Source organism: Kurthia sibirica (assembly GCF_003143975.1).
In the GTDB taxonomy this organism is placed as follows: Bacteria; Bacillota; Bacilli; order Bacillales_A; family Planococcaceae; genus Kurthia; species Kurthia sibirica.
Genome location: NZ_QFVR01000001.1, coordinates 1 through 115,343, shown reverse-complemented (window position 1 = coordinate 115,343; position 115,343 = coordinate 1). Strand labels below are relative to the sequence as shown.

The following is a 115,343-nucleotide window of genomic DNA, read 5'->3' as shown; positions in this document are numbered from 1 at the left end:
ATAGTCCGGATAGATTAATACGCGCTGTCTTTCAGCGTCTGGCATTAATCCCTCTGCTTGCATTTTCACATCGTTATTTTGTCCGATTATTGATTGCATAATCATGACTTGACGCGGATCAAGAAAACCTGTGAGTTTTGCGGTATACATCGCGGTAACATCATCTATCCAATCCGTTACTTGCGTTATAAATTCTTGTTCCTCCGGTCTAAAATGCTGCAATATATTGTCCAATTTTTTCATCATCCTTTTTATAAAAATAACCCCACATAAGTATGTGGGGCCATAATCTTTTCAGTTTAAAATACGAGATATGACAGGATATTCAATGCCCCACGTGCAATAAATTGTAACGCTAAGATTGCTACAATTGGCGAGATATCAATCATGCCAATTGGTGGAATAATTCTTCTGAAAATATTTAAGTATGGTTCAACAATTTTTCCAAGGTAAAATCCAAACTTAGACTGTTGAATCGCTGGTACCCACGACATTAACACATAGACTAAAATTGCATAGGAATAAATTGTAAACGCTTGGCCTAGTATATTTAATAATAAAATCATTTTTTTATCTCCTCAAACTCATTCATCAAAGTAGTTCTCAGATATATTTCCGTCTACTTCAACATTATCTGGTGTACATAAAAAGATATCTTCACCGATTTTTTTGATATCTCCATTTAAAGCAAATATAGCTCCACTTAAAAAATCGATAATTCGCTTTCCTTGCGCTTTATCTATGCGCTGCAAATTAATGACAGCGGCTTTTTTATTTTTCAAACAATCCCCAATATCTTGTGCCTCTGAGTATACACGCGGTTCAAAAAGAATAACCTTTGATGTTTTTTGTGTAAAACTCACAAGATTGGAACCATTAATAAAATCATTATCGATAATCGCTGGCATCTGTTTTTTAGCTTTACGTTGAACACTAGTAGTCGAAGCCAGCGGTGTTGCCATTGGTTGATTTTTTTGTTGTTCACGTTTTTTCATATCACGTTTTTGTTGATTTGCTTGCTGTCTCGCTAGTTGTTGCTGTTGCTGTGCGTTTTGAATCTGCGTTTGTTGTTGCTGACGGGTAATTTGAGCTTGCTCAGCTTGCTGATCACGTGCATGATTATATTCGCGATCATTGTCATCCTCATCTAAGTAGAAAAAGTTTTTCAAGACATTTTTCACATTCATTTCGCAACACTTCCTTCATTCCCAACTAAAGCCGTTCCTATTCGAACAAAAGTTGCACCTTCTTCAACGGCGATTTCATAATCATTTGACATACCCATTGAAACTTCCATACAAGGTGCATGCTTGAAGTTACGTTCGGAGACTTCTTGTTGTAGTTTTTTTAAGCTTTTAAACGTGCTACGAATAATGGCAGCATCCGCAGTATTTGGTGCCATTGTCATTAGACCTACAACTTCTATTTTTTCAAACTGTGCAAGATCCTCGATGAATGCCATCGTAGACGCTACAGTTAAACCATGCTTTGCTTCTTCTTCAGCCACATTTACTTGCACAAAACATTTGACCTTCGCTATAGCCCTTTTTTCAATCTCCTGTGCCAGATTCATGCGGTCTAGGGAGTGTAAATAATCAATGGCATTGATTACTTGTTTTACTTTTCGCGTTTGTAAAGAACCAATATAATGCCAAACTGCGTCATTGCCGATCGCTTCAGCCTTTTCAAGTAAGCCCTCAGGACGATTTTCTCCTAGATTGACTAAATTGGTCGCAATTGCCTCCTGCGCCCTTGTAACGGAAACTTGCTTTGTAACGGCAATAATTTGAACCGCTTCCGATTGACGTCCTACTTTTTGAGCTGCTATATCAATATTTTGTTGTATTTTCTTTAGATTATTTACTATCGCTGTCATATAATCCCCATCTTTTCAAGTTACTTATTGTTTCATTGTATCAAGCAAGCTTGTAATTTTCAACGAATACAAGAGATTCGTTGCATTAACTATTTTTATTACTTCATTTACTAAATTTCTATACCCTTGAATAATACCCTTTTTATGTATTTAGAAAACGATTTTCTGTTCATAATTACTTAATAAAAGGAAACCCCACTTTCAATAATCGTATATAAAATCTTGTATTCTTACAAGACTCATACTAGATCGCATAGGGGGCAATCGATCATTCCGTTCAACCTAAATTATTACCCACTTTATTTGACAAAAATCCATAAAAAAATGGATTTAATTGATGATCTCAATTAAATCCATTTTATATTCTTATAAGAAACCACTTCTAAGCATAAACAAACATTTAGTTTTTAAAGGTTACTGTCCGCTTAGCGACGGTTTTTACGATTGCGTAAAAATGATGGAACATCTAATGAATCATCCGACGTTTGCGTCGTCGTTTGAATTGTTTGTTGCTGTTCAACTGGTGCTTGTTGCGTTTGTTGAGTAGCTTGTTGAGGTGCTTGTTGTTGGCGTGGAACACCAAAACCTGGGCGTGGTTGACGCGAATCATTTGTAATCATTTCTTCATTAAAATCAGTGGCAATAACTGTCACGACGATTTCATCTTTTAATTCATCATTGATTACGGATCCGAAAATAATATTTACATCTTCATCTGATGCTGATGCAACGATTGCTGCTGCTTCTTGCACCTCATAAAGACTTAGGCTTGTTCCGCCAGTTATATTCATCAGAACACCTTTAGCACCTGTAATTGATGTTTCTAATAATGGACTTGAAATTGCTTTTTTAGCGGCTTCCACTGCGCGTGTTTCACCTGAAGCAATACCAATTCCCATCAATGCAGAACCTTTGTTAGACATAATTGTTTTTACATCGGCAAAATCTAAGTTGATTAGACCAGGTACCGCGATTAGATCCGAAATACCTTGCACACCTTGACGTAAGACATTGTCTGCTTCACGGAATGCTTCAAGCATTGGTGTACTCTTATCAACAATTTCCAATAAACGGTCGTTTGGAATGACGATGAGTGTATCAACAGATTCTTTCATTGATTCCGTACCAGCAAGTGCTTGAGATTGGCGCTTACGCCCTTCAAATGTAAATGGACGTGTGACAACACCAACTGTCAAGGCTCCTAAATCACGTGCAATTTGAGCGATTACAGGCGCGGCACCTGTACCCGTACCGCCACCCATACCTGCAGTAACGAATACCATATCCGCCCCGGCCAATGCTTCTTCAATTTGTTCTTTACTTTCTTCAGCAGCTTTTTTACCTACTTCTGGGTTTGCACCTGCGCCAAGACCACGTGTAGATTTACCACCAATTTGTAATTTAATTTCTGCGCTCGATAATTTTAATGCTTGTGCATCTGTGTTTACCGCGATGAATTCTACACCTTGAACACCGTGTTCAATCATTCTATTTACAGCATTGTTACCACCGCCGCCAACGCCGATTACTTTAATTACCGCTAGAACGTCGTCATTTGTTTCAAATTCTAACATGTCATTTCCTCCTCTTTTGTTCTTCTGTGTAGAACACCGCTACTCTATTGTATAAAGCGATTCATGAACCCTTTGAATTTACCAATGACGCTCTCTTTTGGTTCCTCATTCGCCGTAGTTGCTTTTGACTCTTTTTCAGTTCTTTTGCTTTGTTGTGGTTGTGGAGAAGTTAATGTCGGTTCTTCACTAAAGTCATCGAAAAATTCCGATTCTTTATGTGCGTAATGAATTAAACTTACTGCTGTCGTATACTCTGGTTCGCGGACACCAATTTGATTTGGCACATAGATTCTAACGCGTGTTTGAAGCATTTCATGCGCTAATTCTTGTAAGCCATCCAATTTTGCTACGCCACCCGTCAATACGACGCCACCTGGTAAATCTTGTACCCCCATATTATAAAGCTCATCGATTACTAAATCGAAAATTTCCTCTAATCGTGAACCTATAATTTCAGATATATACCTTTGGCTAAACTGCTCTTTTGAATCTGAACCAATGACTGGAACTGTAAACAGCTCATCCTCTGAAGCATGATCATAAAAAGCATGACCATAATCTAATTTTATTTGCTCTGCCTGTTCAAGAGGTGTTTTCAAGACAATGGATAAATCCTTTGTAATATTGTCACCACCAAGTGGAATCATTGCAGTATGTTGGAAATGTTCATTTTTATAAATGGAAATAGTTGTTGATTCGCCACCGATATCAATAAATGCTGTACCTCTTGTTTTTTCATCATCTGTCAAAACAAAATAGCCAGAAGCAAGTGATTGTAAATAAATTTCTTGAATTTCTAATCCTGCTTTTTCTACGCAACGTAGAACATTATGTAAAACTGTCTTAGATGTCGTAATCAATGTCCCATCCATTTCAAGTCGGATACCGATCATACCACGAGGGTCTTTAATCTCAGATAAATTATCAACAAAAAATTGGCGGCGTACGATATTTACTCGCTCTCTATCTGGAGAAATTGACATCACTTCTGCTGATTCAATTACTCTATATAAATCATCATCTGTTATTTCTCTATTCTCAGAATTAATAGCTACAACACCTTTAACATCCTGTAGCATTACTTGGTTTGCCGGAATACCTAAAATAACTTTGTGAACAGACATCCCTACCATAGCTTCTGCCCTGCTCACTGCTTTTTTTATCGAAGCAACGGCTGCATCAATGTCAACGATATTCCCTTTTTTAATACCGGCAGATTTTACTTTACCTGAACCGATGACATTGAATGTATCTGCATCACTTACTTCACCAATAATGCATTTTACCGAATTTGAACCAATATCTAATGACACATATAATTCTGCCTGACTCAATTAATGACACCTCCTTTTATATTCTCTATATCAATTTTTTGAAATGTAACTTTCATCGGATTTTTCATCATATCAATTTTACATAGTGTAATCAATATATCGTATGAGTATATTGTATCACTGTTAAAACATACAGTATATCTAGATTTCAGCCTCATTTCACACAAACAATTGAAATCGATACTTTAATCATCATTCTATACCCGAATTAACAATTTCTTACACTTATTAGCATAATATTTTTTCGGGTAATAGTATTATTTCATAAAAAGGTATAAAAATAAATGAATGACTATGTATCTGTTCTTTTTTATTTGTACTCTAGCTTATACGAATTATAATAACCACCAATTTCTAAATTAATAACGCCTTTTTTTTCTTTGTTTAGTTGGGAAATAATTGAAGGATAGTATTGTAATCGTGATGCTAGATTCGAATAGTTTGCTCTCACTTCAAAACCATCATTCATATACAATCGAATAGATTGATTATTCGCGGCAGATGGCGTCGATTCAATTTGCGAAATTAACTGCACTAGTTCTGGATCCAATTTTTGAAGTTGAAGGATTAACTGTTTACGCACTTTTCCATCTGACATATTCAATAGGATGGGCAAGTTGAATTGTGTTGGTGGTTCATTTAACAATAATGTTTCACCATTTTCCAGTACATAATTATAGCGATTTTCATCTTTTATAAGTGCAACTTGACGATTTTCCACAAGTTTTATATCGACCGAATTTAACCAACTTCTATGAACTGTGGCTTTTTTTACTGTAGCTTCATTTTCCAAACTTGTAATGACTCTTTTGTTATCAAAACTCCATAATGAATCACCTTCTGTGATTCCACTATGTTTTATATAAAATTCCTTCGTTTGAATTTTATCGCCCTCAACGTGAATTGTTTTGATATGGCTGATTGGTAATTGAAAATAAAGAAGGGTTAGTAAGGCAAGTGCTAAAATAAATAGCAGGAAGAAAAAACGTATATTTTTTCTTTTTTTTCTGCGTTGTTTGAGTGCAGGAATACGTTCTTCTATATCAATTATTTTATGCATGACCTTTCACCCCTCATTTTTTATTGTTGTAGTTTTTCTACTGCTGCAATGAATAAATCGCCGCGAATTTCAAAACTCGGATATTGATCCCAACTCGCACATGACGGCGACAATAATATGGTATCACCAGATTTTGAAAGTCTAAATGCTTCTGGTACTGCTTCATTTACTGTATCAACAGTAGCGATAATTGAAACGCCACAATCCTTCGCAAATTCTGCAAAGCGTACTTTTGTCTCACCTGATACGACAACTGCGCGAACATTGGACATATAAGGACGCAATTCTTCAAATGAATGACCGCGATCCAAACCACCAGCGATTAATACAATCGGTGTATTAAACGCTGAAAGTGCACTTTTGGTTGCTAAAGTATTTGTCGCTTTCGAGTCATTATAAAATTTACGCTGTTGGAATTCACCTACATACTGCGTTCTATGCTTTACACCAGTAAATGTTTGTAATGTGTGCGCTAACGCCTGTTGATCACATTGCAATAAAATAGCACTAGCGATGACACATAGAACGTTTTCTAGGTTGTGTTTACCTGGTAATGCAATAATATCACGTGGCATATATGGTTCACCCATCCAATAAATCATGTCGTCATCTGCACTTATACCATCTTTTAAAATAGTTGATGAGGAGAATGGGATAAGTTGCGCTTTAGAACGCGCTGCAAAATTCGAGACAATTTCTTGATCTGCGTTATAAATTAAATAATCATTTGCATCTTGATTGCGCGTTATATTGAATTTCGCTTCTCCGTATTCAGCCATTGTGCCATGATAATCAATATGTGCCTCAAAAAGATTTGTCCAAATAGCAATATGTGGTTTGAACGTCTCTGTGCCCATTAATTGGAATGATGACAATTCCATTACGACTACCTCATCAGCTGTTGCTTTTGCTGTTACTCCACAGGCAACCGTACCAATATTACCAGCAATTAGCGGGTTTTTTTTACTTGCTTGTAGTACATCAAATAACAATGAAGTTGTCGTTGTTTTACCATTTGAACCTGTAATACCCACTAAAGGTGCTTCGCTTATTTGATAAGCTAGCTCCACCTCTGTCCAAATTGGAAGCTTTCTAGCAAGTGCATCTGCAACAATTGGGTTCGTATAGGGTATACCAGGATTTTTCACGACTAACTCAAAGCCGTCATCCAGTAAATCTTCTGGATGATGTCCACAAATAACCGTAATTCCTTGTTGAAGCAATGACTGTGCCTCTTTATTATCCTCAAAAGGTTTTGCATCATTGACCGTCACAAATGCGCCTAACTTGTGAAGTAGCTCAGCAGCTGCAACGCCACTTTTTGCTAATCCAAGTACTAAAACTTTTTTATCCTTCATTGATTCGATTGTTTTCATGCTATAGGACCTCCGGTAATACTGCTGCTAATGCGCAAATTAGACCAACTAACCAAAATGTAATAACAACACGCCACTCTGACCAACCTGATAATTCGAAATGGTGATGGACAGGAGACATTTTAAAGATACGTTTCCCTGTTAATTTGAAGCTCGCAACTTGCAACATAACTGATGCTGTTTCTGCGACAAACACAAAACCGATTAATAGCAATAGTAATTCTTGATGTGTAACGATTGATAACATACCAAGCGCACCACCTAAAGCAAGTGAACCGGTATCGCCCATAAATACTTTTGCTGGGTTTTTATTGAAGATTAAGAACCCTAGTAGTGCACCTGTTACCGCAAAAGCGAAAATAGCTACATCGCCTTGCTCTTGCACATACGCGATGACACCAAATGCGGCAAATGCAATAGCCCCTGTACCAGATACAAGTCCATCTAAACCATCTGTTAAATTGACGGCATTTGAAAATCCTACTAACCAAAAAATCATAAATAATACATAGAATACACCGAATTCTAATGTAATATCTGTAAATGGGATGGCTAAATCGCCTTTAAATCCTGTGCCAATCAATAAGAAATAAGCCATAACAGATATAACAATTTGAGCTAGTAGTTTTTGTATAGAGTTCAACCCGAGATTTCTCTTGAAAATAACTTTTAATCCGTCGTCCAAAAATCCTACAATTCCAAAGCCTAATAATACGATTAATAAGACGACTGAGTATACCTCTAATTGAAAGTTTAAAAAGCTAATTGCACATGTCGTGATGACGATGGCGATTAAAAATATCACGCCGCCCATCGTTGGTGTTCCCTGTTTTTTCAAATGAGATTTTGGCCCTTCCTCACGGATACTTTGCCCAAACTTCATTCTTCTCAATAATGGAATAGCTAGTGGCGCAATAATCGCTGATAATGCAAAAGCAACGACAAGCGTCAGTAGCACTAATTTTGTTGTCATACTGATTCTCCTTTAATTACGTTTAAGTACATGTACTATCATAGTATTTCCACCTCAAAATTTAAAGGTCTAACGACTTAAAAAATCAAAAAAAATAAAGTGATTTTCAAAATGAAAGAAGGTGATGATTTAAAATGCCTCATCACCTTAGTTGTTAAACTTACCATGAAGCTATTTTTTAGATGTATATTGTTCTCTAGGTGTCTTCATTTCTACGTTGATGACGTCCGAGGTAGAAACTGTTGTGCCAGCGGCTATTTTTTGTTTGACGGCGTAACCATTGCCCGTCAATTTAATAGTGAGTCCACTTAATTCGCTATACGCGAGAATATCACGGATCGACCAACCTTTAAAATCTGGTAATGTTATTTTCCCAGACGTTTTAATGAATATTTTCCCCGTTTTCATTAGGCTTTGTCCAGCCGCTGGATACTGCTCGGTCACCTGGCTATTATCACCTATAATAATCGGTTCAAATTTCATTTTTGTTAATTTAGTGGCTGCATCGCTTACCTTGTCATCAGTGAAATCTGGTAATGTTACCGTATCAACATTCGTTTTTGATTCTGGTTTGACATTTAAATATTTTAAACTACTTTGCATCACAGCATTAAAAATTTTAGCTGACGGTTCAGAACCAGATTCTGTTGCTTTTAACTTTGGTTTTTTTATCGCGACATACATCGTAAGTTGCGGGTCTTTTGCTGGTGCCATCCCGAGGAATGAATAAAGGAATTTCCCTTTGCCCCAATAATAACCACCTGCGCTATTAGGTATTTGTGCAGTACCCGTTTTACCGGCAACTTCATATTCCTTGTTAGCAAAATTACGAGCCGTTCCTTTTTCTGATGTGACAGTTGTCGCCAATAAGCGACGTGTCTCTTTTGCTGTCTCAGCAGAGATAGGTGTCCCTTTTACTGTTGGCGTATTATTTAATACAATTTTCCCAGTATTAGGATCGACAATTTTTTTGATAATATATGGCTGCATCATATCTCCGTCATTCGCAACAGCAGACAATGCTTGAATAAGCTGAATAGGCGTTACTGTAGAACCTTGGCCATATGTAGTCGTGACTTTATTAATTTGATATTGATCCAATAATTTACCTGCTGTTTCATTTGGAAGGTCAATACCTGTTTTTTCACCGAAGCCAAATTTATGAAGTGATTTCATAAAATTATCGCCACCGATGCTATTTAACAAGTTGGCCATACCAACATTTGAGGAACGCTGAATACCTTCTAAATAAGAAATACGTCCCCAACCGACTTGGTTGGCATCACGTATCGTTCTACCACCTACTCTATACTGTCCAGACATGAAGGTAGCATTTTCATTCCACACACCTTCTTCAATAGCCGTTGCTACAGTAAAAGTTTTCATCGTAGAACCCGGTTCAATTGTCGTTTCTGTCAACTGATTTAACCAGCTCGTATTAATGCCTTCCCCTGTTTGAGGGTTGTATGTTGGACGTTGCGTTGAAGCAAGTATTTCACCAGTCTTCGGATTGGCAACAACCGCGACAATCGACTCTGGCGTATACTCTTTGTCAACTTTAGTCACTTCGTTCTCAAGGATGTTTTGAATTGTTTTATCAGTCGTCAAATAAATATTGTCACCATTCTTAGGTGCTTTAATCATCTGCTTAGAATTCGGTAAAACATAGCCCCAATTATCCTTGCTAAAATTAACTGAACCATTCGTTCCAGATAATTCTTTATTAAATGTTTTTTCTAATCCAACCTGTCCAATATTTACGAAAGAACCATCATCATTTTTTTGTTTTTGTGCAAAACCAATAATATTTGAAGCAAACATACCATTCGGATAAAAACGCTTCGTTTCTTCTAATAGTTGGACACCTTGTATTTTTGCATCGCGAATTTTGATCATTTTACCATGAGATAAATCACGCCCTGCTTGACCAAACTCCACTTGATATGGCGTGCGTCCATCCTGTAGTTTATGCGTTAATAATTCATAAATTTTCGCTTCAGACAAATCGATATACTTGGCTATTTCCTTCGCCGTTGCTTTTTTATCCTCAACATGTATTTTTTCTTTTGAATTGTTAGAGGCTTCTGGGTTGATAATTGCAATCAGTCGATAACTCAATGTATCCGTTGCAATGACAGCGCCATTACGATCAAGAATATTTCCTCGATCTGCTTTTTCTACTATACTTTTTTGATAAAGTGCAGCTGCTTTTTGTGGGAGATTTTCCCCCTCTGCTACACCTGTAGCTTGAATGTAAAATATCCTAAAAAACATCAACAAAAAGAGGAGCCCAAAAATGCCAAGCATAGAAAAGGCTCCCCATGAATTTCGAACTTTCTTACTAGTCATTATTTCGACACTGCCTTAATGTTATCGGCATTCGGAGTTAGCCCTAGCTCTTTCGCTTTTTTAACAAAGCGCTCATACGTAGACTTTTCAGCCACAACGTTTGACAGTTCTTCATTTTCTTTTTGTACTTTAGACACCTCTAGGTCCAAAGTATGTATTGTTGCATTTGTTGTGTTAATAGTGGATTGAACATTCAAGTTCATGATTGCTACGATCGCAAATATACCTACCATAGCCATTGAAAGTACCTTCTCCCCTTTTGTCCACGAGCGAGAAGACTGCTTACGAGCAGGCGTCTGGGTAGTGCTTGGTTGTTGTGGTTGAATTGGTTGATTATAATTCGTTTCTTGTGGTTTTTGGTTAGGAATTGCCATCATATCACTCCTGTCTAGTCCTTAATTTTTTCAATCACTCTTAGTTTTGCAGAACGAGAACGATTATTCGCTTCCAATTCTTCTTTAGAAGGTAAAATTGGTTTTCTGCTCACTAATTTATATTTTGGTTGTAATTCATCAGGAATAACGGGCAATCCAGGAGGTAAGTCTGGTAAAGATGATACTTCCTTGAAGATTGTTTTCGCTAAACGGTCTTCTAATGAATGGAATGTAATAACGCTCACGCGCCCATGTACTTTAATAATATCTAATGCCTGTTGTAATGACTGTTCTGCAACACCCAATTCGTCATTAACGGCAATTCTGATTGCTTGGAAAATCCGTTTAGCTGGATGACCACCAGTACGTCTAGCAGCTGCTGGGATACCTTCTTTTATTAATTCAACTAATTGACCCGTTGTTTCAATTGGGGCTTTTTCACGCGCCTCTTCAATTTTACGAGCAATTTGTTTTGAGAACTTCTCTTCTCCATAACGATAGAAAATGCGGATTAAATCTGAGTAACCCCAGTCATTAACTACTTCAAATGCAGTTAACGGCGCCGACGTGTCCATGCGCATATCTAATGGTGCATCTTGATGATAACTAAATCCTCGTTCTGCATTATCTAATTGTGGTGAAGACACACCTAAATCATAAAGAACACCATCTACTTCGTGAATCCCCAATGACTTTAATTCACTTTGTAAATTACTAAAGTTCGCGTGTACAAATACTACTCGATCTTCATACGGTGCTAATTTAATCTTTGCATTTTCAATAGCTGTCATATCTTGGTCAAAACAAATTAAGCGTCCCTTTTCAGATAGCTGACTTACGAGATACTCACTATGTCCTGCTCCACCAAGCGTACAATCTACATAAATGCCATCAGGACGTACGTTCAATTCATCGACTGTTTCTTTCAGTAATACTGTTGTGTGATTGAACAAAATAGAGTCCCTCCAAATTTCTTAAAAATCAAAATCCATATTCATCATATTTTCTGCAATATCATTAAAAGATTCTTGCGATTCTCCAAAATATTGCTGCCAATCTGTGTGATTCCAAATCTCAATGCGATTTGAAACGCCTAGAATGACACATTCCTTATCAATCTTCGCGTAAGTTAAAAGGTTGTTTGGGATATTGATACGTCCCTGCTTGTCCACTTCTATTTCGGTAGCACCTGAAAAGAAGAAACGCGTAAACGCCCGATTATCACGCTTAGTAAGTGGTAGTTTCTTCAGCTTTTCTTCCAGCCGCCGCCACTCAGCGATAGGATAGCCAAATAGACAGCCATCCAGACCCCTCGTCACGACAAAGCCTTCTTCGATATGTTCACGAAATTTCGACGGTATGATGAGCCGACCTTTCGTATCAATATTATGTTGATACTCTCCCATGAACATATGAATCACCCCACTATATGAAGTTAATGTACCACATTCCCCCACTTTCCTCCACTATTAGCAGAAAAACTTATCCCTTATTTGTAAAATTGATACATTCGGCACTATTGACTCCCGATTCCATTGTTAATTATATGATATTTTTATATAAAATCTAGTATTTTTTATTGTTTTCCTGTATTTACTACTTATATATCGTTTCTTTCTCAAATAATCTTAATAGGCATTAAGAACTTACGAAAATATTTTTTCTCTATTTTTCCATGCTTTTTTACCTACTAAAAAAGCACGGAGTACAGTCTTATAGACCATATTCCATGCTTTATGTTATAGATAAACGATGCTATGTTTGTCACTTACCTCAAAAGATAATGCCATAATATTTTCAATAAAGTGCTGTCCATACTGATTCAAGTACGGATATGGTGAGTAAACACGTTCTTGGAAACCACCTGCCGGTAATAGTTCACTTTCCACCTGCATAAATTGCTTAAATGCTACATCATGCTTTAATCGAATATCTTTTTCAATTTGCTTCATTAAGAAATCAAATTGCTGTTGATGAAAATCTAAATTTTTATCGACAATGCGTTCTAAATGAATCTCTTTGGCGGCTAGATGCTCTTGAATTTCTTTATATTGAGTTGTAACAAGTTGCTTCGCTCGCTCGATTGCTTGCTTCGCCTCGTCATCGTATATTTTTTTATCATATGCTGCTTTTTTCTTAGCCACTTCACCACTAATTGCTTGTGCTGCCGTTATACCCATGGCTTGAAGATTATGCTCCGTCTCTCGCGTCACATAACTAATATTCATACGTGGTACAAATACAGGTACTTGCATGTCCAATAATTCAAAGCCATCTTTTAACGTCGACCAATAGGCCAATTCGCCGGGGCCTCCGATAAAGGCTAGTACAGGGAATACCATATCTTGCATCATCGGGCGGGTGACAACGTTATTGCTAAAACAGGCCTCTTCATGTGCTAACTTCTTCATCTCTTCTTTCGTGAAATGAAGATTTGCTGCATTATTTACGAAGGAACCATTCACTCGCGACAATAAAAATCGTTCGCCCTCTTTGACATAAAATAAATTCGCTGCATCTTCAGTCGCACCAATCGGCGCACCATAACCCAGTTCATCGAGTTTCGTTTCACGCGCTGTAACCAATGCTGCAATTTCTTCTGAATGCTCAATTAAGCGTTCAAAATAAGGCGCTTCATATTGACGCAATGCAGGGTCTGCTGCATCTATGTACAATAGACCATACTCTTTAAATAAATCATTCATCAATTTCACAAAGAAATCCGTATAACTCACGCTATTATTTGCCACTTCAAGCGTTTCTTCTACTAATTTTTTTGTATATGCTGTCTCACCAAATTGACTGAAAATATGTTCAATCCACTCAGCAAGTTTCTGGTGATTCAATAATGTAGCCGAAGCCATTTTTTTCACTTTGCTAGAATCCGTTAATACATGCTTTACTAGGCGACCATTAATCGTTGAAAATGTATGATTAATTTCGTCGATATCATGATCTTCACCAGCAACCCAAAAGACAGGTACAATTGGAACACCTAGTTTTTCTCTTTGCTGTTGCGCTACTAACAAAACTGAAATCGCCTTATTTACTGAGTATAAGGGGCCTGTTAACAAGCCAGCCTGCTGCCCACCTACTACGACAACAGCATCCTGCTCTAATTCGTTTAAATGTTGTTCAATTTTATTTGAAGAAGCCAAATCACTCATGAAATGACGAATGATTGCTGTTAATTCTTTACGACGAATCGGATGTCCCGCCAAGTCTTTTAGACGTTGTTCAAAAGATGTCTGATCGTTTTTATAATGAAAAAATGAGCTAAGCGTCGCTTGTTGGTCACGATAATCTTGCAAGAGCTTATTCGAATTTTCCACATGTACTTGTTCCAATTTCATTGTATACTTACCCCTCTACAAACATGAATATATGAAGTATAGCATTATCCTTTGATTTGTTAAAAAAAATTGCTCATGATTATTGAAATAGATGAATGATTTTCACAACGCCATAGCTTAAAACAATAACAATATAACTAATCGTTAATACAATAAAAAATATGCGCCATATTTTTTTTATGAATTTTATTACATCGAGTTCAGTATGCGTTCGCCATTCGATTAGCAATAAAATAATCGCTAAGATAATCGCCACGATAATCGGCAACATCATGATATTGATATTAAAAAATAATTCAATAATCACTGTAATGGACCAAAGTAAAATGAATGTTGTGACATCAGAAGCAAACTGAAATGCATTTTGTTGCCCACGTTTCGATTTTTTCAAGCCTATGAAAAGTAGCCCCCACACAATCCAGGGGCAAATGAGGATAGCTTGCACAATCCAGGAAATAACAGCCATCTTTACACATCCGTTTCTACCATACTATTCTTACATTAGTATAATAACACGATTAGTATATTACAAATATTAGGTTATTTTTTATTCTTTGATAAAAATCTTCCTACCGCTTCGGCATGCGCTTCGCTTTCCCATAATTTTGAGCATTGAGCAATTTCCTCCATAACACGTTGCTTAAGATTTTTTTCGGCCCATTTACGAATTTCAATCTCTTTATAAGCCTGATGAACACCAGGATTGATTTGGCGCATAAATTCAATAAACTGCTCCAACGCAATCAATTTATCACCGTCGAACACACTAGATGCCCATCCGACATCTTCCAACTGACCGCTGTCATATGTTTGCGCATCTACTAACATCTTCATAGCATGATCATGGCGCAAACCTCTTTCGAATAAATAGGTTGCGCCGCCCCATCCAGTCGTAATCGCTAAAGTACCTTGGATGAAACCACATCTTGCCTCGCGCGATACAATCCTAAAATCGCAGGCCGTCGCAATTTCACAACCTCCGCCTACTGCCGCTCCATTAATCAAAGCAATTGTCGGTACTGGTAACGTCGCCCAATCATATAAAATCTCCCCCATTTTACTGAGCATACCAAAAGCTTGCTCTTCCGTGACAAGACGGTGAAATTCAGCCAAATCACCACCAGAACAAAACGCTTGATCTCCCTCCCCTGTAATAACCAAAAATCGTACGCTCTTATTTGTATGAACATAATGAATCACTTTCTTGAAAGCTTCCATCAAATCATTATTAATCGCATTGCGTCTCGCAGGTCTGTTTAAAGTGAATAGAAGTACACCATCTTTTTCATCCAATGTATAGGACATGTCATAACCCCTTTATGAATATGTAGTAAATCTTCTTTTACAGTAAACTTTTTCACGCACCGTTGCAATTATTTCCATATTCTTTTATGTATGAACTAGTGAAAATCAACCTATGACGATTGTCTGTATGTACGTGTGACAAAGAACAAGTACAGCAAAAATAAAAAGGTGAGTGAATTTGAAAGAATCAATTCACTCACCTACATCATTTTTTGCTATGGCATAAAACAGACATATAAAAAGACCGCCAAGAGAGCCATGGTCTCTCTAGCGGTCTAGATGTGCAAATACTAGAATTATTTGCTTACTACTTCTTTACCTTTGTATTGTCCACATGCTTTGCATACGTGGTGAGTTAGCTTTAATTCGCCACAGTTAGGGCAAGCTACCATACCTGGTACAGCAAGTTTAATGTGTGTGCGACGTTGACGTTTCGCAGTTTTAGAAGTTCTTCTAAATGGTACAGCCATTGATGGCACCTCCTTACAGATATTTATTAATCTGTTTGATCAAAATACTTAGCTAGATCAGCCAGTCTTGGATCTACTTTTTGTTCGTCTTTTTCAGACTGTTGCTCTAGTTCATCTTCCGTTAAAAATGACCATGAGTCATTTTTCGGTTGAATTACTTTAGCATCTTCCTTATAAACTTGCATTGGAATCTCTAATAAAATTAGCTCTTCCAAAACGGGAGTCACGTCAATAACATCTCCTGAGACAGGGTGAATATTATCGTTTTCGTCTTTTCCGGCCATTTCGCCCCATCTGAAAATTTCATCTGTTTCGAAATCAATCGGGAAAGTTACGTCTTCCCAAGTACGAGCACAAGGAAGTGTTAGTTCACCAGTCACACGAAAATGACAGTTCATTTGCTCCGCACCAAAAGTGCAGAAGCCTTCTACATGAACAGGTGTAATATGACGAATCTCGCTATTACGCGATTTTACGCCATCCAGTTGAGCGTATTGATCAACTGGCATCCCGTTTTGGCGATATTTAGATAATTGTGGGATTGCCCATTTCATACTTTTTATCACCTCAAGACAACAAAATTGATTATATAATGTGAAATAATAGATGTCAAGATATTTTCTTGTCACTACTATTAACTCTGAGTATAATCATAAGTACTAGTATAAATGAGGTGAGGGCATGAATGCAACTGGAGTTATTGTGGAATATAATCCCTTTCACAACGGACACCTATATCATATCAATTTAACAAAGCAAAAAACAGGGGCAGATGTCGTTATTGCTGTCATGAGTGGACATTTTCTTCAACGGGGTGAACCCGCATTGGTCGACAAGTGGCAGCGAGCTACTATGGCCTTACAAGCTGGTGTCGATCTCGTCATCGAACTGCCTTATTGTTTCGCAACTGGTCATGCGAAAGATTTTGCTTTTGGTGGCGTCAGTCTTTTAGAGTCACTCGGTTGTCAGACAATGTCATTCGGCAGTGAGGCAGGATCAATAGAGGGCTTTAAAAGCTCCTATTCACTCCTCAACGCACATAATGATGAAGTTCAGTTAAATATACACGAACAGATAAAAAGCGGTATTAGCTACCCTCAGGCGTTAAATAACAGCTATAAGGTTTTGAGTGCTAAATACAATTTAGACTTAATTGATCTCTCTCAACCAAATAATATCTTAGGCTATCATTATGTTGAACAAATTATGACACATCATTTCGCCATGCAACCGCTAACGATTCAGCGAATTACAGCTGGCTATCATGATGATGTATCAAAAAATGAATCGATTGCTAGTGCTACTGGCATCCGCAAAGAATTGCTACAACAAAAACAGTTATCTGCTATTGAACAATTTATACCGCCGACCAGTCTGGAAAGTTTAATAACAAATGACAGCTATAGTAGTTGGGAAACTTTTTATCCGCAACTGCGCTTTACTATTTTACGCAGTTCACCAGCTGAATTACGCCAATATGTTGATTTGACAGAAGGCATCGAATTTTTGATTTATAAAGCTGCCCAACAATGTAATACCTTCCCATTGTTCATGCAAAAAATAAAATCAAAACGCTATACTTGGACACGTATACAACGTATGTTATGTCATATTTTTGTTGGTTATACAAAAGAACAGCGTGAAAATTTTACATCACCCCGCTATATTCGCATTTTAGGTATGACTTCAATTGGTCAACAATATATATCTATTCATAAAAAGGATTTTAAGCTACCTATCGTCAGTCGTGTTGCTAGCTTCAAGGATTCGATGCTCGAAGTTGACATACGCGCCACAGACCTTTATATGCTTGCTAGCGGGCATCATATAATCGGCAAAGATTATAAAACACCACCTATTCGTCTTCTAAATAAATAAAAAGAGCCTGAGACAAACGTATTTTCAACAGAGAAAATCCCGTATGATTTTTCGAAATCATACGGGATTTTTCGAAATCATACGGGATTTTTCGAAATCATACGGGATTTTTCATTTCAATCAATTTCCGCTTCGAAAAACACTTTCCGCGGATATGGCTTCAAACGCCTCATCACTGTGTTCCTGTGGGGTTTTCTGCGCGTTCAATTAATGTGATTATTCGTATTGGAGACATACTATTTTTGTTCTGTACCTGTCTTCTTTTTATCATAAATTCTTCAAATAATCTAATGCATCTTCTAATGTTTCAACCGGTATAATTTTCATTGTTGTTTTTAATTTTTTTGCTTCCTCAGAAGCTTCTTCATAATTTGTTTTTAGAGAAGGGATTGCTTTTTTCATCTCTGGCGTAATGTCATCCTTCGGTGCGAAAAAGATTTCAATGCCTTCGTCATCTGCAGCAATTACTTTTTTATCGATGCCTCCGATGCGACCAACCTTACCGTCTTCTAACATTTCTCCCGTTCCAGCAATTTTATGCCCCTTCGTTAAATCACCTGAAGTCAATTGATCGATAATTTCTAACGTAAACATGAGGCCAGCAGATGGTCCACCAATATCTTCAGAATCAATCGTCACTTTCGGATCCGTATTGATTGATTTACTGTCAGAAAAAGTAATCCCTAAGCCAATCTTCCCTTTTGCGCCAGGAATTTCACTCAATGTTACTTTTTTAGTGTATTGTTTGCCATCGCGTTTAAATGTCAGCTTTACGACATCGCCTTTTTTCTTAGTAGCTAAGTAATCGACTAAATCTAAGTGTTTTTTAATTTTCTTGTCATCAATCGCGGTTACTTCATCGCCTGCTTTCAGTACTTTAGAAGCTGCAGCTTTATCTACAACATAAATTACGTAAACACCGTTATATTTTACTTTATACGGATGTCCAGTCGCTTTAAATGCCATGTATTTTGCATTAAATTGCGAATCCGTCATCAATTTTAATTGGCGCAGATTGTAATCGGCATCTGATTCTTCTGGAGAACGCACATCCTTCTCTTTCAAAATATCCCGATTATCGGAAAACTTCGCCATTACATAAGTAAATGGTGTTGCCTTAGCCATGCCAACTGTCATCATGCTTAAGCTGCCCTTACTTGGTTTATCAGCACCCTCCACTTTGACATATTCATCAAGGTTATACGCCCCGCCTGGGGACATAATATAATAATTCAACGGGTAAAGAAAACCAACTAATAAAAGCGCCACAACGACTAAGCTTGCTAAAAATTTTTTCATCGACATTCTTCTGCACCTCCATTTATTTAATTAGTAGGAGACGTTGAAGAATCCTAGAAGTTCTATTTGCTAGTTTATAGTATCATTTTATCGTAGAAAATGCGTACTTTAAACAGTACAAAAAGGTTGTCCTATGGTTGTTGAATCCCACTTTTAGAAGTGATTTATTCAACGCGATTAGGACAACCTATATTTTATTCATTTGTCATTTTTTCAAGCGATCTTTGAATTTTTCTTTTAATGCCGCATCTACGACAGGAGGTACTAGCGTTGCAATATCGCCACCATACTGTGATACTTCCTTCACGATACTCGAACTCAAAAATGAATGTTGATTTTTCGTCATAATGAAAAATGTTTCAATATTTTCATCTAAATAACGATTCATCGAAGTAATTTGCATTTCGTATTCAAAATCAGAAACAGCACGAAGTCCACGTACAATAACATTCGCATTTTTTGATTTCGCATAATGAATCAATAAACCAGATGATGAGTCTACTTTAACGTTTGGCATATCTTTTGTCACCGTATCAATCATCGCCATTCGCTCATTGACATCAAATAATGAATTTTTTGAAGAATTATTCATAACTGCTACAAACACTTCATCAAAAACATCTGCAGCTCTTCTAATAATGTCTAAATGTCCGTTTGTAACCGGATCGAAACTCCCCGGTACTACTGCAACCTTATTCATTTAGTTCTCCTTCTTTCTCGTTCAATCGATAGAATGAAATTAATGTATCACCATATTTTTCTTGACGATATTTAGAAAACTGTAAAATATGTTCTGGTAAATCTATCTTACGCTCATGCTCACAAACGATTGTTCCACAACGTCCTATGACTTCATTTTCTATTATTTCCGTCACAAGATCATAGTAACTATGTTTAGCATAAGGGGGATCTAAAAAGATTAAATCCGCTTGGAAATTCTTTTTAATTAGTAATTTCAATGCTCTCGTTGCATCGTTGCGATACACTTCTGTCATGTCATCGAAGCGACATTTCTCAATATTTTCTTTTAAATTTTGAAATGCGCGACTATCTTTTTCAATAAAAACTCCATGTTCCATACCGCGACTTAATGCTTCAATACCAAGACCGCCACTACCAGCAAATAAATCCAATACTGTCCCACCTTCAAAAAATGGACCTAAAATATTGAATAACGATTCCTTTACCTTATCCGTGGTGGGTCTTGTCGTTGCACCTGTTATTGCTTTTAAGGGCATACCCTTACGATCTCCTGCTATTACTCTCATCTTGTCCACCAAGCCTTACATACAAATTATTTCTTCTGCAGCGGATCTTGAATATCAATGCGAACATCTGAACTGTCGTAATTCAATCTAAACAAACGAATCAGCCAAGACTCTTCTACATAATACGTACCGCCTACTTTTTCAAGTGGGTGTGAATACGGCGTATCATACCGATTATTATTGTATACGTAGAATTCATGATTACCACCTGGGAAACGGTAGCTTCGTTTTTTACCCTCAACATAGTAACCATGCTCACCGACACGCGTCGTATAGCCTAGTTCTTTTAATATAGGATTTGCTGCATAAAGAATGTTGCCGTCTTTTAATATAACTTTCAAATCTTTCATATGCAATCCATTTACATAAATTGCTCGTGTCTCTTCAAATAGTAACGGTACGATTGTTTTGCCACTTGTTTCATTCCATTGGAAGTAAGACGTTTTCGCAGCGATTGTATCACTTAAAAGCTCATCAAGAACTTGTGAATTAACCCGTTTTCCTTCAAGATTTTCTAAACCTTCTCGCCATGATGTTTTTTGCTCTGAACTAAAATAACCGTTTAAACTCTCGACCATTTGTTTACTTTTTTCAGAACCAATCAGTGAGTTTGTCGCAAAGGAAGCGAGAATATTCGGCAGTTCACCCGCATTGCGCTGTAAATTATATTTATCGATAATTTGAGATGTAACAACGCGTTGCTGCAATTGTTTTTTACTTAATGTTTTCATAAAAATTATGCGATTGGCATTTTTATTCTTTTTCGCTTCGATAACATCCATATGCCCATTATTCAATACTTGCAATGAGGTAAGACTTTTTTTCAAATCGGTATTTTTTAATTTATTACTATAGATTGTCAGCTCTTTACTATCAAAAGCCTTCGTTTGTTTTTTCTTTTGCCAATACAGCTCATAGGCTGCACCATTGCCTTTAAAATAAGCGTAATCTACAAGTGTAAGCGATTGTTCTCCAATTTTAGGAAGTCCTGTATACCATTGACCACCTATACGTTTCTCATCAACGATTTGGATGGCTGTGTCATCCACAATCCCTTTTTTTAATGAGGCATAAAGATCCGTCAGTAATTGGCCGTCTTTTATACCTTTTTTCGACACTGGAATGCGATAAGAAATCGCTAGTTTAGAATGCTCTCCCTCATCGATTGTAGATAGTGATTTATTTAATCGACTACAATTTTCTTTATCCTCTTCACCTTGACTATTTTTTCCACAAGCTTTTTTCTTACTTTCTTTTGGCCAATCTATTTTCAGCGCTTGTTTTGGCAAGCCAGTAAATACTTGATTCACAACTAAAGAATTACCACGATATACTAGTTCAATATCTTGTGTATAATGAAAAGCTTTTTCCTCTTCCGAAGAATTCGTGGAAAAAACATGGTATTGGAATGTGAGCAATAAACCATTTATAAATAACAGTATCGAAAACAATATCGTTGCAAATTTCATGTGCTAATCCTCCTGCATCATGATACTATGTTTTAGGAAAGGAAGTGTTATCAGAAATGATTCAAAAATTTATCGAGCTAGGACAGGGCTATGGAGATATATTCGAGCTTTGCGAGCTTATGACAACGAACACAAACCGAATCCATCATACATTTGCCTTTGTGTCAGAACATAACGGCGGCAAGGTCGCTTCAATCGCCGTCGCGATGAAACCGGTAGGCGAAAGCAAATTTATGCCGATCTATATATGCCGTGAAGGTATTCCATATAATCCCGAGAATCAATCAAAAAGATTCAAATTATTTGAAGATGCTGTAGCTGAAAATAATCAACTTTTAATCACATTAGATGTGAAAAATTCTTCCATTTATGTAGATACGAGCTTGTATTATCAATACTTAACAGGCGCACTACGTTTGTATCATTATATTCCAGCATTATACTAATTTCTGAATCACACTACTACCTTCTTTTTAAGAAACATAGATAAATATGACTATTTTCTATTGTTATCGTCCATTTTCTAAAAAGTTTTAGAGTCCAGATTTATAATCGTATTCTTTTGCTTTATCGGGCAATGCATTTTCAAATTCAGTTTTTAGAAATCTGCGATATGAAGGCAGTACTTCTCGAACATATGGTAGTCTTGAAACTTTGTTTGTAGTAGCTTCAATATCGTCAACATCACAGTAGATGACAACATATTTCATTTTTCTAGAAATATAATGAACATGCCCATATCTTCTTAAAGATTTTGCTTGTTTTAAATGATGAACATAGACAATCAGTCCTTGGCGATCTTTCATTTAGGTCTCCTCCGTTTCTTATAGTAAAGAATACCATAGTAAAGAAAATACAATCAACCAAGTTTAAATGACAGAAACATACTTTATCCGTTATAATAAGGATAAAGGTCTGCAATTAGAGGAGGACAAATATGGGAAAGAAAACAAAAGTAGCCATCGCAATAGCTGCGGCAAGTGCAGCAGCGTGGGCAGGTTCAAAAGCACTTTCTAATCCACAAAAGCGTGAAAACAAACCCGCACTTACATATGAGCATCCGATTGTACTGGCTCATAGAGGGGGATCATTGCTTGCACCAGAATGTACAATGGAGGCTTTCGAGCTGGCAGCTGGACTAGGTGTTCATGGATTTGAAATCGATATTAGACTTACTAAAGATGAAGAAATTGTAGTCTTCCATGATGAATATATTGACCGTACTAGTAATGGTAGTGGCCGTATTGCAGATATGACGTTATTTGAATTACAGCAATTAAATTTCGGCTATAATTTCGTAAACTTAGACGGTTACTTCTCGTATAGAGATCAGCCGGCTTCCATTATTACGCTAAGAGAATTATTGGATCGCTATCCAAATAAATTAGTAAATATTGATATGAAAGATGAGCCGGATACTTATGAAGGTGGCCTAATGCCTTCTAAATTATGGCGTCTATTGGAAGAACTAGGGGCCGAAGAACAGGTCGTTATTACTAGCTTCCATGACGAACAAATTGACCGCTTCAATTTATATGCTCAAAATCGTGTAGCTCTTGGTGCAGGTGTTGGTGAAGTACGTAAAGCTTACACATCATTCACAAGTCAATTTGGACATCTATACAATCCAAAAGTCGATGTTTTCCAAATTCCAACGAAATACGGTGTACTACCATTAGATACACCTCACTTCATTCATTTCTTGGAAAAACTAAATATCCCTGTTCACTATTGGACAATCAATGATGCAACAGAGATGAAGCAATTGATTCAAAATGGTGCACGCGGTATCGTAACAGATCGTCCAGACATCGCAATGAATGCACTTTTTGATAGCGAAGCGTAACACGAATTATTTGAGCCTTTGATTATACCACTTGGTGTATTCAAGGGCTTTTTTCATTTTATAGCCAAGATATTGCCAGGACGAATTTCAATGTGATTATTTCGTTATATTCATTCGTCGCATTCGTTAATAAAAAATGCATAGCTGTTAGTAGATTATTCTACTAACAGCTATGCATTTAATTATTTTATGCTGAACAAGAACAGCCGCCGCCAGTACCACAGCTACCGCCACAGCCACTATCCGAAGAGAAGAATGGGTTGCTAACAGGTACTTTTACCGAATCTGATACCGTTTTCCCTACTAACACACCAATCTCATCTAATAAATCTTGGAATTCATTTTCAGCTATTTTTAGAGCGGATATATGATTGTTCATATCTAACGCTCGTTTTTGCAATCTGATAGACTTCATAATCTTTGAATAATCTGGATGATACTTCCCGAAACGTTGCACATCTTCATATTGAAGTTTCATATCATTGAATTCATTAATTTGAGCGACTAATTGTTTATCTGAATAAACAAGATGCGCAGCCTCCTGTAATGCTTTATACACTTCAGAGGATTGTAACATATCATTCATCGCATCTACTTCATCAAGAATCATAACCCATTCTGACGTAATTATCATATTAAAGCCCCCGTTCCTCTCCATCATACCAAACGTTATTTCATATTGGGAAGAATAGTCACTCACGAGTGAATTATTTTTCTATAAATATTTGTGCATAATTTTTTTCAAATGCGCTTGTACCTACAATATTGTAGTTTGATTGCAGTAAATCTTTACGATGTTTTTCAGAATTAATGAATCCGCTAACCGCATCCACTGCATCCGAATAATTTTCAGCAATATTTTCAGAAGCTTGCTCAAAATCCACTTCATTTTTTTTCAATACTTGCTCTAGGTCTGTATCAGCTGAATCAATTTTTGCTAAACGATCCATAACAATATTCTTTAATTGTTGATTTGTCACCTTATTCAACTCTTCACTATAGGTAAACTGATCCAAGTTATTATAGGCTCTAAAAATATTTGTTAGCTCAAATAATTGTTTGGCATTTTCAGCGTTTATTTTTTCCTGTGTAAAAGAAGAAAGTTTTTCAGGTTCAATTATCGTTCCAACATAAGTCATATCATACGGTTTTTGTTTCACGAGCGTTTCACCATCTATAAAACGAATACCTTGTAGTTGCTTTGTCGTATGGTCAAAATACAATTGTGCTAGTACGCCATCATACATGACAAGTAATCTTGATTGTAAATCTACTTCACTCAACATAAGTGTGAAAATACTATCCGCTATTTTAATATTGATTTCTGTATCTGTAATCGTATTACGATAGAGTTCATCGATGGATTGTCCAATTTTGAATGGTTGTGCATCAACATGCTCGCCTGTTAAAAATACTTGTTTCACTTTGTTTTTTTCAACCCCGACAAGTATATACTGTTGGTCAGCGTGATACACCCACCACTCAAAACCATATGCAGAAGGACCTTTACGTATGGGTTCACCTAATTTATCTGTAATCGTTTTAGCTGATTCACCAATATACGTTGACCAACCTTCTTGAGGTCTTGGCATAACATCTGTATTCATAGTAGGCGCTTCTGTTTTTGGTAGTGTTTTATCCGGACCTTTAATAGAGTCTGGTGCATCATCCGTATGATTTATATAGAAAAAGCCGACTAAAAGCAAAGCTAATAATACGAGAATTCTTAATAACGACTTCAATTTAGTTTCTCCTCTTTATTTAATAATCTTATTATAACAACTGTACGATGACATTCACAACGTTGTCATTGCAACAAAATGATATTTGATTTATTATAAAAATGGAAAGTATTTGGATAATAAACAAAAGGAGGAAAAAAAGATGTATTTTGAGAATACTGGCATTGAAGATAAATTGGCTGATATTGTTGTGTTGGACGACTTAATGCGTAAACAAGGGCTTATTCGTTCGACTGGTTGGGATTATGAACGCGTAACTTGGGATCGTAAATTCATTGTTCCTGAAGGTACTTATTATTTACGTATTTTTGGTATAGCAGAAGATGGTGGTGACATCGGTAGCAATGATGCGGTGATTCGACTATTAAAACCAGTACTTGGCAAACATTATTTCCCTCATGGTGTCGAGTATGGTGATGACGAGGTTTGGGCAGTATCTGTCGTTGATCATGCTAAAAAATTACTAGAAGCACTCAATGAAGAACTTCAAACCTTTGCTATCATAACTGAATAATAAAAATAGTATTTATAGAGCCTGAGACAACAGTATTTTCAACAGAGAAAATCCCGTATGATTTTTCGAAATCATATGGGATTATTCATTTGAAAACCACAATACACAGGATAGAACCTAAAAAAAGGTGAATGAAATGGCACAACCAATTTCATTCACCTCACTATTTGACACAGAGCCCTATTTTCAAAAAGGTCATTCTGCAGTCATACACCAGTAATCAAATCGCACTATTTAGCTATTTAAAATAGCCTTGAATACTGAAGTTGTGTCTCCACCTTTATAAAATACATATAAAAGTAAATATACTGCTAAACCAGTAATCGCAACAAAGAACCAAATAACTGATGTGATGGGTGCAATTTTACGATGACGTACAAGATTATTTGTGAAACCTGCAATCAATGTGACAATCCCAAATACCGCCCCCGTAGTTGCTAAACAAATATGGAATACTAAGAAAATTGTATAATATATTTTCAAGTCGTCTGGTCCACCAAATGCTGTGTTACCTATAAATACTGTGCGTGATACGTAGATAATGAAGAATGTAAGAGCAGAAATCGCTGCTGCAATCATCACTTTTTTATGTGCTTCAATTTTTCTTTTCTTAACAAGTGCCCAACCAATTGCTATAAGCACTGCACTTAATACGATAAAGAATGTACTGATTGTTGGTAAAATAGGTACCATATTATTTTTCTCCTAACAAATTAAATGCTAGTTAGCGATATTCATTTTCGCGTAACTGCTGCCTTTCTAAAAGTGCATCCTGCGTGATTTGTTCTGCGTTATCACGATCATTTTGATACCATTCATAAAAGACTCTTGCAAGTATTATACCAAAGATAATTTCTTGGAGAATCTTCATAAGCACACCACCGAGCTGTTGATCATTCAACGGTGTCATATTTGTGAACAACTCTGGTCCAGATAAGTTCGTCAAACCAGATAAAGTGTCGGCTGGCACGCATAATGCCATCGCTTTCATCCAGACAGTTCCATCTGTATATGTTGCGTAGAATGGTGAACCTGCGAATATAATCATCGCACATGCTGGTGTGATCAAAACAGCATTAGCAATTATGTAGCCTACTTTATGAAGACCTTTCATTTTTGGTTGGTCTTCTAGCGTATTCAATAATGGCCAATATAAAAATAAACCGGATAAAAACAGTACAAATGTAAAGAGTCCATGCAATGACTCCTCCAATTTCACATAATCAAAAACTAATGGAATATGGTAGAAGGAAAACAATGCTGCAAAAACAACTAATGCAATAATTGGTTTTGTTACCATTTTAAAAGCAGGCTTGATATACGGTATATTAATTAAAAACTGCCAAAGATAATTTGGTATTCCTTTAATTAAGAGCGCCGGCACTACTAATAATAGTAACGCCATTTGCACCATATGCATAGTGAACATTATGTGAGAAAGTAAATTTACCGGTGATCCTTTAATAATATAGAGCAAAATCATCGCTGCAATAAAGTTCGCAGCTTCCGAACGCGTTAGTGGTGTACTATTCTTAAAATCATGTCGCCATTTAATCGTAATCAAAAAATAAATCACTATGATAAAGACCAGTACTCCAATAAAATTAGGGCTCCACATTGCGCGAAAGCCAAAAATATCTAGCGGCATTTAGACCTCTCCTTTTTACTATCAATACCATTATTATAAATCGTTGGTAAAAAAACCACAATGGATGACTTATGACATTTTTTTCTATCTGATATTTTACTATAACAAAAAAAGACTTCTAGGCTCGCTAGAAGTCTTTTATATTTTATTCCCACCAAATGATTGTTACGAAGGCTAAAACCATCGTAAAGGCCACCAGTGCACCTGAATACATAAAGAACTGCGGAATGCCGTGTCCTTTTTCACTCCAGTGCATGAAGAAATATAATTGAAGAATTACCTGCACGACTGCAAGCAATAAAATAACGGGCACTACTAATGTTGGCGAGAAACCCGCCATCACCAATGCAAATGCGATAAATGTAAAAAAGATCATAATCGCAAATGCCGTTACTTGATTGCGCATGGCTTCTGCAGATTTTTTCTTCGCATAGGCAAACTCTTTTGGTGATTTCGAAACGATTTCGATTTCATGTGACATTTACATCACTCCCATCAAGTAAACTACTGTGAAGATAAATACCCAAACTACATCGATAAAATGCCAATACAATGACGCCAAATAGTATTTAGGGGCATTATACAAATCCAAACCACGTTTTGAATTGCGTAGCATTAGTAATGTAATCCATACGAGCCCAATCACAACGTGAACACCATGTGTTCCTACAAGCGTAAAGAACGATGTACTAAAAGCACTTTGTGAAAAACCGAAGCCTTCATGTACATATTCTGTAAACTCATAAATTTCCAGTCCCAAGAAACCTAAACCTAATAAGACAGTAATCGATAACCAAGCTTGCATCGCCTTAAAATTATAGCTCTTCATATGATACATAGCATAAACAGATGTTAATGAAGATGTTAGTAATAACATCGTCATGACAAACGCAAGTGGCAGCTCAAACAGTTCTTGAGAAGTAAATTTCATGCCGCTAGGTCCCTTATCTTTTAGTGCTAAGTAAGTAGCAAATAATGTGGCGAATAAAACGGTTTCACCGCCAAGGAAAAGCCAAAAGCCCGTTACCTTATTTTTCCCTTCAGCCGTTGCTTTTTCCGGATGGTCCGGCCAAGAATGTGGGGTGAATTTTTGATTCGAGCTCATTAGTGTTTACCCCCTTTATCATCCAATAAATCTTCCTTCTTAATATAATAGCCATGATCATCCTTCACAGAACGATAAATCATTCCTAAAGCAGTAATCGCTAGACCACCTATCAAGACGTATAGACCCCAGGATGTTTCTTGGTGGAACATAGCCCCAAATGCTGCAACAAAGAAACCGAATGACATAACAACTGGTATAAAAGAGTTATTTGGCATATGAATATCCGATAATGGTTCTGCGTAGAGCATGCCTTCTTTATTGCCATCCATTTTTTCGATCCAATAGGGATCTAAACCACGAATAAGTGGAGTCTGTTTAAAGTTATAGAATGGAATGGGTTGTGGAATTGCCCACTCCAATGTTCGACCATCCTCCCATGGATCGCGGCCAGCTGGCACACCTTTAATTGCTGTAATAATCACGTTGATCACAAGGATAATAACACCAATGGCCATGAGAAATGCTCCGATTGTCGATATGAAGTTAAAAAGATCCAATCCTTGCCCTGCCTTGAAAACGGCTACTCGACGTGGCATACCCATCAGCCCTAAGAAATGCTGTAAGAAAAATGTTAGATGGAAACCAACAAAGAAGAAAACAAATGTAATTTTCCCAAGTGTTTCATTTAACATTTGATTGAACATGATTGGCCAATAATAATGCGCTCCAGCAAATAATGCTAGGACCACACCACCAACAATTACATAGTGGAAATGGGCAACGATAAAGTACGAGTCATGCAACTGATAATCCAATGGTGCAGAAGCTTGCATAATCCCAGTAACGCCACCTGCAACGAATGAAGGAATAAATCCTAAAGCGTATAACATCGGCGTTGTAATTTTAATCGAGCCACCCCACATCGTCATGAGCCAGTTAAAAATTTTCATACCTGTAGGTACGGCGATTGCCATTGTAGCTACAGAGAAAATAGCATTCGCTGTTGGCCCAAGACCTACTGTAAACATATGGTGAGCCCATACCATGAATCCTAAGAAACCAATTAATATCGTAGCAAACACCATGGACGGATAACCAAATAGTCGCTTACGGCTAAATGTCGCAAATATTTCAGAGAATATCCCAAAGGCGGGTAGTATAAGAATATACACTTCTGGATGACCAAATATCCAAAATAAATGTTCCCAAATAATGGTGTTACCACCCATCGTATGAACGAAGAAGTTACCGCTAAACATTCGGTCAAAAATCATAAAGAATAGACCAATTGTTAATGGTGGGAATGCGAATAGAATAAGTGCACTCGCTACAAATGCTGTCCATGTAAATAATGGCATACGCATATACGTCATCCCTGGTGCACGCATATTAATAATCGTCACGAGGAAATTTATGCCAGAAATCAACGTACCAGCACCGGATATTTGTAAACCTAACGCATAAAAGTCAATACCATGTCCCGGTGACATTAAAGATAAGGAGGCGTAAGATGTCCATCCTGCATCAGGTGCTCCAGTAAAGAACCATGATAGATTTAAGAACACACCACCAAATAAGAATAACCAAAAACCTAATGAGTTTAAAAATGGAAATGCTACGTCACGTGCCCCTATTTGTAGCGGCACAATGGCGTTCATAAAAGCGAACACGAGCGGCATTGCGGCCAAGAATATCATCGTCGTGCCATGCATTGTCATAACTTCATTAAATAAGCCTGCGCTCAAGAAGTCATTATCTGGTTTTGCGAGCTGAATACGAATCAACATCGCTTCAATACCACCGATTACAAAGAATAATGTACCGGCAACGAGATAGAGATGAGCAATCTTTTTATGGTCTACAGTCGTTATGTAGTCCCATATATGTGCTCCTAGGCCCTTTTTCTTTGTTGCTACTGAGCTCACAACCTTAACCCCCTTCAAATATGCAATTAATGAGTTTTAGTTTTCAACTGTCAGACTCATTAAATATGCAGATAATGCGGTAAGCTCCTCATCAGTGAAGGCTTTACCATTGTTAATTTTCTCTGGTTTTGGCATCATATTCCCTTCCTTGTAGGCCTGGGGATCTTTTATCCAATTTTTTAAATTTTTATCATTATGTTCTAATATTCCTGCAATACGTGTGCGATCGCCAAAAGTAGCTAGGTTAGGTGCAATACCTGTACCAGCACCGGCACCCGAAGTGGCATGACATGAAATACAACTTTGCTTGAAGATTGCCTCTCCTTGCTGTTCGACTGAACCAAGCGTTTTACGGTCCTTCGTTGCTTTCATTTTCGTAACCCAAGAATCAAAATCATCTTTCGCAACTGTCTTGACTTTAAAATCCATTAAAGCATGTGAAGGTCCGCATAATTCAGCACATTTGCCATAAAACACGCCTTCTTTTAAATCCTTTGATTCTTCGTCAAAAGTTAGATAGAATTTATTGACATTTTCCACGTTCGTATCCATTTTGCCGCCAATTGATGGAATCCAAAACGAGTGTTTAACATCTCCAGCTTTTAACTTAAAATATACTTTTTGTCCCGTTGGCACGATTAGTTCCTGCGATGTTACAATCCCTTGGTTCGGATATTCAAACTCCCACCAATAGAGCTTCGCAGTGACATTAACAGTAACTACTTCGGCTTGCTTTTCTTTGTTTGACCCTTCCATCGCTTTCGTATCAGCTAACTTATACGTGTAGTATACAGTTGGCACTGCTAAGACTAACAATAGGATAATCGGAATGACCGTCCAAATGATCTCCAGTTTCATACTGCCTTCTACTTGCTTTGGTATAACATTTTCTCCGATTTTTTTACGTCGGAATTTCATGATTACTAATACATAAATAATGACAACAACAACAATTACTAATGTCATAATCGCAAGTGATAACAAGAGTAAATTATGTTGGTCTTTACCTACTTGCCCAGCAGGTGATAGCGTTGTTAAATCCTTTTCACCGCACGCAGAAAGGAAGACTGTAAGTGCAGATAGTAAAGCTAGGAAACGCCACTTTTTAAGCCCTTTCATCATAGCTCAATTAAACCCCTCTTTCTTTGTTGTATTTACAAGCGTACCAAGACCATGGATTGTCTATATGAATTCTATAGTTAGAAAGAATTCCTCATCGAACATCCAACTCAAGAGTATTACTTATCCATCTCCTCCAAAATAAGCCATTACAAAAATAGTTTCTTCCCAATATGGGAACTGGATTTTTGCAACACTGTCAGTATAAAATTTCGGACAACGTATGATGGACAACTGACACACAACAAAAGATGCATACATAAACAAACGACATAGCTTACAATTTCATCCTATTGAATAGTTCAAATAAAGGACTAGCAGCTGGTTTGACAAGATTTGAATAGGAAAATCAATGGAAATAAGTGCGTTTCTATCTTGTTTCAAAACAGCTTTCACTATATTATACTATTTTCTACTAATTTCCCTCATTTGACAAATCATATTCACATTCTCAAAATTTGTAAACATATTCCGTTATCCATACTATAACCAAAATCTTCAATTTATTCTAGGATAAAAGTAAAAAATTCACTTATTGGTCAATAAAATGGAAATAATGTATAAAGAGATTGTTATATTGGCCCTTTTAGTCTTCCATACCGCTACCTTACAGACAGAAAATATGAACAAACTGTGAAATTACTTAGTATTTAGAAACCATTTCATGCAACAAGTTGTTTTTTTACCATATTTTCGCTATTATCAAAAATAAAGGGAATTATTTAATATTTGGAAATAAACTTCTTATAAGTAGGTGGCAAAGATGCAACAAAGTAAATACATGAAGTGGTTTGCTGTCGCTGCAACGTTTGGAATGCTACTCATCTTAATCGGTGGCGCTCTCGTTACGAAGACAGATAGTGGTATGGGATGCGGTCGTCATTGGCCAGGTTGTAATGGTTCTTTAATCCCAACAGAAATTACGCGTGAAGTGCTGATTGAATTTTCCCATCGCGCCATTACAGGATCTGTATCGTTTCTCATCCTCATCTTATCTGTATGGTCTTGGCGAAAACTCGGTCATGTCCGCGAGGTGAAGTTACTCGCCTTTCTTGCGATGTTCTTCTTAGTTGCACAGGCTTTTATCGGGGCTGCTCAAGTTATGTGGGGACAAGGTGACTTTATATTAGCATTACATTTTGGTATCTCATTACTGTCGTTTGCTGCAGTATTACTGTTGACTTTAATCGTTTTTGAAGTAGATAAAAAATTTGATGCTGATCAAGTACATATTTTACCAAAACTAAAATGGCATACGATTGGGGTGACATTGTATTCCTATATTGTTGTATACACTGGTGCACTCGTCCGACATACTAATTCCAGCTTAATTTGTCCAGATTGGCCCCTGTGTAACAATAAAACAATCGCTCTGCCAAGTAATTTTTATGAATGGGTTCAAATGGGGCATCGTGCAGCTGCTGGCCTCATATTTATTTGGATTTTATATATTGCTATTCACACAATAAAGTATTACAAAAATCAACGCGTACTGTATTGGGGTTGGATTATTGCATTATTAATCGTATCGTTACAAGTGATTGCAGGGATGTCGGTCGTACTAAGCCGATTAAATATTTATTTAGCACTGAGTCACTCTTTGCTGATTGCCTTACTGTTTGGCTTGCTTTGTTATATGATTTTACTCGTATCACGTAGCAATCAAAATTATCCAAATGCATAAAAATAATCATACAAATCCCATCTTGAAAATCCCTTAATTTATTATTTCCATATATTTTACTACTGCATATGCTCGACCAATAAAAAATAATACTATTTATTTTAATGACTACAAAAAGCCCTATTTAAAAATCATTTATGATTTTTAAATAGGGCTTTTTTGAATGGTTATATGCTCAAAAATAGCATATAAAAACTGCCTCTCATTCAAATACGCCCAATTATAGTATGGACATTTAAATGGTGGAGGCAGCATTATTTATATTATCCTTCTAACTCAATTAGTAAATCTCCAGTAGAAATAGCTTCGCCTTCTTTAACGAAAATTGTTTTCACAATACCGTCACGTGGCGCTTGTACTGTTGTTTCCATCTTCATTGCTTCCGTAATCAATAAATGTTCACCGCGACGAACTTGACTACCTTGTGATATAGCTACTTTTAAAACGGTCCCTGGCATTGTCGCACCAATTTGGTTTGAGTTTGTCGGATCTGCTTTTGGTTTTTTCTCACCTGTCACTTCTACTGTTAAATCTTGAATGATCACTTCACGTGGTTGCCCATTTAATTCAAAATAGATGACGCGTGTACCATCATGCTGTGGTTCACCAATTGATACCAATTTGACGATTAATGTTTTACCTTTTTCAATCGTTACTTCAACTTCTTCACCAAGTTTCATGCCGTGTAAGAATGTTGGTGTATCTAAAACGGACACATTACCAAATTGATCATTCGTTGTCATATACTGTTCAAAGACTTTCGGATACAATACATAAGCCAGTACATCCTGGTTTGTCATTTCTCGATTGTATTTCGCATCTAACTCAGTCTTAACTGCAGCGAAATCTACATCCTCTAATAATTCACCTGGTCGTACTGTAATAGCTTCTCGTGCTTTTAAAACAACCGCTTGTAGCTCTTTTGGGAAACCGCCATAAGGTTGACCTAAATAACCTTGGAAAAACTCAATTACTGAATCTGGGAAATCAATTGACTGCCCCTTTTCAACAACATTATCTTCTGTCAAATCATTTTGTACCATGAATAATGCCATATCACCAACTACTTTTGACGATGGTGTTACTTTTACGACATCACCAAATAACATATTGACATTCGAATACATTTTCTTCACTTCTTCCCAACGATCGCCAAGTGCTACGCCTTTAGCTTGTTGCTGAAGATTTGAATATTGTCCGCCCGGCATCTCGTGAACATAAATTTCTGAATGTGGACTATTCATACCACTTTCAAAATCTTTATAATATTTACGGATATCTTCCCAATAATAGTTGAGTTTTTCAATACCTTCGATATCCGCACGAACTTGACGCTCATTGCCCTTCATCGCATAATACAATGAATTGGCACTTGGTTGAGAAGTTAAGCCTGCCATTGAACCAACAGCGGTATCAATAATATCAACACCCGCTTCAATTGCTTTCGCATATAAATAAATACCATTGCCACTTGTATCATGCGTGTGTAGATGAATTGGTAAATCAGTCGCTTCTTTTAGCTCAGAAATTAAACGGTATGCCGCTTCTGGTTTAAGTAAGCCAGCCATATCTTTAATCGCTAAAATATGTGCACCTGCCGCCTCTAATTCTTTCGCCATTTGTTTGTAATAGTTTACAGTATATTTTGAACGTGTATCATCTAAAATATCACCTGTGTAACAAACAGCCGCCTCAGCAATTTTACCTGTATCGCGAACAGCGTCAATTGCTGTTTGCATTCCTGGTAACCAGTTGAGGCTGTCGAAAATACGGAAGACATCGATGCCCTGTTCTGCAGATTCTTTAATAAATGCACGAATCACGTTATCAGGATAATTTTTATACCCTACTGCATTTGCCCCTCGCAATAACATTTGGAATAAAACATTCGGCATTTTTTTGCGTAGTACACGCAATCTCTCCCATGGATCTTCTTTTAAGAAACGATAAGCGACATCAAAGGTTGCTCCACCCCACATTTCAAATGAGAAGAAATTATGCATAATTTTTGCTGTGTCGTCCGCAATATCATACATATCTCGCGAACGCACACGGGTAGCAAGTAAGGATTGATGTGCATCGCGCATCGTTGTATCCGTTAAGAGAACATCGTTTTGTTCACGAATCCACTGTACTAAACCATCTGGGCCCCTATCATCTAAAATTTGTTTTGTTCCTGCTGGTATTTCACTAAAGATATCGATATTTGGTTTGTGTGGTTGTGTAAAAATTGGTTTTTGATGTGCCGTAATTCCTGGGAAACCATTAACCGTTACATTACCAATATAATTTAATAATTTTGTTCCACGATCTCTTGTTAATTTATAATCAATTAATTCAGGTGTTGTATCAATAAAACTTGTATTGAAATCCCCGCTTAAAAAATCGGCATGACGTACCACATTTTCTAAAAATGGAATATTCGTTTTAACACCACGAATACGAAATTCTTGTAAGTTGCGATCCATTTTCTCTGCCGCTTCTTTAAATGAGTTACCCCATGTTGATAACTTTACTAACAATGAATCATAGTGAGGTGAAATAACGGCACCTTGAAAGCCATTACCCGCATCCAAACGTACGCCAAAACCACCGCTTGAACGATATACCATTAACTTACCAGTATCAGGCATAAAGTTATTTTGCGGATCTTCCGTCGTAATACGCGATTGAATTGCATAGCCAAAAAGAGGGATATCTTTCTGTTGTGGGATATTAATATCCTCACCATGTAGATTATGTCCCGCAGCAATTAATATTTGTGCGTGAACAATATCGATTCCTGTAACCATTTCAGTAATTGTATGTTCTACTTGAACACGTGGATTTACCTCAATAAAGTAAAATTTATCATTTGCCACTAAAAATTCTACCGTACCCGCATTAATATATTGAACATTTTTCATGAGTTTTACTGCAGCATCACAAATTTCTTGGCGTAATTCATCTGATAATGAATTAGATGGTGCTATTTCTACTACTTTTTGATGACGACGTTGAATTGAACAATCACGCTCATAGAGATGAACAATATTCCCATGCTGATCACCTAATATTTGTACTTCAATATGTTTTGGTTTGTCCACATATTTTTCAACATACACTTCGTCAGAACCAAATGCTGCCTTCGCTTCTGATTTTGCACGATCATAGGCTTCTTGTGCTTCATCTTTAGAATAGACAACGCGCATACCACGTCCACCGCCACCTAGAGATGCTTTAATCATTACCGGATAATCATGTGAAGCACCGAAGGCATAGACATCATCAATCGAGCTTACTGGACCACCAGAACCAGGAATGACTGGAATATTAGCTAATACAGCTTGGTCACGTGCTTTTACCTTGTCGCCAAACATGTCAAGATGCGTAGAAGTTGGTCCGATGAATAGAATTCCTTCTTCTTCACAACGTTTCGCAAATTCTAAGTTTTCTGACAAAAAACCATAACCAGGGTGAATAGCATCCACGCCTGATTCTTTAGCAATATCTAAAATTCCTTCAATATCTAAATAAGCATCTATTGGTTTCTTGCCATCCCCGACAAGATAAGCTTCATCTGCTTTATAGCGATGATATGAACCGCTGTCCTCACGAGAATAAATTGCGACTGTGCGAATTTTCATCTCTGTACATGCACGGAATACTCGAATTGCGATTTCCCCGCGATTCGCTACTAGAACTTTTTCAATTGCCATAACTATAAAACCCCCTATTTCAATTTGTTTCTGTCTTTTTTAACAAACATGGAGACATTCACTAAAATACCCATTGCTAAAGATAATAACATAAGAGATGATCCACCATAACTAATAAATGGTAGAGGAACACCTGTCAATGGAATAAGTCCACTCAAACCGCCGATATTTACGAAGGTTTGGAAGCCAATCCACGATGCAATACCAACAGCGAGCATACGTGCCATCGGGTCCTTTGCTCGAATCCCTACAATTATGCCACGCAATACGATAAACCCTAATCCACCAATTACAAATAATACGCCTAATGTACCGAGTTCTTCTGAAATAATAGCAAGAATAAAATCGGTATGTGGTTCAGGTAAATAACCAAGTTTTTGTATGGATTGACCTAAGCCTAAACCAGGTATGCCACCTGCACCAATTGCATAATAGCCATTGACTACTTGCCAGCCATAATTTGTAATATCTTTGAACGGATCCCAAAAGGCTTCAATACGCCCCATTCTTTTTTCAGTTAGTAATGTATCTTTAAAGAATAGAAGTGCCGTACCGATTACACCTACACCAATCAAGAATACAGTCGTCATACTAATAATGAATTTTTTAATCGACAACCCACTAACCGCAATCACTGAGAAAGCAATTAATGTTAATAAAATGATGGACCCTATATCCGGCTCCATCGCAATTGATGCCACAGCAAGGCCATAAATAAACATCGGTGGTAACAAGGAGTTCATTATCGAATCTATTGTACCACTAGAATTCTTATTGGCAAATACTACTGAAAAATAAATAATAATGGAAATTTTAGCTAATTCTGATGGTTGAAAACTGGCAAAACTAAATTTCAGCCATGATTTTGCACCGGAACCGTCTGGGCTATATCCTATTAAGTGCACAAGGATCAATAGCACAAAAGTGCTCACCAGCATAATCAATATAAATTTATTGTTTCGGTATCTTTTATACGGTATAAAACAACCAATAAAAAATGCAATAAAAGCAATAATTATATTGAATATCTGTTTTTTATAAAAATAATCCGGTTCAAGATTTAATTTATTAACTGCAACCATCATACTTGAACTATAAACCATAATAAGTCCAAATAAACAAAGAGCTACATATGTAATGAAGAGAGGGTAATCAAATTCTTTGAAATATTTTTTCATTTGAAGCTCCTTTTCTAGCAAAAAAACTCAAACAGTTGTTATTGTTTGAGTTTTTTTCTTATTTCTTTGTGAATGCATCATGCAATGCAGACAATTCTTTCTCTAACGAAGCGAGAATCTCTTTCCCTTTTTCTCGCTCTAAAAGATTCAGTTTAACAGCGAAATCAATCTCGCGTGATAAACCAAACATTTGTGTATCTAAAACTTCTTCATACAATGGACATTGTGGCATTGTTAAGTTCTCCATTTGTACTCTAATTAATTTAGCAATTTTGTCAGCATCCGCAAATAGCAGTTCCAAAGCTTTTTGCTCATACATGCTCTGTGATTTTGTATCCATGAGGACGCCCCCATTACCTGATATTTCTTGAGTTCTATCATTCTAAATTTTAGCTTTTCACATAGAAAAATGCAAGCATCTAGTTAGTTTTATCGATATTAAGTCGAAATCTTTTCTCAAATTCATGTAAAAACGGTATACTAGTCAATGAAATGTATATATTAGGAGGAATTTTAATGGAATCTATAATTCAAATTAAAGGGAATGTTCATTATAATATTACTTTGGATCCATCCATTTGGATTTTCGATGATCGTAAAGTAGATTTAACAAGCTATTTTTCAGAAAATCGCGTAGAAGTGAATGCTGATGAAGCATATGTCGAAGGAGCGAGTAAGTTCTGGTCACGCGAAATTATGGAAGGCGCTGCTTTCCCTCCAACTTTAAAATCAGAGAAAAAATTTGACCGCCAAGAAATGAAAACAGGTACTTTTGGTATTGTTTTCCAACCTTTCTTAGCGAATGCAGAACCAAAAAAAGATGCTAAAACAGTTATTTTCACTGATTTTGTAGGTAATGAATACTCGTATGCTCTTGCCGATGCCGCTAAACTCGTATTCCAATTTAGCATCGATGGTAAAAGCTTATCAGAAGATGGCCCCATTTATTTATTAAATCCAGACGGTTCTAATTTAGCAACACCTATTAAAAACATCGTCGGCATCCAAGTAGACTAGGAGGATCCATTATGAAAGTAAAATGTGTCATCTGTGATGGTATTAACGATATCGCTGACTTCTCTGCTCTAGCAAAAAAATTAAGAAATCGCCCCATTCATACCTATATGTGTGAAGAATGTTCCGATCGCATTTTAATTAAAACAGAAGCTCGCCTTTCTACCGGACAGTTCCATTTTATTAAAGGTCCTATTAACGAAGAAAAAGAGTTTTAAAAATTGAACAACTTTATTTGAACTATTACAAAACCCGTATGATTTTAAAAATCACACGGGTTTTTCATTTTATTCAAAGTTTAGATACTAAATAATGAATCAATCTAATAAGATAAATGACAAAAATATACACGATAATCATCTAAATAGCTTTCTAGCCATTAGAGAGCTTTCTAATGGTCGATTAATATTATTAAAGATACCAATAAAGAAAGTTAATTAAAATGCGTTGAGGCATCTTTAAAAGACGATTAATGACAAGATAAATTCACTTGGTCAATCGCAGAACAAATTGATTAATTTATCGCCTAATTCTTTTGTCATATGCTTTATTATAATAAAAAATCGTCCACTTGATTGACATGCAATCAAATGGACGATTTTTTTATGCTTTATTTTCAGCTTGTTGTTTATCACGCTTGAGACGTAATTTATACACAAGTAAAAATAAGACGGTGATCACGAGAACTTCAACCATTGGTAGGAAGAAAGATAAAAAGGTAAGAATGATACAACCTAAGAACAAGAAAATATAAATGATAATATTCTGCCATAACTTGAGATTACTTCTTGCAAACCCTAAATGATAGACGATTGCTGACAAGACAAAAATGATACCTAGCAATATGTAACCAGCAGAGTCATAACTCGGCGCAGCATCGTATAAATAACGAACTATGCCGGAAAGACTCTCCTTGGCTTTTTCATCTGACATCACATACGTACTATCAGAGGGGGCTGCAGCAACTTGCATAAAATTCAGTTCAAATAAACCGGATTTAAACAATGCCAACCTTCCTCTCGTCAAACGCTAATTAATGATTATTCAGCGCTCTTAGATTTTTTTTGAGATTTTTCACGTTCGTTTTTGTTAAGGATTTGTTTACGTAAACGAATTGACTCTGGCGTAATTTCTAAATACTCATCATCAGCCAAGAATTCTAAAGCTTCTTCAAGCGTTAAAATACGTGGTGTTTTGATTACGTTAGTTTGGTCTTTATTTGCAGAACGAACGTTTGTTTTTTGTTTCATTTTAGTAATGTTTACAGTGATATCAGCATCACGTGTATTTTGACCAACAATCATACCTTCGTAAATTTCAGTACCTGGCTCTAAGAATAGAGTACCACGGTCTTCAATTTGCATCATACCGTAAGTTGAAGCTTTACCAGTTTCCATAGAAACTAGCGCACCGTTACGACGTCCGCCAACTTTACCAGTAACTGCTGGTTTGTAGCAATCGAATGTATGGTTGATAATACCAAAACCTTTTGTAAGAGACATGAATTCAGTTGTGTAACCGATTAATCCACGAGCTGGTACTAGGAATACAAGGCGAACTTGTCCATTACCATCGTTGATCATATCAAGCATTTCACCTTTACGATCTCCTAATGATTCGATGATTGAACCGACACAATCTTCTGGTACATCAATTTGTACGCGTTCGATTGGTTCAGATTTAACACCATCGATATCACGGATGATAACTTTTGGTTTAGATACTTGTAATTCATATCCTTCACGACGCATGTTTTCAACAAGGATCGATAGGTGAAGTTCACCACGACCTGAAACAGTCCATGCATCTGGAGAATCAGTGTTTTCTACACGTAGTGATACGTCAGTTTGTAATTGTGAGCGTAAACGTTCATCAATTTTTCTTGAAGTAATCCATTTACCTTCGCGACCTGCGAATGGTGAGTTATTTACTAAGAAAGTCATTTGTAAAGTTGGTTCATCAATACGCATTGGAGGTAATGGATCTAAGTGGTCTGATGGACAAACTGTTTCACCCACGTTGATTTCTTCCATACCTGAAACTGCGATTAAATCACCTGAGTAAGCTTCTTCAATTTCTTGGCGTTTAAGACCAAAGAAACCAAAGATTTTAGTTACACGGAAGTTTTTAACAGTTCCATCTAATTTAGCTAATGATACTTGTTGTCCTACAGCGATTGTACCACGGAATACGCGGCCAATACCGATACGACCAACGAAATCATTGTAGTCTAAAAGAGCTACTTGGAATTGTAATGGTTCATCGCGAGTATCTTTTGGTGCTGGGATATGAGAGATGATTTCTTTGAATAAGCAAGTCATATCTGGTTCTTGTTTAGCAGGGTCAGCATCTAATGAAGCAGTACCATTAACACCAGAAGCAAATACTACTGGGAATTCAAGTTGATCTTCGTCAGCACCTAATTCGATAAGTAAATCAACAACTTCGTCAACAACTTCTGTTGGACGAGCTGAATCTTTATCGACTTTGTTTACTACTACGATTGGTGTTAAACCTTGTTCCAATGCTTTTTTAAGCACGAAACGTGTTTGAGGCATACAACCTTCATACGCATCAACTACAAGTAAAACGCCATCTACCATTTTAAGGATACGTTCTACTTCACCACCGAAATCGGCATGTCCAGGCGTATCTAAAATGTTAATTCTTGTATCTTCGTATTGTACCGCTGTATTTTTAGCAAGAATTGTAATACCGCGTTCGCGTTCGATGTCATTTGAATCCATTGCACGTTCTTCAACGTGTTCATTCGAACGGAAAGTACCTGATTGTTTTAATAATTGGTCAACCAAAGTAGTTTTACCATGATCGACGTGGGCAATAATTGCAATATTTCTAAGATCTTCACGTAATTTAGTCATTGTTCCACTCCACATTCTTTATTTCGAGTCCATAACTGTGTTATTATAGCACAGAAAGCAGAAAAATGTAATATTTTCTAACTCGTTTATAGCTTTTTTATTATTTTGCAAGCAAAACCCTTGCGAAAAAATGAAATTCGCATAACATATAGAGAGTGATATCACCACTAATGGAGGTTTTATTTTTATGAATCAAGCAAAGCTAGTTATGGCGATTTTAGCATTAGCAGGAATTCTTGCCATGTTTTCAATCGGTATCGCTATTGCAGCAGGTAGTGTTTTAGGGATTTTAGGTGGAATTGTATTAGTAATAGCCATCTTCGGTACTGGATTTACACTTAAACGCAAATTCAGAGATCGAGGGCTTCTATAAACTCTCGATAAAAAGATTGCTCATTCATTTGAATGAAGCAATTTTTTTATCGCAAAATCCATAAATTACACTGTTCAACTACACGACCAATTACTAAAATACTACTTTTTTCATTTCTTGCACAAAATTTATAGTATCATTGATTACGTTTTCAACACAATAACTAACGCTTATTTTTATTTTTGCTCTATTTGAAAATTCAGTGATAGCAAGTGTTTCGAGTGAAAAAAACTTATTATTTTTTTTTGTGTTTAAATAGAAAATAGCATTTCTCAAAGCGTAAAACACGAAAAAAATTACTATTTCACTTTTTCTATTACGGAATATCCCATTATACATGAACACAAAAACCGACTATATAGTCTCTCTTAACAAATCACATCGTACTATGTATAGTCTACCCTCTATTTTTATATTTAAAAATAGCCAAGATCAATACTGAAGTGCATCCGATTGGATCTTCAAATTCAATACTAGATAATATATAGTACAGCTCACCTCTTTTTGTACCTATTCCTCCTCATTTGATGACGACGAGTAAATTTGGTGAAGCTGTGTTTTTTTAATGGTTCTACGTCAACTATTGAGGTGGGGTGAGTTGGATTTTTCACATCACCTCACTTTTTCTATTTGTTCGTTTCGGACGAATGCTTTCCGGTAAGCGTCTACATCCAAATGCATTACGTTTTAAAACCTTTGTTTTATGATGAATACCTTCTAAAAAGCTATTTAAAATCTCTACTTGCCCCTTTTTAAGCGTATGAATCGATGACGTTGTACTTTTTTGCATTACATACCACAAGCTCGCGTCTCTTGTGGAATCAGTTGAAACGAGGCCCACGGAAAACGTTGAACAGAGGTTATATTGTTTGAAAATCTCAACAAATAGTGTAGAAGCTTTTTAATTCGACCTGTCTACAATGAAAAATGACCTCGATTGTTAATCGAGGTCAACTATTTTTAGTCATATAATTCAATATAATCATCGAGGATTTCCTGTTGAATACTTTTATTCGCAATGATAAATGTATCTTGTGTTAGCAAATTAATCGGCTGCCCTTTTAATGTGGTAAAACATGCGCCCACTTCTTTAGCAATAATTGCACTTGCTGCAATATCCCATGGCGACAAACGCATGGACATATAAGCATCTAAACGCCCCGTAGCAACAAGCATCGCTTCAATTGTTGCTGAACCATATGAGCGTGTACCTCTTACTTTACGTACTAATTGCCCGGTTTTTTTATAATTAATGCGTTTATTTTCGACAACCCATGAAGCGTTGATTCCAATGATTGCTTCATCTAATGGTAGATTTTCTAGAGGAGAAAGTCGCTCGTCATTGACGTATGCTCCTTGTCCCTCAATCGCATAGTAAAGTTCATCACGAACAACATCATATATGTAGCCTAGCTTGCCAATACCATTTTCATAAATACCAATTGAAATAGTAAAATTTCGTTGTTGACGAATAAAGTTCATCGTACCATCAATCGGATCGACAATCCATACAATGCCGTCTAAATTTTCAAAGGTTTCAGCACTCATACCCTCCTCACCGAAAATGCGATGACTCGAATCAAATTGACGGATTTTTTCGATGATAAATTGCTCAGTTTCCTTATCAATATTCGTCACAAGGTCATTGACATCGGCTTTTGTTTCGATTTGCATTGTCTGCTGAAATGACGCACGAATCTTGCTTGCCGCTTGCTGAATAATATCTCGGGTATAATTGTGAAGCGATATGATATCCAAATGGTTCTCCTCCTATCCATACATCCTGTCTATATTATAACAAAAAAACACTCGCCTCTCGTAAGATTAGCAAGTGTTAAGGTGATTTTTTTTTCTGATAATTAAGAAAATACATGAAATGCCTCCAATTCCACATGAATTTCCTCTAGTCTTTTTTTACTCGAATCTATTTGTCGTTGATCGTTGCTAGTTAATGCATCAAACAATGTTGATAACTCATAATCCAGTTCAAATTGTAGCCCCTTAATATACTGTTTCTCAAATTCAACTTTACGAATAATATGAACAACTTGTTTCATCACGATCATCTCCTCTACTAGAGTGCAAAAAAGGGATTTTGCTCCATCCTCATATCATTTAAATGAAATAAGTCGCTCAATCCTTCATACAAGATTTTTTCCCATTTTTCGTCTATGATAAACATATAAATATTTATTGGAGGATTTAATAAATGACTGAATTAGTATGGACAAATAATGATTTCGATGTTTTCACTATTGATGGACTTGAGCCAAGAATGAGCGCCTTAATTACACAAGTACGACCAAAATTTGAGGAACTAGGCGGTATCTTTGCTGCTTACTTCTCTGCTCAATTAGGTGAAGAATTTTTCCCACATGTTGCTAAACATGCACGAAGAAAAACAAACCCACCAAATGATAGTTGGGTTGCCTTCGCTCCTTATAAACGTGGTTATAAAGCGATGCCGCATTTTCAAATTGGTCTCTTTGAATCTCATTTATTTATTAATCTTGCCGTTATTTACGAAGCACCCAATAAAGTAAATATCGCCAAGACTCTACTAAATAATAGAGATAGTTTCGAAAAATTACCTGATTCATTTTATATTTCAGGTGATCATATGTCTCCAAAATCACAATCAATTACAACTTCATTAGAAGATGGCACTGCAGAAAAATTGCTTGCACGTTTCAGAGATGTAAAAAAAGGTGAGATTATTGTCGGTCTCGAAATCCCGCGTGATGAAGCAATTACATTAAAAAGTAAAGAGCTTCTACAAACAATTGAAACGACCTTTGATCAGCTATTGCCTATTTACAAATTAATGGTGGGCGCACCAAAAGAAGCACCTACCTATGCATAATAAAATGAGTATAAAACAAAAGCACAACTAAAATCCTGCGTTTCTGCATATAAAGAAAGTCAGATCACCACTCGAGTTGGACATCAAACTGTCCTTCATAGCAACACATAAGAAAAAATCATACAAAAAGGAGATTGCCTACGCAATCTCCTTTTTGTATGACCGAGACATTCTTTTGTGCCGCTCTTATTTTTATTATTTTTTATTTTTACGTTTTGGTATTTCAGCCTTTATAATACAACCCGCTTTGCCATTTTTAGCATCGCGAATTACCGGAAAGCTTACATAACCACTCGCTTCTTCAAATTCGTTGAAATAAGTTTTTTCTTCTGATTTCGCAGGTACAATTTGGTTGAAACGTCTATACTTTTCTAGCACATCTTCACGTTTTACTCCGCTCTCATATGCTTTTTCAATCATTTGAAAAAATGCTATTACATCTACTATTTCATCAGTTGACCACTCAACTGAAAATGGGTATGAATATTCCATCAAATTACCGCCTTTTCTTTTGCTGTTATCATTTTAAGCAATGCGGCTCTTTAATGCAAATTTCCCAGGAAATAATTAAAATAAAAGCAGTAGTACAAGTGGACATAAAAAGGACCCTAAAATAGCACTTAACGTCATCGCTACCGAACCAATAGATAAAGTGAGCTCTCCGTATTCAATTAACTTGCTAACACCTATACCATGGGCTGTTGCCCCCATAGATAACCCACGACTAATCGGTGAGTCAATTTTTAGTATATTGAACAGGACAGGTCCTCCAATTGCACCCGCAATCCCCGCAATAATGACAAAAAGAACCGTCATTTGTGGTAAACCACCAATCGATTCACTAATTTGGAGAGCAACTGGTGACGTAATTGATTTTGGTAAAAAAGACTTTATAATACCATCATCTAATTGGAAAATCAGGGCTAACGTGATAATACTGATCATGCCAGCAACCATCGCAATGCAAATACTCGCTAAAATTGTTTTTTTATATTTCATTATGACATCCCATTGTGTATAAAGTGGGTAAGCCATTGCTACTATAGCAGGGCTTAAAAAAAAGTTTATAATTCTTCCTCCCTGCATATAATTATCATAAGAAATATCAAATAGGCTTAACAAGACAAGTAAAACGATGGTAGCCGTTAATATAGGGAATAAAAAAGAGATACCTGAACGCTTATATAACCAAGTCATGATATAAAAAATAATAATGGTTAACAATGTATAACTAATGGTGGCTAACATCGTGATCAACTCCTCTATCCGCTGCTTCTTTACGTTCTATTTTCTGAGCAAGCTTTGCTGTCAACCCAAGCGTAAACAATGTACTAATTATTGTAATGCATAACAAGATTACACCATAGGGAGATAGGAGTTCAGGATAGTCAATGACACCCACCGTTGCAGGTATTAATAATAATGTTAAGAGCGGCAATAAAAAACCCGCACCTTTAGCAACCAACTGCAATGGGATCAATTTAAAGTGTAACATCGCTAACAAGAGTAACAGACCAATAATACTCCCAGGAAGTGGAATATGTAGTTGCTTTACTATGAAGTTACCCACTAATGAAATACAATAGAGTAATAAAATTTGCACACTGATGACGATTATTTTCAGCAAATAGTTCAGCATAATTATCTCTCCTATAAAGTTTTTCATATTGTACACTTTTTGGATAAATATGTCTATTTCGGTATAATAAAAGAAGTGATACTCTGGAAAAATAATAATTGGATCTGTAGAGGTTGTAGCATTCAACCCAGTATTTTTTACGTAAATAAAGGTTTACTAGCCGCTTCTAACTTCAACGTTTCTAACAATCCAGACAGTCAAATAATTCATATTTAGGACTCCACTTATTTAATAAAAGGCATAAAAAAATGAGAAATCGCTTTTTATGCGATTTCTCATTTTAGTGTGACTCGTTAAAAAGACAATAAATTGAATGTTGCCTTCATTTCTAATTCTCTTTGTCTTCGTGAGCACGATCTTTTTTCAATAGTTTTGAAAGGAATTCATAAACAAGAGGTACGATGATTAACGTTAAAGCAGTTGAACTGATTAAACCACCGATTACTGTTATACCAAGACCTTTCGAAATTAAGCCACTACCTTCAGCACCAATTGCTAATGGGATCAATGCGCCAATTGTTGCAATGGCCGTCATTAAAATTGGACGTAAACGTGTTGCACCTGCATCTAAAATGGCTTCACGCATCGATAGCCCATCATGTTCGCGATGGATAATACGATCGACAAGAACAATGGCGTTTGTTACGACAATCCCTATGAGCATGAGAAGTCCTATCATGGACGATACGGAAATCGTTTCTCCTGCAATCCACAGACCCACAAGTGCACCGATTACTGTGAATGGTAATGAGAATAAGATAGAGAATGGTGCTAATCCTTCACCAAATGTTACAACTAGTGTGAAGTATACGATAGCGATTGCCGCTAACATAGCTAACCCTAGTTTTGTGAATGAATCTTTGATGTCATCTGTAACGCCACCTGAATTCACATCAACATTATTCGGTAATTTGATTTTATCAATTTTATTTTGCACTGCTGATGATGCTTCTGTTACATCTTTTGTTGTAATTGTTGCAGAAACAGTTGCGTAATACTTACTAGCACTACGACTAACGGTAGCCAATGTTTTACCTTCTTTAACCGTAACTACTTCTTGTAATTTGATTTCTTTACCAACCGGCGTTTTAATTTTTTGTTCAAGCACTTTATCAAATGTATCTGGTGATTTAACATCTGAATGTACTTCAACATTAATTTCTTTGCCATCATTCATAACGGTTGTTAAGACAGTCGCAGGAACATTCGGGTTGATCATCATCGCAATTTGCGCTGTTGATAAGCCGTATTGTTGCGCTTTTTCACGATTTACTTCTAATGTTTTTTGGTCATATTCTTCTGAGAGAGAAGATTTAACATCTTTTAACTCTTTGCTATCATTTAAGACAGTCTCAATTTTAGCAACAACTGGACGAATATCATCAATGCTATTCCCATAAACTGAATAGGTTAATTCATTGCTTGACATACCGCCTGAGAAATCTTGCTGTTTCCATTCCCCACGTTGATCTACTGCCATAATTTTTTGTACTAATTTTTCATTTTTCTTCGCAAAATCCTTCGTATCTGGATCATAGATTAAATACATTAATGCGCCGTTTGAAGCACCAGGATTCATCGGGTTATTACCACCTATTGATACTTGAACCGTATCAACATCCTTCACTTCGCTGACCATATTTTCTACTTTTTCAACATCTTTAATCACTTGATCACGTGTTTGACCAGGTTCTGGTGTATACGTTAAGTACGCCATTTTTTGCTCATCGTCCGGTAAGAAGCTAAAACCAACTAGTGGTGCAAGGAATAAACTTGCTACTAAAACGATAATCGACCCTGAGAACGTAATAATTTTATGGTCAAGTACCCAAGTTAATATTTTTTTATAACTATGAGCCATTTTACCATGTTCTTCTTTTTTAACTGTTTTAGCACCATAAATTTGTTTTTTGAACAGCGTATGTGCCAAAGCTGGAACGATTGTAATCGCAATAACTAATGAAGCGATTAAGGCAAATGCCATCGTTAATCCGAACGGTAGGAATAATTCACCGACCATGCCACCAACTAAGCCAATTGGTAAGAATACCGCGACTGTAACAATCGTCGATGATAGAATCGGACGGAACATTTCTAATGTTGCTTCACGTATTAATTCACGACCACGAAGTTTTTCATCCTCCAAATGTATCCGCCTAAAAATATTTTCTACGACGACAATCGAGTCATCAATTACGCGACCTATCGCAACAGTCATAGCGCCCAGTGTCATCATATTCAAAGAAATATCCATATATTTCAAGCCAATTACAGCAATCAATAATGACATTGGAATAGAAATAATCGCAATGATTGTGGATTTGAAGTTACGTAAGAACAGCATAATGATAATGACGGCAAAAATCGCACCGAATAATGCTTTATCAATCATCGTACTCACCGAATCTTTAATCGGTTGACCTTGATCTAATGTTACGTCAATAGCGAGGCCTTTATTATCCTTTTTGAATGTTTCAGACATTTCTTTCACATCATCAACAACATCTACTGTATTGGCATCTTGTGCTTTTATTACTTGTACAGCAATGGCATCTTGACCATTTGTACGCGATACAGATTCAACTTCACCCTTTAATTTTAATGTAGCAATATCACCTAATTTAACAAAGGGTTCTTTCGCAGTAGCAGTAGCAGCAGCAGGATCTGTTGCACTTGGTGTTGCACTTGGTGTTGCACTTTGAATTGGAATTTTTAAATCTTCTAACTTGTTCATCGTTGTCATCTTACCGTTGACTACGACAGCTTGTTCTGATTCAGCAAATTGGAACATACCAAGAGGGATGCGCGTATCCATCGCTTGAATATATTGTTTGACTGTATCTTCTGTTAAACCATTTTCAGCTAATTTCTTTTGATCATATTGTAATTGCACTTTATTAACTTGTTGTCCACTAACAGACACAGATGATACACCGTCTACACCTTCAAGTTTTGGTACAAAATAATCTTCTACTGTTTTCGTTAATTCAGCAATCGATTGTTCCTTATCGGCTACGCTCATGGCAACGATTGGGAAAGCATTAATATTAACGCGATCGATAACAGGTTTTTGTGCAGTTTCTGGTAAAGTGATTTTTTCAATCGCTTCCTTCACATCTTCCTGTGCTGATTTCATATCTGTACCATAATCAAATTCTATTTGTAGGCTAGAAGCATTTTGATAAGAATTTGAATAGACTGATTTAACACCTTTTAAATTTTGAACCGCTTTTTCAAACGGACTCGATACTTTTTCTTCTACTTGCTCTGGACTTGCTCCTACATATGTAGTGCTTAATGTAACGATTGGAACGGAGATATCCGGAATCGTTTCCATTTTCATTTTCAAGCCAGAATAAATACCAGCTGCTGCTAAAATAATTGTTAATAACCATACAGCGAGCTTATTTTTTAAAACAAACTTTATAAAACCTTTCAATACGGCACCACCTTTTGACTTCAAAGTCAGATTTCATTTATAATACAGTTATTAGCATCACCATGAGATGGAATGACCACTAATTCACTATTACCTATCTTAATGACTAGTCGGTCATGTGTCAATTAATAAAGGAGGGGTTTCATTGTCAAAACAACGATTGATCATACAAAAAGCAATTGAATTATTCTCTCAAAAAACAATTGCTAAAACCTCCATACAAGATATTACAGAAGCATGTGGTATTTCGAAGGGCGCATTTTACTTATCTTTTCGTTCTAAAGAAGAATTACTCATCGCTATCGTAGATCAGTTAATACAAGATCAAACCATCGCTTTCCAAAAATTAGCGGATGAAGATAGTTCTCCACGCGATAAACTCAGTAAATTCTGTTCATCTAGCATGCATTTATTCAATGAACAATTTCCATTATTTGAAATGTTGCTTACTGAAAATTTAAAAGATGCGAAGGCAGAGCTACTTCAAAAAGTGGAAATTTTTAATCGTGCAATGAATGATATTATTATCACTTTATTGCAAGACACATACGGTGAAAAACTGCAGCACAACAAATATGATATTCATCTTTGTTTAAAGGGCCTAATTCACAGTTATACAGATTTCACGATTCATCATCGTAAACACTATGATTTTAAAAAAATCGCTGAACTTATTTTACACTATATCGATGTATTAGTTGAGCATCAATTCGAACCCTTTGTGGAAGAAGAGCAATTTTTAGAAAATTCCTCCATGTGCAATAAACAATTATCAATTCGCCAATTAATTATGGAGGAATTGACACGAGTGAAAACACTATATGATAAAAACTCATTTTTTGGCCAATCTATTCATCTATTGGAAAATGAGTTTTCACAACCAATACCTAGCGCAGTACTACTAAATGGTATGGCAGCCAACATTCAACATGACAAAGAATTACAATGGCTTTCAACACTTGTGAAACAATTTTCGCCACTTCCCCATTTGTAACCTTAAAATAAGGGCATATTCACATGAAATCGATTGCTGATTTCAAAGAGTATGCCTTTTGTCGTTATTATACGACTGGTGATGTACCGCCATCAATATTTAATGCTGTACCACTAATATATGACGCTGCTTCAGATGCTAAAAATACGATAGCATTTGCTGCTTCACTTGCTTCACCAATTCGCCCAAGTGGTATTGGAATTTGCTCTGCTGCTAGTAGACTATAATCTTCCCATTCCATCAATGCCTGCTCTTTTTTCCACTTACGTTCAATTTGTGTACTACGAATCAAACCTATGCATACTGCATTGACACGAATAGATAATGGACCTAAATCTTTTGACATTGTGTTCGTTAATGCAATGCCTGCTGCGCGACTAACCGAAGTTGGCATTGTTCCTGCAGTGGAAGATTTACCAGAAATAGCTGTCACATTAACAATAGAACCTCCTCCAGTAGCCTCCATATGTGGTACTGCCGCTTCCGAACAATTGATCGCACCAAATAATTTTAAATCTAAATCTTCTGTCCACTGTCTCGTAGATATATCCATGAAGGAGTTCGTTGAAGACATCCCTGCATTGTTGATTAGTATGTCAATACGATTATGTTTTGCGACAGTACTTTTAATCAGCTTTTCACAATCTGCTTTTGATGATACATCAGCAACAATCGCTAGTACCCTTTGTTGTGTTTCTTTTTCAATTTTATTTGCAGCATCTTTTAAGGCATCTTCATGTCTACCACAAATAACAACATTCGCTCCTTCAATAACCAGTTGTAAAGCGACAGCAAAACCGATTCCACGTGACCCTCCTGTGACAATAGCCGTTTTACCTAGCAATCCTAAATTCATTAATATAATCCTCCTTATCATCGCCCAAATTTAAATGATGCACGATGAAATATTTGATGCAGTTAGTGAATAAACAGATCATTCCTACAAAACTTATTATACCCATAATAGGTATAATTAGGGTAGTTTGTTGAATTCGCTTCTTCATAACACCTTTTCGCAAAAAGAACCCCCTGCCTATTTTAAATGCGATAAAGTTACCTAGCATGCCATTACATGATTAAACAATAGATGTATGATGTAAATACTCATCTCGTTAAAAAAGCGTATATTCATAGTGCATAGCCCTTTTAAGGGTATTAGAAACTATGGTTCCTCACTTAGTTAGTGTATCTATTTCCTGTAATATCATTCTTATTTCCTTTTTTAGACAATAAAAAACCCTCGAGCTACAATTTAGCTCAAGGGTTTTTGTCTGTAACTTATTTTTTTGTAACCATATGAATCGGATGGCCAAGAGCAACTTCTGCTGCTTCCATAACAATCTCGCCTAAAGTTGGATGCGCATGGATCGTCATAGCAACATCTTCTAAAGTCATACCTGTTTCAACAGCTAATGCGATTTCAGCGATCATATCTGATGCGCCAACACCTACGATTTGTCCACCAAGAACTAAACCATCTTCTTTACGGCCTACAAGTTTAACAAAACCTTCTGTTTCATTAAGAGCTAATGCACGACCGTTTGCACCAAATGCAAATTTACCAACGATTACATCGTAGCCATTTTCTTTAGCTTCCGCTTCAGAATAACCAACAGATGCCATTTCAGGATCTGTGAAGCATACTGCAGGAATTGCAAGATAATCAACGATTGATTTTTCTCCTGCGATTGCTTCAGCTGCTACTTTACCTTCGTATGAAGCTTTGTGTGCTAATTGTAATCCAGCAACTACATCACCAATTGCATAGATATTTGATACATTTGTACGGCACTGTTTGTCCACTTTAATTAAACCGCGTTCTGCAAATTCAATTCCAGCTTCTTCAAGTCCCATATCATCTGTATTAGGACGACGACCAACTGTTACTAAAACGTAATCCGCTTCAACAGTTTTTGTTTCGCCTTTTACAGAGTAAGAAACAGTTACGCCCGTTTCAGTTTCTTCAACACCTTGTGCTAAAGCTTCCACTTCAATCGTAACGCCTTTTTTCTTCAGACCTTTTTTAACAATAGCAGTCATTTGTTTTTCGAAACCAGCAAGAATATCCTTACCACCTTCAAGAATTGTAACTTCAGCACCTAAGTTAGCATAAGCAGAACCTAGCTCAGTACCGATGTAACCACCACCGATAACAACTAGTTTATTAGGGACTTCTTGTAAGTTAAGAGCGCCAGTAGAATTGATTACACGTTTCGTGAATTTGAAAGTTGGAATCTCAACTGGACGAGAACCTGTAGCAATAATTAAGTTTTTGAAAGAATATTTTTGAGATCCAGATTCTGTAGCAACTGTAAGTGTATTTGCATCATTTAAATATGCATCACCCATTACAACTTCAACATTATTGCCTTTTAATAAACCAGCAACGCCGCCTGTAAGTTTTTTTACTACACTATCTTTGAATGCTTGTGCTTTAGCAAAATCAAGTGTTACTTCTTTTGCTACAATACCCATATCATCAGAATGTTTAGCGTTTTCAAAACGGTGACCAACTGAGATCAACGCTTTTGAAGGAATACAACCCACGTTTAAACAAACGCCGCCTACATATTCTTTTTCAATTACAGTTACTTTTTGTCCTAGTTGTGCAGCGCGAATTGCAGCCACATATCCTCCGGGACCTGATCCAATTACAATTGTTTCTGTTTCGATTGGGAAATCTCCTACTACCATAGTATTACGCCTCCATTAATAATAATTCCGGCTCACTTAACAAACGTTTTAAATGATTCATCGCGTTTTGTGCAGTGGCTCCATCGATCATTCTATGATCAAAGCTCAATGATAATGCTAACACAGGTGCGCCTACAATTTCACCATTTTTTATTACAGGTTTCTCTGCAATACGTCCGATTCCAAGGATTGCGACCTCAGGATGGTTGATTACAGGTGTAAACCATTGCCCACCAGCTGAGCCAATATTCGAAATTGAGCATGATGCACCTTGCATTTCACTTGGTGCAAGTTTACCATCTCTCGCTTTTTCTGCAAGTGAATTGATTTCATCAGATACTGCAAAAACTGATTTACGATCGGCATGTTTGATAACAGGAACTAGTAATCCACGTTCTGTATCAGCTGCAATCCCGATATTATAATAGTGTTTTTGAATAATTTCTTGTGTCGCATCGTCCAATGAGCGATTGAATTCTGGGAATTTACGTAATGTACTCACTAGCGCTTTCACAACATACGGAAGATATGTTAATTTAATACCATCTGCTGCTGCAATATCTTTGAATTTTTTACGGTGAGCGACAAGGTTCGTAACGTCCACTTCATCCATCAACGTAACATGAGGAGCTGTCTGTTTAGAATGAACCATCGCTTTAGCAATCATGCGACGCATTGCTGACATTTTCTCACGTGTTTCTGGAAATTCACCTTCAAGATTAACAGATGGTGTAGGTGCTGATGATGCAGTGGATACTTCCACTGTTTCTTCAACTGTGCTTTCAGAAGATACAGATGAAGACTGATTACCATTTTTGAAGTTTTCAATATCAACTTTTAATATGCGACCATTTTTACCCGTACCCGCTACCGCTGAAATATCAACATCTTGTTCACGTGCGAACTTACGAACTGATGGCATTGCAATAATACGCTTCGATTTATCTGAAAGTTCAACAACATCAGTATTATTAGACGATTTCGATTCTTCTTTTACCGATGAATCTTCTTTTACTTCTTCTTTTACTTCTTCTTTTACTTCTTCTTTTACTTCTTCTTTTTCCGGTGCATCATCATCATGATTGCCTCCGTGTAATTGAAGATCTTCGTAACCTGGTGCATCAATTTTTAGTAAAATCGTACCAACTGTCGTTAATGTACCTTCCTCTACTAAAACTTCAAGCACTTTACCTTCCACTGGTGATGGAATTTCAACAACTGCCTTATCATTTTGTACTTCTGCTAATAAGTCATCTTCTTTAATCTCGTCGCCTGCTTTAACGAACCATTTGACGATTTCACCCTCATGGATCCCCTCGCCGATATCTGGTAAACGGAATTCAAATGCCATAAACTTTTCACCCTTCCTTTGTGTTACTATCCCTTAGAATGTTAAAACTTTTTTCGCTGTTGCATAAATATCTTTATGATTAGGAAGCCAAACTGCTTCTGCTTGTGGGTATGGGTAGATTGTATCTGGTGCCGTTACGCGTAAGACTGGCGCTTCCAAACTTAAAATTGCACGTTCTGTAATTTCAGAAACAACATTTGCAGCAATACCTGCTTGTTTTTGTGCTTCTTGTACGACAATAGCACGATTTGTTTTTTCTACCGAAGCAATAATTGTTTCGATATCAAGTGGTTGAACGGTTCTTAAATCGATTACTTCTACTGAGAAATCTTCTTTTTCTAATGTTTCTGCTGCTTTTAATGCCTCATGGACCATTGCGCCATATGCGAAGATTGAAAGATCTTTCCCTTCACGTCTAACTGCCGCCTTACCAAGAGGAATCGTGTATGATTCTTCAGGAACTTCTTCACGGAATGAACGATATAATTTTAAATGCTCTAAGAAAATGACAGGATCATTGTCGCGAATCGATGAGATTAATAATCCTTTAGCATCGTATGGTGTTGAAGGGATGACCACTTTAAGACCTGGTTGTGCAGCCATTAAGCCCTCTAAGCTATCCGAGTGCATTTCAGGTGTATGAACGCCACCACCAAATGGTGAACGGATTGTTACAGGCGCATTCAATGAACCACCTGAACGATATTTCATACGAGCCAGTTGACCAGAAATTGAATCCATTACTTCATAGACAAAACCGAAGAATTGAATTTCAGGTACTGGACGATAACCTTGTAGTGCAAGCCCGATAGCTAAACCACCTATACCTGATTCTGCAAGTGGCGTATCAAATACGCGATCTACACCAAATTCTTTTTGAAGACCTTCAGTAGCACGGAAAACGCCGCCGTTTGCACCGATATCTTCACCGAATAATAGCACGTTCTCGTCATCTTTTAGTTCACATTTTAAAGCATCTGTAATTGCTTGAATCATCGTTAATTGTGCCATTGGTTATTTCGACTCCTTCTCAGTGTAAATTTCTAGCTGTTCTTGTAAGTTATATGGTAATGCATCCGTATGCATTAAGTTAATTAGGTCTGTTACTTTTTGTTTTGCAACGCCATCAGCTTGTTTGATAGCTGCTTTAATTTCTTCTTTGGCGTTTTCGATTACTTCTGCTTCTTTTTCTTCTGTCCATAAACCTTTTGCTTCAAGGTATTTACGGAAACGTACTACAGGATCTTTTTTCTCCCATAAATTATCTGTTTCAGAAGTACGGTAACGTGTCGGATCATCGCCAGCCATTGTATGCGGGCCATAGCGATAACAAACTGTTTCAATTAGTGATGGGCCATCGCCAGCAACAGCACGATCACGCGCATCGCGTGTAGCGACATAAACAGCCAACGGATCCATACCATCTACTTGAATACTTGGAATACCAGCTGCTACACCTTTTTGAGCGATTGTTGTCGCTGAAGTTTGAACTTCGCGTGGTGTAGAAATAGCGAATTGATTGTTTTGCACGATGAAGATTGCTGGTGATTTGAAAGCACCTGCAAAGTTAATTCCTTCATAGAAATCACCTTGTGAAGAACCGCCATCACCTGTATAGGTTACAGCAACCGATTTTTTACCACGTTTTTGCATACCAAGTGCAACACCCGCAGCTTGTACATACTGTGCACCGATAATAATTTGTGGTGGGATAACGTTAACATCCTCTGGAATTTGACCGCCAACAAAATGTCCGCGTGACCATAAGAAGGCTTTGTATAGTGGAAGACCATGCCAAACGATTTGTGGTACATCGCGATAGCCTGGTAAAATAAAATCTTCTTTTTCTAATGCGTATTGAGAAGCGATTTGTGATGCTTCCTGTCCAGCTGTAGGTGCGTAGAAACCAAGTCTACCTTGTCTATTTAAAGAAATTGAGCGTTGATCTAAAATACGAGTAAATACCATACGTGACATTAACTCTACTAATTTTTCATCAGATAATTTAGGATCTAACCCCTCATTCACGATTTCGCCGTTCTCATTCAGAATTTGAACCATTTCAAACTTTGCTTCGATGTCTTTTAAGTTTTGAACTGGATCAAAGATATTGTTTTTAGAAGTCATCCTCTTACATCTCCTTTGTAGCTGTATTATTAAAATTGTTTTTTTTAGTGGTACAACTAATCTCTGTTCTCAGAATACTGAATTCGGTTTCATACGTCAATTACTTAATTCACGGATTTGACATATATTTTTTCTAGCATGCTGTATTATTATTTTTTATTTCTGTGTACTATAATACAGGTTGTAAAATTCTTCTTAATGTAGGACAGATTGCACCCTCCAAATAATATTCCCGTCCAAAGACCCGCTAAAACAATGGTAAATACTGACTTTCAGATTTTTTTATTGAAGCTCTCTGTCTATGTTGTATAATATACGGAAGAATAGATTTGTTGTTGAAAGGGAAGATATACATGATTTTAATGAAAGATGTCATTCGCGAAGGTCACGAAACCTTACGCAAAAAAGCAGCGGAAGTAACATTTCCTTTAAGTGCAGAAAATCGTCAACTTGGGGAAGACCTTCTGGAATTCTTAATTAATAGCCAGGATCCAGAAATTGCAGAAAAATATGATTTACGTTCGGGCATTGGTATTGCTGCTCCACAAGTAAATCGTTCTGTACGAATTTTCGCGTTATATGTTCCGAATGATCATGGTGATATGGTGGAAGAAATTGTCGTAAATCCTAAAATTGTCAGCCATTCAGTGGAACTTGCTTACTTACCAGGCGGCGAAGGTTGTTTATCCGTTGATCGAGATGTTACAGGTTATGTACCACGTCCACAACGTATTACAGTGAAGTTTTTCAACTTGGACGGTGAAGAAAAAAAAATGCGCCTGAAAAATCTACCAGCGATTGCGTTCCAGCATGAGCTAGATCATTTGAACGGTGTCATGTTCTACGATCATATTAATAAGGACAACCCTTATTTTGAAGTACCCAATTCACATCCTTTAGAAGACGAATAATTATTCGTTACGATTCAAAAAACACCTATCGTTGATTATTGGGTAGTTATTACCCGCCAACGATAGGTGTTTTATATTGCCAGTATCCATTGATTGCATAGGTTATTTATTATACGTTTCAAACAGCCCTATTGCCTCAAAAATACATCGATTTTTATTTTGTTAGTAAACCGAGCTTAACCATCGCATTCGCAAGTCCATCTTCATCCACATGATCGGTTACGATGCTCGCCACTTCTTTCGCTTGTGGTACAGCATTTCCCATTGCAACACTTGTCCCTTCTTGTGCTACCAGTTCCAACATTTCAACATCATTTAAACCATCTCCAAATACAATAACATCCGCCATTGTAAAATCAGTATGTTTGATAAACTGTTCAATGCCATACGCTTTTGAGACGTCATGATTAATCACATCATCTGAAAACTCATGCCAGCGTATAAAAGCCAACTCAGGAAAAGCTTCAATAAATGCCGGTTTCTGTTCTTCACTTATATATAGAAGACTTTGATAAATAGCGGTCGTCTTATAATGCTCTGCATCATGCTCTGGCATCGGATAAAATAACGAATCCATACTTGCTCGAACCTCGTCATGTTCCTTTGTCGCAGAGGTCATTTGATGTTCATCCAAATACACGATGGGGATATTATTTTCTTCTGCTTTTTTCGTTAAACGTTGTAACACATCGAGTGGAATTGGACGACTCGAAATAACCTGTCCTTTATAGACGACAAACTGCCCGTTAAAACTAATGAAACTGTCGACCTCTAGCTCATCGCTCACTTCTTTCAAAAAAAATGGCGAACGCCCTGTTGCAATTGCAACTTCATGCCCCTGCTCCCTAGCAGCTTTAATTGCATCTTTTGCCGATTGCGGTATTATTTTTTTCGTATTATAAAGCGTGCCGTCTATATCAAAAAACAATAATTTTTTGTTCATTTCCATTCAGCTCCTTTATTTATCCGTCAAGTAAAATAACTTTACTAAACATTCAAAAATTAGTATACTTTATATAAGGAGTGATTGCCATGTTCAAACGTTTGAGAAAACAATTATTGAAGAGGCTCCGTGGCTTGCTCGAAAAAAAATCAATAGCATAAATGAAGCGGTTGTTCAGTCATTTGAACGTTTTTACCTTCCCTTCTTCCATATGAAAAGATTTAGTCCTCATATTTTTGGGGGCTTTTCTTTATTTTATACAAGCATCATGATAATATATAGGAAATGCAATATATTTTGAACGTACTAAAGGAGAGCAAAAATGATGATCTACAAAGTTTATTACCAAGAAAGTATGCTTGATGTGCCAGTTCGCGAAAACACTAAGAGCCTCTATTTAGAAGCAGCAGACCCACGTGAAGTGCGTGAATTACTAGCACCTCGCAAATACAATGTCGAATTGATTCAATTGCTTGAGGGTAATTATTTAGCCTACGAACAAGCGAGCGAACATTATCACTTGGAGCAGTTCTAAGTAGATGAAATTCGTCAAAAATGACCAAACAGCGGTTTTCGCACTCGGCGGACTGGGCGAAATCGGCAAAAATACGTATGCTGTTCAATTCCAAGATGAAATTATCTTGATTGATGCAGGGATTAAATTTCCAGAAGATGACCTTTTAGGCATCGACTATGTAATTCCAGACTATACTTACCTTGTTAGAAACGTTGATAAGATTAAAGGTCTTTTTATTACTCATGGTCATGAAGATCATATCGGTGGTATACCTTACTTATTACGTCAAATTAACATCCCAGTATACGGTGGTAAACTTGCACTTGGACTGCTTAGAAATAAGCTAGACGAGCATGGTTTATTACGAACTACTAAAATGATTGAAATTAAAGAAGAAGATGTTATTAAATTCCGTAAAACATCTGTTAGCTTCTTTAGAACTACGCATAGTATCCCAGATGCTTTGGGTGTTGTTGTAAAGACACCACCAGGTAATATCGTACATACAGGAGATTTCAAATTTGATTTCACTCCTGTTGGCGAACCTGCTAATATTACGAAAATGGCTGAAATCGGTAAAGAAGGCGTGCTTTGTTTGCTATCTGATAGTACAAATGCTGAAGTACCTGATTTCACCATGTCAGAACGTAAAGTTGGCGAAAGCATTGACGATATTTTACGTAAAGTAAATGGTCGTATAATATTTGCAACATTTGCATCAAATATCCACCGTCTACAACAGGTTACGGATGCAGCTGTTAAATTTGGTCGTAAAGTAGCGGTCTTCGGTCGTAGTATGGATAATGCTATTAACATCGGTCGTGAACTTGGCTATATTACTGCTCCAAAAGAAACATTCGTAGATACGCAAACATTAAATCGTCTTCCTGCAAATGAAGTCATGATTTTATGTACGGGTTCTCAAGGTGAACCAATGGCAGCACTTTCTCGTATTGCTAATGGTACACACCGTCAAATCCAAATACAACCAGATGATACTGTTGTATTCTCTTCTTCACCAATACCAGGTAATACTACAAGCGTTAATAAAATTATTAACCTTCTTTACCGTGCTGGTGCTGACGTAATTCACGGTGCATTAAACAATATCCATACTTCTGGTCACGGATCACAACAAGAACAAAAGCTTATGCTTCGCTTAATTAAGCCAAAATTCTTCCTACCAATCCACGGTGAATACCGCATGTTGCGTATGCACGCTGGATTAGCGGTAGACTGTGATGTCCCAGAAGAAAATATTCACATTATGGAAAACGGTGACGTGCTAGCTCTTAGCGCAGACGAAGCACATGTTGCGGGTCGCATTCCTTCAGGTGATGTTTATATTGATGGTAATGGTATTGGTGATGTTGGTAATATCGTACTACGCGATCGTCGCATCCTTTCAGAAGAAGGACTTGTAATCGTTGTCGTAAGCGTAGATATGGACAGTCAACGCATTGTTTCAGGCCCAGATATTATTTCTCGTGGCTTTGTCTATATGCGTGAATCAGGTATGATGATCAACGAAGCACAACAAATGCTAAATCGTCATCTGCAAGATTCATTAAAAGATAAGACGCCTCAATGGTCTGACCTTAAAAATGAGATTACTGATGTACTAACACCTTATTTATTCGAAAAAACAAGAAGACGTCCAATGGTCCTTCCGATCATTATGGAAGTTTGATTATAAAATAATAAAGAGCTTGAAAATCCATTGGATTTTCAAGCTCTTTTTTGAGTTCATTTATACGCCCTACGATAATTGATGATTTTATACTATTACTTAAAGTTGTCAATCACTAATTCCTACTTCACGCTACCCATTCATACGCTGAACAATGAGTAGATTATGCAATTGATCTGCTCTCATTTTGGTTATTCAATGACTTTTAGAAAATATTTATGATATAGGTGAATTTAGATGATTCAACTTGTTTGGGCGAAGATTTTCTTGAATACATTATATGTGCCTATAGGAAAGTATTCGTTCAAAATAACTGAAGTAAAAGCTAGCATGATTTAAAAGAACCAAACCACGTCACCTCAACACGTAACACAGAATCTAAATAAGAGACGTGAAAGACCAGGCACGCAACTACAAGGAAACACAATATGACATGAAATCCATTAATGCATCATTTTTTTCTCAAAGCGACTAATATCAACATCTGCTCCGATGACGATTAAAATATCACCTTCTTCAATTTTCTCATCTGCACTCGGCGAAACATTAATATCATCACCTCGTTTAATCGCAACGATATTAATACCATAGCGTACACGTATATCTAACCCAATAATCGTGTGACCAGCAAGTAAGTGATTGGCTTTAATCTCCATAATGGAATGTTCATCAGACAATTCTAAATAATCGAGAACATTATTGGACATCATATTATTCGCAATACGAATCCCCATATCACGCTCTGGATGAACGACATGATCTGCACCAATTTTCCTTAGCACTTTTTCATGATAGTCATTTTGCGCTTTCACCGTAATCTTTTCCACACCAATTTCTTTTAACATTAACGTCGTTAATATGCTAGATTGAATGTCATCTCCAATCGCAACAATAACATGTTCAAAGTTACGAATACCTAACTGCTTCAAAACCGTTTCATCTGTCGTATCAGCCATTACTGCCTGCGTTGCAATCTGAGAAAATTCATTGACGCGATCCGAAGATTTATCGATTGCCATAACATCTGCACCCTGATGTACAAGTTCATTGACAATACTTCCTCCAAAACGACCAAGTCCTATAACAACAAACTCTTTTTTCATAAGCCTATCCTCCGATTTCTACATCTAACCACTGCTTCCTTCATTCTACCAAAAATAATGACAAGAAGAAAATATAGTACGATAACTAGATCAGTCTACCTCTATGGATTATTATAGATATTGGGGTATTAAAACAATTCATGTTTTAGAAAAATAGAAATAGCGTAAGCTTTCCGCCGACAAGTAACACACTCTTGTTTTTCGGCAGGAGTCCTCACCATTTCTTTTAATCATGATGAATAGTTCAGGATTAAAAAATGTTTTAGTCACAAAAATTGAAAAAATGGCAGGCAAGTATGTTTTTTTTATAGAAATACCAAACAGTATAAAGAAGTTGGTTTACATACTAAATAGCCCTTCCTAACGAGTAACACATAAAAAAGATCTTCAGAAATTTCTGAAGATCTTTTTGTGATTTCACAACGACTTTTTTCGTAGTAAAAATGGCGTTCTTCTTCACATACACTATAGGGTGAGCTATGTTGGTGGACATAGCTCAGAAGAAATTTGATTATAAAATGGATAATTATGCCTCGCAGATGCCCATACAACGTTCACATTCGTACAGAGTTGATTCGACTTGCTCTTTAATTTCGCATCCGCACTCACGACATAATTTTAGGTCAGCTTGATTTTTTATTTGATTTTGGTTTTGCATGTAGATCTCCTCCAATGTGTTTTAGATTATTTTTTTATAACTAGAAGTAGTTAAAAATTCCTCGAAATTCTCTTGAACAATTAGCTTCGTGAAAATTTCTGCTGCTTCTTCTAATTTACTTGTTTTATAAGACTGCTCGCCGAACTGTTCTTCCAACTTATACAACTCTTGACGTAAAATTTCGATGAACAGCTCCACTGTTATATCGCGGCCATCGTCCAGATAGCCATGCTCATGACGAATCCATTGCCAAATTTGCGTGCGTGAAATTTCTGCTGTCGCAGCATCCTCCATTAGATGGTTGATTGGCGCCGCCCCATTTCCCCGCAACCAAGATGCAATATATTGGACACCCACACTACTATTAATACGCAAGCCTTCTTCAGTAATCGTCCCTTTTGGAACTTCTAATAGATCAATCGCTGTTACATGAACGTCTTCACGTTTGCGATGGATTTGATTTGGTGTTGGCATATATTCATTAAATTGCTCCAATGCAACTGCTACTAAATCTGGATGGGCTACCCAAGTACCATCATGTCCATCAGTTGCTTCACGGCGCTTATCGTCTCTCACTTTTGCAAAGGCTGCTTCATTTGCGCTTATATCATTTTTAATCGGAATTTGTGCCGCCATGCCTCCCATTGCTGGAGCATTACGCTTATGGCAAGTTTGGATGCACAACAATGAGTAAGCTTTCATAAATGGTGATGTCATCGTCACCTGACCACGATCTGGTAAAATCACTTCTCCCTTATTGCGCAGACGTTTAATATAGCTGAAAATATAATCCCATCGACCGCAATTTAATCCTGCTGAGTGTTCGCGTAGTTCATATAAAATTTCATCCATTTGAAATGCTGCTGTAATTGTTTCAATGAGTACCGTCGCTTTAATCGTGCCTGTTGGAATATACAATTCTGATTCTGCAAAATTAAAAATATCATTCCATAACCTTGCTTCTAAATAGCTTTCAAGCTTTGGTAAGTAAAAATACGGACCACTATTAGCATCAATAGACGCTTGTGCATTATGGAAAAAATAAAGACCAAAATCGAAAAAGCTTCCTGCTATTTGCTCACCATCAATTTCAATATTTTTTTCATTCATATGAAGACCACGTGGACGAACAAGCAGTGTTGCTATTTCATCATTTAATGTATATTGCTTACCATTCTTCGGATTTTCAAAAGAGATAGTTTTTGCAACAGCATCCTTCATATTTTTTTGCCCTTCTATCATATTTGCCCAAGTTGGTGATGTCGCATCTTCAAAGCAAGCCATAAACATTTTCGCGCCTGAATTTAACGCATTGATGACCATTTTACGATCTACTGGACCTGTAATTTCTACGCGGCGATCTTGTAAATCATCCGGCAATGGAGCGATTGTCCAATCTCCTTTGCGAATCGCTGCTGTTTCCGGTAAAAAATCTAATGTACCGCCATCATCAAGAGCGCGTTGTCGTTCTTGACGTGCTTCCAATAATTGTAGGCGGCGATTATTAAATTGTTTGTGTAAAGAAGCAATAAAATTCAATGCTTCCGGGGTTAGAATTTCCTGAGTCGTTACATTTTGCTGACCAATAATTTTGATTGTCGCTGATGTTTGCTGCATCGTCATCATCCCTCACTTTCCATTTTTCCAAAATGATTATAAAAATGCTGAGGTTGTAAGCGATTTACTGCCTTGTAAATCCCTCAGCACATTATAATTGTGTTGTCATTGAATGTCTTAAATGAATTGTGCTGTTTCAGTTGACCCCTTCATAGCTGTCGTAGATGATGTGCCACCCGAAATAACTTGAGATACTTCATCAAAATAGCCTGTACCTACTTCACGTTGATGCTTAGTAGCTGTGTAACCAGCTGCTTCATCAGCGAATTCAGCTTGTTGAAGTTTAGAGTATGCTGCCATCCCGTTGTCACGGTAGTCATTTGCTAATTGGAACATACTATGATTTAATGCATGGAAACCAGCTAATGTTACGAATTGGAATTTATAGCCCATTTTACCTAATTCAACTTGATATTTTGCAATTGTTTCTTCATCAAGATTCGCTTCCCAATTAAATGATGGTGAGCAATTATATGCGAGCATTTTATCAGGGAATTTTGCATGAATCGCATCTGCAAATTTCTGCGCTTCAGCTAAATCTGGTTTTGATGTTTCACACCACACTAAGTCAGCGTAAGGAGCATATGCTAAACCACGTGAAATCGCTTGATCAATGCCTGGTTTTGTGCGAAAAAAACCTTCTGGTGTACGTTCACCAGTGATGAAATCTGCATCGCGTGGATCAATATCGCTTGTTACCATATCTGCAGCATCTGCATCTGTGCGAGCAATAATAATCGTATTGACACCTGAAACATCTGCCGCTAAGCGAGCTGCTACTAGATTACGAATTGCATTTTGAGTAGGCAGCAATACTTTACCGCCTAAATGGCCACATTTTTTCTCAGAAGCTAACTGATCTTCTAAGTGGATTCCCGCCGCTCCCGCTTCGATCATCCCTTTAATTAATTCGAAAACATTTAATGGACCACCGAAACCTGCTTCTGCATCTGCTACAATTGGAGCAAACCAGTCAAAATCGTCATTACGTCCTTCTGCATGGTCGATTTGATCTGCGCGTTGTAAAGCTTGGTTAATACGTTTAACTACTTGTGGCACCGAGTTTGCCGGGTATAAAGATTGATCGGGATACATTTGACCAGAAATATTAGCATCTGCTGCTACTTGCCAACCGCTTAAATAAATTGCTTTTAACCCCGCTTTTACTTGTTGCATCGCTTGGTTACCTGTAAGGGCACCTAATGCATTTACAAAATCTTCTTCATGGAGTGACTGCCAAAGACGAGCTGCACCTTTTGTCGCTAATGTGTGCTCAATAACAACTGAACCACGTAATTTTAAAACGTCCTCTGCTGTATAAGGTCTTTCAATTCCTAACCAACGTCCGTCCTGTGCCCAATTCTCTTGTAATTCTTTGATTTGTTGTACTGTCATTTTAGCCATCTCCCTTTATTTTATGGTGCTACCTCGATGAGTAGTCAAAACGATAACAAAGCTTTATAGTATAGGTACGACCTATTTTTACCATTTATTGTTGCATAACAGTTATCGTTGTTGTAAACTACTATATAACAAAGATTAAAAGTTGTACTATTTTTATGACGAAACACTATTTTTTTATGATGAACGATACTATAACAGGATGAATGACTATGAAATCTAGGAGGATGAGCGATATATGGAGTCTATTTATAACCATTTAGCGAGTGATGTTATAGTACAGTATGCGTCTTTATTACATGATTGGATGCCCAATGAAGCAACGATAGCCATCTCAATGGAAGATACGTATATTTATTACGCACCAAAACAAATTGATATTCAAATTCAAGCTGGTCAACAAATTGCCGTTGATAGTATCGCTTATCAAGTAAATGATAGCGCTCACAAAATAGAAGCTTTGTTGACTAGTCCTATGAACAATCAACTTTATCTGGGCGTGGGCTACCCCATTACAATTTCGCATAAAAAAGGTGCTTTGATTATCGTTCTTCCTCCAAACTTTCATAAAATAGAGAGCTATAAACCTTTACATTTTATAACAGGACGATCTGATGATGAGTGGTTACCCATTCCAATAGAAGAAGTTTCCTATTTTGAAAGCCTCAACAAAAAGAATTGGTGTTATCAAGCGAATACTGCCTTTCAAGTATCTTTAACGATGAAGGACTTAGCAAATCGACTACCCGATTACTTTATCCGTATTCATCGTAGCTACATCGTAAATATTCGTAATATTTCGAAAATAACACGTGACTTCGCATCAAATCTCCTGATTGTTATGAAGGATGGTCAGCAGTTACCAGTATCTCAATCCTATGTTTCTACAGTGAGAAAAGTGTTGGAATTCTAATTCATTCAAGCGCATTGCCGATTAGCGTCATTGGCATATGCGCTTTTTTTGTTGTTGTTTTTTTACCATTAAAATATTTTTAATTTTTTTAGGCAAAACGGTTGAAAAAAAAACTGTATTTTGTATAATAGATAACGGTTTAAGTAAACTCAAAGTTCGGTTAAAGTAAACTTTGAAATCTATTAGTTTACGTATAGTAAACTTTCGAGGAGCAAGATTCATGCAAATCGGCAAAAAAATTAAGCGTCTCCGACTTCAAAAAGAATTAACACAAGAAGAACTCGGAGAAAGAACGGATTTATCAAAGGGGTATATTTCTCAATTAGAACGAGATTTAAACTCGCCTTCTATCGAAACATTATTTAATTTATTGGAAGTTCTCGGTTCTACACCCAAGGAATTTTTTGATGATGATGCAGATGATCAGAAGGTAGTCTTTACGTCAGAGGATCAAACTGTCTACGCAGACGAAGATAAAAAATATACGATCCAATGGCTCATCCCTACTTCCAATGAAAAAGAAATTGAGCCTGTCATGTTGACCTTTGAGGAGCAAGGTGAATTCAAGCAATTTGATGCTTCCCCTTCTGAAACATTCATCTATGTTCTTGAAGGGCGAATTCGCCTTGTACTCGGAAAAGATGAATTTATTGCAACAGCAGGAAATTCAGTTTATTTTGATGCAACGGATAGTCATCAATTATTCAATGCATTTGCAGGAAAAACTCAAATTATTTTAGTCCCAACCGCATCATATTTGTAACTTAGGAGGCCCAGTACATCATGTCAGAAAACACGATTATTTCCTTCGACAATGTATCCAAGTCATACAGTGACGGTACAGTTGTTTTGAAGAATGTTAGCTTTGAGCTTGAAAGAGGTAAATTTTATACATTACTAGGACCATCTGGTTGTGGCAAAACGACGATTTTACGTCTAATTGCAGGGTTTATAGAGGCTACACAGGGTGATATTTTCTTTAATGGTAAGAAAATCAACCATGTACCTGCTAATGAACGTCAAGTAAATACAGTCTTTCAAGATTATGCTCTATTCCCCCACTTAAATGTTTTTGAAAATGTGGCCTTTGGACTGCGCATTCAAAAAATTTCAGAAACCGATATTAAACGCCGTGTAGAAGAAGCACTGAAGTTCGTTAACCTGATTGGCTACGGCGTACGTGAAATTCAAGAGATGTCCGGTGGTCAAAGACAGCGCGTCGCAATTGCCCGTGCTATCGTCAATGACCCTGAAATCATTCTATTAGACGAGCCTTTATCAGCATTGGATTTAAAGTTACGTACAGAAATGCAATATGAATTGCGTGAACTGCAACAGCGTTTAGGCAAAACATTTATCTTTGTGACACATGATCAAGAAGAAGCGCTTGCAATGAGCGATGAGATTTTTGTGTTGAATGAAGGGAATATTGAACAAAGTGGTACACCTGTTGATATCTATGACGAACCAATTAACCGTTTCGTAGCAGATTTCATTGGGGAATCAAATATTATTTCTGGCATCATGGAACAGGATTTTGTTGTGAGCATCAATGGCAAACCCTTTGAATGTGTCGATCAAGGTTTAAATCCACATGAAAAAATTGATATTGTTATTCGCCCAGAAGATTTAGAAGTGACGACTGTCGACAAAGGGAAATTTGTCGTGACGGTGGATTCACAGCTATTCCGCGGTGTACATTATGAGCTATCTACGTATGACGAAGCTGGAAATGAATGGCTTGTCCATTCATTGAAGCAAGCTGATGTTGGTGCAAAAATCGGTTTGAACTTCGATCCTGAAGCAATTCATATTATGCGTTTAAATGAATCTGAAGAAGACTTTGACGCTAGACTAGAATCATATGGAGAAGACCCCGATGAAAAATAAAGGGAATGTATTTTCACTCATCCCCTATTATGCTTGGATTATTTTGTTCGTTATCGCACCAATCATCTTAGTCGGCTATTATTCATTGCTTGATTTAGATGGTCATTTTACATTAATGAACTACAAGCAATTTTTCACGAGCGTCTATTTACAAATGACATTAAGTTCATTTTGGTATGCATTTTTAATTACATTTTTTACGCTTCTTATCTCGTATCCAACAGCCTATTTAATAACAAAATTAAAACATAAACAATTATGGTTAATCTTAATTATTATTCCTTCATGGATTAATCTATTATTAAAAACATATGCGTTTATTGGTATTTTTGGCAATAAGGGACCAATTAATTCATTCTTTAATTGGATTGGTCTTGGGGATCAACAAATTCTCTTTACGAGCTTTAGTTTCGTATTTGTATCTGTCTATATTTTCATACCATTTATGATTCTTCCTATTTACAATTCTTTAGATAAATTAAATCCAGCACTAATGGATGCTGCAAAAGATTTAGGGGCTTCTCGCCTCACAACATTCCGTCGTGTTATTATTCCATTAACTGCCGATGGTATCAAAGCAGGGATTCAAGCCGTATTTATACCTGCCTTATCATTATTTATGATTACGCGCCTTATCGCTGGTAATAAGGTCATCACATTAGGGACAGCAATTGAACAGCAATTCCTCGTAACACAAAACTGGGGAATGGGTTCGACGATAGCAGTTTTCCTTATTATCGTCATGTTCATCATCATGTTCCTTACGGGTTCAAAAGAGAAGGGAGAGGCTAGAAATGGAAAAACTAAGTAAAACATCCAAGCTTTATTTAACATTTGTTATGGTTGTGCTGTATGCACCGATTTTCTTCCTCATCTTCTATTCTTTTAATAGTGGTGGCTCGATGACAAATTTCAAATCTTTCACATTGACTCATTATAAAGCAATATTTGAAGATGACCGCCTGATGGTTATTTTGATTAATACGATAATCGTCGCTTTATTATCTGCACTATTATCCACAGTTATCGGTACGCTCGGCGCCATTGGCATCAAATCGATTCGCAATCGTAAATTCCGAAATACAATACTGTCGATGAATAATGTTTTAATCGTTAGCCCTGATGTTATTATTGGTGCGTCCTTCTTGATTCTTTTTACGATGGTCGGCATTAAACTAGGATTCTTATCCGTACTGTTAGCACATATTGCGTTCAGTATACCCATCGTTGTAATCATGGTATTACCAAAACTGAATGAGATGAGTAATTCACTGATCGATGCTGCAAAAGATTTAGGTGCTTCGAAGCGCGATATTTTAACGCGCGTCATTTTACCTTATATTAAACCAGGTATTTTTGCTGGTTTCTTCATGGCACTAACCTATTCTTTAGATGACTTTGCTGTGACATTTTTCGTGACAGGTAATGGATTTAGTACATTATCCGTTGAAATATACTCAATGGCTCGTGCTGGTGTATCCTTAACGATCAATGCGCTGTCTGGTCTCGTATTCTTCGTAACCATTATTCTTGTGCTAGGTTATCATTTCCTAACGTTGCGCAAAACGAAGGGAGTACGTAATTAATGAAATCAATGGTGCGTATTACCATCGGTATTTTAGCCGTATGTGGTATTTTATTTTATATTGCACATGCCTTAAATCAGTCATCTGGGGCAAGTGGGAAAAAAATTCTCACTGTCTACAACTGGGGTGAATATATCGATCCTTCACTTCTGAAAAAATTTGAAAAAGAAACAGGTATTCACGTTATTTATGAAACATTTGATTCCAATGAAGCCATGATGACAAAAATTGAGCAAGGTGGCACAAATTATGATATTGCTATTCCTTCAGAGTATACAATTGAACAAATGAAGGAAAAAGATTTATTGCTACCTATCGATCATAATAAAATCATGAACTTACAAAATATTGATGAAGATTTCTTAGATCTTCCTTTTGATAAAAAAAATAAATATTCCATCCCTTATTTCTGGGGAACGGTTGGTATTGTTTACAATCCAAAATTACTCGGTAAAGGCTATGACTTTGATAATTGGAACGACCTTTGGGATCCATCCTTAAAAGGTAAAGTTGTCCTAGTAGACAGTGCACGTGAAGTGATGGGTGTTGGATTAAATAGCATGGGTAAATCACTTAATTCTACCGATTCAAAAGAATTAAGTGCAGCAACAGATAAATTGATTAAAATGGCACCAAATGTCAAAGCGATTATCGGTGATGAAGTGACACAACTAATGATTAACGAAGATGCAGCTGTCGCACTAACTTGGTCAGGGCAAGCAGCAGATATGATGTTTGAGAACGAAGATTTAACATACGCTGTTCCAAGCGCTGGCTCGAATCTCTGGTTTGATAATATGGTTATTCCACGCACTTCAAAAAATTTAGATGGTGCACATAAATTTATTAACTTTATGCTCAACCCCGAAAATGCTGCTCAAAATGCAGATTATGTTGGATACTCAACGCCCAATAAAGCGGCGATGAAGCTCCTTGATCCAGAAGTTATTTCTGATGAACGGTACTACCCTTCAAAAGAAACACGTAAAAATCTTCATGTCTATAAAAATTTAGGTCTCGAAAAAATAGGTGAATACAATGAGTATTTCCTAAAATTTAAAATGGCGATTCGCTAATAATCATGCTTGTGTTCCCTATTTCGAGCCTGAGACAAACGTATTTTCAACAGAGAAAATCCCGTATGATTTTTCGAAATCATACGGGATTTTTCATTCCAATCTATTTCCGCAGGAGTCGTTTTCTGTACGTTCACTTGATTTGATGATTCGTATTGGAAACATACTATTTTTGTTCTGTCCCAGGCGATTTTTACTTTACGAATAAAGACGATACATGACGATTTATTACTTCTTTCCAGAGTCGTTAGTTTAAATTCTACGAAAAGGAAGCGTCATGGCTATATAAAGTCACACTGTTACGCTATATGTTTAGTTGCTTCTCCTATGCCAGTACCTACTCAATACAAATGATATTCATTATTTGATAGAAGAAATCCAATGCTTTTTCGCTACTATTTAATTATAACTGAGCGATTTTCCGTTTTTTCTGAAGGTGATAAAAATTGATTAAACAAATATAGACCGTTATACTCATACATATGCACTTTATTTAGTATATCGAAATACATATTTCAAAGGAGCCTACTATATTTGGAGAAAAAATATAAATTATCTTTAGTATTATTAATGTTTATCATGTTTATTTCAATGAGTGGTATAGGCTTAATCATCCCCATTATGCCTACTTATTTGAAGGGTTTTGGTGGTGAAGGAACAGTACTTGGTTTTTTAATCGCCAGTATCGCACTAGCACAATTTATTTTTTCACCATTAGCAGGGACAATGTCCGATCGTTATGGTCGTAAAAACCTCATTATTATTGGTTTGATTATTAATGGCATTTTTATGACGATGTTTGGTTTAGCCAACCATCTATATGAACTTTATATTTTCAGATTTCTAACAGGTGTTGGATCTGCCTTCATCACACCTCCTGTTATGGCCTATGTAGCTGACATTACGACCGGTAAAGAACGTGGAAAAGCGATGGGTCTGATTGGCGCAGCCATTTCATTTGGCTTTATGATTGGTCCAGGTATAGGTGGTTTATTGTCCAATGTCAATATGCACTTTCCCTTCTTTGCCGCTGGTGGTGCGGCCATTGTCGCGGCCATACTAACCGTATTTTTATTGCCTGCAACTAAACCTGTATTAGTACAAGAAAAAGGCATTGGCAGTGGCAATATTATTCGCGATATGAAAACATCCTTCTCGACATCTTATTTCGTTTTATTAGTCGTCGTTTTTATTTTCACGTTTGGTATCGCCAATTTTCAATCTTCCATGTCGATGTTTTTAACCTATAAGTTTAGTTATAGTCCCAATGAAATAGCACTTATTCTCACAGCTGGTGGTTTCGCAGGTGTTATCGTACAGTCATTATTACTCGCCAAATTATTCAAAAAATTTGGTGAAATGCGCATTATTTTATTCAGTTTAATTATTGCTGCAATTTTCACCGTATTGATGGTCTTTGTCAGCGGATTCTTCTTAATTTTAGTTGTTGCTACGATTTTCCAAACAGCCACTACACTCATTCGACCAGCAGTGAACACATTGATCTCTTATTCAGCGGGTAAAGAGCAAGGATTTGCCTCTGGCATGAATAACTCTTATATGAGCCTTGGTAATATGATTGGTCCTGCTATCGCGGGTACGCTTTTTGATATCGCGATGCCTATTCCATTCCTACTGGGTGGCGTTGTATTAATATTCTGTTTTGTTATCACCTATATATGGAGTAAAAAAAGTCCTATTACAACTGCATCATAACTATCGTTTATTTTTTAAAGCTGTTAGGCTGCAATATGACAAACTCATATTGCAGCCTTTTTGAGTATTTTTTTACATTTTAACCCATAAATTACTATTTTATGTTACCATTATCTTTAGAAAAGGAGTGAGATTATGTCAAAAAAACAGTTCAAGGTAGCAAAACTTATAGTAAGCTTGTCTATTGTACTATCGCCAATCCTCATGTATTCTACAGCTGTTGAAGCAGTGACGCCCTTTAAAACAGTGCAAACTACTGAAAATACCACAAATGAAAACTTTAAAGTAAATACCTTAACCGTAAAATATAAAACAACTTTAACAACTAGTGAACTAACAAAAATGCACGCTAAAGTGATAAAAAATATACCTACGTTACAGTATGCTATTCTCGCATTTCAAAGTAATAAAGCGATGAAAAAAGCTTCGGTTCAACTTGCGAAAAATAAGAAAATCATCTCAATTTCTGCAAGTCCATTATACAAAACAACGGCAACAAACGATCCAAAAGCGAAAAAACAGTATATGCATGATTTATTGCAGACAGACGAAGCGCAAAAATTAGCTGGGAAAAACAAAGTGAAAGTAGCAGTCATTGATGAAGGAATCGATGCAAATCATCCAGACTTATTAGGCATTGTTTCAAAAACAAAAAATAGTAGTAACCCACTTCAACCTGTATCAGTAGGTTCACATGGTACACATGTTGCTGGTATTATTGCTGCGAAAAAAGGCAATGGCATCGGTGGTTACGGCATCAATCCACAGGCTGAAATTTTAGGCTATGATGTCTTTGACGGTTCGGACCTCGCCTTTGAATATATTATTTCTACCGCTATTATAAAAGCCACAGATGATGGCGCTAAAATTATTAATATGAGCCTTGGCTCTTCTCAGCCGTCCGACTTAATGAAGGATGCCGTACAATATGCGTTAGATAAAAATGTCGTAATCGTTGCTGCTGCTGGTAATTCAGGTAGTGATTCAAAAGAGTATCCTGCTGGTTACGAAGGTGTTATTAGTGTTGGTTCTGTAGATGATAAAAAAGTATTGAGTACTTTTTCTTCATACAATGCCTCGATGGATATCGTCGCTCCTGGAGGAGACATCTACTCATCAAGCTACGATGCAAAAAGAGGTTCAACATTTGAAACCATGTCTGGCACTTCAATGGCGAGCCCAGCAGTAGCAGGTGCAATCTCTTTACTAATAGCAAAAAATCCAACACTTACAACGGATGAAATACGTTATATTATGACAAAAACAGCGACTGATTTAGGTGATAAGGGCGTTGATCTAAACTATGCAAATGGCTTAATCAATCCTGTTGCAATGTTGAAGTATGATACGAAGAAAATTCCAAAATTCATAAAAAAATCATGGTCAGATAAAATGGTTAAACAAGAAGCTACTATAGTGAAGGCTAATAAACAATTGACAGGAAAATTAAGTCAGCCATTTGAACAAAAATGGGTGAAAATCCCTGTCACCAAAGGTCAACCCATACAAGTCGAGTTACAAGGTTCTGCCAGGTCCGATTTAAAACTGTCATTAAAATGGTTTTCAACTGATGAAGACACGACGATTTCAACCACTGTAAAACGTCAAAAAGTGGGTCAACTTGAAGCGAAATTTATCCGATCACCAATCAATGGCGAATTAGCCATTGGTATCAACGACATCAATAGTTATTACAGTACAGACCCCTATTCTCTTATTATTAAAAGTGAGGATTTGATGGCGGATGAGTCATCAAGGGATGAGCCCATACCACTCACAAATTTAGATGAAGGAATTGTAAATCAATACTTCCAAGATTTTGATGATCAAAAAGATGAGGATGTTGTCACATTCACAGCACAGAGTGATAAATTCACAGAAGTCACTTTATCCGCTATTCCAAATTCACAGACAACCATTGCTGTTTATGAGGTTCGACCTGACCAAAATCTAGAAGAAGAAGATTTATATAGCAACGAAATTATCCCACAACTAGCCAGCAAGAGGAATGAACCACTTCAAGCATCATTTGAAACCAAAAAAAATCATCACTACTATATTGTAACGAGCAATGAAAATATATTTACTTTCGAATCAATTTTTGAAGAAATGCCAACAACTGAACCATCTGAAGCCTCCCTAACGCCTTATTCATTGGTATTTAAACAAAGAGACCCTATAGCCGATGAAGATCGTTTAATGAAATCTCCTGAGACAGATGAATTACAGCTTCGCAATGATTCGGATGAAGATTCGGATCTTACTGTAGACTCACTGGCATTAGTCGAAACATATGGGCAGCCATTTAGCCTTACAAAACCAACTCATGGCTATTTATCCGATATTCATGATCTCGACGGTTACTACTTTACAACGGATTCAACTTCTGAAATATGGATGTTTGATATTTCTGCTAATAAACATGCGATACCTTCTATTTTATTGTATGAAGTAAATAATCGTCTGAATATCGACGGTAGTGAGCGCGTTGATTATGATCTTGTGACAGATAATTATTCAAATGATCTTGTGATGGATGGAACTATGATACCTATTGCTACAAAACCCAATAAAACCTACCTAATGACCGTTTCCTCAATGGATAGTGCCATTGGCTTTGATGGTTATACAATTTCACCGCGTTCTATTATGAAAAACACGGAAGATTTATATGAAGATAATAACGATTTTGATACAGCGGCTCCCCTGCCTTCTAGCGGTTCACTGATTGCCAACACTGCCAGTTTTAACGACATTGATCATTACTACTACACTGCACCCAAAACCGGTATTGTTAGCATTAACTATGCACTTAAAAAATTATCTAAAACAGCAGACAAAAAAATCCCTACTCTTCTACAAAATCAATATTTATCGATCATGGTACTTATAAAAGATACCAATAAAAATAAAAAAGTCGAGCCATATGAAGAAGATTCGAGCATCTTATTAATGGATGTGAAAAATGACTTATCACTAGCAAGTTCTCTTGAAGTGAAAAAAGGAGAGCGCTACTTTATCTCTGTCATCCCATTATTATTTGAAAACTTTTCATTTTCTGTTATGCCTTACGAATTAAAAATGGTTTCTGCAACGATGAGCGACGAAGATCAAGGGAATAAAGTAACAAAAAACCAGCCTTCCAAACCGATTAAACTACTGAGAAAATCAACACGTATTTATGAAAAAACAGCTTATATGAATACTGGATTGGCGAATGGCGATGTCGATTGGTTTACTTATCAATCACAAAAACCGGGTAAATCAACTGTGACACTTACAATACCTCAAGATTTAGATGGTGTACTTGAAGTATATAAAGATGGTAAACGTCTCGCAAAAAGTGATTATTACGGTAAGGGTGACGCAGAAATCATTATATTAACAATGAGAAAAGGACAATATGATTTCAAAGTGACTGAACGTCAACAACAAGCCTCAACCAATCACTATAAATTAACAATCAAGCGCTAATATAGCTTTTTGTTAAAAAATAATACGCAGCTATCAATTATCTGCTCGTATTTCTCATTATCCAGTGGCTCTACACTTCAAGCATTTTATTCATCTATTTAGTAGCTTACTTCAATACCTAAGCTTTAGTGTCGAACTTTTTTAAAGGTTCGACGTCAACCTAGTGGGGTGGTGTGATTTGGATTTTTCAAATCATGCCACTTTTTCTATTTGTTCATTTCGGACGAATGCTTTCCTCTGCCAAAAGCTCTGAGGTCTCATCACCCGGGCAGGAATCCTCATCCTTTACTGCACAACTCATTCACCCTAAATGCCAAGCCATTTCTTGTGCCTTCCTATTCAATCAAATCTTCTCTCAAAAATGCGCACAGCACTTTAGACACTTTATTTAACCAAGATGGACAAATAGGCATTTGCTTAGGTAGTGCTATATAACATGTAATGGCATCACTTATTTTCTCCATCTTTGTGATGATTACATCTTTCAATCTGATGAATATCCTATTAAAATGCATGACGCACAACTAACATTTCATTCCTTTTTTCTCAGAAATTAAAGTATAAATGAATCAGTGGCGCTGTGCTTGTTTGCGTTACATACCACAAGCTCGCGGAAAGCATCGAGCAGAGGTAGTATTATTTGAAAACCTCAACAAATAGGATAGAACCTTTTAAAATTGCAAAAAAATGAGAAATCGCAAAATTCCTACGATTTCTCATTTTCATGTTCAACTATTTATTCTTATTATACTTCATTTATTTTGTCATTTTCACACGTATTTTTGCTGTTGCAATCGCTAAGCTTACGATGGTTATAATCGTATAAATGATTAAATAACTAGCCCAAGTAGGCCAATTGATATTCGTGACCTCCTTTACGAGATCTGTATTGGAAGGATAGATAATCGTTGCCATTAAAACAATTGGATTCATCGATAACCAAAAATGAACGAATGGCTTATTATTTTCAATAAGGGTACCTGATATTTCAGAGTAACTAAATGCTACAAAAGCAAAAAATGCACTGAATACAGTTAAAAACAACATGACTCCATAAGTTGAAATCATTGAAATAACTGTTTTACGTAACAGTGTCGAAAATAAAATCCCCACTGATGCTAGCGTAACCATTGTAATAATCATAAACGTATAAGATAGTAAATATTCCTTTGGAGAGACACCTCCAAAGATGAAAACAATACTTGTAATTGGCAAACCAGCAAAAAGTAGTAATACAATATAGCTAATCGATGACATGAGCTTACCAAAAATGATTTGCCAATTCGTTTGTGCTGTCGTCAATAGTATATTTAATGTTTGTTTTTCTCTTTCACCACTAATCTCGCCTGCCGTTAAACCCGGTGTGATGAAAAGAATAAGCGCCAGCTGAACAAAGGTTAAAATCGTGAATAATATAACATTAATTTCTGGTTTGATAAATCCAGAACCCTCAAAATTAGTTACAATCAAGAAAAAACCAACGACAAAAATTAGTAATGTCAGTAAGTAAAAGAGCAATGCTGAAAAGCTTTTAAAAGAACGAAATCTGAGCTTTAATTCCTTACCTAATACGGGATTATTCAGTCCTCTCATCAAGCTTCCCTCCCTTTGTAATTGCCATAAAGACATCTTCTAAATTCTTTTTGTCCTCCATAAAGCCAATAATGGGTAGATTTGCTCGTAAAGCCTCTAGCAATAATTGTTGTTGTTGCTGTTCTGAACCCGTAAAGTGAACATGTAATTGACCGTTTGCTTGCCGTTCTACACTTAGTTGTTGCTCTTTAAAAAACTGGATTGTTTCTTGATGGTCTACCTCGCTAATCAGCTGAATAATAAGTGTTTTATCAGCAGATAATTGCTGTTGTATACTAGCAATATTACCACTTGCAATCAATTTCCCATTATCTAATACGCCAATTTCATCACAAATTTCTGCTAATTCAGGTAAAATATGTGATGAAATAATAATTGTTTTACCCATTTTTTTTAAAGAAATAAGGACATCTCGAAGTTCTACACGCGCTCTTGGATCCAATCCTGATGCTGGTTCATCCAATATGAGCACTTCAGGATCATGCATGAGTGTACGCGCTAAGCATAGTCGCTGTTTCATCCCTCTCGATAAATCATCGACATAGTCATAACGTTTATCGATTAAATTGACAAGATTAAGGACAACCGGAATTTGTTTGGCAATCTCTGCTTGTGTCATTTGATAGCTCGTACCAAAGAAATTCAAATATTCATTGGCTTTTAATTGATCGTAGACACCAAAGAAGTCTGGCATATAGCCAATTTTTTTACGTACCTCATGCGACTCATTCACAATGCTTTTTCCAGCGATGACAACATCCCCAGATGTCGGTTGTAATAAAGTAGCAATCATATTAAAAGTTGTTGTTTTCCCCGCACCATTCGCTCCAACAAAGCCATACACAGTCCCCTTGTCAATCGTTAATGAAAGATTATCCACTGCTTTGAAACTGCCGTATAATTTTGTAAGATTGTTTATTTCTATCATTTATTCGCAGCTCCCTTCAGTTGAATCATTGGTTTTTTCATTGTCGGATCCACAATATCTTCACGCTTCAATTTGAATAAAATCTCTCCTGCAGGCGTCATATAGTTGTCGATATTATGTTTAATGGTTGTCTGTTTATCATCGATTTTTTCATAGCTATTATCTCGCTGATTATAAATAGATAAACTGGTATTTGGTTGTGGATTAAAACGTAAATGCAACTCTTGCCAAGTAATATTTTGTGCGCTTATATTCCTCGCTAATTTATAGCTAATCGTATACGAACCATTATCGACAACCCAACCGGTCTGAACGTCCGTAATATCCGCATAACCTTCATCCGTCAAACTACGAATATCAATCTCAAAATTGCCATCTTGTAATGTGAAGTCGTCATCTAAGACAATGTCCTCTTCAAAACCTTGTACAACAAGATTTTGACTACTTTTTTTCACTTTGAGTTGATCGTATTGTAAGGGAACAACTGATTTTTCCATCCACCCTATAAATAGTGGTGTTCTCGGTCTCACAACACTTGCAATAGCTGAGTTTTCAACCATTTTCTTTTGATATTCTTTTAATTTTTCTTTATCTGTTGGCATTTCTTCATTAAAATCTTCCAATGATTTCGCATTCATTAAAAATTGTTGTTTTACTTTTTTATCGATTTTAATTGTTTCTCCAGCAGCAATATCGCCAATTTTTATTTTAGTATAATCAGACCAAATCGATGCATCGACAATTTTTTCATCTAAATTATTTTTCACTGTTCCTACTAATCTGCCCTTTGTTACATGGACATCAATCGCTAATTTACCAAAATTCGGTTGTTGGAAATTACCGAGAACAGATGTTACACCCCAATAACGAGTATTTAATAGATGTAGTTTATTTTTATCTTCACCTTGTTGCACGATCGCTGATTTTGCAAAATCGCCGATAGAATTATCTGTCATATAACGCGTCATAAAGACATCATTTGGTGCAGTAATTGTAAGATCTCCGGCTTTATTGGATAGTAATGACTGCGCATAAAAAATATCTGTTGTTGTATTACCGATGTTAATAACAGATGCCTGTTGTACTTTTGAAGATGTTAGCCTACCTTTTGAACTTACACCAAAAATAATAATAGCTGTCATAAGCGCTCCAATAGGGATAATCCACCATGCATATTCACGTTTATCTGTTTTCTTTAATACAACATATAATAACGGAGCAATTACTAAAATATATGCTAGTAATATGCTAATTAGTAACCAACTTGACAGATGAAATGCTGGAAAAATAGTCGTTCCCTCTACGAGTTGTGTATACATATCACCGTACATACTCTCATCTTTTTGTTCAATTTGATCCACTAACTGATCCACAATAACTTGACTGCTTTCACTTCCACCTAAATTAGCTTCTGTTAATTCAAATGTTGTTTGTACAATCGCACCATCTCCAAGCTGTTTTTTCGCCATAATCACTTCATTTTTGGCACCCATTGTAATAGTCGCTTTGTCATTTAAAGTAGCTGAATAAATCTTTAAATTACTGCTCGCAGACTTAAAATACTGTTTAGCTATTTGCGTCGTTAATAACTGTGTATTTCCACCTAACTGCAATGGTGCTTTTTCTTGCAATGGTTTTGGTAAAGTGACATTGGAATCGACAAGTAATGTGCCGCCCTTATTTATCCACTGTAATAGATTTTTTTGGTCAGCTGTTGTCCAAGTTGACATTGAATTGTCATGAACAATGAGCATCGAAATTGCATCTAATGCCAAAGCATTGTCAGGCATTTTAAAATGTGTACTATTTTTGTAAACGATTTGTTCATCCGATTTTAGAACACCTAATAGCTTATTTTGTACATTATTTGGCAAACCGATACTCACGATTGCTAATTGACCTTCATTCAGTTTTGGCGTTGGTACTACGCCTTTACCTAAATAGGAAAGCTGTTTGCCATGTTGCCATCCACCTTCAAATAACTTCACTTTGTTTGATCCATCATTCGCATAATACTTATCTAAAATAAGTTCAACTTTTTTCGTTTCACCTTTTTTTAATGAAATTGTTTTTGCTACTGCACTACCCCCGCTAGAATCAAAAGCCGCATTTAATACGACATCTCCTTTAAAAAGTGAGCCGCTATTTGTTAATTCTATTGTTACTGGTAATGCTTTTCCTGTCTTTTGAATGTTTTCGAAACCACTTTGGACATCCACTTCTATTTGAGGAGCTGCTTGCGCTTGAAATTGCAGTGCAAAAAGAATGCTAAAAAAGCTCATAATAAAAAGTGCGAATGTCTGTTTTTTTTTCATCTAATCCCCCGTTTCGCTTACTACTTTACAACGAATTTTTTATAAAAATGTTCCTTTTTACCATTATTAACTATTTACTGTTAGACTTCAATTATTCGTTTTCCCACTGCCTTATATACTTATATTGTATGATTCTTCCATTCCCTTTATTCAAACAACCGAATCCTCCAAAAATCAATATAAAAAAGCGACCATTAAATTTCGGTCGCTTACTATTCACTATTTAAATTGACGTATAAATTGCTCGACAAAATCAATATTTGATAACAATAATTTCTCATCGGGGGAAATTCTACTATGATGTAAACCAAATGCTGTATTGGCACCCGCCCAGAACATAGCACCCGGTATTTCCTTAAGAAAATAACCAAAATCCTCGCCCGTCATCGCTGGCGGACAATTATAACTCACTAGTTCATCGCGAGTCGCTGCGTATTCTAATAAAGCATTTGCACATATAGCATCGTTAAATACTTGATAATACCCCGAACCAAAATCGATGGACAACTCGCAATCAAAGGCAATCTCAGTCGCTGTGCATAACGCTTTGATTTTATCTTTAATAATCATCATTGATTCTGCCGTAACCGTGCGAATTGTACCTTCAAGTCGAGCGTTCTCAGCAATAATATTTTGTACTGTGCCCGAAGTCATTTTGCCAATTGTCACGACGGACCCTTCTAAAGGATTAATCGCTCTGCTAACAATTGTTTGAAGTTGCATAATTAATGATGCTGCTGCAACAGTCATATCTCGTGTTTGATGTGGAAAGGCGGCATGCCCCCCACGCCCTTTCAAATCAATGAATAATTCGGAAGTATTCGCAAAGAGCATACCGGCACGTGTTGCCACTGTTCCTACTGGGTATTCAGGGGCAATATGACAAGCAAACATATAATCTGGCACAAGTAACGGTTCGTTTGCTCTCACCCAAGTTAACATAGGCTCAGCACCACCAGGACCTTCTTCAGCAGGTTGGAAATAGATAATGACAGTATGAATCGGTTGGTTGGTCGTGAAGCGCTCGACGAGACCTAATGCAATTGTCATATGAAAGTCATGACCACATGCATGCATAAAACCTTCATGCTCTGAGGAATAGTCCAATGCTGTTTCCTCAGAAATTTCTAATGCATCCATATCTGTTCGCCAGCCAATTTTATGTAGGGGAGCTGTGCCCTCTATCGTCACGATTATACCCGTACGCCATGTTTTTATATGCATGAATTCGGTTTTTAGCTCTTGGAGTACTGCTAACACATACTGCTGTGTTTTATATTCTTGAAAACCAATTTCAGGAATTTTATGCAAATCTCTACGAATATCAATTAATGATTTCAACATAATCTCTCCTTAAATTTGGCGAAGATCCTGCATAATTTCAGTTTTAGACTTAGTTTTTTCATCGATTTCTTTAATAATTTTTGCTGGTACTCCTGCAGCAACCGTATACGGTGGTACATCTCTCGTAACAACTGCTCCTGCAGCAATAACAGCTCCTTCTCCAACTCGAACACCTTCAAGAATAACAGCATTTGCACCAATCATTACATTGTTTTCGATAATGACTGGATCAGCACTTGGCGGCTCAATTACACCTGCTAAAACTGCACCCGCTCCTACATGACAATCTTCCCCAACTGTCGCACGACCACCTAAAACTGCATTCATATCAATCATTGTTCTCGCGCCTACTTCAGCACCAATATTCAAGACACTTCCCATCATAATAACAGCATGATCACCGATTACTACTTGGTCACGAATAATCACACCTGGTTCGATACGTGCGTTGATTGCTTTCGTATCTAGTAACGGTACAGCAGAGTTACGTCGATCTTGCTCGATAACATAATCTTCAATCTGTGCTGCAAAAGTTGTTAGACATTCTTCAATTTCAGACCATTCGCCAAACACGACAGCGGAGTTGCCCTCTCCAAAAACCTTACTGGATGCACCAAAATTAAGCGATGTAACATCTGTTCCTTTTACGTAAACTTTTACTGGTGTCGCTTTTTTTGCGTTCGATAGATATGAAATAATTTGTTCTGCGTTTAATTTTGTCATGTGACAATTCCTCCTATGAAAAAAAATATGAACTTATCATAACCGAATTTTCAAAAAATATCACTTGTTTTTTGAATAATCATACAAACATTCTGCATGTTTTTGCACAACTCCCACAAATGCCTCCACCTGACGAAGCTCAAAACTCTTATCATAACCAATTAACCAAGTATCGCGCGTTAGTTCGAATTTTTCTTCATCATTCGTTAATGTAATGCGATTAACATCCTCTTCTCCCGTTAAAGTAATCGACGGTAAAATCGCATAGCCAATACCATTCAATGCCATCTGTTTACATGTTTCAATTTGATCAACGGTAATTTGGTGTTTTGGATTCGATGAAAAATGACGCTGCCACCACTGTTGAATTTCTTGATAATAATTCGAATCACTTTTAAATTGGATAAAGGGGCGTTCCGTATCAAATACTTCTTCAATCGATTTTATTTCCTTATCGACTAAATAGAGTGTATCTCTAAATAAATGTTTTTTACGCCCCTTCCAATCTGTATGGCCACGAACAATGCCAATATGTGCCTCACCATCGTATAGTGCCTTGACTATTTCTGATGACCATCCTGTAATAAGGGATATTTTAGCATCCGGATATTGTGTGACAAAATCCTTCAATACTTGTGGAAGCCATGTATGACCAACGATTGAAGCACAAGCTATTTTCAGCGTACCATGAACTTTTGAATTGAGACCTTGTAGCTGCTCAAAAATTTCTTCACGTCGAGTCATCATCTCATTGGCATAACCGATAATTATTTCTCCAGCAGGGGTTGCCGTTAATCCTTTTTGTGAACGTAAAAAAAGCTGGCTATTCCAATCCTTTTCAATAGATTGCAAGCGTTGTGATAAAGCTGGCTGCGATAAAAATAAACGCTCTGCTGCCTTTCTCATATTACGCTCTTCTGCTAAAATTTTTATAATTTCTGCTTCTGACGTCGTCATGTCAGCACCTCCTGTTTCTTAACAAAATAAATGGAAGACCTTTAATGAAGGCCTTCCGCAAATTTTTATATTACGCTTTAGTTTGATAAACATGCTTTTTTAACTGCTTTAATATAACGCGTCTCGTCATGATGCCAACGAACATACCTTCATCATCCACGACGCATAAAAATGCATGGTTAATGACTAGATCAAGCGCTCGTTTGAAGCTATCATTGATATTAAGCGTAGCGATGTTTTGATCCATTATTTCTGTGACAATCGAATCTTCTAATTTTTCATACTCAATTCTTTCAAGTCCTAATATAGAATCCATTATCATACGAATGCTAATTAATCCGTGAAAATGATACCCTGAATCAAGCACAGGTATAGATGAATAACCTGTTTTTGTTAGCACGAGCAATGCGTGCTCTGCGTTATTCCCTAGCTGTACATGCGCGACTTTCTCCGCCGGGATGATAAAGTCATGTATGGGCATATCAAGCAACTCTTTGCTGTTCATGGAAATCATAGAATTCTACTCCTTTTCTCTTTAAAAAATAGAGCATCTCAATGATTTTATCATACCATAAAACAGAAAGAAATTACTATGCAAAACATCTAACTTTATTAATTAAAATGTATTTTTATACTAAAAACTAACTATTTATTCGTATTTTTTAAAATGGATTCGGATTCAACCATTGCCCACCATCTAATGTGACGCATTCACCATTCATATAAGTAGCTTTATCGGATAACATAAATGCAGCTAAATCAGCAATTTCTTCAGGTTTACCTAGGCGTTTTAGCGGTACGGATTTTAATGTGCGCTGCGCAGCTTCATCTGATATCCACAACTTATCTGCTCCCCCTGTTCTTTCGATTGGACCTGGTGCAATTGCATTCAAACGTATACCATATTCACTGCCCCATTCAACTGCTAGCGTTCTGGTTAGCGATAAAACACCTGCTTTAGCCGCAGCAGAATGGACAACACCTGCACCCGCTTGCCAAGCGTATGTAGCGACCATATTGACGATTGCGCCTTGAATTTTATGTTCAATCCAATATTTTGCAACAGCTTGTGAACAGTAAAATGTACCATTTAATACGATATCAATAACTGACTTCCAGCCATTTGGAGAAAGTTCTTCTGCCTTGACGATAAAGTTCCCTGCCGCATTATTCACCAAACTTGTCACCGTTCCAAATTCAGCAACTGTAAAATTCACCATGGCATCCACATGTTCTGTATTGCGTACATCCATTTGGAAAATAGCAACTTTACCGACAGCTGTTTTTTCTATTTCAGTTTTGGCAGATATCAAACGTTCTTGATCGCGCCCTGTAATTACGACATTCGCACCATTCGCCGCAAAATTCATCGCCATATATTTTCCCATGCCGCTTGAACCACCTGTAATAATGACTACTTTATCCTTCAACATATTTTTTCCTCCTCTTGAAATGAATAACCATTCATTTATTATGTATATCTTACCATATCAAGCAATGGCACACCAAATGATAAAATACATTTAAATAGAATATATGAAACAACGAGTAGAAAATTTAAACTGTTATCCCTGATTAAAATTCGTATGAGATAGAATAAAAAGGGTTCTACGCTAGCCTAAATCCTTTTGTTTTACATTGAACTTCCTCTAAAAAGTGATTTAATAGCTAAAAGGGAGGCGAATCAACATTTTCACCTGGCCACCATTTCTCCGTGTATAAATCGCTTACCTCGAGTAAGAGTCGTGTTGTTTGAACCCTCAACAAATAAGAAAGAACAAAAAACAGTAACCAACGAGATACCACTGGTTACTGCTTTTTAATTTATATATTTTTTCTCAATTTCATCCATCGCTATAGGCCTACTAAAAAGAAACCCCTGTGCTTTTTCACATTTTTCGGCTTGGAGTATCATTACATGCTCTACACGCTCCACACCTTCAGCAATAACAGTCATCCCTAGGCTATGTGCGAGATGAATAATTGTTTTTGCAATAGCTTGATTGCGTAAATCTCGATCCATTTCGGTTATAAATGATTGATCAATTTTAATAATATCGATTGGATAGCTTTTAATATAGCTAAGAGAGGAATAACCTGTCCCAAAATCATCGATGGAAATGATAATTTTCATTCGCTTCAAGTCTGTCAGTATTTTGAGCGTTTGTTCTACATCTGTCATCGAACTTTCTGTTATTTCCAACTCTAGCATCGATGGATTAAATGGATATTTTTGTAAAATTTGCTCCATTTTTTGAACAAAGTGTAACTCTTTAAACTGACGCGGAGAAATATTTACAGCAATACGTAAATGATTCCACTCTTTTTCACTCCATACTTCCAGCTTTTTAGCTACTTCTTCAAGCACCCAATCTCCAATTCCAACTATTAGACCTGATTCTTCTGCTATTGGAATAAATTGACCAGGAGATACTGCTCCAAAATGAGGATTATTCCATCTTAAAAGCGCCTCAAAAGACTCTACTTTCCCAGTTTTCAAATCAATTTGTGGTTGGAACTGTAACGTTAACTCATCTTTTTCGATTGCACGCCTCAAATGACCTTCCATTAAGGCGTTATTACGATATTTATTGGCCATCTTTTCTTCATAATAAATATGATTTTTTTCTCCAGACAATCGCACAAAGTAAATAGCTTGAACAGTCTGATGAATCATTGTTTCTAACGAAATAGGATGATTAGCTTGTATAGCTATACCAATAGAATAATCACAATCTATATCAACCGAAGAAGTCAAAAACGGTTTAGAAAAAATTTCAGCTACTAAATTCACAACCATTTCAATTTCACCTTTAGTCGTATTTGACAGCAAGAAAATAAATTCATCACCGTTTAAGCGATATAAAAAACGTGTATCTGTTTCAATTTTTTTTAAACGATTTGCTAATGCCATCAAAATTTCATCGCCTGCAACAGTACCATAGCTTTCATTGATGCGCTTGAAACGATTAATATCGACGAGCATTAAAGCGATAGAATGCTCTTGTTCTTGAGAGATCAAACTTTCTTCTAGATAATGCTCTTGTAATGCTAATTTATTCCATACACCTGTAAGTTGATCATGATAACTTAGATAATGCAAATTCAAATCTTCTTCATGATCTTCTTTAATATTACGCCAAATACATTGAATTTCAACGATTTCTGCTTCCACAATTACTGGAATCATCTTCATAATAATATCAATTTTTTTACCATGGACATCTATTATTTGGCAGTTGAAAAATTGCAGGGCTTCTTTTTTTAATTGTATGTCCTCCAAAACCCCTTCAATCGTTTGTTCATCTGTAAAGTGTATGATTTTTTTTACATTCTGGCCCTCTATACTTTGCTGTCTGTAACCGAGTGTGCCAGTTGTCGCCTTATTGCTATATAAGATGTCACCGTATTGTGAAATACCAATAATCGGATCAAGATTATGTTTTGATAATGGGCTCATACCTGCGTTCTCAGTCGTATAAATAATCGTCATATATAAGTTTCCAATTTTCTCTAGTAAGGTCATCGTGACTTTACCGTGAATTGTCGTATCCAAAAGCTTCTCTTGATAATGGATGCCCATATGTTTTTGCTCTTCGTAGGCTCGCATAATAATATGCCATACCGAATCATCAAAGTAGTCTTTAGCATACTCTGTTGATGAGGTCATGCAACCAAATTGTTCATATGCTGCTTTACTGGCAGAATGAATGATAAAATCATCTTCCACTTTCTCCATCAGAAAAAAGAGAAAGCCATCACTCACTAAATTTATTTTTTGCAATACATTTTTCCATTGTTGGGTATCTAGCGGTGAACTATACATAGTTGGCCTCCTTTTGCTGGTTTGTCACCTTTAGAAACGAGAAAATTTGATAAAAAAACATTACCTCACTAGTGAGGTAATGCCTTTTAACCCTACAGTTTTCATTCTTCATCATGCAATACACGATTTGCCTCTTTCGCAAGTATATCTTGACTACTGATACGTTTTTCGCCTTCAGCAACTTCTTTATAATGATAAGAACCCTCAGCATCGCTGACACGTGCTTTCACATTATCAGCTAACTCAAGTTTGATTATAGACATAATTCTTTTTTTAATTGTCGTATCCAATATTGGAAATAATATTTCCACTCGTTTAATCATATTACGCGTCATCATATCAGCTGAAGACAGGAATATCTTATTTTCACCATTATGGTGGAAGCAATATATTCTCGAATGCTCTAAAAATCGTCCGACGATACTAATTACTTCGATATTATCACTTATACCCTCTACACCCGGTCTTAAACAGCATATACCACGGATGATTAACTTGATTTTAACGCCGGCAATAGATGCTTCAAATAATTTCATTATAAGATCTTTATCTGTTAATGAATTCATTTTGGCATAAATTGCACCATTCCCATTCCGTTTATGATGTTCAATTTCTGCATCAATGAGCATAATAAATTCTTCTCGAATATCAAATGGCGATACAACTAAATGATGATAATTTGGCTTTTGTGTATAACCACTTAAATAATTAAAGAAGTTTGTTGCATCAATACCAATTTTCTTTTTAGTTGTAATAATGCCCATATCAGTATAAATTTTTGCAGTAGCATCATTGTAGTTACCTGTCCCTAAATGAACGAATCGCTCAATGCGACCATTGCGCTTGCGCACAACTAGCGTAATCTTTGAATGCGTTTTTAAATTATGCATCCCATAAATAACAAGACAGCCTGCTTGTTCAAGTTCCTTTGCCCAAATCACATTATTTTCTTCATCAAAACGAGCTTTTAACTCGACTAACACCGTTACTTGTTTGCCATTTTCAGCAGCATATTTTAATGCTTTAATAACTGGCGAATTACCGCTAACACGATAGAGTGTTTGTTTAATAGCTAAAACTGACGGATCTTTGGCTGCCTCTGTTACAAACTCAACAATTGGCGCAAAAGATTCATAGGGATGATGGAAAAAAATATCTTGTTTCAACGCTTTTTCAAAGATCTTTTCGTCAGAACGTAAATCTCTTGGCGGTTGTGGTATAAAACTCTCATACTGGAGATCTTCTCTCAACTCCCCAACTATCTTACAAAAACTAAAAAGAAATGTTAAATCGAGTGGTCCTGCAATATTGAATAACTGTGCATCCCAGTCGTCTATTTCCTGCATTAAGAAATTTAGAACATGCTCATCCATTTCACCTTTACGTACTTCTACGCGTGATGCTGCGCCCCATTTACGTTTTTTTAATTCTTTTTCAATTTCTGAAAGTAAATCTCGAGCACCTTCTTCATGTATTGTTAAATCAGCATTTCTTGTCATTCTAAAAGATTGCACCGATTCAACTTTAAAACCTTTAAATAATTCATCAATATAACTCGTAATAATATCCTCTATTAAAACACCAACAACGATCCCTTCATCAGAGGGAATCTTAATGAAGCGTTCTAACACTGCTGGCACTTGTACAATTGCTACTTTTTGGCGGTCTTTTTTATTTTTTGTCTTATCTTCAAGCATGACGAGTAAATTATGTGTTTTACTCAAGAGTGTTGGGAATGGACGGTACGCATCGACAGCAATCGGTGTTAACACCGGGAAGATAATTTCATCAAAATACTCCTTCACATAGGTCAGCTGCTCCTTCGTTAATTCCGACACTTTAAGAATATGAACATTTTCTTTTGGCAATAATTTCGTAGTAAGCTGGTGGTAAACCTCCATTTGACGCTTCACTAAAGCTGTTGCTTTTTCTTCAATATAAAGTAGCTGCTCTTTTGGTGTATAGCCTGATTTATTTTCCGGTTTGCTGAATCCAGCACGTACTAAATCTTGTAATCCGGCAACGCGAACCATAAAAAATTCGTCTAAATTCGAACTAAAAATAGCGATGAAACGCAGCCTTTCTAATAATGGATTGTTGGCATCTTCGGCCTCTTGTAATACTCGCTCATTAAATGCTAACCAACTGAGCTCCCGGTTATTATAATAAGCTGGCAAGGTGATTTCCTTGTATTGATCTTCACTCATTTTTATCCTCCTCTACACGAAATGGACGGATATATCTAATTTCAGTACCCGTTCAAAATGTTTTTTTTGTCTGTTTACTTGATATTCTTCCGCTAATGGATTCCCTTTGCAATTAACGTTCATATGCAGAACTTCTGCTTCTTCATCAATGTCTACCTCTATGTTTGTAACAATTCCTCGCTTCGAAGCATCTAGGGCATAGACAATTTTTAATAAAGCACCTAATTTTAATAATTGCTGCACTTCATCTTTGGAGAACCAACTTTCAAATGGCTGTAAAAATGATAAAAATTCTTCTTTATTTTTATAAGATGCCAGCAGGGCTAAACGAACACGCTCTTTATGATTCAAACCATTAATTGAACGGTTCGATAGCAAATAAAAGGTATGTTGACTTGCAGCATCTTGTTCCAAATATTCACCAATTGAAAATACTTTTGCCCCTTGTTTTAAAATAGACATTTCTTCTTCTGAGAAGGTCCATAATCCATTTGAACAAAGTTTTTCATACAATAATTCTGCCAATTTTGCATGATGAACAATTTGTTGTTCCGATTTACCAAACTCAGAAGCTAAATATTTTGCACCCGTAAGGAATACATCATACTTATTAAAAGCATCCGGGTAATCTAATAATATACTGGACATTACTAGACCTTCACGTAACCCCTTACGACTAAATTGGAATTTGGGGCTGCCAACACGATTCATCAATGCACGAAATACCTCTGCAACGGGTCCAATAATATCCGCACGATCGCTAGATAAACCATCCAATTTTTTCAATTCGGAATAACTTAATGACGTTAGTTCACTGTTAATTTCGATAAAGTCCTGCTTGGACATACGGTACTGGTGGACACCTGTTAGTGGATATTTTTTGCGGCTCTGATCCATTTTCGCCATATTTCGTGCACTACCACCAATGCCGACAACCGGTATATCCAAATTCTCTAACCAAGGAATGGCTGCAAACTGTTCGATAGCAAACGTGTATATGTGATTTCGTTCTTTATGTGTCATCGTATTATCTTTCATAAACTGATGTTTTAAAGAGACAGAGCCAAAAGGCAAGCTAATTGATTGTTGTAATTCCTTATTTTTAAAATAAGTAATTTCTGTACTCCCGCCCCCCATATCAATCGTTACTGCCGATTGAGTAGAAGTTGTATGAACAACTGCAAAATACCCGAAATAAGCCTCTTCTTCTTCAGATAATAACTCGATACGAATACCGGTAGTTTCCAACATTCTATCAATAATTTCGTGACCATTTTTTGATTGTCGAATTGAAGCTGTTGCCACTGCCCGTAATGAATCTACATGATAATCTTCTATCATTTCTTTAAAGGAAATAAGCAAATTCTCAAGTATTTCAATACCTTTTATATCCATGATGCCATCATCATTTATATAATTACGTAATCGTGCAACTGCTTTAATATTTCCTACTTCTTTTAAACCGCTTATTGTTGAATATTGATAAATCACTAAACGAATAGTATTTGATCCGATATCTATGATTGCTAGTTTATTATTTGTCATTCACAGCACATCCTTTATTTTTTCATTAACTCTATATACAACATAATAATATCTTGGTATGATAATTAATATTTATAAAATTGAATGGTCTGAATTTTCAAGGAATATATATAGTATTGAATCAGCCCTTATGAAAGGTGGGTACCCATGGCGGAAAAATATAATGTTGAATTATTAGCACAAGCCATCTGTTCAGTGAATAAACATGCAAAAACTGCACCAGACAATAAAGGTTTATATACACTGAAAAAAGAAGCAATCAATAAATTATTACATCTAAAACTCGCAAAAAGAGTTGGCTTACATTTTGTTGATCATCCTCGTTTTAGTCAACAGCAATCGTCAGTACTCATCTCCTGTGCAAATTACTATTTTCATACTTTACCCAAAAAAGAAGACTTTAAATTATTAAAACATTTAGGACATTTGGATAAGAACTACCGCAACCCTATAGAGCGTATGGCTTTAAGCCGTGCTAAGACCATTCTCAATGAATTTTTAGCCGAGTCATCTATTGACCGCTCATCTCCGGTAGTATCAGACAAAATCCTGCCTCCTAAGCCTAAAAAACGCAAACCGTACTTAAAAGATACAAGTTATTTTTACGGTCATTAAGAAAAAAACCGAAAACACAAAGAAGTGTTTCCGGTTTTTTTATAATACGAATTGGTCAACTCTTTGGATCAATTCAGCAATTTCAGGCTTACTAATTTGATCTTCTGCACCAACTCGATCTCCTTTATGTCTTAGATCATCTGTAATCAAACTTGAGAATATAATAACTGGAAGCTTCGCTAACTTATTATTTTCTTTAATTTTTTTCGTTAAATGATGACCATCCATCTGAGGCATTTCAATATCTGTTACAACTAATTGTATAATATTTTCAATATCAGTTGTTCGAGCAGTCGCTTCTAAAAATTCATAGGCATCTTTACCATTTTCAAAAAATTCAAGGTTTACATAGCCAGCTTCATTCATCGTATCATTTAATAATTTGCGTAATAACGGTGAATCTTCAGCAATTAATATTCGTTTTTCTGAACGATTACGTTTACCTAATTTTTTCACTGCTGCCACATTAATACCTGATTCCGGATTAATTTCTACCATAATTCGTTCGAAATCGAGTAGTAACAACATCATATCTTCACGTTTGATGACACCGATTACTTGTGATGTACCACTTTGATACATTTCAGAAGGTTTTTCAATTTGCTCCCATGAAATACGATGAATCATTGAAACATTATCCACATGAAATACGACGCGTTGTTTATTGAATTCTGCAACGATATATTTATGTTGTTCACTCGGTTGATTATTTGGTAAACCGAGTACTTTTTTCATATCGACTACTGGTAAAACCTCGCCGCGCAATTGAATGATTCCTTCTACGAATTGATGTGCATGTGGGATGAATGTTACAGGAATCGGTTGAATAATCTCTTTTACTTTAATTACGTTTATACCGAATTTATTCGTACCAACCTCAAATTCCACAATTTCTAGTTCATTTGTTCCACTCTCAAGTAAAATCCCTTTAGTAGAGTCCAATATATATTCCTCCTATAGCTATCTTCATAATTCCATTGTATCATAAAAAAAAATAAAATAATCTTTATCTATGCCATTTATACTTTTTGAAATGAACATAAAGTCTTGTAATAGTGAATAAATGATTGTTTGATTGACAATAGATGATTATGCGAGAAACTTTTGATGACTAGCCCTTCTTTACCTAGTCATGAGGCTCTGTAAACTTCTTCGTGTATAACTTCATGAAATCCAGCGCTAACTAAGATAATCATTTAGAGCTACTACTGTTTCCTATGTATGCTTAATGACAACTGATCATTCACCAATTAATTTAGAAAAGTAGTCAGGACTCATTGTCCTTCAAAATAGTCATGTCAGCAAAACCGGAAATGGATGCTGGGCGGTACTAGTTTACTAGTTCAACAAAGCCTAACTCTAGAATCTGAATTAGTAAATATAGTATTTCATACTATTGTGATGAATTGTTCGATTGTGTAAATTTTTTACAATTTATTCACAACAACTTCACATAATTTTTACAAATCGTTCATGAATAGACAAAAAAGGGCCTGAAACAAACGTATTTTCAACAGAGAAAATCCCGTATGATTTTTCGAAATCATACGGGATTATTCATTTCAATCCATATCCGCTTCGAAAAACCTTTTCGCGGATATGGATATGGCTTCAAACGCCTGGTCACTGCGTTCCTGTGGGGTTTTCAGCTCATGCTATTCCCGCAGGAGTCTTTTTTTGCGCGTTCAATTGATTTGATGATTCGTATTGGAAACAGACTATTTTTGTTCTGTCCCAGGCTCTTCGCTTATTTATAATAAGTCATAATCGCCTGCGTACCAAAGTCATCCATGCCTTCAGCGGATAATTCATCATATATCTTTTTAGCTAATGTTAATCCGGGCAATTGTAATTTCATGATCGCCGCTTCTTCAAGTGCGATCCTCATATCTTTTAAGAAATGCTTAATATAAAATCCCGGGGCTACATCCTCTTTCATCATACGTGGCCCTAAATTACTTAATGACCATGAACCTGCTGCACCTGCTTCAATTGACTTTAATACTTGTTCTAAATCCAAACCAGCTTTTTTTCCATAAGCCAATGCTTCTGCAACACCAATCATATTTGTTGCAATGGCAATTTGATTGCACATCTTCGTATGTTGACCTGCTCCGGCATTGCCTTGATAGACAATATTCTTCCCAAATACTTCGAAGATAGGGATCATTTGATCAAAGATTTCACGTCGCCCGCCAACCATCAATGATAAACTGCCATTCTGTGCACCAATATCGCCTCCAGAAACAGGTGCATCTAATGAAGCCATCTCTTTCGTTTGTGCAAACTGTGCAATTTTTTTCGCTAAAACAGGTTGAGATGTCGTCATATCTATGACAATTTTACCTGCTTGAGCTGCTTCGAATATGCCATCGTTTCCGAAGTATACTTCTTCAACATCGCTAGGATAACCAACCATTGTAAATATAATAGCCCCTTGCTGAGCAGCAGATTTTGGCGAATCATGCCAAATCGCCCCAAGTTCTACTAGTGGCTGTGCTTTTTCAGCTGTTCGTGTAAAGATATGTACGCTATGTCCTGCTCGTAGTAGATGTTTGACGATACTTGCACCCATTACACCTGTTCCAATAAAAGCAATTGTTTTTTTCCCCACTATAATCCCTCCCAGGTTTTTATTTCTCTAGTATAGCGAATTAAGACAAAAAAAAATAGCAGATAAAAATATCTGCTAAAGAAAGGGGGAAATGAGATTGTTGCTGTGTTCTTAACTATAATTCCACCATTTCATTTTTTTTAAACCTTATTATATAAATAGTTGTTTTTTTATTTTAATTAACGTCATAATCTGCTGATTTAATAGGTAGATTATATTGCGAGCTACCTTCTTTTAATTGGTAAAGATTAAGTAAACTATCGAGTTTTCTACTTAGGCGGATTGTTTCATCATTTAAAAAGCCTTTTTCTAATCCACATTGAATCATTTTTTCACGTGTTTGTTCTAGTTTTTTTAAGACTTCCTTTGACATGAAACGCCACCTACCCTCTCTTTACCACGCTAATTATTATACTAGTATTTCCAACATTTCGGAAATGAAATTTTCGACACGAAACGACAAGCTAGCTTCTTTCACTTTCTAAATATTCATAGACAACAATGCCACCTTGTTTCGCAATTCCTCTGAAATGTTTAAAATCTTGTCGTTCAACCAGTATTTTCCTTAATTCATAAAAGTTTGTTTTATCAACTTCTATCGTTTTTAGTTCGCCTGTCTTTAACTTTTCTAACAAAATATTATAATTTTCCAATTTTATTACTTCCTTTTCCTTTTAAATTTCATTTGATTTTGTATATAATTTTACTTTAGTTGCGTTTTCATGCAAAATGTAAGTAATTAGTACGTAAGGAGATGGTCATTTATGCAAATTGCAGAAGTTGGAAATCTAATTGAATTCCAAGATGGTTTACAAGGTATTGTTGAAAAAGTATACGAAAACTCAGTTATTGTGAATTTAACGTATATGGAAAATTTTGATGATTTAGGTATGGAAGAAAAAACAGTTGTAAACCATAAAAGATATCGCATCATTGAAAAAAACGATCAATAAAATATTGCTATATAGTTGAACCGTTCACAATTGGACGGTTTTTATTATGGAGGTTCTACTTAATGACAAAAAAGCAGCAACTTATTTTACTCATACTAGCATCAACCGTGATTGTGTTATTAATGGTCTTTAGCTTTAAAAACATCGCTGTTTTTTGGTATATTTATACATTTACGCTTTTGCTCGGTATGGCATTAGCATTGGCATGTGGTGAGGTAATGGATCGCTTATCTACTACGCGTTATTTCTTAATAGGACTACCATTAGGTATCATAGGTTACATCATTACAACATTTATTTACAATCTACTCCCTTTTATTTCACAACCAGCATTTAATAATGTAACACAGCTGCTTGAAATTTATTCACCCACCACGATTTGGCAGTACGCCCTGCTCATCGTTATAATAGTTGCAGGCGAAGAAATGCTTTGGCGAGCCTACATACAACAAGCTTTGAAAAATTTTATAGCGACTAAATGGGCTATTCTTTTAAGCGCCAGTCATTTCGCATTTGCTTTACTACTTTGCGGTTTTTATATTGGTGCCCTTGCAGCTTTCATTTCAAGTATTGTCTTTGGGATAATCTACGAATGGCTAAAAAGTTTACCCCTATTAATCGTAGCACATCTAGTGATGGTTTTACTATTATTCCTATTATTACCATTAACTTAAGATTTTTAAACATTTAAGTCCTATTTTATTTTAGCCCCTCGCCTTCTCGTATTGATTACAGAAGGTTGAGGGGCTTTTTATGTCTAAAATAAAAAAGCACTGCCTCCAAAGGATATCAACTACGGCATCATACCTTGCGTACCGTAGCTATATCGCTTATTGGGACAGCTCCTTAATAAGATAAATCCTTAATAGATAGACCAAGTTTTTTTAATAATGCAATCGCTTGATCTTTTTCTTTTACATTCAAACCATTTGTTAATTCATGAAGTTGTTGCTCATGCCTAGGAAATAACTCATCCATAAATGCCGAACCTTTTGGTGAAATTTCAGCGTACGTAATCCGACGATCAGAAGGACTTAATATGCGAGAAATATAACCTCGCTTCTCTAATTTATCTACTACATATGTTATAGAGCCACTCGCAAGTAAAATTTTATTCCCAATTTTCTGCAGTGGTTGTCGCCCTTTATGATAGAGAAGTTCCAAAACAGCAAATTCAGTGGGATTCACATTATTTTCTTGAATAAATTGATACGTCACTTCATTTATCGCTTTTGTTGCACGCGATAATACGATAAATAGCTTGAGTGATTGTTTTACTTCTTCAGAAGCCATAGTCAGTCATCCTTTATTAGTTAAATCATTTTGTCTATCAAATGTCTATTTTAGCATTAACGACCTAAAATTTGAAGGGCCGTTCCTAACACTTTGTTTTCCCATGAAAAAAATTGCCTGTGCATTTCGTTTACACGAACCTCACAGACAACTAACTAGCAACATTCTTACCCGATTATTACGCGCTCTTTTGGATAATGATATTTTGGTTTGTCACCTTTTCCTCCGATTGAGTAAAGGAAAGAGATTAACCCTACCCGACCAACGAACATCAGTACCATAATGATACACTTCCCTGGCGATGACAAATCCGTCGTAATACCAAGCGACATCCCACATGTACCAAATGCTGATGTAATTTCAAAAATAATTTGTAATAGTGAAGCACTTTTTTCAGTTAACAATAATAACATCGTTGATAGCAGTACCATCGTTGAGGCTAAAATAATTACTACATACGAACGATACACATCAATCAGATAAATTTCACGCCCAAATACTTGTATATCTTCTTTACCTCTTGCGAAGTTAATAAGGAATAATACCGCAATCGCAAAAGTAGTCGTTCGAATACCACCACCAACAGAACTAGGAGATGCACCAATAAACATCATAAAACTCATGAAAATATTTGTTGTATCGGTAAATTGTGATACGTCAACCGTCGTTAAACCTGCTGAACGCGTTGACACTGATTGGAACATGGAGGCAAAAAGCATTTTATGCCAGCTCATACCTTGGAAGGAATTAAACGATTCTACGATAAATATAACGGCCGTACCGACTAAAAATAAGGCGGCATATGTCGTTGTTGTAATTTTTGTAAACAATGAAAATCGGAAACGCTTATCATCTTTATTTAATAGAAAATGTTTTACTTCAATCAAAACAGGAAAACCGATGGCACCTAATGTGATTAATAACATATTTATAATTTGAACAAAATAATCATCTGCATAACCCGATAAAGAAAGACCTGTTATATCAAAACCACCATTTGTTGTAGCTGAGACAGCAGCGAAAACACCGTGTAATAAAGCTTCCTTAAATGATGCATAATATTGTAAAAAATAAAATGTTAAAATCATTGCACCAATTGCTTCGATTAAAAATAAAATTTTGATAATTTCTTTTATTAAATTGACAACACCTGAAATATTATATTGGTTATGATCGACCATTATTAATTGACGTTCGCGTAAGCCAATTTTCTTCCCGACAATCAGCCAAATGAAAGTACCGAGTGACATAATACCGATGGCGCCTAACTGCAAAACGATTAACAACATGACGATGCCAAATGTAGAGTATGTTTCACTGATATCCATGACAGTTAATCCTGTAACACTAACGGCGCTAACAGCAGTAAATAAACTATCCAATAATGAAACTTTTACACCCTCTTGATGAACGCCTGGAATAATTAAGAGCAAAAAGGACACCGCTATAGCGATGAAATAATAGGACACGATTGCTTGAAAAGGTGTCGCTCTTTTGTTTATATCTTTTACAGTACCCATGCACAATAATTCCTTTCAAAATAATTGCTTGAGCAAATTATTATTATTTTCCACTATTTTGGAACATTTCAATACTTCATTCTATCGCATATTCTTATATTGGCAAGTATTTTTTTATTCTATTCCCTATATGTAGAAATTTATGTTATTTATTCATAATTTAGCTGGTAAATGTTTTTTACCCTAGGATTTATTTTTTACCACAAAATTCAATTTATGTCTATTAATCCATTTTATAAATGGTATGATATGGTCATAATATATTACTAGGAGGGCTTTGATGACACAACTGATCAATACCTTTAGAGTAACTTCCGCTTATAAATTACAACATGAAAATAGTCTCTATTCTGCCAATAAAATTCAATATGCTCGTTTCGATCATTTTTTAGATTTATATGAAGCGCTTATTTTAACTATGCCCTACGAACAAGCAGAGGTACCTTATTTTTCTGAAATCAGTCGTGATTTATTTTTCAAATTAACAATTGCTGACGATGATCTTATGGAAGTTCCCATGCTTCAAATGATTTATATAACACGTACACAGCTCATGAAACTAATCTGTAAATCCGCATCTTTTCAGGCGCTTCAGAAAAAAGTTCAATTCGATGAAAAACAAGCTTTTATTTTCAGTATTTTCCTTCTATCTACACTGGCGCAGTGGCATCAAACATTGCATTTTGATAAAGTACTCCTAGAAGATATGAGTACTATTATGTACAATAATCATTTTGATTTGCGTCCTCTTTTTTCTGAAGATTTTTCAATGATTGAGCCTTACCCAAAAAAAATTGTTGATTTGCAACAAAAACAAGCTAATATTTATTCGCTTGCCGTGAAAAGTAATCGCTTGGCTTTTGAAGATGCTATTCAATTGGCGTATAATCATATGCTTATATTTACAACTATCCAACAAGATTTTTCAGTAAGTATGATTGGTGGTGAATTACATGATACATGACGCACTTTCACAGAATTGCACGACAAAAAAGCAACAATATTTTCGTGAATTGACGTTAGCGGAATGTTTTTTATACTATGAAGATGCCAAACTCAATAGCGATCTTGCACAAGAGTTAAAATTTTTGTTAATCATTTTAGAAAAATCATTAATGGACTATCAAGATTATTTAATTTTTGACTATTTTGAAACAGCACAGCAGCTCTGTAAACAACTAGACGATAGTAAAAGCTACACGCAACTTTTACATTTAGTAGCATCTGTTTATTTTAATTTATTAAACTATAAAACTGCCCTTGTTTATTTTAAACGCAGTGCTAAAATCGCTTTACAAAACAAGCATTTTGAAATAGCCTCCATCCAGTATAGTCATATTGCTAAATGTTATATTAAATTAGATCAGGTATCCAAAGCATTACAATTCACTCATACTGCGCGCTATATTGCGAGCAGAGCACAAATAGAAAATCCTGTCGTTACAATGTATTTTACAGTTCAATATGTAGAAATTTATTTTCAATTAAAGAATTTTGATCAGGCTCATGCCAGCGCTAAATTTCTTGATTTTTTCATTGAACATGATTTTTTTGAACGAGAAAAAGCAATGATTCATTTATTAAAAGCAAAAATTGCGGCTGCGAACTCTTTATACAATGACGAATATACTCATTTAAAATTAGCTAATAATTATTTTTTATTAGTTGGTGATTTACAGAAGCAATTACATACTGTTGAACTTTTATTAAATTGTCCTGCTCTTTATAAAACTTCCACACATCAGACAAATTTTATGCATATACACGCCACAATCGTCCAACAAATAAAAAACACCTATCATAAACAAGCATTTCGTAAAGCACTCGCTTCATTTAATGCAATAGAACAACAAACAACCGATACGATTCATGCACATTTTGAAACTAGCTTTTTTAGTGATGAACAATTATTATTAAAAAACCGCACGCATTTATTCGTTATTACATTTGCAAAAGATGATGCTCATTCTGCTGAAGAACAACAAATACTTTTTAGTGTTTTACAAAAGACGATGATCCATCACCTGACAAATGAAAACTATGCATGTGGTTTTTACTATAATCAACTTGTGATTGCCTTTAATGATATTGTCGAAATAAATGCTTTATCGCAAATTTTAACATCCCTTCAACAATTACATGACAAGGAAGCACAAATTGTTTATGGCTATAGCTGTAGTACGCTACAAACTACTTCAATACGTGAATTGTATAACTTTGCCTATGCACAACATTACTATATGCTCGACAGTTCAAATAAACATTAAAAAAACGGTACCATCCTTTTAAATAAATTGGATGATACCGTTTTTCATATGAAATTATTGTGCTTTTTTCTCAACGCGAATTGCTGTAAAGTAACCAATTACTGCAATACCGATTAACACTGTCCAGAATACGATTGTCCACGGTGTTGAATGTGGGAAGTTTTCTGAAAGAATATGCACTTTCGGATGTGCTAAAGTCATAACTGCTAATTTTACACCAACCCAACCTACGATTAAGAATGCGGCTGTTTCAAGCTGTGGTAAGCGCTCCAGTACTTTGACAAACCATTGTGCTGCGAAACGCATAATAACTAAACCAATGACACCACCTGCGAACATGACAGCGAACTGACCACCGTTAATACCACCGATTGTCATGTCGCCAACATGAGGTAATGTTACTGCTAGGGCAACTGCTGCAAGCATAGAATCAATTGCGAATGCTAAATCTGCTGCTTCTACTTTTACAACAGTCATCCAGAAACCTGATTTTTTCTTTGGTTCTTTCATTTCATCATCATCTGCGGCCTTTTTCCTGGAGTCGTACAGATGTTTGAAACAGATGAATAGTAAATATGCGGCTCCGATTGCTTGAACAAACCACCAATCCACAATTAAAGTAATCATGAACAGTGCTGCGAAACGTAACACGAAAGCACCTAATAAACCGTAAAACAAAGCTTTTTTTCTTTGCGCATGTGGTAAATGTTTAACCATTACCGCCATGACAACTGCATTATCTGCAGCCAATAACCCTTCCAGTGCGATTAGTACTAATAGTACCCAACCGTATTGTAATAATATATCCAATTAAATTCCCCCTTTTTTAACAAACAAAAAAGACCCATGCCTAAAAAACTAGGCAAAGGTCTCACTAAGCAAAATATGAAAATTGCTCTTATAACCGATGGCAAAAGCCATGTATTGACGACTATAAGTATAGGATTTCTCCTACAGCTACTCCCCCTTGACAGAACTGTCAAAGAAAATATTCGTTTGTTTATAGTTAAATTATAATTGATTTAGATTATGAAGTAAAGTCTTTGATATTAGATTTTTATTTGATAGGCTTTATTTTTTTTATTTTCTTCATAAAAATGAACCATTGTCGGTAAGGATTCAATAAAATCTGCACAATGAATCCCTGAATCACATAATAATTCTGTTGCTACTGCCGTATCGAATTCGGCATCCCATGTAAAGTAATCTAGTGATTCGTACTCTACTCCTAGTTGACGTTGAACCATTTTTGCCTTTAAAAACAGACGTGTCAATGCTAATGGTACGGTTCCTTTAGGTGCTTTCCCCGTCATTTCGATTGTCACAGCACGCAAAACCTCTTGAATAGGATGCGGTTGTGGATCTGTTAAATGCACTGTTTTACCAACAGCATTTTTTGCCATGCTTACATAGCTTGCTGCTTCGATAATATAATCAATTGGTACAGTATTCAAGGTAGCTGTTGAGCGACCAATAAAAGGAATGAATGGCAATACTTTTAATTTATCCACCATATTAAGAAGGAAGTACGGTCCATCAAATTTTGTTGTTTTTCCAGTGATTGAGTTTCCTCGTACGATGCCTGGACGAATAATTGTAACGGGATAATATTCTTTTAAATCTTCTACGAGTAGCTCTGCTTCATACTTTGTTTCTTCATAGTAATTTTTAAATGACGTCGGTCTCTTTAATTCATTTTCGTATAAGATCCCTGTACGGGTCCCTGCCACATAAGCTGTACTAAAATACATATAACGTTGTAGTTTTTCACAACTCTTTACAAAAGTATTAACATTAGAAGTACCATGAACATTGACCTTCCACGCTGCTTCTTTTCGTACAGCCAAATCATAAATTGCAGCTAAATGCCAAACAATTTCTACAGTTGAAGCAAGTAATTGTTGTTCTTCAGTTGTCATATCCAAATTAGGTACGGTAATATCACCTTCGATTATAGTGATTTTTGCATCGTGATATTCTGACAGTATGGCTTCTTTTTCTTGTTGTGCTTTGACCAATTCACTCGCTAAGACAACCGTATAAAATTGATCATCCTTTTTTTTCTTTAATTGCTCGCGTATGAGTTGACTGGCAATAAAACCTGGAAATCCCGTGAATAATAATACTGTCATCTCGCTTCTCCCCTTCAATATAAAGTAAATACAAATATCCTTTCTTTATTATTATTCCCCATAGTGTATAAAAACACCTTCAAAAGAAAAAATCTTTTGAAGGTGTTTTGTAGTTAGAGTGCTAATTTTTCAATAATATACGCAACAATTTCTTTGACACTACCCCTTTCAGAATCGACGATTAATTCTGCTTGAAGCGGTTCTTCATAAGGGGAAGAAATACCGGTAAAAAAAGGGATTTCATGATTTCGTGCTTTTTTGTATAACCCCTTTGGATCGCGACTTTCACAGGTTTCAATGGAACATTTGACATATACTTCAACAAACTCTCCTTTAGGCATAAGATCTCTTACAATTTGACGATCTTCACGAAATGGCGATATGAAAGCAGTCAAAACAATTTGACCGCTATCAACAAAAAGTTTTGCCACCTCTCCTATACGTCGAATATTCTCTTTACGCTCTTCATCTCCAAAACCTAAATCCTTATTTAAACCATGGCGAATATTATCGCCATCTAAAACATAAACTTGTTTTTTTCTGCGAAATAGTTCATGTGACAATGCATTAGCGATTGTCGATTTACCTGAAGCTGATAATCCTGTAAACCATAGAATTTTCCCTGTATACCCATTGTTTAGCTGTCTTTGTTCCTTTGTGACCGATGCTTCATGCCAGACGATATGATTAGCCATTTGTGACCTCCTGCTGTAAACCTTTAATCAATACTTCAACAACTTCCTTGCGGCTAAAAGTTGCTGGTGGGACGATGCCTTCACGTAACATTTCTCGTACCTTTGTACCCGATAAAATAATGTGATTTTCTTTTTTATGTGGGCAGGTTTTAGTCGTTGCCATGCCCTCGCATATATTGCAATAAAAACTATGTTCAAATTTAAGTGGTGTAATACCAAGTTCTTCAATTGTAAATTGTTCAAATATTTTTTGTGCCTCATATGTGTCATAATAATCACCGACACCGGCATGGTCGCGTCCAACAATGAAATGGCTACAGCCATAATTTTTACGGACTAGCGCATGGAAGATTGCTTCTCTTGGTCCTGCATACCGCATGGCAGCAGGAAAAACACCTAACTGAACACGATTCTTTGGATAATAGTGTTCCAATAATACTTCGTAGCTCTCCATGCGAATCGCAGCTGATACATCATCGGATTTCGTCTCCCCTACTAATGGGTTTAAAAACAAGCCATCAATCGTTTCTAATGCTGCTTTTTGGATATATTCATGCGCGCGATGTACTGGATTTCTCGTTTGGAAGCCTACGACTGTTTGCCAACCCTTCTCTTTAAATAAAGCCACTGTTTCAGCTGGTTCAAACGTATACTGAGCAAATTTGGCTTGTGGTTTTTTCGTTAAAACAATTTTACCGCCAATATACACGGGCTGTCTTTCAAATAATTTCTTTACACCTGGATGCGCCTGATCATTCGTACCATATACTTGTAGTGCCTCATGTTCTTTATCTGCTACAAAAATAGATGAAATTTCAATAGCACCATAACAACTATTATCATGTATTAATCTTGCTTCATCTCCAATTGACAATACTTCTGCTACTTTTGCAGATACTGGTAGTGTAATCGGAATACTCCAAACAGCACCATTTGTTAAACGTAACGTATTAACTACCGCTTCATAATCCGCTTGGTCTAAAAAACCTTCAATTGGACTATACCCACCGTTTGCAATCAATTCTAAATCACTTAATGCGATATCATCTAATTCAATATCAAATTTACTTGTTGGCATTTTGTATGTTGGATTATAACGTTGTACGAGTGTCATGATTTTTCTCCCCTTATTGGTGTAGTCCACATTCTGTTTTCATCGAACCCTGCCATCGCCCTGCTCTATTATCATTCTGGTCTGTCGTTGGTATCGTACATTTTTCACAACCAATGGATGGATATCCTCTATCATGTAAAGGATTGTAGGGCAGGTTATGATCTGTTACATACCGCCAAATATCCTGCGATGTCCAATGAATAAGTGGACAAATTTTAATAGACTGAAACGTCTGATCAGCATTGATAAAATCCGTCATGCTACGGCTTGGTGACTGCTGTCGGCGTAAACCAGATATCCATGCCACTGTATCATTCAGCACTTCATGTAGAGGTGCGACTTTCCGAATAGCACAGCATGCATTAGCATCTCTGGCCCACAACTCATCACCAAATTGTTGTGCTTGCTGAGCTAATGTCAATTTAGGTTGCTTCATATTTATTTGGAGCTTTGGATAGTTCACTCTTATTTGATCAATCGTGTCATATGTTTCTTGAAAATGAACATTCGTATCGAGAAAAATAATTTTTGCATCCGCCTTTATTTTAGTGATCAAATCAATAAGGACCATGCCTTCGATGCCAAAGCTACATGCATAGACAATATCATCTTCATACTCTCTAAAAGCCCATGTCAGTACTTTAAGAGCACCTTTATAAGGCTGATCTACTTCAAAATCCACTTTATTCTTTTGCCAATTGGCGTACGTAATCATGATTGTCAACTCCTTTCTTGGAAAACAAAAAGGCGCTCCAATCGCTCAGCAAGGTATCATGCTGAACGATTGAAACGCCTCCAGTTGTCCGGTTAGCTTTTCTTGTTTCGAATTATATCATATAATCCCGATAAATAAAATAGGTTTTTTGGAAATTCCTAGTTGACTTATTGGTAATAGAATTATATGGTAAATATATTATTAAAGCTGATCAGAAAAACTGAAGGCTGCGCATGCTCTTTTGCGCAGCCTTCTTTTTTATGGAGGGAAATATAAATGACCAAAAAAATGATTTTTTTCGTATTGTTTTGTTTAGTAATAAGCGGTTGTAGTAGCTCTAATGCTTCTGAAAAAGAGTCTCTTACTTTATTGAATGTATCCTATGATCCTACCCGTGAGCTGTATCACGATATAAACGAGGCCTTTGCCAAGCAGTGGCAACAAGATACAGGCCAAACCATCACGATTCAACAATCCCATGGTGGATCTGGTAAGCAAGGACGTGCCGTTATTGATGGCATTCGAGCAGATGTTGTGACGCTGGCACTCGCCTATGACATCGATGAAATTGCCAAGAACCGCTCCTTGCTACCTACAAATTGGCAGCAACTTTTACCCAATGGCTCGGCCCCCTATACATCGACCATCGTTTTCCTTGTAAGAAAAGGCAATCCTAAAAATATTCGTGACTGGGATGATCTTGTGAAAGACCATGTTTCCGTCATTACACCTAACCCTAAGACGTCAGGAGGTGCACGGTGGAATTATTTAGCTGCTTGGGCATATGCTGCTACAGTAAATAGGCACAATGATGCACAAACAATAGCCTTTATGAAAAAACTATATGGCAATGTGGAAGTACTCGATTCAGGTGCTCGTGGCTCAACGACAACTTTTGTCGAACGCGGTATTGGAGATGTTTTAATCGCTTGGGAAAATGAAGCCTACTTATCATTGAATGAAGTCGGTAAAGACGACTTTGAAATTATTACACCATCGCTAAGTATATTAGCGGAACCTCCTGTAGCTGTCATTAAAAAAAATACGCAAAGACGAGGTACCAACGAGGTAGCAAATGCCTATTTATCATTTTTATATACTGAAAAAGGACAAGAAATAGCTGCCAAAAACTATTATCGCCCTCGCAATAAAAAAATACTTCGTCATTATAATACACAATTTCCATCGGTGAAACTCGCAACAATCAACGATTTTGGAGGTTGGCAACATGCACAAAAAATACATTTTACAGATGGCGGGTTATTTGACGCTATGTATCAATAATAAAAGAGGTGATGTTAGTTATGACAATTTTATTCAGTAAAAAAAGACGACGTCCATTTCGCTTACCTGGTTTTTCACTAACGCTTGGTTTTACTATTTTCTATGTCAGCTTGTTGATTTTACTTCCATTGTCTATGGTGATCTTTCATACATTATCTTTAAACTGGCAGAATTTTTTAGCGATCATTACAGACTCACGCGCCATCTCTGCCTATAAACTAACGCTAAGTACATCATTCATCGCGGCATTACTCAATGTCATTTTTGGTACAATAATCGCTTGGGTACTCGTTCGTTATCAGTTTTTCGGGAAAAAATTTTTAGATGGCATTGTTGATTTACCTTTTGCTCTACCAACTGCAGTAGCTGGCATTGCCCTTACTTCTCTCTATGCTAATAATGGTTGGATTGGACAGTTTTTTTCATTCAAAATTGCCTTTACTCCAATTGGTATTATTATTGCCTTAACTTTTATCGGCTTACCATTTGTTGTCCGTACCGTGCAGCCTGTACTCGACTCCTTTCGTACGGAAGAAGAAGAAGCCTCTGCTAGTTTAGGGGCAAACCGACTACAAACTTTTTCAAAAATAATATTTCCAGCTATGGTTCCCGCTATTTTAACAGGCTTTACACTCGCTTTTGCACGTGCACTTGGCGAATATGGTTCCATTGTATTTATTGCGGGAAATTTGCCCTTTAAAACGGAAATAACCCCCTTACTCATTATGACAAAACTCGAACAATATGATTATGCAGGTGCTACGGCTATCGCTTTTGTCATGTTATTAGCCTCATTCATTTTCCTTTTTACAATGAATGGACTGCAATGGTTGATCCAAAGAAAATATAGTTTGAATAGGAGTCGGTAAGTATGAGCGCTACCTTATTACCTGAAGCACCAAAACAGCAAAAAATACCTAAAGTACACAATCCCAAAACACCAACAACAACGAAGGAGCCACTCATTGTTCAGTGGACTCTAATCGGTATTAGCGTCGCTTTCCTTTCATTATTTCTATTGTTACCATTAGCAATGATTTTTATTTCTGCTTTGCAAAAAGGAGTGGTTGTTTATGTGGAAGCTATCACAAATAGTGAAGCGTTATCCGCTATTAAGCTGACCTTACTCGTCGTGTTAATCGTCGTGCCACTTAACACATTATTTGGCATTTTAAGTGCCCTGCTTATTTCTCACCATCATTTCAAAGGGAAAAGCCTTCTACTGACACTAATTGACCTTCCTTTCGCTGTATCACCTGTCATTGCTGGCCTTATATTTGTTTTAATTTTTGGTGCACAAGGTTTGTTCGGTGAATGGCTTTTAAATCATGATATTTATGTTATTTTTGCTTTACCTGGCATCGTCTTAGCTACTCTCTTTGTCACCGTACCATTCGTAGCAAGAGAATTAATCCCCCTTATGCAATCACAGGGTCAGGCGGAAGAAGAAGCATCACATTCATTGGGGGCCAGCGCCTTGAAAACGTTCATCTATATTACTTTACCAAAAATAAAATGGGGACTGCTATATGGCATTATATTATGTAATGCACGTGTCATTGGTGAGTTTGGTGCCGTTTCCGTCGTATCAGGTCATATACGTGGATTAACGAATACTATGCCCTTGCATATTGAAGTTCTTTACAATGAATATCAGTTTACTGCAGCTTTTGCTGTTGCATCACTTATGTCAATTCTTGCACTGCTAACGATACTTATTAAAAATGTGATTGAATGGCGATCGAAGGAGGTTTCATCGTGACAATACAATTAGAAAACATCAATAAACACTTTGGTAATTACCATGCACTACAAAATATTTCCTTGCAAATTCAGCAAGGTGAACTTATTGCACTACTCGGTCCTTCTGGCTCTGGTAAAACATCGCTCTTACGCATTCTTGCTGGTCTTGAATCATTAGATGATGGAAATATACTATTTGACCAAAAAGACATGGTGGCACTCAGCGCAAAGGAACGTAATATCGGCTTTGTATTTCAACATTATGCCCTATTCAATCATATGTCTGTATTTGATAATATTGCGTATGGTTTAAACGTGCGCTCTAAAAAAAGGCGGCCTACAAAAGAGCACATTAAAGCGAAAGTAATGGAGCTTTTATCACTCGTTAAATTGGAAGATTTCGCAAAACGTTATCCCGCACAACTTTCAGGTGGACAAAGACAACGAGTTGCACTTGCACGCGCACTCGCTGTTGAACCGCGTGTTTTATTATTAGATGAGCCATTTGGTGCACTTGATGCGAAAGTACGTAAAGAACTGCGAAGATGGTTGCGAAAATTGCATAATGACTATCAAATTACAAGTATTTTTGTCACACATGACCAAGAAGAAGCGCTCGATGTAGCAGACCGCATTGTCGTCATGAATGAAGGACGTATCGAACAAGTTGGGACGCCTGTTGAAGTATATGACAATCCAGCAACACCCTTCGTCTATGATTTTTTAGGCAATGTCAATTTATTTAAAGGATGCCTACAAAAGGGCAAGTTGGTCAACGGCGATTTTTCTCTTGCCATACCCGGAGCTGAATATCAAGATTTATCAGCGACCGTCGGATATGTTAGACCACATGATATGTCCATTGATACAACTCCTTCTGATTCGAATATTGCTGCGACAGTCACGCATATCCATACAATTGGTTCTTCTATTCGCTTAGAAATGCACCGCGCCGATACGAATGAATATTTGGAAGCTGAACTAACAAAAAACAATTTTGAATTACTTACTATTCTGAAAGGTGATACTATTTATATTAAACCAAAACATTTAAAAGTATTCACACCAGAAGATTTCTCAATTTAAGATATGACAAAAGAGCCTAGGACAGAACAAAAATAGTATGTCTCACTACGAATCATCAAATCAATGAAACGCGCAGAAAACCCCATAGTAACGCAGTGACAAGGCGTTTGAAGCCCTGTCCGCTGAGAGCGTTTTTCGAAGCGGAAATGGCTTGAAATAAATAATCCCGTATGATTTCGAAAAATCATACGGGATTTTCGCTGTTGAAAATACGTTTGTCTCAGGCTCTTTCTTTCAACTTAATAGACAACTTTATTTTTTCCGCTCTTTTTACCAATATAGAGATTTTGATCCGCAGCGTTAATTAATTCATAAACCGAGTGATAAATTGAATGCTCATGCAATGTAGCAACGCCGATACTCACTGTTACTATACGCAATATACCACCATTATTTTCTAATTGTAGATTTGCGATTGTTCTTTGCATTTCATCGCCTATTTCCACTGCAGCTTCCGTCGTATAATTTGGTAAGACAACAGCAAATTCTTCTCCACCGTAGCGAGCAATCATGCCATCATCTGGCACTGTTTCTCGCATAATATAGGCTAATTTTTTTAGTAGATGATCCCCTTCAATATGACCATAACAATCATTATAATATTTGAAATCATCGACGTCGATAATCAGAATGGATAATTTTTGTTGTTCTTCTAGAGCGATTTTAAATGCTTGATCGACAAAACTATTCAAGTAATGACGATTATAAATACCTGTTAAGCCATCCATATTTGCTTGAATGAGCAGTTGTTCATTCGCTAATTCTAATTGCTGTGTTCGTGCCAATATTTTTTCATCTAAATCATCGTTCAATTCCTGTAATTTGATATTTAAATGCAAGCGTTTAAATACTTCTACAGCAAAACGTTTGTTTAATGCGAACATTTGCATGAAGACATAAAAACTTGTGGCCATAAAACTTAATGACGGTAGTTGAGTCCAACCCTTACCATTGAAAAAATCGATGAGTACTGTCGTAAACACCATGACAATACCAATAATATGAATATAAATCGCCCTATTTTTTCGGCGAAGCGATTGGACTAAAACATAGATTAAAAAAAGACAATAGGGTATTACAGCAGTATAGATGGCGAAAAAAATAGGTTGAAATCCTTCGACTGGTAGCAGGACAATAATAAAAACTAAAAAGACAATCAATACCGTATAAAAATGTAATACCCACTTACTCCATCTTGTTTTATATAAATTATAAATAAGTAAGATGAAAAAATAAGTACTCGTACAAGTAAATAAATATTCGAATGTCATGCCTATTTGCCAATCCATTGTTGGAAATGGTAGCAAGTATAAGAATGGGACAGTAAATAGGGAGCGTAATCCAATCGAAAAACTAAATAAACCAAAAATCAAAAACTCACGATCATCTGTACGATAGAGTCCAAAAATAATCATAAAAATACCGACAATAAATAGGTAACTACTAATTAAAATATGCCAAAAAACTTCTTGATTTAATGCATGATCCAATGTGGTAGCTGTACCGATATCAATTGCTTGTTCAAAGCCACCGCGCACTAAATCAAAACTTGATAGTTGCAACGTGACTAAAACAAGTTCCTCTGTTGGTGTAAAAAATAATTTTAGCGGGGCTAATTGACTTTTATGATATTTTTCCTGCCCCACAGTTCCTAAACTGCCTAATTGTTTATGATTCACAAAAATAGAATAAGCATTATACTCATATGGAATATATAACATCATCGTTTTATTCATATACATTGGCGGTATTTTTATGTATGTAGCAAACGTACCATATCCTTCAGTTGTTCCAAGGAGTTCTTTAAAACTGATTGGAATTGTTACTTTTTTTGCTGTCGATGATGTTGCAATAACTTGTTGTGGTGTTAGTATTTTATTATTAAAAAATAACCACTGACCATTTATTTTCATAGGTGTGTGCACAGATGAAATCTCCACTATCGGTATATCAGTTGTCTGTGCTTTGCTGACGGTAGGCAACGCCATTATACAAAAAATTATTGTTACAAATAATAGTATTTGTCTCTTTAACAAAAAAGCGCCTCGTTTCTTTCACTATATAGTCAATTTCCCCTTTTATTCATATTTCAACTTTAGCTCATTAGACTCATTTAAACAACCTTAAAATCGTGACTTTTTGTTCATTTCAAAGAAAAGTTTATTTTATGTTGGACAATGATTTTTATAGTTGACACTATTTATGTATGCATATGCATAGCTTCAAAATCTACTAATTGTGAAACTATGCATATATGTTATTTTTTTAAAACATCTTCATAATCTTCATTTTTGGAAAATTCTTCTTTAGCAAAAGGACATAATGGCATAATTAGTTTATTGGATTGACGAGCAAAATCAACAACTTGCTTTACCAGTTGTGCTGCAATCCCTTGTCCTCTCAAGCTGTTATCTACCCATGTATGGTCAATAATAATTGTGTCATCATCAACAGTAGACATCGTAATTTCCGCTAAATTTTTACCATTTTCATCATCATAATAAAAGCGATTTGTATCATATAGAAATTCCACTTAGCCCTCTCCTATCGTTGAATATATTGCAAAGCACCTGAAGGACAACGATTCACTACCGCTGTCACTTCTTGATTGCTTGCCGCATCGACTTTGATCCAAGGTTTTTGTTGTAAGTTAAATACCGCGGGTTGCCCTTTTACACAAACACCAGAATGTTCGCATAAATCTGTATTAAAATATACATCTAATGACGTGCCTACGTATTTTCTATAACCATTCGCAAGTAATTTTTCTTCGTTCACATTGTTCCCCTCCTTTATAACGATTATTTACCCTGTACTTTGCGCTCCTTAAACAAAAGAGCCATAAATGACTATTGTACACCGTGGTCCGGCATTCTTTTTCATGTAAAATATGCAGTTAAGACAAAACTATTCATGGATGCTGTCGAAGTCATTGCTTGAAATTGCATCGCTTCCTTCATCGTTGCGATTTGTTGTGCACCAGCATGACCTTCAAAATTCATCTGTTGTGCATAATCGATTTCCCATTGACCATCTTGTAAAGCACTCGCGTCTACTATGCTTTTTTCTACTGTAGCATCGAGATCTTGACAGATATTTGTGATTTGTTGTGCTGTAAAAAGTGTACGAATATTCGCCTGTGACTCATGGAGTTGCGCAAAATAACTTTGAATATATGCAGCTGTTTGATGCGCTCTTTGATGTTCCGACACTTCTACGATATCCCATTCAGCAATATGTATGATGGATGTCATTTTCTTTGCTTTTTGTATCAATTGTCGTAAAAGATCTTCACTAGCAAAATACCAAAGACAATGTGAAAAAATAATCGCATCAAAATGATTTTCATCTGCTAATTGATGTAATGCTGTTTCAAAATGAATCGTTATACGCTGTCCCAAAATACTTTTTCTGATATGCTGTGCTGCCTGACCTAGGGTAATGGGCTCACCGTATGCTTCAGTCGCTGGATCAATCCCCATCACATGTCCTGATTCACCGACCCTCGCTGCTAGTGCAGTCAATGTATCACCTTGACCGCAACCCACCTCCAAGAGAGTCATGCCTTCTTTAATCTGCATCTGATCAATCAATGCGAAGCGATGGGCAGTTTGCTGCATTTGTATCGTATCATCTTGACCATAGATTTTCATACAGTTTACTATTTCTTGAATATTCACTCTAATCACCTCTTTTCATTATTTTACCATAAAAAAAAGACATTCTCCTCAATGGACTGCTCCCTGTCAAGTAGACAGCGGAAATAATAAAAATTGAACTAAGCGGCTTGAGCTCTGAATTCTAGAGGGCTCAGGCCGTTTAGTCGTTTTTGATAACGTTGATGATTGTAGAAGTGAATATACTTCTCGATTGCTTTGCGTAACTCCTCAAATGATTGGAATTCACGTAAATAATACATTTCCGATTTCAGTGTACCCCAAAAATTCTCGATTGGGGCGTTGTCTAAGCAACGGCCTACACGAGACATACTTTGTGTCATATTCGCTTCGTCTAAAATGCATTTGAAACCTTTCGACGTATATTGGAAGCCACGATCACTATGAATCATTGGTTTCGCACCAGTTGGTAATTGCGCAATGGCTGGATGCATCGTATCAAACACTAAGCGGTTATTATTCGATTTACCTAACTTGTAACCTACAATCGAGCCGTCATGTAAGTCGATAATCGCACTTAAATAGGCTTTCTTGCCAACCCCATATTTAAACTCCGTGATATCTGTACACCATTTTTCATTCGGCTTCGCTGCTTTAAAATCACGGTTTAAGATATTTTCTGCGACGTGTTGCGGTGTTGATTTCTTATAGCCCTTTCGCTTCCGACGAATCACTGCTTCAATTTCATATATACGCATCAGACGGTAAATACGTTTCTCGTTATAAAGTGGTAATTTCGCCACTTGGCGATAACGATTAATCGTCATCGTGATGCGACGGTAGCCATAAATTCCGTCCACTTGATTATAAAGTAAGCGTATGCCTTCGAGTAATGCCTGATTTTCCTGTTCACGTGCTGAAGTGGATCTTGTCAGCCATTTATAATAAGCTGCACGCGAAACACCGGCGAACTTACAAAGTAAAATCACAGGCATATCTTCCTCTTCATGGAGTGTCTGAATGACT

The 115,343-nt window shown here is 36.4% G+C and carries 110 protein-coding genes (1 of these 110 running past the window's edge); 30 read left to right on the top strand and 80 right to left on the bottom strand.

All coding sequences use genetic code 11. The annotated features are described in order from the left end of the window. The 18 genes from DEX24_RS00565 to DEX24_RS00480 form a co-directional block, all read right to left on the bottom strand. Positions 1-243 carry the 5' end (the start) of a YlmH family RNA-binding protein gene (locus DEX24_RS00565; RefSeq protein ID WP_346214287.1) on the bottom strand. 555 nt of this gene lie to the left of the window's left edge, so only the first 243 of its 798 coding nucleotides appear in the window; it begins with the start codon at positions 241-243; its stop codon lies beyond the left edge, outside the window. Between the two features lie 56 nt (positions 244-299). Beyond that, on the bottom strand, positions 300-566 hold the full coding sequence (locus tag DEX24_RS00560) for a YggT family protein (protein ID WP_109304446.1): 267 nt from the start codon (positions 564-566) through the stop codon (positions 300-302). Positions 567-584: 18 nt separating this feature from the next. Then, entirely contained in the window at positions 585-1,187 is a 603-nt protein-coding gene (locus DEX24_RS00555) for a cell division protein SepF (RefSeq protein ID WP_109304445.1), read from the bottom strand. Further along, positions 1,184-1,876: a YggS family pyridoxal phosphate-dependent enzyme gene (locus DEX24_RS00550; RefSeq protein WP_109304444.1), complete on the bottom strand. Its 693-nt coding sequence runs from the start codon at positions 1,874-1,876 to the stop codon at positions 1,184-1,186. Before DEX24_RS00550 ends, DEX24_RS00555 begins: the two co-directional genes overlap by 4 nt. Before the next feature lie 425 nt (positions 1,877-2,301). Next, the gene (gene ftsZ / locus DEX24_RS00545) at positions 2,302-3,450 is read right to left on the bottom strand and encodes a cell division protein FtsZ (RefSeq protein WP_109304443.1); all 1,149 of its coding nucleotides are present in this window, start codon (positions 3,448-3,450) and stop codon (positions 2,302-2,304) included. A gap of 44 nt (positions 3,451-3,494) precedes the next feature. Then, positions 3,495-4,784, bottom strand: coding sequence for a cell division protein FtsA (gene ftsA, locus DEX24_RS00540; RefSeq protein ID WP_109304442.1), 1,290 nt, complete (start codon positions 4,782-4,784; stop codon positions 3,495-3,497). A 310-nt stretch (positions 4,785-5,094) separates the two neighbouring features. Then, positions 5,095-5,844, bottom strand: a complete 750-nt coding sequence (locus tag DEX24_RS00535; protein ID WP_109304441.1) for a cell division protein FtsQ/DivIB — start codon at positions 5,842-5,844, stop codon at positions 5,095-5,097. A gap of 20 nt (positions 5,845-5,864) precedes the next feature. Continuing rightward, the gene (gene murD / locus DEX24_RS00530) at positions 5,865-7,220 is read right to left on the bottom strand and encodes a UDP-N-acetylmuramoyl-L-alanine--D-glutamate ligase (RefSeq protein WP_109304440.1); all 1,356 of its coding nucleotides are present in this window, start codon (positions 7,218-7,220) and stop codon (positions 5,865-5,867) included. A gap of 1 nt (position 7,221) precedes the next feature. Further along, positions 7,222-8,193, bottom strand: coding sequence for a phospho-N-acetylmuramoyl-pentapeptide-transferase (gene mraY / locus DEX24_RS00525; protein ID WP_109304439.1), 972 nt, complete (start codon positions 8,191-8,193; stop codon positions 7,222-7,224). A 171-nt stretch (positions 8,194-8,364) separates the two neighbouring features. Next, positions 8,365-10,500 carry a penicillin-binding protein gene (locus DEX24_RS00520; RefSeq protein ID WP_246131338.1) on the bottom strand — a complete coding sequence of 712 codons (2,136 nt, stop codon included), beginning with the start codon at positions 10,498-10,500 and terminating at the stop codon, positions 8,365-8,367. Positions 10,501-10,541: 41 nt separating this feature from the next. Beyond that, positions 10,542-10,916 (bottom strand): cell division protein FtsL, encoded by a 375-nt coding sequence (ftsL2, locus tag DEX24_RS00515; RefSeq protein ID WP_109304437.1) that lies wholly within the window; start codon positions 10,914-10,916, stop codon positions 10,542-10,544. A gap of 14 nt (positions 10,917-10,930) precedes the next feature. After that, a complete protein-coding gene (rsmH, locus tag DEX24_RS00510; RefSeq protein WP_109304436.1) occupies positions 10,931-11,869 on the bottom strand; it encodes a 16S rRNA (cytosine(1402)-N(4))-methyltransferase RsmH in 939 nt (312 codons plus the stop codon). Positions 11,870-11,890: 21 nt separating this feature from the next. Continuing rightward, a complete protein-coding gene (mraZ, locus tag DEX24_RS00505) occupies positions 11,891-12,328 on the bottom strand; it encodes a division/cell wall cluster transcriptional repressor MraZ (RefSeq protein WP_109304435.1) in 438 nt (145 codons plus the stop codon). Positions 12,329-12,655: 327 nt separating this feature from the next. Further along, entirely contained in the window at positions 12,656-14,269 is a 1,614-nt protein-coding gene (bshC, locus tag DEX24_RS00500) for a bacillithiol biosynthesis cysteine-adding enzyme BshC (protein ID WP_109304434.1), read from the bottom strand. Positions 14,270-14,348: 79 nt separating this feature from the next. Next, on the bottom strand, positions 14,349-14,735 hold the full coding sequence (locus DEX24_RS00495) for a DUF3397 family protein (RefSeq protein ID WP_109304433.1): 387 nt from the start codon (positions 14,733-14,735) through the stop codon (positions 14,349-14,351). Positions 14,736-14,809: 74 nt separating this feature from the next. After that, positions 14,810-15,574 (bottom strand): enoyl-CoA hydratase/isomerase family protein, encoded by a 765-nt coding sequence (locus DEX24_RS00490; protein ID WP_109304432.1) that lies wholly within the window; start codon positions 15,572-15,574, stop codon positions 14,810-14,812. 296 nt (positions 15,575-15,870) lie between these two features. Then, the gene (gene rpmF, locus DEX24_RS00485) at positions 15,871-16,044 is read right to left on the bottom strand and encodes a 50S ribosomal protein L32 (protein ID WP_109304431.1); all 174 of its coding nucleotides are present in this window, start codon (positions 16,042-16,044) and stop codon (positions 15,871-15,873) included. A 26-nt stretch (positions 16,045-16,070) separates the two neighbouring features. Further along, positions 16,071-16,598 carry a YceD family protein gene (locus tag DEX24_RS00480; RefSeq protein WP_109304430.1) on the bottom strand — a complete coding sequence of 176 codons (528 nt, stop codon included), beginning with the start codon at positions 16,596-16,598 and terminating at the stop codon, positions 16,071-16,073. Between the two features lie 127 nt (positions 16,599-16,725). Between DEX24_RS00480 and DEX24_RS00475 the strand changes: the two genes are divergently transcribed. Continuing rightward, on the top strand, positions 16,726-17,922 hold the full coding sequence (locus DEX24_RS00475) for a nucleotidyltransferase (protein WP_109304429.1): 1,197 nt from the start codon (positions 16,726-16,728) through the stop codon (positions 17,920-17,922). A gap of 267 nt (positions 17,923-18,189) precedes the next feature. On the opposite strand, the gene DEX24_RS00470 is transcribed toward DEX24_RS00475, so the two are convergent. The 4 genes from DEX24_RS00470 to DEX24_RS00455 form a co-directional block, all read right to left on the bottom strand. Continuing rightward, positions 18,190-19,227: a SepM family pheromone-processing serine protease gene (locus DEX24_RS00470; protein WP_281288147.1), complete on the bottom strand. Its 1,038-nt coding sequence runs from the start codon at positions 19,225-19,227 to the stop codon at positions 18,190-18,192. Positions 19,228-19,426: 199 nt separating this feature from the next. Further along, positions 19,427-19,921 carry a pantetheine-phosphate adenylyltransferase gene (coaD, locus tag DEX24_RS00465; RefSeq protein ID WP_109304428.1) on the bottom strand — a complete coding sequence of 165 codons (495 nt, stop codon included), beginning with the start codon at positions 19,919-19,921 and terminating at the stop codon, positions 19,427-19,429. Then, positions 19,914-20,489 (bottom strand): 16S rRNA (guanine(966)-N(2))-methyltransferase RsmD, encoded by a 576-nt coding sequence (gene rsmD / locus DEX24_RS00460; protein WP_109304427.1) that lies wholly within the window; start codon positions 20,487-20,489, stop codon positions 19,914-19,916. The genes coaD and rsmD overlap by 8 nt, the downstream gene beginning before the upstream one ends. Positions 20,490-20,515: 26 nt before the next feature. Then, positions 20,516-21,958 carry a hypothetical protein gene (locus DEX24_RS00455; RefSeq protein WP_109304426.1) on the bottom strand — a complete coding sequence of 481 codons (1,443 nt, stop codon included), beginning with the start codon at positions 21,956-21,958 and terminating at the stop codon, positions 20,516-20,518. A 56-nt stretch (positions 21,959-22,014) separates the two neighbouring features. Between DEX24_RS00455 and DEX24_RS00450 the strand changes: the two genes are divergently transcribed. Next, entirely contained in the window at positions 22,015-22,404 is a 390-nt protein-coding gene (locus tag DEX24_RS00450) for a DUF7147 family protein (protein ID WP_109304425.1), read from the top strand. A gap of 87 nt (positions 22,405-22,491) precedes the next feature. On the opposite strand, the gene DEX24_RS00445 is transcribed toward DEX24_RS00450, so the two are convergent. Next, complete coding sequence (locus DEX24_RS00445) at positions 22,492-22,764, bottom strand: YlbG family protein (protein ID WP_109304424.1); 273 nt, start codon at positions 22,762-22,764, stop codon at positions 22,492-22,494. Positions 22,765-22,895: 131 nt separating this feature from the next. On the opposite strand from DEX24_RS00445, the gene DEX24_RS00440 reads away from it, so the two are divergent. Further along, positions 22,896-23,804: a glycerophosphodiester phosphodiesterase family protein gene (locus tag DEX24_RS00440; RefSeq protein ID WP_109304423.1), complete on the top strand. Its 909-nt coding sequence runs from the start codon at positions 22,896-22,898 to the stop codon at positions 23,802-23,804. A 187-nt stretch (positions 23,805-23,991) separates the two neighbouring features. Here the strand turns inward: DEX24_RS00440 and DEX24_RS00435 are convergent, their stop codons facing one another. Further along, a complete protein-coding gene (locus DEX24_RS00435) occupies positions 23,992-24,438 on the bottom strand; it encodes a YlbF/YmcA family competence regulator (RefSeq protein ID WP_109304422.1) in 447 nt (148 codons plus the stop codon). Between the two features lie 73 nt (positions 24,439-24,511). Beyond that, positions 24,512-25,546 carry a CAP domain-containing protein gene (locus DEX24_RS00430; RefSeq protein WP_146192953.1) on the bottom strand — a complete coding sequence of 345 codons (1,035 nt, stop codon included), beginning with the start codon at positions 25,544-25,546 and terminating at the stop codon, positions 24,512-24,514. 142 nt (positions 25,547-25,688) lie between these two features. On the opposite strand from DEX24_RS00430, the gene DEX24_RS00425 reads away from it, so the two are divergent. After that, positions 25,689-26,060 carry a YugN family protein gene (locus tag DEX24_RS00425; RefSeq protein ID WP_109304421.1) on the top strand — a complete coding sequence of 124 codons (372 nt, stop codon included), beginning with the start codon at positions 25,689-25,691 and terminating at the stop codon, positions 26,058-26,060. 234 nt (positions 26,061-26,294) lie between these two features. On the opposite strand, the gene DEX24_RS00420 is transcribed toward DEX24_RS00425, so the two are convergent. The 6 genes from DEX24_RS00420 to coxB all read right to left on the bottom strand — a co-directional run bounded on the left by DEX24_RS00420 (position 26,295) and on the right by coxB (position 31,803). Beyond that, on the bottom strand, positions 26,295-26,753 hold the full coding sequence (locus DEX24_RS00420) for a DUF420 domain-containing protein (RefSeq protein WP_109304420.1): 459 nt from the start codon (positions 26,751-26,753) through the stop codon (positions 26,295-26,297). A gap of 31 nt (positions 26,754-26,784) precedes the next feature. After that, on the bottom strand, positions 26,785-27,708 hold the full coding sequence (gene ctaG, locus DEX24_RS00415; RefSeq protein WP_109304419.1) for a cytochrome c oxidase assembly factor CtaG: 924 nt from the start codon (positions 27,706-27,708) through the stop codon (positions 26,785-26,787). 145 nt (positions 27,709-27,853) lie between these two features. Next, entirely contained in the window at positions 27,854-28,189 is a 336-nt protein-coding gene (gene ctaF / locus DEX24_RS00410) for a cytochrome c oxidase subunit IVB (RefSeq protein WP_109304418.1), read from the bottom strand. After that, on the bottom strand, positions 28,190-28,813 hold the full coding sequence (locus DEX24_RS00405; protein WP_109304417.1) for a cytochrome (ubi)quinol oxidase subunit III: 624 nt from the start codon (positions 28,811-28,813) through the stop codon (positions 28,190-28,192). After that, positions 28,813-30,681, bottom strand: a complete 1,869-nt coding sequence (locus DEX24_RS00400) for a cytochrome c oxidase subunit I (RefSeq protein ID WP_109304416.1) — start codon at positions 30,679-30,681, stop codon at positions 28,813-28,815. The genes DEX24_RS00405 and DEX24_RS00400 overlap by 1 nt, the downstream gene beginning before the upstream one ends. Before the next feature lie 36 nt (positions 30,682-30,717). After that, on the bottom strand, positions 30,718-31,803 hold the full coding sequence (coxB, locus tag DEX24_RS00395; protein WP_109304415.1) for a cytochrome c oxidase subunit II: 1,086 nt from the start codon (positions 31,801-31,803) through the stop codon (positions 30,718-30,720). Positions 31,804-32,563: 760 nt separating this feature from the next. Here coxB and DEX24_RS00390 point away from each other — a divergent pair. After that, positions 32,564-33,484, top strand: a complete 921-nt coding sequence (locus tag DEX24_RS00390; RefSeq protein ID WP_109304414.1) for a COX15/CtaA family protein — start codon at positions 32,564-32,566, stop codon at positions 33,482-33,484. 263 nt (positions 33,485-33,747) lie between these two features. On the opposite strand, the gene pyc is transcribed toward DEX24_RS00390, so the two are convergent. The 3 genes from pyc to DEX24_RS00375 are packed head-to-tail and all read right to left on the bottom strand — an operon-like array spanning position 33,748 to position 38,700. After that, positions 33,748-37,182 (bottom strand): pyruvate carboxylase, encoded by a 3,435-nt coding sequence (pyc, locus tag DEX24_RS00385; protein ID WP_109304413.1) that lies wholly within the window; start codon positions 37,180-37,182, stop codon positions 33,748-33,750. A 14-nt stretch (positions 37,183-37,196) separates the two neighbouring features. Further along, entirely contained in the window at positions 37,197-38,360 is a 1,164-nt protein-coding gene (locus tag DEX24_RS00380; RefSeq protein WP_109304412.1) for an FtsW/RodA/SpoVE family cell cycle protein, read from the bottom strand. Positions 38,361-38,418: 58 nt separating this feature from the next. Beyond that, on the bottom strand, positions 38,419-38,700 hold the full coding sequence (locus DEX24_RS00375; RefSeq protein ID WP_109304411.1) for an Fpa/YlaN family protein: 282 nt from the start codon (positions 38,698-38,700) through the stop codon (positions 38,419-38,421). A 176-nt stretch (positions 38,701-38,876) separates the two neighbouring features. Here DEX24_RS00375 and DEX24_RS00370 point away from each other — a divergent pair, with 176 nt between their 5' ends. Then, on the top strand, positions 38,877-39,377 hold the full coding sequence (locus DEX24_RS00370; protein ID WP_109304410.1) for a hypothetical protein: 501 nt from the start codon (positions 38,877-38,879) through the stop codon (positions 39,375-39,377). Positions 39,378-39,388: 11 nt separating this feature from the next. Next, positions 39,389-39,592, top strand: a complete 204-nt coding sequence (locus tag DEX24_RS00365) for a YlaI family protein (RefSeq protein WP_109304409.1) — start codon at positions 39,389-39,391, stop codon at positions 39,590-39,592. Between the two features lie 385 nt (positions 39,593-39,977). Here the strand turns inward: DEX24_RS00365 and DEX24_RS00360 are convergent, their stop codons facing one another. Together DEX24_RS00360 and typA are read right to left on the bottom strand one after the other, a co-directional pair. Next, positions 39,978-40,379, bottom strand: coding sequence for a YlaH-like family protein (locus tag DEX24_RS00360; protein WP_246131339.1), 402 nt, complete (start codon positions 40,377-40,379; stop codon positions 39,978-39,980). Between the two features lie 35 nt (positions 40,380-40,414). After that, positions 40,415-42,256, bottom strand: coding sequence for a translational GTPase TypA (typA, locus tag DEX24_RS00355; protein WP_109304408.1), 1,842 nt, complete (start codon positions 42,254-42,256; stop codon positions 40,415-40,417). A 187-nt stretch (positions 42,257-42,443) separates the two neighbouring features. Between typA and DEX24_RS00350 the strand changes: the two genes are divergently transcribed. After that, a complete protein-coding gene (locus DEX24_RS00350) occupies positions 42,444-42,629 on the top strand; it encodes a DUF5325 family protein (protein ID WP_109304407.1) in 186 nt (61 codons plus the stop codon). A gap of 607 nt (positions 42,630-43,236) precedes the next feature. On the opposite strand, the gene DEX24_RS17750 is transcribed toward DEX24_RS00350, so the two are convergent. The 3 genes from DEX24_RS17750 to DEX24_RS00330 all read right to left on the bottom strand — a co-directional run bounded on the left by DEX24_RS17750 (position 43,237) and on the right by DEX24_RS00330 (position 44,686). Further along, positions 43,237-43,431 carry a transposase gene (locus DEX24_RS17750; protein WP_109304405.1) on the bottom strand — a complete coding sequence of 65 codons (195 nt, stop codon included), beginning with the start codon at positions 43,429-43,431 and terminating at the stop codon, positions 43,237-43,239. A 158-nt stretch (positions 43,432-43,589) separates the two neighbouring features. Further along, positions 43,590-44,387, bottom strand: coding sequence for an inositol monophosphatase family protein (locus tag DEX24_RS00335; RefSeq protein ID WP_109304404.1), 798 nt, complete (start codon positions 44,385-44,387; stop codon positions 43,590-43,592). Positions 44,388-44,488: 101 nt separating this feature from the next. Beyond that, positions 44,489-44,686, bottom strand: a complete 198-nt coding sequence (locus DEX24_RS00330) for a hypothetical protein (protein WP_109304403.1) — start codon at positions 44,684-44,686, stop codon at positions 44,489-44,491. Between the two features lie 152 nt (positions 44,687-44,838). Here DEX24_RS00330 and DEX24_RS00325 point away from each other — a divergent pair, with 152 nt between their 5' ends. Further along, entirely contained in the window at positions 44,839-45,492 is a 654-nt protein-coding gene (locus DEX24_RS00325) for a YktB family protein (RefSeq protein ID WP_109304402.1), read from the top strand. 195 nt (positions 45,493-45,687) lie between these two features. On the opposite strand, the gene DEX24_RS00320 is transcribed toward DEX24_RS00325, so the two are convergent. The 4 genes from DEX24_RS00320 to DEX24_RS00305 form a co-directional block, all read right to left on the bottom strand. Continuing rightward, entirely contained in the window at positions 45,688-45,984 is a 297-nt protein-coding gene (locus DEX24_RS00320) for a UPF0223 family protein (protein ID WP_109304401.1), read from the bottom strand. 75 nt (positions 45,985-46,059) lie between these two features. Beyond that, the gene (locus tag DEX24_RS00315) at positions 46,060-46,740 is read right to left on the bottom strand and encodes an LrgB family protein (protein WP_109304400.1); all 681 of its coding nucleotides are present in this window, start codon (positions 46,738-46,740) and stop codon (positions 46,060-46,062) included. Next, positions 46,724-47,131: a CidA/LrgA family protein gene (locus DEX24_RS00310; protein ID WP_246131340.1), complete on the bottom strand. Its 408-nt coding sequence runs from the start codon at positions 47,129-47,131 to the stop codon at positions 46,724-46,726. The genes DEX24_RS00315 and DEX24_RS00310 overlap by 17 nt, the downstream gene beginning before the upstream one ends. Before the next feature lie 328 nt (positions 47,132-47,459). Continuing rightward, on the bottom strand, positions 47,460-50,570 hold the full coding sequence (locus DEX24_RS00305) for an efflux RND transporter permease subunit (protein WP_109304399.1): 3,111 nt from the start codon (positions 50,568-50,570) through the stop codon (positions 47,460-47,462). Positions 50,571-50,715: 145 nt separating this feature from the next. On the opposite strand from DEX24_RS00305, the gene DEX24_RS00300 reads away from it, so the two are divergent. Beyond that, positions 50,716-51,564, top strand: a complete 849-nt coding sequence (locus DEX24_RS00300; RefSeq protein WP_170112797.1) for a TetR/AcrR family transcriptional regulator — start codon at positions 50,716-50,718, stop codon at positions 51,562-51,564. A 67-nt stretch (positions 51,565-51,631) separates the two neighbouring features. Here DEX24_RS00300 and DEX24_RS00295 read toward each other — a convergent pair whose 3' ends face one another. The 5 genes from DEX24_RS00295 to pdhA form a co-directional block, all read right to left on the bottom strand. Beyond that, positions 51,632-52,420 carry an SDR family NAD(P)-dependent oxidoreductase gene (locus tag DEX24_RS00295; protein ID WP_109304397.1) on the bottom strand — a complete coding sequence of 263 codons (789 nt, stop codon included), beginning with the start codon at positions 52,418-52,420 and terminating at the stop codon, positions 51,632-51,634. Between the two features lie 422 nt (positions 52,421-52,842). Further along, on the bottom strand, positions 52,843-54,258 hold the full coding sequence (gene lpdA / locus DEX24_RS00285) for a dihydrolipoyl dehydrogenase (RefSeq protein ID WP_109304395.1): 1,416 nt from the start codon (positions 54,256-54,258) through the stop codon (positions 52,843-52,845). Between the two features lie 4 nt (positions 54,259-54,262). Further along, complete coding sequence (locus DEX24_RS00280; protein ID WP_109304394.1) at positions 54,263-55,609, bottom strand: dihydrolipoamide acetyltransferase family protein; 1,347 nt, start codon at positions 55,607-55,609, stop codon at positions 54,263-54,265. 33 nt (positions 55,610-55,642) lie between these two features. Beyond that, on the bottom strand, positions 55,643-56,620 hold the full coding sequence (locus DEX24_RS00275) for an alpha-ketoacid dehydrogenase subunit beta (protein WP_109304393.1): 978 nt from the start codon (positions 56,618-56,620) through the stop codon (positions 55,643-55,645). Between the two features lie 3 nt (positions 56,621-56,623). After that, positions 56,624-57,736 carry a pyruvate dehydrogenase (acetyl-transferring) E1 component subunit alpha gene (pdhA, locus tag DEX24_RS00270; protein WP_109304392.1) on the bottom strand — a complete coding sequence of 371 codons (1,113 nt, stop codon included), beginning with the start codon at positions 57,734-57,736 and terminating at the stop codon, positions 56,624-56,626. Positions 57,737-58,089: 353 nt separating this feature from the next. Here pdhA and def point away from each other — a divergent pair, with 353 nt between their 5' ends. Then, a complete protein-coding gene (def, locus tag DEX24_RS00265) occupies positions 58,090-58,647 on the top strand; it encodes a peptide deformylase (protein ID WP_109304391.1) in 558 nt (185 codons plus the stop codon). Positions 58,648-58,801: 154 nt separating this feature from the next. On the opposite strand, the gene DEX24_RS00260 is transcribed toward def, so the two are convergent. Next, the gene (locus tag DEX24_RS00260; protein ID WP_109304390.1) at positions 58,802-59,590 is read right to left on the bottom strand and encodes a Cof-type HAD-IIB family hydrolase; all 789 of its coding nucleotides are present in this window, start codon (positions 59,588-59,590) and stop codon (positions 58,802-58,804) included. 325 nt (positions 59,591-59,915) lie between these two features. Between DEX24_RS00260 and DEX24_RS00255 the strand changes: the two genes are divergently transcribed. Further along, entirely contained in the window at positions 59,916-60,125 is a 210-nt protein-coding gene (locus DEX24_RS00255) for a DNA-dependent RNA polymerase subunit epsilon (RefSeq protein WP_109304661.1), read from the top strand. Positions 60,126-60,129: 4 nt separating this feature from the next. Next, a complete protein-coding gene (rnjA, locus tag DEX24_RS00250) occupies positions 60,130-61,797 on the top strand; it encodes a ribonuclease J1 (protein WP_109304389.1) in 1,668 nt (555 codons plus the stop codon). Positions 61,798-62,240: 443 nt separating this feature from the next. On the opposite strand, the gene DEX24_RS00245 is transcribed toward rnjA, so the two are convergent. The 3 genes from DEX24_RS00245 to aceA all read right to left on the bottom strand — a co-directional run bounded on the left by DEX24_RS00245 (position 62,241) and on the right by aceA (position 66,570). Continuing rightward, positions 62,241-62,900, bottom strand: coding sequence for a potassium channel family protein (locus DEX24_RS00245; RefSeq protein WP_109304388.1), 660 nt, complete (start codon positions 62,898-62,900; stop codon positions 62,241-62,243). A gap of 679 nt (positions 62,901-63,579) precedes the next feature. Next, a complete protein-coding gene (aceB, locus tag DEX24_RS00235) occupies positions 63,580-65,175 on the bottom strand; it encodes a malate synthase A (RefSeq protein ID WP_109304660.1) in 1,596 nt (531 codons plus the stop codon). Between the two features lie 117 nt (positions 65,176-65,292). Further along, a complete protein-coding gene (gene aceA / locus DEX24_RS00230) occupies positions 65,293-66,570 on the bottom strand; it encodes an isocitrate lyase (protein WP_109304386.1) in 1,278 nt (425 codons plus the stop codon). Positions 66,571-66,814: 244 nt separating this feature from the next. Here aceA and DEX24_RS00225 point away from each other — a divergent pair, with 244 nt between their 5' ends. From DEX24_RS00225 to DEX24_RS00185, 8 genes are all read left to right on the top strand, one after another. After that, entirely contained in the window at positions 66,815-67,489 is a 675-nt protein-coding gene (locus DEX24_RS00225; RefSeq protein ID WP_109304385.1) for a LytTR family DNA-binding domain-containing protein, read from the top strand. A 220-nt stretch (positions 67,490-67,709) separates the two neighbouring features. After that, positions 67,710-68,252, top strand: coding sequence for a helix-turn-helix domain-containing protein (locus DEX24_RS00215; protein ID WP_109304383.1), 543 nt, complete (start codon positions 67,710-67,712; stop codon positions 68,250-68,252). A 20-nt stretch (positions 68,253-68,272) separates the two neighbouring features. Then, positions 68,273-69,379 carry an ABC transporter ATP-binding protein gene (locus DEX24_RS00210; protein ID WP_109304382.1) on the top strand — a complete coding sequence of 369 codons (1,107 nt, stop codon included), beginning with the start codon at positions 68,273-68,275 and terminating at the stop codon, positions 69,377-69,379. Next, positions 69,369-70,190 carry an ABC transporter permease gene (locus tag DEX24_RS00205; RefSeq protein ID WP_109304381.1) on the top strand — a complete coding sequence of 274 codons (822 nt, stop codon included), beginning with the start codon at positions 69,369-69,371 and terminating at the stop codon, positions 70,188-70,190. Before DEX24_RS00210 ends, DEX24_RS00205 begins: the two co-directional genes overlap by 11 nt. Beyond that, positions 70,174-70,965 (top strand): ABC transporter permease, encoded by a 792-nt coding sequence (locus DEX24_RS00200; protein WP_109304380.1) that lies wholly within the window; start codon positions 70,174-70,176, stop codon positions 70,963-70,965. The genes DEX24_RS00205 and DEX24_RS00200 overlap by 17 nt, the downstream gene beginning before the upstream one ends. Continuing rightward, positions 70,965-72,041, top strand: coding sequence for an ABC transporter substrate-binding protein (locus DEX24_RS00195; RefSeq protein ID WP_109304379.1), 1,077 nt, complete (start codon positions 70,965-70,967; stop codon positions 72,039-72,041). The genes DEX24_RS00200 and DEX24_RS00195 overlap by 1 nt, the downstream gene beginning before the upstream one ends. A gap of 534 nt (positions 72,042-72,575) precedes the next feature. Next, positions 72,576-73,757, top strand: coding sequence for an MFS transporter (locus DEX24_RS00190; RefSeq protein WP_281288148.1), 1,182 nt, complete (start codon positions 72,576-72,578; stop codon positions 73,755-73,757). A 135-nt stretch (positions 73,758-73,892) separates the two neighbouring features. After that, the gene (locus DEX24_RS00185; RefSeq protein WP_109304378.1) at positions 73,893-77,231 is read left to right on the top strand and encodes a S8 family peptidase; all 3,339 of its coding nucleotides are present in this window, start codon (positions 73,893-73,895) and stop codon (positions 77,229-77,231) included. Between the two features lie 335 nt (positions 77,232-77,566). Here the strand turns inward: DEX24_RS00185 and DEX24_RS17060 are convergent, their stop codons facing one another. The 12 genes from DEX24_RS17060 to DEX24_RS00130 form a co-directional block, all read right to left on the bottom strand. Further along, a complete protein-coding gene (locus DEX24_RS17060) occupies positions 77,567-77,719 on the bottom strand; it encodes a hypothetical protein (protein ID WP_170112796.1) in 153 nt (50 codons plus the stop codon). 268 nt (positions 77,720-77,987) lie between these two features. Then, entirely contained in the window at positions 77,988-78,824 is an 837-nt protein-coding gene (locus DEX24_RS00180; protein ID WP_109304377.1) for an ABC transporter permease, read from the bottom strand. Further along, positions 78,808-79,752, bottom strand: coding sequence for an ABC transporter ATP-binding protein (locus tag DEX24_RS00175; RefSeq protein WP_109304376.1), 945 nt, complete (start codon positions 79,750-79,752; stop codon positions 78,808-78,810). The genes DEX24_RS00180 and DEX24_RS00175 overlap by 17 nt, the downstream gene beginning before the upstream one ends. Continuing rightward, a complete protein-coding gene (locus DEX24_RS00170; RefSeq protein ID WP_109304375.1) occupies positions 79,749-82,067 on the bottom strand; it encodes a hypothetical protein in 2,319 nt (772 codons plus the stop codon). Before DEX24_RS00170 ends, DEX24_RS00175 begins: the two co-directional genes overlap by 4 nt. 219 nt (positions 82,068-82,286) lie before the next feature. Next, entirely contained in the window at positions 82,287-83,408 is a 1,122-nt protein-coding gene (locus DEX24_RS00165; RefSeq protein WP_109304658.1) for an N-acetyldiaminopimelate deacetylase, read from the bottom strand. 12 nt (positions 83,409-83,420) lie between these two features. Beyond that, on the bottom strand, positions 83,421-84,134 hold the full coding sequence (dapD, locus tag DEX24_RS00160; RefSeq protein ID WP_109304374.1) for a 2,3,4,5-tetrahydropyridine-2,6-dicarboxylate N-acetyltransferase: 714 nt from the start codon (positions 84,132-84,134) through the stop codon (positions 83,421-83,423). Between the two features lie 60 nt (positions 84,135-84,194). Next, on the bottom strand, positions 84,195-85,091 hold the full coding sequence (gene ccpC / locus DEX24_RS00155; protein ID WP_109304373.1) for a transcriptional regulator CcpC: 897 nt from the start codon (positions 85,089-85,091) through the stop codon (positions 84,195-84,197). Positions 85,092-85,161: 70 nt separating this feature from the next. After that, a complete protein-coding gene (cbpB, locus tag DEX24_RS00150) occupies positions 85,162-85,605 on the bottom strand; it encodes a cyclic-di-AMP-binding protein CbpB (RefSeq protein ID WP_109304372.1) in 444 nt (147 codons plus the stop codon). A 148-nt stretch (positions 85,606-85,753) separates the two neighbouring features. After that, positions 85,754-86,524 (bottom strand): 2,4-dienoyl-CoA reductase, encoded by a 771-nt coding sequence (gene fadH, locus DEX24_RS00145; protein WP_109304371.1) that lies wholly within the window; start codon positions 86,522-86,524, stop codon positions 85,754-85,756. Between the two features lie 386 nt (positions 86,525-86,910). After that, positions 86,911-88,917 carry a GGDEF domain-containing phosphodiesterase gene (locus DEX24_RS00140; RefSeq protein ID WP_109304370.1) on the bottom strand — a complete coding sequence of 669 codons (2,007 nt, stop codon included), beginning with the start codon at positions 88,915-88,917 and terminating at the stop codon, positions 86,911-86,913. A 101-nt stretch (positions 88,918-89,018) separates the two neighbouring features. Beyond that, on the bottom strand, positions 89,019-91,124 hold the full coding sequence (locus tag DEX24_RS00135) for an RNA degradosome polyphosphate kinase (protein ID WP_109304369.1): 2,106 nt from the start codon (positions 91,122-91,124) through the stop codon (positions 89,019-89,021). A 12-nt stretch (positions 91,125-91,136) separates the two neighbouring features. Continuing rightward, positions 91,137-92,669 (bottom strand): Ppx/GppA family phosphatase, encoded by a 1,533-nt coding sequence (locus DEX24_RS00130; protein ID WP_109304368.1) that lies wholly within the window; start codon positions 92,667-92,669, stop codon positions 91,137-91,139. A 147-nt stretch (positions 92,670-92,816) separates the two neighbouring features. On the opposite strand from DEX24_RS00130, the gene DEX24_RS00125 reads away from it, so the two are divergent. Then, on the top strand, positions 92,817-93,284 hold the full coding sequence (locus tag DEX24_RS00125) for a YkyB family protein (protein ID WP_109304367.1): 468 nt from the start codon (positions 92,817-92,819) through the stop codon (positions 93,282-93,284). Positions 93,285-93,323: 39 nt separating this feature from the next. Here DEX24_RS00125 and DEX24_RS00120 read toward each other — a convergent pair whose 3' ends face one another. From DEX24_RS00120 to DEX24_RS00105, 4 genes are all read right to left on the bottom strand, one after another. Continuing rightward, positions 93,324-94,226: a chemotaxis protein gene (locus DEX24_RS00120; RefSeq protein WP_109304366.1), complete on the bottom strand. Its 903-nt coding sequence runs from the start codon at positions 94,224-94,226 to the stop codon at positions 93,324-93,326. 805 nt (positions 94,227-95,031) lie between these two features. Further along, positions 95,032-95,898 (bottom strand): NAD(P)-dependent oxidoreductase, encoded by an 867-nt coding sequence (locus tag DEX24_RS00115; protein WP_109304365.1) that lies wholly within the window; start codon positions 95,896-95,898, stop codon positions 95,032-95,034. Between the two features lie 175 nt (positions 95,899-96,073). After that, positions 96,074-96,271 carry an aspartyl-phosphate phosphatase Spo0E family protein gene (locus DEX24_RS00110; RefSeq protein ID WP_109304364.1) on the bottom strand — a complete coding sequence of 66 codons (198 nt, stop codon included), beginning with the start codon at positions 96,269-96,271 and terminating at the stop codon, positions 96,074-96,076. 91 nt (positions 96,272-96,362) lie between these two features. Beyond that, the gene (locus DEX24_RS00105; RefSeq protein ID WP_109304363.1) at positions 96,363-96,551 is read right to left on the bottom strand and encodes a hypothetical protein; all 189 of its coding nucleotides are present in this window, start codon (positions 96,549-96,551) and stop codon (positions 96,363-96,365) included. Positions 96,552-96,662: 111 nt separating this feature from the next. Between DEX24_RS00105 and DEX24_RS00100 the strand changes: the two genes are divergently transcribed. Together DEX24_RS00100 and DEX24_RS00095 are read left to right on the top strand one after the other, a co-directional pair. Beyond that, entirely contained in the window at positions 96,663-96,851 is a 189-nt protein-coding gene (locus tag DEX24_RS00100) for a YkvS family protein (RefSeq protein ID WP_109304362.1), read from the top strand. Positions 96,852-96,913: 62 nt separating this feature from the next. Then, the gene (locus DEX24_RS00095; protein ID WP_109304361.1) at positions 96,914-97,525 is read left to right on the top strand and encodes a CPBP family intramembrane glutamic endopeptidase; all 612 of its coding nucleotides are present in this window, start codon (positions 96,914-96,916) and stop codon (positions 97,523-97,525) included. Positions 97,526-97,697: 172 nt separating this feature from the next. Here DEX24_RS00095 and DEX24_RS00090 read toward each other — a convergent pair whose 3' ends face one another. Together DEX24_RS00090 and DEX24_RS00085 are read right to left on the bottom strand one after the other, a co-directional pair. Beyond that, on the bottom strand, positions 97,698-98,144 hold the full coding sequence (locus DEX24_RS00090) for a MarR family winged helix-turn-helix transcriptional regulator (protein WP_109304360.1): 447 nt from the start codon (positions 98,142-98,144) through the stop codon (positions 97,698-97,700). Between the two features lie 167 nt (positions 98,145-98,311). Then, a complete protein-coding gene (locus tag DEX24_RS00085; RefSeq protein WP_109304359.1) occupies positions 98,312-99,664 on the bottom strand; it encodes a TrkH family potassium uptake protein in 1,353 nt (450 codons plus the stop codon). 280 nt (positions 99,665-99,944) lie between these two features. On the opposite strand from DEX24_RS00085, the gene DEX24_RS00080 reads away from it, so the two are divergent. Beyond that, positions 99,945-100,628 carry a hypothetical protein gene (locus DEX24_RS00080; RefSeq protein WP_109304358.1) on the top strand — a complete coding sequence of 228 codons (684 nt, stop codon included), beginning with the start codon at positions 99,945-99,947 and terminating at the stop codon, positions 100,626-100,628. Then, positions 100,618-101,931 (top strand): hypothetical protein, encoded by a 1,314-nt coding sequence (locus DEX24_RS00075; RefSeq protein ID WP_109304357.1) that lies wholly within the window; start codon positions 100,618-100,620, stop codon positions 101,929-101,931. The genes DEX24_RS00080 and DEX24_RS00075 overlap by 11 nt, the downstream gene beginning before the upstream one ends. A gap of 54 nt (positions 101,932-101,985) precedes the next feature. Here the strand turns inward: DEX24_RS00075 and DEX24_RS00070 are convergent, their stop codons facing one another. From DEX24_RS00070 to DEX24_RS00050, 5 genes are all read right to left on the bottom strand, one after another. Next, complete coding sequence (locus DEX24_RS00070) at positions 101,986-102,741, bottom strand: TerC family protein (protein ID WP_109304356.1); 756 nt, start codon at positions 102,739-102,741, stop codon at positions 101,986-101,988. Positions 102,742-102,980: 239 nt separating this feature from the next. Then, complete coding sequence (locus DEX24_RS00065; protein ID WP_109304355.1) at positions 102,981-104,063, bottom strand: SDR family oxidoreductase; 1,083 nt, start codon at positions 104,061-104,063, stop codon at positions 102,981-102,983. A 113-nt stretch (positions 104,064-104,176) separates the two neighbouring features. After that, on the bottom strand, positions 104,177-104,758 hold the full coding sequence (gene cysC, locus DEX24_RS00060) for an adenylyl-sulfate kinase (RefSeq protein ID WP_109304354.1): 582 nt from the start codon (positions 104,756-104,758) through the stop codon (positions 104,177-104,179). Then, positions 104,751-105,872 (bottom strand): sulfate adenylyltransferase, encoded by a 1,122-nt coding sequence (gene sat / locus DEX24_RS00055; protein WP_109304353.1) that lies wholly within the window; start codon positions 105,870-105,872, stop codon positions 104,751-104,753. Before sat ends, cysC begins: the two co-directional genes overlap by 8 nt. A gap of 13 nt (positions 105,873-105,885) precedes the next feature. Beyond that, the gene (locus DEX24_RS00050; RefSeq protein WP_109304352.1) at positions 105,886-106,587 is read right to left on the bottom strand and encodes a phosphoadenylyl-sulfate reductase; all 702 of its coding nucleotides are present in this window, start codon (positions 106,585-106,587) and stop codon (positions 105,886-105,888) included. Between the two features lie 276 nt (positions 106,588-106,863). Here DEX24_RS00050 and DEX24_RS00045 point away from each other — a divergent pair, with 276 nt between their 5' ends. From DEX24_RS00045 to DEX24_RS00030, 4 genes are read left to right on the top strand one after another with little or no spacing between them, the layout of a single operon-like run. After that, a complete protein-coding gene (locus DEX24_RS00045; RefSeq protein ID WP_109304351.1) occupies positions 106,864-107,871 on the top strand; it encodes a sulfate ABC transporter substrate-binding protein in 1,008 nt (335 codons plus the stop codon). Positions 107,872-107,891: 20 nt separating this feature from the next. Beyond that, positions 107,892-108,740 (top strand): sulfate ABC transporter permease subunit CysT, encoded by an 849-nt coding sequence (gene cysT, locus DEX24_RS00040; protein ID WP_109304350.1) that lies wholly within the window; start codon positions 107,892-107,894, stop codon positions 108,738-108,740. Positions 108,741-108,742: 2 nt separating this feature from the next. Next, positions 108,743-109,633: a sulfate ABC transporter permease subunit CysW gene (cysW, locus tag DEX24_RS00035; protein WP_109304349.1), complete on the top strand. Its 891-nt coding sequence runs from the start codon at positions 108,743-108,745 to the stop codon at positions 109,631-109,633. Next, a complete protein-coding gene (locus DEX24_RS00030; RefSeq protein ID WP_109304348.1) occupies positions 109,630-110,700 on the top strand; it encodes a sulfate/molybdate ABC transporter ATP-binding protein in 1,071 nt (356 codons plus the stop codon). The genes cysW and DEX24_RS00030 overlap by 4 nt, the downstream gene beginning before the upstream one ends. Before the next feature lie 239 nt (positions 110,701-110,939). On the opposite strand, the gene DEX24_RS00025 is transcribed toward DEX24_RS00030, so the two are convergent. From DEX24_RS00025 to DEX24_RS00005, 5 genes are all read right to left on the bottom strand, one after another. Beyond that, positions 110,940-112,736 carry a sensor domain-containing diguanylate cyclase gene (locus tag DEX24_RS00025; protein WP_109304347.1) on the bottom strand — a complete coding sequence of 599 codons (1,797 nt, stop codon included), beginning with the start codon at positions 112,734-112,736 and terminating at the stop codon, positions 110,940-110,942. Positions 112,737-112,957: 221 nt separating this feature from the next. Continuing rightward, a complete protein-coding gene (locus tag DEX24_RS00020) occupies positions 112,958-113,233 on the bottom strand; it encodes a GNAT family N-acetyltransferase (protein ID WP_109304346.1) in 276 nt (91 codons plus the stop codon). Between the two features lie 11 nt (positions 113,234-113,244). Next, the gene (locus DEX24_RS00015) at positions 113,245-113,478 is read right to left on the bottom strand and encodes a (4Fe-4S)-binding protein (RefSeq protein ID WP_109304345.1); all 234 of its coding nucleotides are present in this window, start codon (positions 113,476-113,478) and stop codon (positions 113,245-113,247) included. A gap of 101 nt (positions 113,479-113,579) precedes the next feature. Next, entirely contained in the window at positions 113,580-114,380 is an 801-nt protein-coding gene (locus DEX24_RS00010; RefSeq protein WP_109304344.1) for a class I SAM-dependent methyltransferase, read from the bottom strand. A gap of 98 nt (positions 114,381-114,478) precedes the next feature. Continuing rightward, the coding region (locus DEX24_RS00005) for an IS3 family transposase (RefSeq protein ID WP_109304343.1) at positions 114,479-115,343 on the bottom strand (865 nt) is incomplete at its 5' end.

Coding starts and splice junctions, on each gene's coding strand:
- DEX24_RS00535 (WP_109304441.1), bottom strand. CDS start 5,844: ATGCATAAAATAATTGATATAGAAGAACGTATTCCTGCACTCAAACAA.
- mraZ (WP_109304435.1), bottom strand. CDS start 12,328: ATGTTCATGGGAGAGTATCAACATAATATTGATACGAAAGGTCGGCTC.
- DEX24_RS00450 (WP_109304425.1), top strand. CDS start 22,015: ATGATTCAAAAATTTATCGAGCTAGGACAGGGCTATGGAGATATATTC.
- DEX24_RS00185 (WP_109304378.1), top strand. CDS start 73,893: ATGTCAAAAAAACAGTTCAAGGTAGCAAAACTTATAGTAAGCTTGTCT.
- DEX24_RS00090 (WP_109304360.1), bottom strand. CDS start 98,144: ATGGCTTCTGAAGAAGTAAAACAATCACTCAAGCTATTTATCGTATTA.
- DEX24_RS00275 (WP_109304393.1), bottom strand. CDS start 56,620: ATGGCACAATTAACGATGATTCAAGCAATTACAGATGCTTTAAAATGT.
- DEX24_RS00295 (WP_109304397.1), bottom strand. CDS start 52,420: ATGAATTTAGGATTGCTAGGTAAAACGGCTATTGTCACAGGAGGGTCA.
- aceA (WP_109304386.1), bottom strand. CDS start 66,570: ATGACAGTACAACAAATCAAAGAATTACAAGAGAATTGGGCACAGGAC.
- DEX24_RS00555 (WP_109304445.1), bottom strand. CDS start 1,187: ATGAATGTGAAAAATGTCTTGAAAAACTTTTTCTACTTAGATGAGGAT.
- cysW (WP_109304349.1), top strand. CDS start 108,743: ATGAGCGCTACCTTATTACCTGAAGCACCAAAACAGCAAAAAATACCT.
- DEX24_RS00420 (WP_109304420.1), bottom strand. CDS start 26,753: ATGGTACCTATTTTACCAACAATCAGTACATTCTTTATCGTATTAAGT.
- DEX24_RS00380 (WP_109304412.1), bottom strand. CDS start 38,360: ATGAAAAAATATTTCAAAGAATTTGATTACCCTCTCTTCATTACATAT.
- DEX24_RS00455 (WP_109304426.1), bottom strand. CDS start 21,958: ATGAAATTTGCAACGATATTGTTTTCGATACTGTTATTTATAAATGGT.
- DEX24_RS00245 (WP_109304388.1), bottom strand. CDS start 62,900: ATGAAAAAAGAGTTTGTTGTTATAGGACTTGGTCGTTTTGGAGGAAGT.
- DEX24_RS00365 (WP_109304409.1), top strand. CDS start 39,389: ATGAAAGTAAAATGTGTCATCTGTGATGGTATTAACGATATCGCTGAC.
- DEX24_RS00065 (WP_109304355.1), bottom strand. CDS start 104,063: ATGACAGTATTATTATTCACGGGATTTCCAGGTTTTATTGCCAGTCAA.
- DEX24_RS00195 (WP_109304379.1), top strand. CDS start 70,965: ATGAAATCAATGGTGCGTATTACCATCGGTATTTTAGCCGTATGTGGT.
- DEX24_RS00495 (WP_109304433.1), bottom strand. CDS start 14,735: ATGGCTGTTATTTCCTGGATTGTGCAAGCTATCCTCATTTGCCCCTGG.
- DEX24_RS00085 (WP_109304359.1), bottom strand. CDS start 99,664: ATGGGTACTGTAAAAGATATAAACAAAAGAGCGACACCTTTTCAAGCA.
- DEX24_RS00100 (WP_109304362.1), top strand. CDS start 96,663: ATGCAAATTGCAGAAGTTGGAAATCTAATTGAATTCCAAGATGGTTTA.
- DEX24_RS00255 (WP_109304661.1), top strand. CDS start 59,916: ATGATCTACAAAGTTTATTACCAAGAAAGTATGCTTGATGTGCCAGTT.
- DEX24_RS00475 (WP_109304429.1), top strand. CDS start 16,726: ATGAATGCAACTGGAGTTATTGTGGAATATAATCCCTTTCACAACGGA.
- DEX24_RS00325 (WP_109304402.1), top strand. CDS start 44,839: ATGACTGAATTAGTATGGACAAATAATGATTTCGATGTTTTCACTATT.
- cysC (WP_109304354.1), bottom strand. CDS start 104,758: ATGGCTAATCATATCGTCTGGCATGAAGCATCGGTCACAAAGGAACAA.
- def (WP_109304391.1), top strand. CDS start 58,090: ATGATTTTAATGAAAGATGTCATTCGCGAAGGTCACGAAACCTTACGC.
- DEX24_RS00130 (WP_109304368.1), bottom strand. CDS start 92,669: ATGACAAATAATAAACTAGCAATCATAGATATCGGATCAAATACTATT.
- coaD (WP_109304428.1), bottom strand. CDS start 19,921: ATGAATAAGGTTGCAGTAGTACCGGGGAGTTTCGATCCGGTTACAAAC.
- rnjA (WP_109304389.1), top strand. CDS start 60,130: ATGAAATTCGTCAAAAATGACCAAACAGCGGTTTTCGCACTCGGCGGA.
- mraY (WP_109304439.1), bottom strand. CDS start 8,193: ATGACAACAAAATTAGTGCTACTGACGCTTGTCGTTGCTTTTGCATTA.
- murD (WP_109304440.1), bottom strand. CDS start 7,220: ATGAAAACAATCGAATCAATGAAGGATAAAAAAGTTTTAGTACTTGGA.
- cysT (WP_109304350.1), top strand. CDS start 107,892: ATGACAATTTTATTCAGTAAAAAAAGACGACGTCCATTTCGCTTACCT.
- lpdA (WP_109304395.1), bottom strand. CDS start 54,258: ATGGTAGTAGGAGATTTCCCAATCGAAACAGAAACAATTGTAATTGGA.
- DEX24_RS00425 (WP_109304421.1), top strand. CDS start 25,689: ATGTATTTTGAGAATACTGGCATTGAAGATAAATTGGCTGATATTGTT.
- DEX24_RS00320 (WP_109304401.1), bottom strand. CDS start 45,984: ATGGAATATTCATACCCATTTTCAGTTGAGTGGTCAACTGATGAAATA.
- DEX24_RS00280 (WP_109304394.1), bottom strand. CDS start 55,609: ATGGCATTTGAATTCCGTTTACCAGATATCGGCGAGGGGATCCATGAG.
- DEX24_RS00075 (WP_109304357.1), top strand. CDS start 100,618: ATGATACATGACGCACTTTCACAGAATTGCACGACAAAAAAGCAACAA.
- DEX24_RS00175 (WP_109304376.1), bottom strand. CDS start 79,752: ATGATAGAAATAAACAATCTTACAAAATTATACGGCAGTTTCAAAGCA.
- DEX24_RS00315 (WP_109304400.1), bottom strand. CDS start 46,740: ATGTTAGCCACCATTAGTTATACATTGTTAACCATTATTATTTTTTAT.
- DEX24_RS00110 (WP_109304364.1), bottom strand. CDS start 96,271: ATGTCAAAGGAAGTCTTAAAAAAACTAGAACAAACACGTGAAAAAATG.
- rpmF (WP_109304431.1), bottom strand. CDS start 16,044: ATGGCTGTACCATTTAGAAGAACTTCTAAAACTGCGAAACGTCAACGT.
- DEX24_RS00440 (WP_109304423.1), top strand. CDS start 22,896: ATGGGAAAGAAAACAAAAGTAGCCATCGCAATAGCTGCGGCAAGTGCA.
- DEX24_RS00215 (WP_109304383.1), top strand. CDS start 67,710: ATGCAAATCGGCAAAAAAATTAAGCGTCTCCGACTTCAAAAAGAATTA.
- pyc (WP_109304413.1), bottom strand. CDS start 37,182: ATGGCAATTGAAAAAGTTCTAGTAGCGAATCGCGGGGAAATCGCAATT.
- DEX24_RS00350 (WP_109304407.1), top strand. CDS start 42,444: ATGAATCAAGCAAAGCTAGTTATGGCGATTTTAGCATTAGCAGGAATT.
- pdhA (WP_109304392.1), bottom strand. CDS start 57,736: ATGACTTCTAAAAACAATATCTTTGATCCAGTTCAAAACTTAAAAGAC.
- sat (WP_109304353.1), bottom strand. CDS start 105,872: ATGACACTCGTACAACGTTATAATCCAACATACAAAATGCCAACAAGT.
- aceB (WP_109304660.1), bottom strand. CDS start 65,175: ATGCAGCAAACATCAGCGACAATCAAAATTATTGGTCAGCAAAATGTA.
- DEX24_RS00330 (WP_109304403.1), bottom strand. CDS start 44,686: ATGAAACAAGTTGTTCATATTATTCGTAAAGTTGAATTTGAGAAACAG.
- ctaF (WP_109304418.1), bottom strand. CDS start 28,189: ATGTCACATGAAATCGAAATCGTTTCGAAATCACCAAAAGAGTTTGCC.
- ccpC (WP_109304373.1), bottom strand. CDS start 85,091: ATGACGACGTCAGAAGCAGAAATTATAAAAATTTTAGCAGAAGAGCGT.
- fadH (WP_109304371.1), bottom strand. CDS start 86,524: ATGTTGAAGGATAAAGTAGTCATTATTACAGGTGGTTCAAGCGGCATG.
- DEX24_RS00520 (WP_246131338.1), bottom strand. CDS start 10,500: ATGCTTGGCATTTTTGGGCTCCTCTTTTTGTTGATGTTTTTTAGGATA.
- DEX24_RS00550 (WP_109304444.1), bottom strand. CDS start 1,876: ATGACAGCGATAGTAAATAATCTAAAGAAAATACAACAAAATATTGAT.
- DEX24_RS00125 (WP_109304367.1), top strand. CDS start 92,817: ATGGCGGAAAAATATAATGTTGAATTATTAGCACAAGCCATCTGTTCA.
- DEX24_RS00435 (WP_109304422.1), bottom strand. CDS start 24,438: ATGATAATTACGTCAGAATGGGTTATGATTCTTGATGAAGTAGATGCG.
- DEX24_RS00445 (WP_109304424.1), bottom strand. CDS start 22,764: ATGAAAGATCGCCAAGGACTGATTGTCTATGTTCATCATTTAAAACAA.
- DEX24_RS00170 (WP_109304375.1), bottom strand. CDS start 82,067: ATGAAAAAAAAACAGACATTCGCACTTTTTATTATGAGCTTTTTTAGC.
- DEX24_RS00095 (WP_109304361.1), top strand. CDS start 96,914: ATGACAAAAAAGCAGCAACTTATTTTACTCATACTAGCATCAACCGTG.
- DEX24_RS00135 (WP_109304369.1), bottom strand. CDS start 91,124: ATGAGTGAAGATCAATACAAGGAAATCACCTTGCCAGCTTATTATAAT.
- coxB (WP_109304415.1), bottom strand. CDS start 31,803: ATGATGAAAGGGCTTAAAAAGTGGCGTTTCCTAGCTTTACTATCTGCA.
- bshC (WP_109304434.1), bottom strand. CDS start 14,269: ATGAAATTGGAACAAGTACATGTGGAAAATTCGAATAAGCTCTTGCAA.
- DEX24_RS00310 (WP_246131340.1), bottom strand. CDS start 47,131: ATGCTGAACTATTTGCTGAAAATAATCGTCATCAGTGTGCAAATTTTA.
- DEX24_RS00210 (WP_109304382.1), top strand. CDS start 68,273: ATGTCAGAAAACACGATTATTTCCTTCGACAATGTATCCAAGTCATAC.
- DEX24_RS00390 (WP_109304414.1), top strand. CDS start 32,564: ATGCAACAAAGTAAATACATGAAGTGGTTTGCTGTCGCTGCAACGTTT.
- DEX24_RS00260 (WP_109304390.1), bottom strand. CDS start 59,590: ATGAACAAAAAATTATTGTTTTTTGATATAGACGGCACGCTTTATAAT.
- cbpB (WP_109304372.1), bottom strand. CDS start 85,605: ATGATTTCCATGAACAGCAAAGAGTTGCTTGATATGCCCATACATGAC.
- DEX24_RS00205 (WP_109304381.1), top strand. CDS start 69,369: ATGAAAAATAAAGGGAATGTATTTTCACTCATCCCCTATTATGCTTGG.
- DEX24_RS00375 (WP_109304411.1), bottom strand. CDS start 38,700: ATGGATACAAAATCACAGAGCATGTATGAGCAAAAAGCTTTGGAACTG.
- DEX24_RS00480 (WP_109304430.1), bottom strand. CDS start 16,598: ATGAAATGGGCAATCCCACAATTATCTAAATATCGCCAAAACGGGATG.
- DEX24_RS00180 (WP_109304377.1), bottom strand. CDS start 78,824: ATGAGAGGACTGAATAATCCCGTATTAGGTAAGGAATTAAAGCTCAGA.
- DEX24_RS00050 (WP_109304352.1), bottom strand. CDS start 106,587: ATGATTACGTACGCCAATTGGCAAAAGAATAAAGTGGATTTTGAAGTA.
- ftsL2 (WP_109304437.1), bottom strand. CDS start 10,916: ATGGCAATTCCTAACCAAAAACCACAAGAAACGAATTATAATCAACCA.
- DEX24_RS00560 (WP_109304446.1), bottom strand. CDS start 566: ATGATTTTATTATTAAATATACTAGGCCAAGCGTTTACAATTTATTCC.
- ctaG (WP_109304419.1), bottom strand. CDS start 27,708: ATGCCGCTAGATATTTTTGGCTTTCGCGCAATGTGGAGCCCTAATTTT.
- DEX24_RS00490 (WP_109304432.1), bottom strand. CDS start 15,574: ATGTCCTATACATTGGATGAAAAAGATGGTGTACTTCTATTCACTTTA.
- DEX24_RS00140 (WP_109304370.1), bottom strand. CDS start 88,917: ATGTATAGTTCACCGCTAGATACCCAACAATGGAAAAATGTATTGCAA.
- rsmD (WP_109304427.1), bottom strand. CDS start 20,489: ATGAGAGTAATAGCAGGAGATCGTAAGGGTATGCCCTTAAAAGCAATA.
- DEX24_RS00405 (WP_109304417.1), bottom strand. CDS start 28,813: ATGAGCTCGAATCAAAAATTCACCCCACATTCTTGGCCGGACCATCCG.
- DEX24_RS00370 (WP_109304410.1), top strand. CDS start 38,877: ATGGAATCTATAATTCAAATTAAAGGGAATGTTCATTATAATATTACT.
- DEX24_RS00080 (WP_109304358.1), top strand. CDS start 99,945: ATGACACAACTGATCAATACCTTTAGAGTAACTTCCGCTTATAAATTA.
- DEX24_RS00200 (WP_109304380.1), top strand. CDS start 70,174: ATGGAAAAACTAAGTAAAACATCCAAGCTTTATTTAACATTTGTTATG.
- dapD (WP_109304374.1), bottom strand. CDS start 84,134: ATGACAAAATTAAACGCAGAACAAATTATTTCATATCTATCGAACGCA.
- ftsZ (WP_109304443.1), bottom strand. CDS start 3,450: ATGTTAGAATTTGAAACAAATGACGACGTTCTAGCGGTAATTAAAGTA.
- DEX24_RS00225 (WP_109304385.1), top strand. CDS start 66,815: ATGGAGTCTATTTATAACCATTTAGCGAGTGATGTTATAGTACAGTAT.
- typA (WP_109304408.1), bottom strand. CDS start 42,256: ATGACTAAATTACGTGAAGATCTTAGAAATATTGCAATTATTGCCCAC.
- DEX24_RS00470 (WP_281288147.1), bottom strand. CDS start 19,227: ATGTCGATGAAAAAATTTTTAGCAAGCTTAGTCGTTGTGGCGCTTTTA.
- DEX24_RS00045 (WP_109304351.1), top strand. CDS start 106,864: ATGACCAAAAAAATGATTTTTTTCGTATTGTTTTGTTTAGTAATAAGC.